Genomic DNA, 112,037 nt, shown 5'->3' on the forward strand with positions numbered 1-112,037 from the left:
TGGTCTTGCCGCTGCCGGAGGTGCCGGTAATGCCAAGGATGAAGGGATGCATGGGGTCAGGGTTCGCAGGGTTCGCGGAGTTCAGTTTGGGCGGGCAGCGGGCACACCAGCGGCAGGAAGCTGTCGGCACGCTGCGAATAGGCCAGCAGCGCGCCGGCCTGCAAGTCGAAGTACCAGCCGTGCAGCGTCAGCGTGCCGGCCTCCAGTGCGCGCCGCACGAACGGGAAAGTCTGCAGGTTGCGCAGCGACACCAGGATCGCCGCCTGTTCGCAGGTGCGCTGGCGCTCGGCGGCGCTGGCCGCGGCCAGGGTTTCCTCCAGCTGCCTGCGCGCTGGTGCCGCGATGCGCACCCAGGCGCCGATGTAGTCGGGGTCTTCGCTTTCGTCGGGCGGATGGTCGCCGGCGTCGGCCGGCTGCGCCAGCAAGGCACGGATGCCGCCGCAGCCGCCGTGGCCCATCACGATGATGCGCGCCACGCGCAGCTGCTGCACGGCAAACTGGATCGCCGCGGATACGCCGTGCAGGCTGCCTTCATGGCGGCCGGTGCAGGGCGGCACCAGGTTGCCGATATTGCGCACGGTAAAGAGCTCGCCCGGATCGCAGCCCAGCAGCAGGCCAGGATCGACGCGTGAATCGCTGCAGCCGATCAGCAGCGTGGGCGGCCGCTGGCCCGTGCGCAGCGTGTCGAACAGCCCGGGCTCGTCGTCGAAATAGCGTTGCTGGAAGCGTTCGAAACCTTTGAGCAGTTGTTCGATGTGATGCATGGCGGCGTCCGGGCGCTACTGCACCAGCGGGCTGTCGGCGCCCTCCAGCTCGATGCCTTCGATGCGCGCGCGCCCGATCAGCAGGCTGGCATACTGCTTCCAGGCACGGTCGCGCGCGGCGCTGGCCAGGGCGCGGGCAATGTCGCCGCGCACCGCATCGAAGGGCAGGCGCGTGCCGGGGCAGCGTTCCAGGATGCGCAGGATATGCAGGCCATAACGGGTCTCAAGCAAATGCGGCAGCACGCCGTCCTGCTGTCCGGCGAACAGCGCGCGCTCGAATTCCGGCGCGGTCTCGCCGCGGAACACGCGGCCAAGGCGGCCGCCGTTGGCGCCGCTCGGGCAGTTGGACAGCGCGCGGGCGTGCTCGGGAAAGGTGGAAGGATCGCCGCGCACCAGTGCCAGCGTCTGCGCGGCAATCTCGCGCAGCGCGTCCAGCGGCACGCGCGGCGTGACCTGGAACAGGATATGGTCGGCCTCGACCCATTCGCCGTCGCGAAAGCGCTCGGGGCGGCTGTCGTAGTGGCGGCGGCAGCTGGCTTCGTCGGGCTCGGGGATGCCGGCCTCGCGTTCCAGCAGGGCCAGCGCCAGGGCGTCGTCGTCCAGTCCTTCGGCGGCAAGGCCGATGCGGTCGGCTTCGGTGCGCACCAGTTGGCGCAGGATGGCCGAGATGGTGGCCAGCCGCGCCGGGTTGGCGGCATCGTGATGGTGGTCCAGCTCGCGTTCGATATCGGCGTCGCGGAGTTCCACGCCGTTGACGGTGACAGGCATGCTGTTTCTCCTTGTCGGGTGGCGGCGCTCAGCGGCTGCGCACCAGTTGCCAGGCGCGGCCGAGATAGCCGACCGAGGCGAAGCCGCTCCACACATGCACCAGCCGCGTGAACGGGAAGATCGCGAACAGCGTGATGCCCATGAACAGGTGCGCCTTGAACAGCAGCGGCGCATCGGCGATATAGCTGGCGGCATCGCCGCGCAGCGTGACGATGTGCTGTGCCCAGGTCATCAGCTGCACCATCATGTGGCCGTCCATGTGGCTGGCGGATTCGAAGATGGTGGACAGGCCCAGCAGCAGCGTCACCAGCAGCCACAGCAGCAGCACCTTGTCGCCGGTGCGGGTCACGGCCGACACGCGGGCGTTGGTTAGGCGGCGGTGCAGCAGGATCAGCAGGCCGGCCAGGCACATGGTGCCCATCACGCCGCCGGCGGCCATTGCCACGGCCTGCTTGAAGCCGTGCGAGACACCCAGCGCATCCCACACCGCCACCGGCGTCAGCAGGCCGACCAGGTGGCCGAAGAACAGGCCGAGGATGCCGACGTGGAACAGGATGTTACCGGTGCGCAGGTTGCCGCGGTACAGCACCTGCGAGCTGTCGGTCTTCCAGGTGTATTGCTCGCGCTCGAAGCGGGCCAGGCTGCCGAACAGGAAGATGGCGGCAGCGATGTACGGGTAGATGCCGTAGAGGAATTGGTGGAGGGTTGCCATGGTGTGTTAGCTCGCTAGGATCGATCGTGTGTTTGGCTTGCCTGTGTCTTCGCTGTTGCCGACTGTGTTCCCTCTTCCCCTCAGGGGGGAGGGGAGCAAACAGTCGGCTCGCGTAAGCATTTCAGCAAGGCAATGGCACCGGCGCCGTGCCACGCGGATAGAACTTCACCGCCTGCGGCCCGCCTTGCGGCGCCAGCAACGGCTCCACGCCATCAGCCCCCGGCCCGAAGGTCTCCAGCGCTTCATCCATATCCCGCACCGGCGGCTCCTGCTGCGGTTGCGGCTGCACGTCGGTCAGCGTGCGCAGCACCGCGAACACGCCGGCGTACGGGCTTTCGTTGCGCGCCAGGCGCTCGCCGATCGCGGCCAGCACGTGGATCGCGTCGCCCAGCAATTGCTCGGCGCGCGCTTCCTTGCCGTCGGCCACCAGCGCGCCGAGGAACTCCAGGAACAGCGGCACGTAGTCGGGCAGCTCGGACGCGGCGGGTTCAAAGCCTTCGCGCCGGTACTCGTCGATCAGGTCGACCATGGCCTGGCCGCGGTCGCGGCTTTCGCCGTGCACGTGCTCGAACAGGTGCAGCGAGTGCGCCGGGTTGCGGTCGAAGGTGGCGACGTAGTTCTCCTGCAGCGCGATCAGCGACTCGCTGCGCAGCAGGCCGGTCACGGGGGCCAGCAGCTCGCGCGCCTGCGGCCATTCGGCCAGCGCGGCGTCGATCTCGGGCAGGGCGTCGAGCAGTTCCTGCTCGGGATAGCCGAGCAGGGCGCTGAGGATGGGATAGAGGGGCATGTTGTTCTCCGTGCGGTTCGTGGCAGGCATCAGCTCATCACTGCCTTCTTGCGCGACTTGGGCATGTCGGCGAAGTGGACGCTGCCCTGTGGCTTCTTGCCGAACAGCGAGCCGTCCGAGGCGCCGCCCGAGCAGCCGTTGCCGAAGGTGAAGCCGCAGCTGGCCTTGTCGTTGAAGCTGTCCTCGACCATCTCCTTGTGCGAGGACGGGATCACGAAGCGGTCCTCGTAGTTGGCGATGGCCATGGTCTGGTACATGTCCTCGACCTGCGCGGGCGTCAGGCCCACCTGCTCCAGCACGCCCAGGTCCTGCACGCCGTCCACCACCTGCGAGCGCTTGTACGCGCGCATCGCCAGCATGCGGTCCAGTGCGGACAGTACCGGCATCACGTCGCCCGCGGTCAGCAGGTTGGCCAGGTACTTGACCGGGATGCGCAGGCTCTTGACGTCCGGGATCACGCCGTTCATGCCCATGTGGCCAGCCTCGGCCGCGGATTGGATCGGCGACAGCGGCGGGACATACCAGACCATCGGCAGGGTGCGGTACTCCGGGTGCAACGGGAAGGCGATCTTCCACTCGCACGCCATCTTGTAGACCGGCGACTTGCGCGCGGCATCGAGCCAGGTTTGCGGGATGCCCTGGCGCAGCGCCTCGGCCTGCACCGCCGGGTCGTGCGGATCGAGGAAGACGTCGAGCTGCGACTGGTACAGGTCGCGCTCATCGGCCACCGATGCCGCCTGCTCGATGCGGTCGGCGTCGTACAGCATCACGCCGAGGTAGCGGATGCGGCCGACGCAGGTCTCGGAGCAGACCGTGGGCTGGCCGGCCTCGATGCGCGGATAGCAGAACAGGCATTTCTCGGCCTTGCCGCTCTGCCAGTTGAAGTAGATCTTCTTGTACGGGCAGCCCGAGATGCACATGCGCCAGCCGCGGCACTTGTCCTGGTCGACCAGCACGATGCCGTCGTCCTCGCGCTTGTAGATCGAGCCCGACGGGCACGAGGCCACGCAGGCCGGGTTCAGGCAATGCTCGCACAGGCGCGGCAGGTACATCATGAAGGTGTTCTCGAAGGTCGAGTACATCTCCTTCTGCACGTCGTCGAAGAGCTTGTCACGGCCGCGCGAGCTGAATTCGCCGCCGAGGTCGTCTTCCCAGTTCGGGCCCCACTCGATCTTTTCCATCTTGCGGCCCGTCAGCACCGAGACCGGACGCGCGGTGGGCGGGGTCTGCACCAGCGGCGCCTTCTGCAGGTGCTCGTAGTCGTAGGTGAAGGGCTCGTAGTACTCGTCGATCTGCGGCAGGTTGGGGTTGGCGAACAGGTTCGCCAGGATCTTCAGCTTGCCGCCCTGGCGCGGCTCCAGCGTGCCGTCGGCGTTGCGCTTCCAGCCGCCCTGCCACTTGTCCTGGTTCTCCCATTCCTTGGGGTAGCCGATGCCGGGCTTGGTCTCGACGTTGTTGAACCAGGCGTACTCGACGCCGTCGCGGCTGGTCCAGACGTTCTTGCAGGTCACGGAGCAGGTATGGCAGCCGATGCACTTGTCGAGGTTCAGCACCATGGCCACCTGGGCACGGATCTTCATTGCGAGGCTCCTTCCTTCTCAGTCTTTTCCACGAGCGGCCCTTCCAGCCAGTCGACCTTCTTCATCTTGCGCAGGATCACGAACTCGTCGCGGTTGCTGCCCACGGTGCCGTAGTAGTTGAAGCCGTAGGCCAGCTGCGCGTAGCCGCCGATCATGTGGGTGGGCTTGGTCACGGCGCGCGTGACCGAGTTATGGATGCCGCCGCGCATGCCGCTGGTCTCGGCGCCGGGCACGTTCACGATCTTTTCCTGGGCGTGGTACATCAGGCACATGCCCTTGGGCACGCGCTGCGACACCACCACGCGCGCCGTCAGCGTGCCGTTGACGTTGAAGACCTCGACCCAGTCGTTGTCGCGGATGCCGTTGGCCTTGGCCTCGGTCTCCGAGATCCACACGTGCGGGCCGCCGCGCGACAGCGTCAGCATGCGCAGGTTGTCCGAGTAGGTGGAGTGGATGCCCCACTTCTGGTGCGGCGTGATCCAGTTCAGCACCAGCTCCGGGTTGCCGTTGGGCTTCTTGCCCAGCATCGGCGCCACGGTCTTGGTGTCGATGGCCGGCTTGTACACGCACGCGCCTTCGCCGAAGTCCAGCATCCAGCGGTGGTCCTGCCAGAACTGCTGGCGGCCGGTCAGCGTGCGCCAGGGGATCAGCTCATGCACGTTGGTGTAGCCGGCGTTGTAGCTGACCTCTTCCGATTCCAGGCCCGACCAGGTCGGCGCGGAAATGATCTTGCGCGGCTGCGCCTGCACGTCGCGGAAGCGGATCTTGTCGTGCTCGCGGCCTTCGGCCAGGTGGGTGTGGTCGCGGCCGGTGATCTTCGACAGCGCTTCCCACGCCTTGACGGCGACATGGCCGTTGGTCTCGGGCGCGAAGGTCAGGATCATCTCGGCGGCATCGATCGCGCTTTCCAGCCGCGGGCGGCCCTGGCTGACGCCGGGCTCCTTGACGGTGTGGCTGAGGTGGCCGATCTCCTTCACTTCATGCTGGGTGTTCCAGTTGATGCCCTTGCCGCCATTGCCGAGCTTGTCCAGCAGCGGCCCGATCGAGGTGAATTTCTTGTAGATGTCGGCGTAGTTGCGTTCGACCACGGTCATCGACGGCGCGGTCTTGCCGGGGATCAGGTCGCACTCGCCGGCCTTCCAGTCCTTCGGCTCGAACGGCTGGCCCAGTTCGCCCGGGGTGTCGTGCAGCAGCGGCGTGCACACCAGGTCCTTGCGCGTGCCGAGGTAGGGCCCGGCGATCTCGCTGAACTTCTTCGCGATGGCCTTGTAGATCTCCCAGTCGGTCTTGCTTTCCCACAGCGGCTGCACGGCTTCGGACAGCGGGTGGATGAACGGGTGCATGTCGGACGTGTTGAGGTCGTCCTTCTCGTACCAGGTGGCGGTGGGCAGCACGATGTCGCCGTACAGGCAGGTGGTGCTCATGCGGAAATCCAGCACGGTCAGCAGGTCCAGCTTGCCTTCGGCGGCCGGGCGCACGTTGACTTCGCTCGGCTTGATGGCGTCGTTCTCGTCGCCGAACACGGCGTTCTGCGTGCCCAGCAGGTACTTCAGGAAGTACTCATGCCCCTTGCCCGAGCTGCCCAGGATGTTGGAGCGCCACACGAACATATTGCGCGGGAAGTTGGCCGGGTTGTCGGGATCGTCGCAGGCGAACTGCAGCTCGCCGGACTTCAGTTGCTCGACCGTGTAGGCGACCGGGTCCTGCCCGGCGCGCTCGGCCGCATCGACCACGTCGAGCGGATTGGTGCCGAGCTGCGGTGCCGACGGCAGCCATCCCATGCGTTCGGAGCGCGCGTTCAGGTCCAGCAGCGACAGGCCGTCATAGCGCTTGCGGTCGGTGGTCGGCGACAGGATCTCGTCGACGCCCAGCTTCTCGTGGCGCCACTGGCTGGTGTGGTTGTAGAAGAACGAAGTGCCGTTCATCTGGCGCGGCGGGCGCGACCAGTCCAGGCCGAAGGCGAGCGGTGCCCAGCCGAACTGCGGGCGCAGCTTTTCCTGGCCGACGTAGTGGGCCCAGCCGCCGCCGCTCTTGCCGATGCAGCCGCACATCATCAGCAGGTTGATGATGCCGCGGTAGATCATGTCGTTGTGGTACCAGTGGTTGAGCGCGGCACCGACGATGACCATGCTCTTGCCCTGCGTGCGGTCGGCGTTGTCGGCGAATTCGCGCGCAACCTGCGTCACCAGGCGGGCCGGGACTGAGGTGTGCTTTTCCTGCCAGGCGGGGGTGTAGGGCACGTCATCGTCGTACGAGGCGGCGACGTTCGGGCCGCCGAGTCCCTGATCCACGCCGTAGTTGGCCATCTGCAGGTCATACACGGTCGCCACCAGCGCAGTGCTGCCATCGGCCAGCGTCAGCCGGCGTGCCGGCACGCGGCGGCGCAGCAGTTCATCGTGTTCGCCGCCGAAGTAGGGGAAGCCCACTTCCACCACCTCGTCTTCATTGCCGAGCAGCGACAGGCGCGGCTCGACCGGGCGGCCGCTGCCGCCGTCCTTCATCTCCAGGTTCCAGCGGCCGACCTTCTCGCCGCCGTTGTGGGCGCCTTCGCCCCAGCGGAAGCCGATCGAGCCGTTGGGCGCGACGATCTCGCCGGTGGCGTCGTCGACCAGCAGGGTCTTCCACTCGGGATGGTTGGCTTCGCCGAGGTTGTCGGCCAGGTGCGACGCGCGCAGGAAGTGGTCGGGCACCAGCGTGCCCTGGTTGTCACGCAGCAGCACCAGCATCGGCATGTCGGTGTACTGCTTCACGTAGTCGCGGAAGTAGGCGGACTTGCCGCTGGCGTGGAATTCCTTCAGCACCACGTGGCCCATGGCCATCGCCAGCGCGGCGTCGGTGCCTTGCTTCGGCGCCAGCCAGATGTCGCCGAACTTGACCATCTCGCCGAAGTCAGATGACACCGCGACGGTCTTGGTGCCCTTGTAGCGGACCTCGGTGTAGAAGTGCGCGTCGGGCGTGCGGGTCTGCGGCACGTTCGAGCCCCACACCATCAGGTAGGTGGAGTTGTACCAGTCGGCCGATTCCGGCACGTCGGTCTGTTCCCCCCACACTTGCGGGCTGGCCGGCGGCAGGTCGCAGTACCAGTCGTAGAACGACAGGCAGGCGCCGCCGAGCAGGCTCAGGTAGCGTGCGCCGGCGGCATACGACACCATCGACATGGCCGGGATCGGCGAGAAGCCGATCACGCGGTCCGGACCGAACTTCTTCACGGTAAAGGCATTGGCCGCGGCAATGATCTCGGTGGCGGTGTTCCAGTCGGCGCGCACGAAGCCGCCCTGCCCGCGCACGCTCTTGTAGCGCGCGGCCTTCTTCGGATCCTGGCTGATCGATTCCCACGCGGCGATCGGATCCATGGTCTTGCGGGCCTCGCGCCACATCTCCATCAGGCGGCCGCGGATCATCGGGTACTTGACGCGTTGCGCGGAGTAGACGTACCAGCTGTACGAGGCGCCGCGCGGGCAGCCGCGCGGCTCATGGTTGGGCAGGTCCGGGCGCGTGCGCGGATAGTCGGTCTGCTGGGTCTCCCACGTGATCAGGCCGTTCTTCACGTAGACCTTCCACGAGCAGGAGCCGGTGCAGTTCACGCCGTGGGTCGAGCGCACGATCTTGTCGTGCTGCCAGCGGCTGCGATAGCCGTCTTCCCACTTGCGGTCTTCGTTCACCACCGCGCCGTGGCCGTCCGCATAGGTGGACTTGACGCGCGACATGAACTTCAGTCGATCCAGGAAATGACTCATTGCTTTGTTCTCCGCGAGTGCTTTGCTGCGGGCGCTCCGGTGGTTTCAGGAGCTTTGCAGGGACACTCTCAGCTTATGGGGGAGGCGGGCGGCAGCCAATTCGCTGGTGGAACAGCCGCCGCATGGCGATCGGGCTAGGCGCCGGGCGCGGGACTAGTTCGGAAGAACTAGCCCGGCCGGCGGTACTGGTGACAGGGTCAGCAGGGCATGGGCGCGTTGCGGCGCGCGTAGTGCCACCACGTCACCAGCACGCAGCTGAGGTAGAAGGCGATAAAGCAATACAGCGCGGCGTCGGCGGCGCCGGTCAGCTCCAGCGAGGTGCCGAAGCTCTTGGGGATAAAGAAGCCGCCGTAGGCGCCGATCGCACCGGAGAAGCCCAGCACCGCGGCGGATTCCTTGCCGGCGTCCTGCAATGCCTGCTTCTGTGCCGCGTCGCCCTTGCCCGCGGCAGCGCGCTGGCGCTCGGTCAGGAAGATCACCGGAATCATGCGGAAGGTCGAGCCGTTGCCGATGCCGGTCAGCGCGAACAAGGCGATGAAGGCGGCCAGGAAGAATGTGAAGTTGCCGCCGGCGCCGTCATGCGGCAGCGCCGCCAGCACCGCGAACACCGCGGCGATCATGCCGACGAAGGTCCACAGCGTGACCCGCGCGCCGCCCAGCTTGTCGGAGATCCAGCCACCCACGGGACGCGTCAGCGCGCCTACCAGCGGCCCCAGGAAGGCATAAGCGGTGGGATTGACGCCGGGGAACTGCGACTTGGTCAGCAGCGCCAGCCCCGCAGAGAAGCCGATGAACGAACCGAAGGTGCCCACGTACAGCCAGCACATCAGCCAGTTGTGCTTGCGCTTGAAGATCACCGCCTGCTCGGCAAACGATGCCTTGGCATCCGCGATGTCATGCATGCCGAACCACGCCGCCAGTGCCGACACGATGATGAACGGCACCCAGACAAAGCCCGCGTTCTGCAGCCACAGGTCATGCGTGGCGCCGTTGGCCGTGTACTGCTGCGGCTCGCCGCCGAGCGCGCCGAACACGGCGATCGACACCACCAGCGGCGTGACGAACTGCACCACCGACACGCCGAGGTTGCCGATGCCCGCGTTCAGCCCGGTGGCCAGCCCCTTCTTCGCCTTCGGGAAGAAGAAGCTGATATTGGCCATCGACGAGCTGAAGTTGGCGCCGCCCAGCCCGCACAGCAGCGCCAGCACCAGCAGCGTCGGATAGCCGGTGGACGGGTCGCGCAGCGCGAAGCCCATGCCCAGCGCGGGGATCAGCAGCAGTGCGGTGGAGATCGCGGTGAAGCGCCGCCCGCCGAATACCGGCACCAGGAATGAATAAAAAATGCGCAGCGTGGCGCCGGACAGCGCCGGCAGCGCGGTCAGCCAGAACAGCTGGTTCTTGGTGAACTGGAAGCCGGCGCGGTCGAGGTTGACCGCGACCACGCTCCACAGCATCCAGACCACGAAGGCCAGCATCAGCGCCGGGATCGAGATCCACAGGTTGCGGTAGGCGATGCGCTCGCCCTGGCTTTGCCAGAAGACCTTATTCTCGGGCTCCCAGCGGGTCAGTACGGAAGAGGACATGACAGTGTGCCTTGGTTGTTGTGCGTAACAGGGGCCGTCGCTCAGGCGGCCTGCGTGAGGCCGACGGCCTGTGCCTTGCGTTGGCGTTCGGCGCGCTGGTTGTAGTGCATCCACACCAGGCTCACGCACACGGTGCCGTACATCAGCATGAAGCAGCTGCTGCGCACGCCGGTCAGGTCGGCCAGCATGCCGAACAGCACCGGCAGCACGAAGCCGCCCAGCCCGCCAGCCAGGCCGACCACACCGGAAACCGCACCGATGTTGTGCGTGAAGTCGTTGGAGATGAACTTGAACACCGAGGCCTTGCCGATGGCAAAGGCGATGCCGACCACGAACAGCAGGAAGGTGAAGACCGTGGGCGTCAGCGCGATGCGAAACCCCTGCGGGCCGCTGGTGGTCTGGACGATGAAGTCGGTCTGCGGGTAGCTCAGCAGGAAGAAGCCGACCCAGCTCACCCACATCACCCACCAGGTGGTGCGGTGGGCGCCGTAGCGGTCGGAGATCCAGCCGCCGATGGCGCGCAGCACGCCGCCGGGCAGCGAGAAGCACGCGGCCAGGAAGGCGGCGGTCTTGATGTCGAAGCCGTATTCGCCGATGTAGTACTTGGTCATCCACAGCGACAGGCCGACATAGCCGCCGAACACCACCGAGTAGTACTGCGAGTAGCGCCACACGCGCGGGTCGCGCATCACGGCGAGCTGCTCGCGCCAGCCGACGCTGGACTTGATCAGGTGCGCCGGGTTGCTGCGCGAGAACACCCAGAACAGCAGCGCGGTGACCAGCATCGCCACCGAATACACGCGCGGCACCACGGTCCAGGTGCCGGCGGCCAGGATCATCGCCGGCGCGACGAACTTGGTCAGCGCCGCGCCCGAGTTGCCGGCGCCGAAGATGCCCATCGCCAGGCCCTGGCGCGAGCGCGGGAACCAGCGCGCCACATACGGCGTGCCGACCGAGAACGAGCCGCCCGCGAGGCCGACGAACAAGCCCAGCACCAGCAGCTGCCACAGCGTGTGCGCATACGAGATCAGCCAGATCGGGATCACGGTGGCCAGCATCAGCACGAAGAAGACGATGCGCCCGCCGTAGCGGTCGGTCCAGATGCCCAGCGGCACGCGGATCAGCGAGCCGCTGAGGACGGGCGTGGCGGCCAGCAGGCCGAATTCGGTGTCGCTCAGGCCAAGCTCCTGCTTGAGCGGGATGCCGAGGACCGCGAACAGCATCCAGACGGCAAAGCAGATGGTGAAGGCGAAAGTGCTGGACGCCAGCGTGATTGCGGCGCCGGGCGCAATGGGCTCCGGCGCGCGTGGGTGGGTGGCCATGGCCATGCTCCTGTGTCAACTTTGGCGGGGGTGATGCCAGAGTAGGGGCCGCCACTGGTGCTGCCTATTCGCCGGCCGCACAGCGCACGCGGGCGCGCAGCCTGCCTTTGGAGGTAGTTCTACCGGCGGAGGTCGCCGGCGCGGCGGCGGTGCTATCGTGCAGTCAGCGTGAATGGCATCCGTTCGCGCACCTGCGGCAAACCGTGCGCCGGATCAAGAAACCGGCGCGCGCCGCACCACCTGATTCCCGTAGCCAGCCATGGACACCATTCCCATTCTTCCCGCGCGGCGCGCGCCACCCCCTGGCAAGGCGCCCGCCGGGCCGCCGCCGCGCGGCTTTGCCTTGTTTGCGCTGGGCTTCCGGTCGTTCTACCTGGGCGGGGCGGTGTTCGCCGCGCTGGCCATCGCGGCGTGGTCGGCGATGCTGGCGGGCGTCACCGCAGTCGGCCCGGCGCCGGTGATGGCGGCGATGTTCTGGCATGCGCACGAGATGGTGTTCGGCTTTGCCGCGGCCATCGTGGTGGGCTTCCTGTTCACCGCGGGGCGGGCCTGGACCGGCCAGCCGACGCCCACCGGCGCCGCGCTGGCCGCGCTGTTCCTGCTGTGGCTGGCCGGGCGCGTGGGCATGTGGGTGGCGCCGGGAACGGCGGCCTTGGTGATCGAGGGCGCGTTCCTGCCGCTGGCCGCGCTGGCCTTCACGCGCACGCTGGCCCGCGCCGGCAACCGCCGCAACTATCCGCTGGCCCTGGCGCTGTGGCTGCTGGGCGCGGCCGATATCGCCAGCCTGTGGCTGCAGGCGCGCGGCCATGACGCCGGTGCAATGCTGGCCTGCCGCGCGGGCGTGGCGCTGGTCACGCTGTTCGTGGTGGTGATCGGCGGGCGCGTCATCCCGATGTTCACGACCAACGCGATTCCGGGGTTCCGCCTGCGGCAATACCGGCAGGTGGAGCGCATGGTGGTGCCGGCCGCGCTGCTGGGACTGGCTGCGGGGGTGCTGCCCTTGCCGGTCTGGCTGGCGGCGGCGCTGTCATTGCTGGCCGCGGCGGTGCTGGCCGTGCGCGTGGCTGGCTGGCGCAGCCATGCGGTAGGCAACCGGCCGATCCTGTGGGTGCTGCACCTGGCCTATGCGTGGCTGCCGGTGGCGCTGCTGCTGCAGGCGCTGGGTGCGCTGGGGCTGGTGATGGCGGGGCTGGCGACACATGCCTTCACTGTCGGCGTGCTTGGCGTGGCGATCATCGCCATGATCACGCGCACCGCACTGGGTCACACCGGCCGCATGCTGGTGGCCGGCCGCGCGGAAACCGCGGCGTACTGGCTGGTGGCCGCGGCTGCGGTGTTGCGGGTGTTCGGGCCGATGGCCTGGCCGGGCGGCTACCTGCACTGGGTGTGGGGAGCCGGGGCGTGCTGGGTGGCCGGGTTCGGCCTCTATGCGCTGGCGTATGCGCCGCGGCTTGCGCGTCCGCGGGTGGACGGCAAGCCGGGCTGAAGTGCGGGATCAGGGGCAGGCTTGCGCCACGGGCACGGCGGCGTGGCTGCCGTTTTCCATCCTCACGCTCAGCCACGCCACCCCCAGCGCAGCCATCGGCGCCAGGGCCGCAATCCACGGCAATGCCGCCAGCCCCGGCCCGTGATCGACCACCACGCCGCCCATCCACGCGCCCAGGCCGTTGCCCAGGTTGAATGCCGCGATATTGAAGCTCGAGGCCAGGTTCTGCCCCGCGCCCTGGGCGTGGCGCAGCACGCGCAGCTGCAGCGGCGAGACCGTGGCAAAGGCTGCGATGCCCAGGATGCTGACGAAGGCCACCACCAGCACCTGGCTGTGGATGGCCAGCGTCATCGCCGCCAGCACCAGCGTCAGCGTGGTCAGCGTGGCCAGCACCGCGCGCGTCGGGGTGCGGTCGGCAAAGCGGCCGCCGAGCACGTTGCCAAGGATCATGCCGGCGCCGAACAGCAGCAGGATCGGTGACACCGCCGCCTCGCCAAAGCCGGACACGCGCGTCAGCAGCGGCTGCACGTAGGTGATCACGGCAAAGATGCCCATCGACTGCAGCACCGTCATCAACAGGCCCAGCAGCACCTGCGGGCGGCCGATGGTGGCCAGTTCGTCGCGCAGGGCCACGGGGGCGCCGTGGTCCTGGCTCTTCTGCACCAGCAGCGCGATCACCGCCAGCGACAGCAGCCCGATCACGGTCATCGCCCAGAAGGTCGAGCGCCAGCCCAGGTGCAGGCCCAGCCAGGCGCCGGCGGGCATGCCCAGCAACGTGGCCAGCGTCAGGCCGGAGAACATCACCGAGATCGCCGAGGCGCGGCGGTGCTCCGGCACAAGCCCGGTGGCCACCACCGCGCCGACGCCGAAGAAGGTGCCATGCGTGAGCGAGGTCAGCACGCGCGCGATCATCAGCGTGGTGTAGTCGGGCGCCAGCGCGCAGGCGGCATTGCCGACGGTGTAGATCACCATCAGCGCCAGCAGCACGGCCTTGCGCGGCATGCGCCGCGTCAGCAGGGTCAGCACCGGCGCGCCGGCGAAGACGCCCAGCGCGTAGCCGGACACCAGCATGCCGGCGGCGGCGATGGTCACCTGCAGGTCGGCGGCAACCTGCAGCAGCAGGCCCATGATCACGAATTCGGCGCAGCCGATGCCGAAGGAACCGGCAGTGAGCGCGTAGAGCGCAACCGGCAGCCGGCCGCGGGCGGATGCAGCGCCGGAGGTGGCGGTGGTGGGGACTGGAGAGGCCATGTTCGGGGGGCGTCGGCAAAAGGAAGAAAGCCCGCAGTCTGCGCCTTTCCGTCCTCAGTAAAAACCGGCATGATCCATAATCAGTTTCAATGAAATCTTGAAAATTATGGACCGGATCGGCGATATCGGCCTGTTCCTGCGCGTGCTCGACCTGGGCTCGATCAGCGCCGCGGCACGCAGCCTGGACCTGTCGGTGGCGGTGGCCAGCCAGCGGCTGCAGCGGCTGGAGCGTGAACTGGGCGTGCGCCTGCTGCATCGCACCACGCGGCGGCTGCACGCCACCCCGGAAGGCGCGGTGCTGGCCGAGCAGGGGCGTGCGCTGGTGGACGACCTGGAAGCGCTGGGCACCTCGTTGCGGCAGGCCGGCACCGGGGTGTCGGGCACGCTGCGGGTGACCACGTCGTCCTCGTTCGGGCGGCTCTATATCTCGCCGCTGTTGCCGGAATTCCTGGCGCAGCATCCCGGGCTGACGCTGAGCGTCAACCTGACCGACAACGTGCTGGACCTGGTCAGCGCGGGTTTCGACCTGGCCATCCGCATCGGTGCGCTGGATGATTCGACGCTGGTCGCGCGGCGGCTGGCCAATAACCGGCGGCTGCTGTGTGCCGCGCCGGACTACCTGCGCCGGCGCGGCACGCCGCGCACCCCGCAGGACCTGGCGCGGCACGATTGCCTGGTGCTGGTGGGCAGCCAGGGCCGGCAGGATGTCTGGCGCCTGGGCGACGGCGCCGGCGGGGAGATTGCCGTGCGCGTGCGCGGCCGGATCGAGGCCAATACCGGCGAGCTGTTGTCCGATGCGGCGCTGGCGGGCTTTGGCATCGCCCTGCATTCCACCTGGCATGTCTGCGCCGACCTGCGCGCCGGGCGGCTGGTGCAGGTGCTGCCCGATTACCCGCTCGCCGACACCGGCATCTACGCCGTGATGCCGCAGCGGCGGCTGGTGCCGCCGCGCGTGCGCGCCTTTGTCGATTTCCTGGCCGGGCGCTTCGGCGACAACCCGCCGTGGGAGCAACCCGACGGCGGGTGAGCCGGCCTGCCCTACGCGGGTGGAGGCGCCGCCGCGCGCCGGTAGTCGCCAGGGGTCATGCCGGTCCAGCGGCGGAAGGCGCGGAAGAACGAGTTGGCATCGTCAAAGCCGAGCCGGAACGCGATTTCTCCGAGCGACATCGCGCCTCCGGCCAGGTAGCCGCCAGCCAGCTCGCGGCGCGCCTCTTCGCACAGCGTGCGGAAACTCGTGCCCGCCGCCATCAGCCGGCGCTGCAGCGTGCGCTCGCTGATGTCCAGGTGGCGTGCCACCGCGGCCAGGCTGAGGGCGCGGTCGCCGGCCAGCGCCTGCAGGGCCGCGCGCACATCGTCCAGCGACGCGGACGCCGGCCGCGCTTCGCGCGCGGCATGGCCCGCGCCCGTGCCGGCCGGTCCGCTGCGCACGCGGGCAGCCAGGCGCAAGGCCAGGTCGCGGCGGCCGAACACGATGGCGTCTTCGGGCTCGCCAAAGCGCACCGGGCAGTCGAAGGCCTCGGTATAGCGCAGGTGCCAGTCCGGCTGGCCGATGCGCAGCGACACCCGCAGCGGATGCAGCGGCTTGCGCGTGAACTGGCGCCCGAAGGCCAGCAGCGAGCACAGCTCCATGTCGATGCGCGGTCGGGTGTCGGGCGCCTCGGGATCGCTCGGGCGGATACAGACCCAGGCTTCGTCGCCCTGGCGGCGCAGTTCGATGCGGTCGCCGGCGAGCAGCTTCTGGTAGCGCGCGATGCGCCGCAGCGCGGTGCCTAGCGACGGCCCGGCCATGGCCGTCAGGCCCGCCAGCCCGAGCAGGTCGGTCTGCATCCGGCTGCCCAGCCACAGGCCGATGGTTGGATCGCCAGTGGCACGGTAGACCGCGCAGAGCACGTGGCAGGCCTGTTGCGGGCCGGCCGCCGGCATGGCGGGCCTGAGGTCGCTGGGGTCGGAGTCGGTGTCGGATTCCGGGGCAGGCGCGAGTCCCGATACGTCGTAGCCGCCGTCACGCAGTGCGTGCAGCAGGTCACGAGGCAACGGCCCGGCCTGGATAGGCTCTTGTTGTGTCATTGTCATTATCTGGCTGGCAAGTTGGCGCAAGTGCGCCAGTGCAGCCCCCGGTAACACTGAGATTACGCGGTGCCGGTGCCCCCTTCAAGGGCGTGCGGGGGGATGAAGTGTGGCCTGGGCAGCGCAACGGCGTGCTGGCGGCGGGGGTGCCGCACCATTGCCGGGTTCCGGGGCGCCTGCAACCCGTTGCCTAAAATTTGGGCGCTCCGGTGGGTTGCCGCACAGACCGGGGCTTTCGGGGAGTGTAGGGCCAGGATATCCACAGATTCTGTGGATATCACACGCAGGTTTTCAACATGGGTTTATGCGGCTGCCGCCAAGCGCCGGATGCAGGTATGCTGGTTGGTTTGAGGGCGCGGCGTGTTGCCTGGCCGCGCCGTCATCGTGTGGCATCCATGTCGGATTTGCCGCCATCGTGCCGCCAACGTCCGCTGTTGGCCCAATCGTTCCACCTGCCCGCCGCCATGCGCCATGACCGGTCGTCCGCAGTCCTGCCTCGCCTTGCCCTGTTGCCGATGCTTGCCGCCGCCGTGGCGCTGTCCGGCTGCGTGGCGCAATACCGGGTGCCTGCCGGCGCCCCGGCCGCCAGTGTGCGGCTGCTGACCAGCACCGACGACAACACTTCGTTCACCGTGGTCGATCCGGCCAAATGCCCGGTGCCCGCGCGGCCGCTGGTGCTGGCGGGAACCGGCAGGCAGTTGTCTGCGATGGGACGGGACCGGAGCCTGGACATGGCCGGGCGCTCGCCCGAGCCGCCGGCGCGCACGCGCGAGCGGCTGGTGGAGGCGGGCCGGCGCATCTACGTGGCGGTGACCTCGGCCGCGGCGCCGCCGCTGCCCGAGCTGCGTTGCGCGGCGGGCGTGTCATTCGTGCCGGTTGCCGGCGGCCAGTATGAGATCCGCTACCAGCGGGACGAGACCGCGAGCCAGTGCTCGGCGCAGGTATTGCGCATGCAGCCGCTGGCCGGCGGCGGCGCGCGCCTGACGGCGGAGCCGACCCAGCAGGGCTTCAGGGCGCTGCGCAAGGAGTATGTCTGCCAGGCGCAGTGACGCGCCCGGCAGGCCGATGGCACCATCGATTGAAGCGGCCGTCTGAGGCAGGCGCCCGCTGGCCGCGCAGGCGGCTTACTGCTCGATCAGGAAACGCTCGGGGCGCTTGCCCAGCCATGCCGGCGCGCGGCCGCGGCCCGACCAGGTCTTGCCGGTCTTGGGGTCCATGTACTTCGGCGGCAAGGCGGATGCGGGCTTCTTGGCACTCGAGCCAGCCGGGCGGCCACGCTTGCGGCGCGGCAGGATGTCTTCGGCGGTCAGGCCGTATTCAGTCATCAGGTCCCGGATTTTGTCGATCACGCCGGCGACTTCCGTCGCACGCACTTCATTCAGCTTGGCTTCCAGCGCTTCCTTCTCAGCCAGGAGTTGCTTGTATGTCGCCATTTATATCCCCTTTCTGCAAATAGGCCGCTGCATGGTACTAGAAGTTGTGGTGTCGGTTCACCTAAAAAAATTTTACAAAAAATAACGGAGATTGCACGGACTGATTGTTTGCCGGCCTGAATTGACGGTCGCACAGCCCACGATGCAGCCGGTATTGGGCTGGGCATCGCCCGTTTTGCCCGCATTTAAGGACAATGAAAATACGCACGCCCCCGGCCTTTAGCGCCTAGACTGCTTGTCTGCGCCCGGCGCAGCCCCCTCTGACACGACTACCGGAGCCCCTGATGAGCCAGCAGATTTTTGTCAATTTGCCCGTCCGCGACCTGCAAAAGTCGATTGCCTTCTTTACGCAGTTGGGTTTTTCCTTCAATCCGCAATTTACCGACGACACTGCCACCTGCATGATCGTCGGCGAAAACATTTTCGTGATGCTGCTGACCGAAGCCAAGTTCCGCAGCTTCTCGCCCAATGAAATCTGCGATGCACGGAAATCGACTGAGGTGCTGGTTTGCCTGTCGATGGAAACCCGCGCGCGCGTGGATGAAATGGTCAATGCCGCGGTCGCGGCGGGTGGCAATACCTACAAGCCGCCGATGGATTTGGGATTCATGTACGGGCATGGATTCCAGGATCCCGATGGCCATGTCTGGGAACTGGTGTACATGGATGTGGCGGCAATGCAGGCCGGGCAATGAAGGCGATTTAGCGAAACGCCATTCGCCAAGCGCGGGACCTTTCAGGCAAGCCACCAAAAAAACAGCCCGGGAAAGCAGGAAGCCCGGGCTTGAAATCCACCTGGATCACGGTGGAGGAGACATCTGGTTGTCAGCGTCCCGGGCGTGGCGCCCGGGACGCGGCAGTAGCTTTCGGCAGGATCAGATGGCCCAGCCCCCGGCATAGAACGCAGCCAGCACAACCGCGATGGCCACCGTGCCGACATTGAGCTTGCGCCATTCGCCAGCCACCACGCGGCCCACCACCAGGGTGCAGAAGCCGAGCATGATGCCGGTCACGATATTGCAGGTCAGCACGATGAACACGGCGCAGACCAGGCCAGCCATCGCGTCGACCATGTCGTCCATGTGCAGGCGGCTCACGCTCGACAGCATCAGCAGGCCCACGTACATCAGCGCGGGCGCGGTGGCGTACGACGGCACCAGCCCGGCCAGCGGCGAGAAGAACATCACCGCAACGAACAGCAGGCCCACCACCACGGCGGTCAGGCCGGTCTTGGCGCCGGCCGCAACGCCGACGGTCGACTCGATGTAGGCTGCAGCCGGAGCGCCGCCGAACATCCCCGAGAAGATCGAGCTGACCGAATCCGCGGTCAGCGCGCGCCCGCCGTTGTGGATATGGCCGGCAGCGTTGAGCTGGCCGGCTTGTCCGGCGACCGCGCGGATCGTGCCGGTGGCATCGAACACCGCGGTCATCACCAGTGCCAGCACGCTCGGCAGCACCGCTGCCGTCAGCGCGCCGCGCACGTCCATGGCGCCGATCAGCGATTCATGGCCGGGTGCGCTCAGCGACGGCAGCGCGAACACGCCGGTGAACTTCACCGCCGGGTCGAAGGCCAGGCCCAGCGCGGAGATCGCGATGATCACCAGCAGGATGCCGCCCGGCACCTTGCGGCGCTCCAGGCCGAAGATCGCGGCCAGGCCCAGCACCGACATCACCACCGGGAACGAGGTGATCTTGCCCAGCGCCACCGGCAGGCCGGGGTGAGCGTTCTTGACCACCAGCCCGACTTCATTCGAGGCGATCAGCAGCAGGAACAGGCCGATGCCGATGCCGGTGCCGTGCGCCACGCCGGCGGGCAGGTTGCGCAGGATCCAGGAGCGCACGCCGGTGACGGAGATCGCGGTGAAGATCACGCCCATCAGGAACACGGCGCCGAGCGCGACCGCCGGCGACAGGCCCTGCCCCAGCACCAGCCCGAAGGCCATGAATGCGGTCAGCGAGATGGCGCAGCCGATGGCGATCGGCAGCTTGGCCCACAGGCCCATCAGCAGGGAGCCGAAGGCGGTGGTCAGGCACACCGCGACAAAGACCGCGCTGGTGTCGAAGCCGGCCTTGCCCAGCATGCCGGGAACGACAAAGACGGCGTAGACCATCGCCATGAAGGTGGTCACCCCGGCGACCACTTCCTTGCGCTGGGTGCTGCCGCGCGCGGTGATCTCGAAGAACGCGTCGATCCGGCTCCGGACTTCGGGGACTTGGGGGCGTGCAGCATCGGCTTCCGTCGCGGACGACGGATAGGGCTGTTCGATCATGATGAGCTGTCTCCTTGCGGGCGCTGCAACGTCCGTCGTACGGACTGTCGTCAGGCGTGTCTCACGTGGTTCTGGTCTGGGCTGGAGGCGCAAACCTGGCCAACCCGCTGTTATCGGTGTGCCGCTTGTCGGTGCCTCTGCGGGCGCGATCCGGGCAAGGCTGAAGGCTAGGTGACCACGCGCCATGCATCATCACCGGCAGGCAATGCGCGGCATGCGCATCGAGGAATATCGAATGTGATGATTGATCGTCTTGGGTTGATGGATTGGCATCAGGTGGCGCTTGCGGCAGGCGGCCATTATCACGCACCCCATATACGGCCTATAGGTACAGACCCGGATGATTCAGGCGCAACTTCTCTATACTAGGGATAACCCTGAGCCGCCTCCCGATCCGGGCCGAACCACGGCTCGATGTGCTTCGTGAGGCGCACCAACTTCGATCCCAACCGGAAAGGATATTCGCCATGCAAGTGCTCGCCGACACCCTCTATCGCCAGCCCGCTCAAGCCAAGGCATCGAAGCCCGCCGCCCAGCCGGCACGCGATGTTGCCTACTACGCCCGCGTGGGCGGCGGCCAATCGCTGGCCGCGCGGGTGCGCGCCTACTTTGCCCAGGGCTGGACCCTGTACGTAGCCAACGCCCGCGAGGCCGCGCCGATCCGCTGGCTGTAAGCGGGCGCGCTGCCTCAGTACATGCCGGTGCGGGCCATGAACGCGTCCAGCGTCCAGCCGCGCCCGAGCAGCAGCATGCGCGTATGCAGGCCCTCACGCACGGGCGCGTCGACGGCCTGGCCCAGCCAGGTCAGCGTCTTGTGGCGCAAGTCCACATAGCCCATCGGGTAATCGGCGGCCAGCGCCTGCCATAGGGCGTTGGCGCCGGCCGACTGGCGCGCCCCGCTCAGCAGGCACAGCCCGCCGTCCAGCGCCCAGCGGTACAGCGCCCGAGCCAGGCCGCGGCGTTGGTAAGCGGGCGCAAACTTTGTGTGCGGCGCCCGTACCCATGGGTCGGCCCGGCGGCCGACCTCGATCAGCCGGTTGAAAACGGTATAACCGGCCAGCCGGCGCTGCATCACATCTTCCACATACACGTAGTACTCGCCGTCGGCCTCGCGATAGCGCAGGCGCAGGCCTGGCGCGCCCGCTGGCAGCGCCGGCATCGCATTCAGGCGGTCGCCGGGTTGGCCGATGCGGTCGTGCAGGGCACCCAGCTCGCGTTCGATATCGCCCGGCGCCAGCTCAACATCGATGCGCAGTTCGAGCGCGCGCGCCAGGGCCGGCGCCGGCAGGCGCAGGGCATGGAAATTCGCCATGGCAAGACTCCACCGGGCTCAGGGATTGAGGATCAGGTAGAGGGCGGCAAGCGCCACCATGGCGCAGAGGGTATGGCGGTAGAGCGGGGACATGTCTGGCTTTCTCCTGGCTGCATGATCAAGCGGGTGCCGGATGGCATCCGTGACATGGGCCGTGCGGGAAAGCTCAGGACTGGAGGGTGGCGTCCCGAGCTGCCCGCACGGCCAGGAAAAGCACGGCGCGGCGGACCTGGGCGTACGCGTGGAAGCGGTCGGCCAGGTCGATGGCGGCGCCCGGGCGCTGCGCGGCGCGCACGCCTGCCGCCGGCAGGGCCGGGCGGTTCAGGGTGGCGAAGCGGACAGTGCGAAGCATGGGTATGGGGCGCGAAAGCATCGGGGAACATTGCTTATGCCACACTTTGCGCGCAATGTCCAGGTAAGTTGCAGGCTTCCGCTTTTAACTCCGTGCTACTTCGTACTCATGGTGGCTATGGCCGGCCTGCCGGCCATAGCTCCGCCATCTTTAATTGTGAACACTGTCTACATGTACTAGACTCGGAAGCATCGTTCACCGGCCTTCTTGCAGGAGCCAAGATGACGACTTCCCCCATTCCCGAAACCGACACCGGCCCCGTCAGGCTGCTGGTGGCCACCACCAAGGGCGCCTGGTTCCTGACCAGCGACGCCGCGCGCCGCGGCTGGCAGATCGAGGGCCCGACGTTCCTCGGCCATACCATCCACCATATCGTGCAGGACCCGCGTGAACCGTCGCGCATGCTGATGGCGGCGCGCACCGGCCACCTGGGCCCGACCGTGTTCCGCTCCGCCGACGGCGGCCGCAACTGGACCGAAGCCGCGCGCCCGCCCGCCTTCGACAAGGCCCCGGAGGGCGAGACCGGCCGCGTCGTCGACCACGTGTTCTGGCTCACGCCCGGCCACGCCAGCGAGCCCGGCACCTGGTATGCCGGCACCTCGCCGCAGGGCCTGTTCCGCAGCGCCGACCACGGCGCGACCTGGGAGCCGGTATCAGGCTTCAACGACCACCCGGACTGGCGCACCTGGACCGGCGGCGAGCAGGACGGCACGCCCGACGGCCCCAAGATGCATTCCGTGCTGGTCGATCCGCGCGACGCGCGCCACCTGTATATCGGCATGTCCAGCGGCGGCGTGTTCGAGAGCACCGACGGCGGCGCGGACTGGAAGCCGCTGAACCGCGGCAGCCTCGCCACCTTCCTGCCCGACCCCAATCCCGAATACGGCCAGGATCCGCACTGCATGCTCCAGCATCCCGCCGACCCGGACATCCTGTACCAGCAGAACCATTGCGGCATCTACCGCATGGACCGCCGCGAAGGCGTGTGGAAACGCATCGGCGAAGCCATGCCGGCGGAAGTGGGCGATATCGGCTTCCCCATCGTCGCCCACCGCCGCGATCCGCGCACGGTCTGGGTGTTCCCGATGGAAGGCAGCGACGTCTGGCCGCGCGTCAGCCCGGGCGGCCGCCCGGCAGCCTATGTCACGCGCGATGCCGGCGAAACCTGGCAACGGCAGGACCGCGGCCTGCCGGCCGAACAGGGCTGGTTCACGGTCAAGCGCCAGGCCATGGCCACCGACGGCCACGCGCCGGTGGGCGTGTACTTCGGCACCACCGGCGGCGAGATCTGGGCCAGTGCCGATGAAGGCGAGGGCTGGCAATGCATCGCCCGCAACCTGCCGCAGGTCTACGCGGTCACCGTGGCGCGCCCTGCCTGAATGCCATCAGCCGACCGGAGAACTTCCATGCAGGTCCGTATCGCGACGCCGCTCTTCTCCTATACCGGACAGCGCGAATACGTCGAGGCCCGTGGCGCCAGCATCGCCGAGCTGCTCGACGACCTCGACCGCCAGTTCCCCGGCATGCGCTTTCGCATCGTCGATGAGCAGGGCAAGCTGCGGCCGTATATCCGCGTCTTCGTCAACCGCGCGCAGCTGATGCGGCTGGACGCGCCATTGAAGGAAGCCGACGAGGTGCATATCCTGCAGGCGCTGGCGGGCGGGTAAGCGCCCGGCTACAGCGCCTGCAGGTACGGCCACGGGTAGATGCCGCGGTCGTGCCCGTCGCTGAACACGATCTGCACGCCATAGCCCATTTCGCCGAGGGCGACGATTTGCGTGTCGCCTGGCCCGGCCTCCGAGGGCTTGCCGCGGCAGGCGGCGCAACGGCAGGCTGCGCGCAAGCGGCCCGGGTCCAGCGACTGGCACTGGCCGTCTGGCCAGTAGACGCGCAGCGCGCCGTTGGCGCGGGAGAGCTCCAGGCGCGTGGGTACGACCATGCCGCCGCTCATGCATGACCCTCCTGCGCGCCGATCTGCGCCAGCGCAATGCGCACGGCCTTGCGTACCTCCGGATCGGCATCGTCGGCGGCTGCGGCAAGGGCCGGCACGGCTGCCGCATCCCGCAGGCTCCCCAGCGACAGCGCGGCCTCCTTGCGCAGGTTGCTGATGGCGTGGGCCAGCTGCACCGTCAGCGGCACCAGCGCCGCGCGGTCGCGCAGCTTGCCGAGAGCCCTGGCGGCCTGCAGGCGGACCTGCCAGTAGTGGTCTTCCAGCGCGTCGATCAACGGGTCCACGGCTTCAGGGAATTTCAGTTTTCCCAGCGTCTGCGCGGCTTCTTCCCGCACCTGCCAGGCGCCGTCGCGCAGGGCCGCCAGCAACGCATCGCGCGCCGACGGGTCGGCAGCCAGGCCGAGCGCGCCGGCGGCGGCGCGCCTGACGTCGGTATCGGCATCGCTGGTCGCAGCTTGTGCCAGCGCGGGCAGGGCTTCGCTGCGCCTGAGCCAGCCCAGCACGGCCACGGCTTCGCGGCGCACCGGGGCGGCCGCGTCGGACAGTGCCGCCATGGCCGCATCGAAGCCGGCCGCATAGCGCAGCTCGCGCAGGCCGCGCCACGCGGCCGCCCGGACAAAGGGATCGCGGTGCGTGACCCACGGCAGCAGGGCGGCACCGGAGGCGGGCGCCTTCAGTTCCGACAGTCCCTGTGCTGCGGCTTCGGCCACCTCGCGGCTGGGGTCGGCCAGTGCCGCGGCCAGCGCCGGGACGACCGCTTCCTGCTCCCAGCTGGCCAGCGTGCGCGCGGCTTCCGCGCGCACGGATTCGGCAGGGTCCGATTGCAGGCGCTGCAGCAGCAGCGGCACGCCGTCTTCATCCTCCAGGTCGGCAAGTTGCAGCACGGCCACGCGTCGCACCGCGGGGTCGGGGTCGGCCAGGCGCAGCGTCAGCGCGCCGATGGCGGGATCGAGATCCAACAGGGATTCGTCAGGCAGGGCGGAAGCTTGCGGCATGGATGGCAGTCAGGTCGATAGCGGTCAGGCGGCGGTCGCGAGCGAGCTGGCCTGGGTGTGGTCGTGCAGCAGGCCGCGGCAGCGGCGCTTGAGCCGGATGAAATCGTCGTCGGTCATCAGCTCGGCGCGGCGGGGCCGCTCGAAGGGGATGGCGATATCTTCAAGGATGCGTCCGGGCCGTGGCGACATCACCAGCACGCGGTCGGCCAGGAACAGCGCCTCGTCGATGTCATGGGTGACGAAGGCCACGGTGGTGCGCATCCGCGCCCAGACCTCGAGCAGCAGGGCTTGCATATGGGCGCGGGTCTGCGCGTCGAGCGCACCGAAGGGCTCGTCCATCAGCAGCACGCGCGGCCGGTTGATCAGCACGCGCGCAATCTCCGCGCGCTGCTGCATGCCGCCGGAAAGCTGGGCGGGGTAGCGCTGCGCGAAGCCGCCCAGGCCGACCAGGTCCAGCAGGGCCTGCGCCTCGCGCTTGCGCTCGGCGGTGGGCACGCCCTGCATCTTCAGGCCGAAGGCGACGTTGTCGAGCATGCGCTTCCACGGGAACAGCGAGTGCTGCTGGAACACCAGCCCGCGCTCCGGCGCGGGGCCGCGCACTGGCGCCCCGTCGAGCAGGATCTCGCCCGCCGCCGCCGGCAGGTGTCCGGCGATGGCGCCCAGCAGCGTGGACTTGCCGCAGCCCGACGGCCCCAGGATGCAGACGAACTGCCCTGCGGGAATGTCGATGGATAGCTGGTGCACGGCGGTGAAGGCGGCATCGCCCTGGCCCAGCGCCACATCCAGGCCGCGCACCTGCAGGCGGCCCGCGCGGATCGGTTGGCTCGTCATGCGCGCACCTGCTGCAGGCGGGTCCACGGCATCAGCCACGCACCGAAGCGCTTGATCAGCGCGCTGCTGCCCATGCCGAAGGCACCGATCAGCAGCATGCCGACGACGATGTCCGCATAGTTCTGCAGGTTGTAGGCCTCCCACGTGTAATAGCCGATGCCGTACTGGCCGGCGATCATCTCGGCGGTGACCAGGCAGAACCAGGACGTGCCCATGCCGATCGCCAGCCCGGTGACGATACTCGGCAGCGCCGCGGGCAGCAGCACCTCGGGGAAGACGGTCCAGCGGCGCGCGCCCAGGCTGCGCGCCGTGGCGACCAGGCGCGGGTCGGTGCGCTCCACGCCGTGGATGGTGTTGAGCAGGATCGGGAACAGCGCCCCGATGAAGGTGATGAAGATCATGCTCAGCTCCGAAGACGGGAACATCAGGATTGCCAGCGGAATCCACGCCACGCCGAGGATCGGGCGCAGCACCTCCAGCGGCGGCAGCAGCAGGTCTTCCAGCCAGCGCGAGCGGCCGATCGCCATGCCGAGCACGATGCCCGCCACGGCCGCCGCGCCAAAGCCGGCAAACACGCGGTACAGGCTGTTGCCCAGGTGCAGCACCAGCTTGGGTGACTGCAGCAGTTGCCAGGCCGCCGGAACCACATCGCTGGGCGCGGGCACGTTGGCGAAGGTGACGCGGGTCCCAGCCCTGGCGCTTGTGGAGGGCTTTCATGGGGTCATCTCTGTGGTGCTGTTGTCATGAAGCGGGGCAATCAACGCAGCAGGTACGGGATCTCGACCCTGACCGCGCCCGTCGGGCAATCCTTCTCGCAGGGCATGCAGTACCAGCACTCGTCGAACTGCATGAATGCCTTGCCTTTGGTCAGGTCGATGGCCAGCAGGTCCATCGGGCAGACATCGACGCAGACCGTGCAGCCCTTGTCGGCAATGCACTTGTCTTCATCGATGGTGACCGGCGCGCTGCTGCGCTGGGCGATCTCATGCGGGGTGTAGGCCATGGCGTGGGTTCCTTCAGGCGGCAGCCAGGGTGGCGGGTTCGGCAGTGGCGGCCGTGGCGGCAGCCTGGCCGCGGCTGACACGCAGCCGCTGGTAGGCGGTGGCGTCGCCGCCTGCCACCGGGACGATGTACGGCTCGATCGCGCGCTTGTGGCTGACCATGCGCCCGGCTTCATCCTTGCTCAGGTGCGTATGGCAGAACCAGTCCGCATCATTGCGCTGCGGATAGTCGACGCGATGGTGGTAGAGACCCCAGCGGCTCTCGGTGCGGAACAGGGAAGCACGTGCCGCCATCTCCGCGCAGTCGCGGATCGCCATCACCTCGACCGCGCGCATCAGCTCGTGCGGATTGGCGGCGCGGATCTGGCCGATGTCCTCGGCGATGGCGTCAAAGCGCTGCAGGCCGATTTCCATCTTGCGCGTGACCTTGGGCGGCTGCAGGTAGTCGTTGACCATGCGGCGCAGCTTGTATTCCACCTGGGCGGGCGGCAGGCCACTCTCTCGCGCCAGCGGTGCGAACACGCGCGCGCGCTCCGCCTCGACCTGGGCCGCATCGGCTTCAGGCAGGCCGCGGCCGGCGACGTAGCCGGCCGCGTTGTGCCCGGCAAACCAGCCATAGGTGAAGGCGCCCAGCATGTAGTTGTGCGGCACGGCAGCCATGTCTCCGGCTGCGTACAGGCCCGGCACGGTAGTCTCGGCGCGCTCGTTCACATGCACGCCGGAAGCGCTGTGGCCGCTGCAGAAGCCGATCTCCGAGATATGCATCTCCACCATCTGCCTGCGGTAGTCGGTGCCGCGCCCGGCGTGGAACTGGCCGCGGCTGGGCCGTTCGTTGGTGTGCAGGATCGTCTCGATGGTCTGGATGGTTTCTTCCGCCAGGTGGTCAAGCTTCAGGAACACCGGGCCGTTGCCGCCCTGGAGCTCCTGGTAGAACTCCCACATCATCTGGCCGCTCCAGTAGTCGCATTCGATAAAGCGCTCGCCCTTGCCGTTGGCGGTATAGCCGCCCAGCGGGCCGGTCACGTAGGCGCAGGCCGGGCCGTTGTAGTCCTTGATCAGCGGATTGATCTGGAAGCACTCCAGGTTGGCCAGCGCGGCGCCGGCATGATAGGCCATGGCATAGCCGTCGCCGGCATTGGTCGGATTCTCGTAGGTGCCCATCAGGTAGCCGGAAGCGGGCAGGCCCAGGCGGCCGGCCGCGCCGCAGCACAGGATCACGGCGCGCGCGCGGATCACGTGGAAGTCCGCGGTGCGGCAGTCGAAGCCCATCACGCCGCCGGCGGCGCCGCTGGCGTCGGTCAGCACGCGCGTGGCGACGATGCGGTTGGTGATCACTACGCGCGCGCGCTTGAGCTGGCGGTACAGCACCTTCTTGACGTTGTGTCCTTCCGGCATCGGCAGCACATAGGAGCCCATGTGATGGACCTTCTTCACTGCGTAGTCGCCGGTCTCGTCCTTCTCGAACCTGACGCCCCAGCGATCCAGCTGCTCGATGGTGGCAAAGCTGTGGCGCGCGTAGGCATAAACGGTGGACTGGTCGACGATGCCGTCGTTGGCCACGGTGATCTCGCGGGTGTACTGCTCGGGCGTGGCGTGGCCGGGGATCACGGCATTGTTCAGCCCGTCCATGCCCATCGAGATGGCGCCGCTGCGCTTGACGTGCGCCTTGTCGAGCAGCAGCACGCGCAGCGCGGGGTTGCGTTCCTTGGCCTTGATCGCGGCCATCGGGCCGGCGGTGCCGCCGCCGACGACAACGATGTCGTATTCGTGAGTCAGGGTATTCATGCGGAGGGCTTCCCCTTGCTGGCTGGTTTGCGGGGCCGTGCACGGCCGGCCGGGCTGGTGACGCTGGCGGCTGGCGCGGTCTTGTGCCGGTCTGCGCGCAGCCGGTACTGGAACGCGTCGCCGCGGAAGTAGAGGAACTCGTAATCGATCGGCGTGCCTTGCGCGTCATGGGTCAGGCGTTCGATGCGCAGCACCGGCGCGCCTTCCTGGATACGCAGGGCCTGGGTCAGGTCGTCGTCGGCGAGGATGGCGTCGACACTCAGGTCGGCATGGCCGAGCTTCACGCCACAGTCGTTTTCCAGGATCAGGAAGATGTCGCGCGTGGCCAGGTCGGCAGTGAGCAGGCGGCGGCCGACGGCCTCGGGCACCCAGGTCAGCTCCAGCGACACCGGCTCGCGGTTGAGCAGGCGCACGCGCCGGATCTCCACCACCGGATCGCCTTCGCGCAGCCGCAGCTGCGTGGCAACGTGACGGCTGGCAGGTACGCATTTGCAGCTGCGTATCTGGTTCAGGATCTCGTAGCCCATGCTCGACATGGCCTCGGCAAAGCCTTGCAGCGAGGTCACGTTCTGGAAGGCGCGGGGCTTGGAGACGAAGGTGCCCTTGCCATGGATCTTGAAGATCAGCCCCTCCTTCTGCAGGTCGCCCAGCGCCTGGCGCACGGTGATGCGGCTGGCGCGAAAGCGCTCGCCCAGCTCGCTTTCCGACGGCATCTGGTGGTGCGGCGGATAGGTGCCGTCCAGTATGCGGGCGCGCAAGGCGTCCTTGATTTGCGTATAGAGCGGCAGCGGGATCGGTGCCGGCATGGCTGCGGCGGCGGGGACGGGTACCACGTTGGTCCGGGTCGTCATGGGGATCGACATAGCGTGTTATGACAAGTTGGGAACCACTATATGGACGACGCTGTGCCGGAGGAACGAAGCAATCCGGATATGCAAGGATGAAATCCGAACATGCGCTGCGTGTGCCTCTCAACTCCCGTTGCCCCGCGCCGATATCCAGTCATGAACCCTGCCGTCCGCCATCCGCCGCGGCCGCAGGCAGATGACAACGACGGCGGCAAAAAACCACACGCACGGCACGGGAGCGCAGCATGAGCAGTTCCATGAGGGACATCGACGAACGGACCAACCTGACCAACAACAACCAGTTCGAGCTGCTGCTGTTCCGGCTTGGCGAAGCAGAGCATTCCGGCCAGACGGAGCTGTTCGGGATCAATGTCTTCAAGGTGCGCGAGATCCTCGTGATGCCGCACGTGACGACCGTGGTGGGGGCCGACCCGTCGATCCTGGGCATGGCGGATATCCGCGGCCAGGTGATCCCGGTGATCGACCTGCCCCGGCTGGTGGGCTGCAAGCCGCGCAGCGGCCTGGGCATCCTGCTGGTGACGGAATATGCTCGTTCGACGCAGGGCTTCGCGGTGGAGGCAGTGGAGGAAATCGTGCGCCTGGAGTGGAACCAGGTGCATTCGGCCGAGGCCAGCGTGCGGACCGGCCACGTCACCAGCATCGCCAAGCTGGACGGGGACACCGCCGGGGGCACGGACCCGTCGCGGCTGGTGCAGGTGCTGGACGTCGAGCAGATCCTGCGCGATGTGCTGCCGACGCGGCAGCCGGACGTGGATCCGGGCACGGTCGGCCCGCAGTTGAGCCTGCGCCCCGGCGCCAAGGTCATTGCCGCCGACGATTCGGCACTGGCGCGCGGCCTGATCGAGCAGGGGCTGAAGGCGCTGGGCGCGCCGGTGGTGATGACCAAGTCCGGCAAGGAGGCGTGGGAGCTGCTCGACCGCATCGCCGCCGAGGCGGCCAGCCATGGCAGGTCAGTGCAGGACGAGGTGGCGCTGGTGCTGACCGACCTGGAGATGCCGGAGATGGACGGTTTCACCCTGACCCGCAAGATCAAGGCGGACAGCCGGCTGAAGTCGCTGCCGGTGGTGATTCACTCGTCACTGTCCGGAGAGGCCAGCGAGGAGCATGTGCGCAAGGTGGGCGCGGACGCTTATGTGGCGAAATTCGTGGCCAAGGAACTGGCCGACACCATCCGCGAAGTGCTGACGCGCTGAGCGCCCCGTGGCGGAAGAATCGCAACAGGCACAAAATTCGAACGCCCGCAACCATTCCCGTAGCCCGGCGGGTTGCCTATAAAACGGGCACTCCAGTGAATTCCAGCACCGGCGCGCCCTTTGCGGTTGTCAAGAGGGGGGATATCCACTGAAGCTGTGGATAGTTCCTGTGGACAAGTCGGGCCTCCCGGCCGTGACTGCCCGGGAGGCCCGGCGGCGGCCGGCGTGACCCCCACGCCCGGCCGCACTCCCTGGCGCTGGCGCTCCTCGCTCCCCCTTACTTGGGCTGCTCCACCGTGCGCAGGTAGGGCTTCAGGGTCTTGAAGCCCTGCGGGTACTTCTTCTTGGCATCCTCGTCCGAGACCGAAGTCGGGATGATGACGTCCTCGCCCGGCTTCCAGTTCACCGGCGTGGCCACGGTGTGCTTGGCATTGAGCTGCAGCGAATCCAGCAGGCGCAGCACCTCGTCGAAATTGCGCCCGGCGCTCATCGGGTACACCAGCATGGCCTTGACCTTCTTGTCCGGGCCGATGATGAACACCGAGCGGATGGTGGCATTGTCTACCGCCGTGCGCGGGCCGCTGCCGCTGGCCTCGGGGTGGATCATGTCGTAGAGCTTGGCCACCTTCAGGTCGGCGTCGCCGATCATCGGATAGTTGATGGTGCAGTTCTGCGTTTCCTCGATGTCCTTGACCCAGCGCTGGTGGTCGCCGACCGGGTCGATGCTCAGGCCGATGATCTTGGTATTGCGCTTGTCGAATTCGGGCTTGAGCCGGGCCATATAGCCCAGTTCGGTGGTGCACACCGGCGTGAAGTCCTTGGGATGCGAGAACAGGATGGCCCAGTTGTCGCCGATCCACTCATGGAAGCTGATCTTGCCTTCCGTGGTGTCGGCGGTGAAATCAGGGGCTTGCTCGCCCAGTCGAATCGCCATGGTTGCGCTCCTTGCAGTTGGCGTGGTTTGGATACGCGCGTCGCCGCGCACTGTTGCCCGCTATCGCGCTGTCTCGTTGTTCGCCCGGCCGCCTAGCGGAAGACCAGCACCGGGATCGTGCTGTGGGTCAGGACCTTGTGGGTCTCGCTGCCGATCAGCAGCGCCTGCAGCCCGCGCTTGCCATGCGACGACATCACGATCAGGTCGCAGTCGCGCTGCTGCGCGCACTGGATGATGGCCTGCCAGGGATGGTCGTCGGTGGCGGTGACGGTCTCGCAGGCCACGCCGGCCTGCGCCGCGGTGTGGCTGAGCGTGGCCAGGAAGGTATCCGCGTGGCGCGCTGCTTCTGCGGCAAAGGTGTCCTTGGTGTCCTGCAGGCTGGTCAGCCGGTAGGTCAGTACGTGGTACTCGGGAATCACATGCAGCCCGGTCACGCGGGCGCCGATGCGGCTGGCAAAGGCCATGGCGCGGGCCGCCATCGCGTCGGCGCGTGCGGAGCCGTCGGTAGGCACAAGGAGGTGCTTGAACATGATGGGCCTCCGATTGCAGAAGTTTGCCGCGTCCGCCCTGGCCCATACCCCGTACGCCCGGGCGAGCCAATCCAGTATAGGAATTGAGTGGCATAAGCGACAGTGCAGGCGTGGCGAATATCACGGCGCGAGCTGCAAGCCGGCGGGCATTAACATGCTGTTATCATCCAATGCACCATCATCATCCTGCACGAACCCGAGGGATTGACGCATGATCGCGCTGCGCGAAGCTTGGCTGGCCGGACTGTTCCGACGCGGCAACTGGCTGCCGAACATCGTGTCGGGCGTGATCGTCGGGGTGGTGGCGCTGCCGCTGGCCATGGCGTTTGCGATCGCGTCGGGCGCCAAGCCGGAGCAGGGCCTGTACACGGCCATCGTCGCCGGGCTGGCGGTGTCGCTGTTCGGCGGCAGCCGGCTGCAGATCGCGGGGCCCACCGGCGCGTTTATCGTGGTGCTGTCCGCCGTGACCGCGCGCCACGGCATCGACGGCCTGCAGATCGCCACCCTGATGGCGGGGCTGATCCTGCTGGCGATGGGGCTGACGCGGCTGGGCAGCGTGATCCGGTTCATTCCCGCACCGGTGATCGTCGGCTTCACGGCTGGCATCGGCGTGATCATCTTTGTCGGCCAGTGGCGCGATTTCTTCGGCCTGCCGCCGGTCGCCGGCGAGCATTTCCACGAAAAACTCTGGCACCTGCTGCAGGCGCTGCCGCAATGGCACCCGGCCACCACCGCGCTGGCGCTGGGCAGCCTGGCGCTGGTAGTGGGCGCGCCGCGCGTGCGCTGGCTGCGGCGCATCCCCGGGCCGCTGGTGGCGCTGCTGGTTGCCACCGCGGTGCAGGCGCTGTTCCGCTTTGACGGCGTCGCCACCATCGGCACCGCCTTTGGCGGCCTGCCGCGCGGGCTGCCCGTGCCCGCGCTGCCGGACATCACGCTGGCGCGCGTGCTGGAGCTGGCCGGGCCGGCCTTCACCATCGCCATGCTGGGCGCGATCGAGTCATTGCTGTCCGCGGTGGTGGCCGACGGCATGGCTGGCACGCGGCACGATTCCAACCAGGAGCTGGTCGGCCAGGGCATCGCCAATATCCTGGCGCCGCTGTTCGGCGGGTTTGCCGCCACCGGCGCCATTGCCCGCACCGCCACCAATATCCGCAATGGCGGCAACAGCCCGCTGGCCGGCGTGGTGCATGCGCTCACGCTGGTGATGGTGCTGCTGTTCCTGGCGCCGCTCGCGGCCAGCGTGCCGCTGGCGACGCTGGCCGCGATCCTGTTCGTGGTGGCTTACAACATGAGCGAGGGGCGCCAGTTCGCGCGCATGGTCCGCCGCGCGCCGCGCGCCGACGTCGCCATCCTGCTGATCACCTTCACCCTGACCGTGCTGACCGACCTGGTGGTGGCGGTCAATATCGGCGTGATCCTGGCCATGCTGCAGTTCCTGCGGCGCATGTCGGCGTCAGTCGAGGTGGCGCGCCAGGATGCCGTGGACGTAGAGCGGGAACTCGGCGATACCGGCGCCGGCCTGCCCGCGCGGATGCCGCCGGGCGTGCTGGTCTATGCCATCGACGGACCGTTCTTCTTCGGTGCCGTGGAAGCCTGCGAGCGCGCACTGGTGCAGACCCATACCGAGCCGCGCGTGCTGCTGATCCGCCTGGGCCGCGTGCCCTTCATGGACATGACCGGGCTGCAGACGCTGGAGGCCGTGATCGTGACGCTGCAGAAACGCGGCGTGGCGGTGGTGCTGGCCGAAGCCAACGAGCGGGTCAGGGAAAAGCTGGCGCGCGCGGGCGTGCTGGCGGCGCTGGGGGAGGGCAACTACGTGGATTCGCTGGCGCAGGCGGTGCAGCGCTGCGGCGAGCTGGCAAGCGCAGCTGCAGGCGAGGGCGACGCCCCGCGCTGAGTCACTTCTTCTGCCGGGTGCTGCCCGCAGGCTTGGGCTTGGTGGCATATTCCACGCCATGCTGGGCCAGGTACTCGCGGATCAGCTGGCGCACGACCTGCGACGGTGTCAGGTCCTGCGAGGCGCACAGGGTTTCAAAGGCCTTCTTCTTGACCGGATCGATCAGGATGGTAAGGCGGGCGGTCTTGGATTCCATGAGGGGTGTCCGGCTGTCCGGATAGGTCCGGCTTGACGGCAGCGGCGATCGGAAACGCATTATATACAGGGCCACCGCAGCGCCCGATTCCCGATCGGTGCCAGCACACCGGCGGTTTGCTCCCCTCTTCCGCTTGCGGGAGAGGGGAGCGTACACGAGGGGCGGCAGTATTCTCCGAGGCTATTGGCTCGTCGGCTCCCTGTTGCCTTCCACCGCTACGCCGCCATCTCCAGATCCGCAATCACCGCCGCCAGAAACCGTGCCGCCTCCCCACCCGTCACCACGCGATGGTCAAAGGTCAGGCTCAGCGGCATCACCCGGTGCACCGCCGGCACGCCGCCGGCTGCCACCACTTCCTCGCGCACGCGTCCCGCACCCAGGATTGCCACGGTCGGCGGCACCACGATGGGCGCGGCATAGCGCCCCGCGATCATGCCGAAGTTGGACAGCGTGATGGTGTTGCCGCGCATCTCTTCCGGAGCAATGGTGCGCGCGCGGATGTCGGCGCGCATGCGGTCCAGGCCGTGGCGCAGGTCCGCGGCATCGCGGTTGCCGACGTCGCGCAGCACGGGCACGAACAGGCCCTCGGGCAGGTCCGCCGCGATGCCGACGTCGATCTTCTTGAGCACGTGGCGGCGGGCGGTCTGGCCTTCGTACCAGGCATTGAGGCCGGGCTCGGCGCGGCAGCCGGCCACCAGGGCGCGCACCAGCCGGATGGTCACATCGGCGCCGGGCTGCCAGGCGTGGATGTCGGCGTCGTCCATCACCGTGGCGGCGGCCACTTCGGCCTGTGCCCGCGCCATGTTCTGCGCCATCGCCCGGCGCACGCCGCGCAGCTGTTCCGGCGCGCCCAGCTCGGCCAGCGTGCTGGCTACCCGCTCCACGTCGGCGGCGGTGACGACGCCCTCGGGACCCGATGCCGTGGCCATTGCCAGGTCCACCCCGAGCCGGCGCGCCAGCGCGCGCACCGCCGGCGTGGCCTTGACGCGCGCGGCCATCGCCGCGGCGGGTGCCGCGGAGCCCGCGGGCGCGGCTTCATTGACCACGTGCGTGCCGACCTGGACCGAGCCCACCACGGTGCCGGCGTCGGCATCGTCGCCCGCACCCTCGACGCCGACCAGCGGCGCGCCAAGGTGGACGATATCGCCGGGCTGCGCAAACAGCTTGGCGATGGTGCCGGCATAGGGCGACGGGATTTCCACGATGGCCTTGGCCGTCTCCACCGACAGCAGCGGCTGGTCAGCGGCCACGGTGTCGCCGGTCTTGACGTGCCAGGTCACGATCTCGGCCTCCTGCAGGCCTTCGCCCAGGTCGGGCAGCTTGAAGACTCTCATCGGCACTCCTTGCCTATCGTCGGCAACTCTCGCGTTACGCTGCCATCGCCTTGCGCGCCGCGTCGACGATGCGGGCGACGCCAGGCAGGTAGGTGTATTCCAGCCGCGCCAGCGGCACCACGGTGTCGAAGCCGGTCACGCGCTGCACCGGCGCGGCCAGTGAGTAGAGGCCCGCGTCGGCCAGCTGCGCCGCGATCTCGGCGCCGAAGCCGGCGGTGCGCGGGGCCTCGTGCACGATCACGCAGCGGCCCGTGCGCGTCACCGATTCCAGGATGGTCTGCATGTCCAGCGGCTTGAGCGTGGCCACGTCGATGACCGTGGCCGTCACGCCTTCGCCGGCCAGTGCGTCCGCGGCGGCGAGCGTCTCCTGCACCATCGCGCCCCAGCTCACCAGCGTGATGTCGCTGCCTTCGCGCAGCGTGAAGCAGGTGTCCAGCGGCAGCGCGGCGCCGTCGTCGGCCACTTCCTGGCGGAACAGGCGGTACAGCCGCGTGGGTTCGAGGAAGATGACCGGGTCCGGATCGGCGATGGCCGCCAGCAGCAGCCCGTACGCGCGCGCGGGCGATGAAGGCACCACCACGCGGATGCCGGGCATATGCGCGAACATCGCCTCCGGGCTTTCGGAATGATGCTCGGGTGCATGGATGCCGGCACCGCACGGCGAGCGCACCACCATCGGACATGACAAGCGCCCGCGCGTGCGATGCCGCATGCGTCCGGCGTGGTTGATGATGTGATCGACCGCCGGGTAGATAAAGCCGGTGAACTGGATCTCGGCCACCGGCTTGAGCCCCATTGCCGCCATGCCGATCGCCGCGCCGACGATGCCGCCTTCGGCCAGCGGCGTATCCATGACGCGCGCCGCGCCAAAGCGCGCCTGCAGGCCCGCGGTGGCGCGGAACACGCCGCCATTGACGCCGATATCCTCGCCCAGCAGCAGCACATCGGGATCGTGCTCCAGCGCATGGGCCAACGCCAGGTTGACTGCTTCGACCAGATTGATTTCCGCCATGGTTCGCTCGCTGTGGTCGCCAGGTGAAGGCGCAGGGTTTGCTGGTTACCCGTGCGGCGCCGGGAAGCGCCGGGCAATCTCCAGTTGCGCCTGCAATTCGGCCGGCATGGTTGCGTACAGGCAGTCGAACATCGCGGCCGGGTCCGGCTGCGGCACGGCCAGGTAAGTCTCCACGGCCTGCGCCACCTGCTGCGAGCAGGCCTTGACCAGCGCTTCCTCGCGCGCCGCGTCCCACGCGTGCAGCGCCAGCAGGTGCGTGCGCAGCCGCAGCAGCGGCTCTTCCTGCCAGTGCGCCTTGACGCTGGCCTCGTCGCGGTAGCGCGAGGCGTCGTCGGCGGTGGTGTGGTCGCCCAGGCGGTAGGTGATGGCCTCGATCAGCGCCGGGCCGCCGCCGTCGCGCGCGCGCGCGATGGCCTCGCCGACGCGGTGCCGCACCGCGACCACGTCGTTGCCGTCGACCTGCTCGCCGGGGATGCCGGCGGCAATGGCCTTCTGCGCCAGCGTCTGCGCCGCGGTCTGGCCGCTGCGCGGCATCGAGATTGCCCACTGGTTGTTGTTGATCACGATCACCAGCGGCGCGTGCCACGCGCCGGCCATGTTCATGCCCTCATAGAAATCGCCCTTGGAGGTGCCGCCGTCGCCCAGCAGGCAGACCGCCACGCGCGGCTCGCCGCGCAGCTGGAACGCATAGGCGGCGCCGGCCGCGTGGCAGACCTGGGTGCCGATCGGCACGCAGTTGGCAAAGTCATGCGGCGCCGCCGCAAAGCCGCTGCCGCGTTCGTCGCCGCCCCAGTAGAGCAGGCTCTCGGTCATCGTGACGCCCCGCACAAACTGTGCCGCGTGGTCGCGGTACGAGGGCACCAGCACGTCTTCGGGCCGCATCGCAAAGGCCACGCCCACGCCGATGGCTTCCTGGCCGAGTGCCGAGGCAAAGGTGCCGATCTTGCCGGTGCGCTGCAGCGCAATCGCTTTCAGGTCGAACTGGCGCGTCAGCACCATCGCCTGGTACAGCGGCAGCAGCGCGTCGGGGTTGCTGGCAAGGGGTGGGGGAGGAGAAGTGGGGGAGGAGGTGTCGCCCGGCGGGGCAAGGTAGCGGGTGTAGCCGATCTCAAAGCGCGCAACCGTGGACATGGCAGGTCTCTCGATGCGGTTGTCTCGACAGGATCCGCTGGGACGGCCGCGAGGATCTTCGCAGCTATCCGCAGCAATGATCGCGTTGTGATCCCTGCCGTGCTTTTTGGGCGCGGGGGACTTGAGCTTGAGTGTAGGGCATTTGCGCGGCGCGCGCGGCGCAAAATTGTCTTGCTGCGCACAATGCGCGCGACAGCTGCCCCCCCAAAAGCGAGAAAGCGCCTGGCGGCGCTTCCTTGCTTTCGGGGCGAGAGCGCGGTGGCTCAGCGCTGGTACGGCGGCTGCACGAAGCCCGCAAAGCGCTGCTGCGTCACGGCCTTGAACTCCGCCGACTCGTAGGCCTCCCGGATGTCCTTGACGAAGGGCTTGTTCAGGTCCGCCGTCTTCACCGCGACCAGGTTCATGTAGTAGTCGGGAATCTTCTCCAGCGCCAGCGCCGAGGTCAGCTTCAGGCCGGAGGCCAGCGCATAGTTGCCGTTGACGAAGGCATAGTCCACGTCGTCGAGCGAGCGCGGCAGCTGGGCGGCTTCCAGCTGGATCAGCTTGAGCTTGTGCGGGTTGGCGTCGATGTCGCGCTCGCTGGCGCGGATCGGGTCGGTGCCCGGCTTGAGCGTGACCCAGCCGATCTGCTGCAGGATGGCGATGGCGCGCGCCAGGTTGGTGGGATCGTTCGGCAGCGACACGGTATTGCCGGGCTTCACCTCGGCCAGGCCCTTGTGCTTGCGGCTGTAGATGCCGATCGGCGCGGTCGGCACCTGGATCACGTCGGTCAGCGCCAGCTTGCGGTCGGCTGAGAACTTCTTCAGGTAGGCCACATGCTGGAACGCATTGGCGTCGATGGCGCCGTCGGCCAGCGCCAGGTTGGGCTGCACGTAGTCGCTGAACTCAATGATGGTGACCTTGTAGCCGCGCTTTTCCAGCACCGGCTTCACGCCATAGCGGATCTGGTCGGCGTAGGGGCCGGCGGTGGCGCCGAAGCGGATTTCCTTCTTGTCCGGATCGGCCGCGCCCGCACCCTGCATCACGCCCAGTGCCAGCACCGCTGCCGCCAGCCGTGCGACGAAGCCGAATTTCCCGTATTGCATCTGATGCTCCCCGTTATGTTGTTGGAGGCCGGCAGCGTCCCGCCGCGGCGTCGGCTCATTGTATGGAAAGGCAGGCAATAGGCGAACGAGTTATTACGCATGGTCATATGCCGCTGGCGAATAAGGGCGCCGGCGCCTGGCTGCACTACGCTGAAGGGCAGCGTCACCCGTATGGAGGCCGCCATGCCCGAACAACTTACCCGGCATCCCGAAGTCACGATCCAGGTCTTGCGCAGCGCCGGGGCCAGCTGCGGCGAGGGCGCCCCGCAGGCCATCCTCAAGGCCTGCCCGCGCGAGCGCTTCTGCAAGCTGCCCGGCGGGGAGATCTGCGTGTATGGCCTGGACGGGGCGCAGGCGATGACGCAGTTCACGGCTGCCGACTGGCAGTCGCTCGCGCCCCTTGCGCGGGACCGTGCAGATGTTGCGGCCGCGGCGGGCTGGGAGGGGACCGCTGCCGCGGTGTTCATTGCCGGGCTTGCCGCCGGCGCGCTGGCGGCCGCGGCCCTGGCGCGCTGGCGGCGCAGCCGTGGCCGTGGTTGACGTGCCGGCGCTGGCACGGTGTTTGCGGCTTTCTCAGGTCATGACACCGATGCAGTCCGCCTCCAATCGTTTCCGCCGGCCAGGGCACGGCGCAGAGCGGCGCCTGTCGTGCGGACCCGGCGCGATCCCGTGCGCGCGCGAAAGCGCGCTGCCGGAAACTTTTATCCTGTTTGAAGCCGAGGCAGGCCAGAAATTGCATGCCGGGCTGGCGCACGCAGGCCTGCATTCCTGCACATTCCTGACGCCGGTCTTGCGGTGCGCGGCGACGAGGGGAGGCGCGCAATGATGGGCGCGACGACCTTCTCGGCGATCCGCCAGCACGCGCACTGGCCCGCGTGGCGCCGTGCCATCGGCATCCTGTTCATTGCCGCGGTGCTGGCGCTGATCGCGCGCAAGCTGGGCACCATCGACTGGGACGCGGTGCTGGCCGCGCTGCGCGGCTTCAACGCCCGCACGCTGGCGCCGGCGGCGGCCTTCGTTGCGCTGAGCGGCTTGCTGTACAGCCAGTTCGACCGCCTCGGCTGCCACTATGCCGGACACCCGTTGCCGGCGCGGCGGGTGATGGCGATCTCTTATGTCAGCTACACGCTCAGCCTCAACCTCGGGGCCACGCTGGGCGGCGCGGGCGTGCGCTACCGCCTGTACACGCGCGCCGGGCTGACCCTGCCGCAGATCTGGAGCCTGTTCGTGGTGGTGGTGAGCAGCAACTGGCTTGGCTATGCCTTGCTGGCGGGGGGCATCCTGGTGGCGCAGCTGGTGGTGCTGCCGCCGGAGTGGGGCGTTCCCGCGGCGCTGACACGGGTGCTGGGCGCGCTGATGCTGGCGGTGCCGGCTGCCTACCTGGCTGCCTGTGCCACCTGGCACGGCCGGCACCGGACCGTGCGCGACCACGATATCTACGTTCCGTCGGTCGGCTTCGCGGCGCTGCAAATCCTCTTGTCTGCAGCCCACTGGATGGCGATGGCGGCGATCCTGTTTTCGCTGCTGCATACGCATGCGGGGTACTTCACGGTGCTTGGGGTATTGCTGGCGTCGGGGCTGGCGGGCGTGGTGGTGCGGATCCCCGGGGGTCTCGGCGTGATCGAGACCGTGTTCCTGACGATGCTGGGCGGCCAGGTGCCGCACGGGCTGCTGCTGGCGGCGCTGATTGCGTATCGCGCGATGTATTACCTGATTCCGCTGATGATCGGGGCGATCGGCTACTTTGTGCTGGAGGCGCACGGCAAGCGTGGTGGGAGGTAGGTCGTGCTGGCGACCGATAGCTTTCGGGAGTGCTACCACCCTTCGCGTACGCTCCCCTCTCCCGCAAGCGGGAGAGGGAGAAACCCTGCGGATCCCTGTGACGCCTGCGGTCAGACTGCCGCCAGCGCCCGATCCAGGTCCTCGATCAGATCATCGATATGCTCGATGCCGACCGACAGCCGCACCATGTCCTCACTGACGCCCGCCGCCTTCAGTTCATCCGCATTGAGTTGCCGATGCGTGGTCGACGCCGGATGCGTGGCCAGCGACTTGGCATCGCCGATATTGACCAGCCGCGTGAACAGCTGCAGCGCGTCCAGGAAGCGCGCGCCGCCTTCACGGCCGCCTTGCTTCAGGCCGAACGACAGGATGCCGGGGCCGCGCCCGCCCAGGTACTTCTGCACCAGCGCGTGGTCGGCATGGTCGGGCAGGCCGGCAAAGTTGACCCAGTCCACCTTGGCATGCTGCTGCAGGTGGCGGGCAATCGCCAGCGCGTTCTCGGTGATGCGGTCCAGCCGCAGCGCCAGGGTTTCGATGCCTTGCAGGATCAGGAAGGCATTGAAAGGCGACAGCGCCGCGCCGGTATTGCGCAGCGGCACCACGCGCGCGCGGCCGATGTAGGCGGCCGGGCCCAGCGCCTCGGTGTAGACCACGCCGTGATAGGAGACGTCGGGCTCGTTCAGGCGCTTGAAGCGTTCCTTGTGCTGGGCCCAGGGGAACTTGCCGCTGTCGATGATGGCGCCGCCGACGCTGTTGCCGTGGCCGCCCAGGTACTTGGTCAGCGAATGCACGACGATATCCGCGCCATGCTCGAACGGACGGCACAGGTAGGGCGATGGCACCGTGTTGTCGACGATCAGCGGCACGCCGTGGTTGTGCGCCACGCGCGCGATGGCTTCGATATCGACCACGTTGCCGAGCGGGTTGCCCACCGACTCCACGAAGATCGCCTTGGTGCGCGCGTCGATCAGGTCGCCGAAGCTGGCCGGGTTGCGGCCATCGGCAAAGCGCGTCTCGATGCCGGACTGCGGCAGCGTGTGCGCCAGCAGGTTGTAGGTGCCGCCATAGAGCTGGCTCGACGAGACGATGTTGTCGCCGGCCTCGGCAATGGTCTGGATCGCATACGTGATAGCCGCCATGCCGGACGCCAGCGCCAGCGCGCCCACGCCGCCCTCGAGCGCGGCCAGGCGCTGCTCGAGCACGTCGTTGGTCGGGTTCATGATGCGGCTGTAGATGTTGCCGGCCACCTTCAGGTCGAACAGGTCGGCGCCGTGCTGGGCGCTGTCGAAGGCGTAGGCCACCGTCTGGTAGATGGGCACGGCCACCGCGCGCGTGGTGGGATCGGGCGAATAGCCGCCATGGACGGCCAGGGTTTCGAGTCTCATCTTCTTCTCTCTTCGTCTCGCTGTTGGGTGCCGGACCGGCGCGACGGGGCAGTGCCTGCCATGGCGCCGGGCATGCCGAGCGGTGCGCCGCGCGGGCGCACCAGGCCGTGCGATGGTACCAGCCGGCCCGCGCACGCCCCTGCGGCGTGGCCGCTATGGTTGCCGACGGCGCTCGCGCGAGGCAAGGAAACTTATTGCATTTGGATATGCGCGGTGCCGCAGCGCAGCGGTCATGCCCCGACCGCGAGCGGCGCTTCGACCTGCCGCCAGCGCAGGTTCTCGGGCCGGCGCAGCCCCAGGTGCTCGCGCAGCGTGGTGCCCGTATAGTGCTCGCGAAAGAGCCCGCGCCGGCGCAGTTCCGGCAGCACCAGTTCGATGAAATCATCGAGCCCGCCCGGCAGCCAGGGCGGCATCACGTTGAAGCCATCGGCGGCCTCGCCCTCGAACCACGCCTGCAGCTGGTCGGCGATGGACTGCGGCGTGCCGTGGATCGACCAGTGGCCGCGCGCGGTGGCCACGCGCAGGCACAGCTGGCGGATGGTGAGACCCTCGCGCCGGGCCAGGCCGGTAACCAGCTGGAAGCGGCTCTTGGCGCCGTTCGGTTCGGCCAGGTTGTCGGGCAGCGGGCCGTCCAGCGGATAGCCGCTCAGGTCGATCCCGCCCAGGTGCTGCGACAGCAGGGCCAGCCCCACCGACGGATGGATCAGGCTCTGCAGCGCTTCGAATTTCTCCTGCGCCTCGGCCTCGCTGCGGCCCACCACCGGGAACACGCCAGGCAGGATCTTGAGTTGATCGGACGTGCGGCCATAGCGCGCGAGCCGCGCTTTCAGGCCACGATAGAAGGCCTGCGCATCGGCCTGCGACTGCTGCGCGGTGAAGATGACCTCGGCGGTGCGGGCCGCCAGTTCCTGCCCGGCCTCCGACGAGCCAGCCTGCACGATCACCGGATGGCCCTGCGGCGGGCGCGCGACGTTGAGCGGTCCGCGCACCTGGAAGTGCGCGCCGCGATAGTCGAGCGTGTGCAGCTTGTCCGCATCGAAATGCCGGCCGCTGTCCTTGTCGTACAGGAAGGCATTGTCCTCCCAGGTGTCCCACAGCCCGGTGACCACGTCGACAAACTCTTCGGCGCGGGCGTAGCGATCCGCGTGCGCGGGATGACGTTCGAGGCTGAAGTTGCGCGCTTCGGCATCCGACCACGACGTCACCACGTTCCAGCCCGCGCGGCCGCCGCTGAGGTGGTCGAGCGAGGCGAACTTGCGCGCCACATGAAAGGGCTCGTTGTAGGTGGTGGAGACGGTCGCCACCAGGCCGATGCGCTGCGTCACTGCCGCCAGTGCCGACAGCAGCGTCAGCGGCTCGAAGGTGGCGGCGCGCGCGGTGCGCGGCAGGGTGGCATCGTCCATGCCGCGGATGGCAACGCCGTCCGCCAGGAACAGCGCATCGAACCCCGCGGCCTCGGCGCGCTGCGCCAGCGCGATGTAGTGCGCCAGGTTGCGCCCGGCATCGGCCTGCGCTCCCGGATGGCGCCACCCGGCGACATGGTGCCCGGTGGCCTGGAGAAAGGCGCCCAGATGCAGGTGGCGCGGCGGCTTTTGCTGTGACATCGATCGTGCTCCCCGGAAGCAACTGGCCGGATCAGGCCGCTTGCCGTTGCGCGGCAGCGGCGGACTGGTTGGCCGGCGCCGCGCCTTCGCTGCGCACGCCCGCCTTCACCGCCTTGCTGCGGCGGCCATCCACGCCGACCGGAATGTCGCCGGCCACGGTGGCCCGGCGCACCACCCGGTGCGCGTCGCCATAGTCGTTGATGGCGTAGTGCTGGGTAGCGCGGTTGTCCCAGATGGCGACGTCGCCCGCGCGCCAGCGCCAGCGCACGGTGTTCTCCAGCCGGTGCACATGGCCCTGCAGCACGGCAATCAGGTGCGCCGAATCGGCCGACGAGTAGTCCAGCAGCTTCTTGACGAAGTGGCCCAGCACCAGCGTGCGTTCACCGGTTTCCGGGTGCACGCGCACCACCGGGTGCTCGGTCTCGTAGAGCGCCGAGGTAAATAGCTCGCGGTAGCGCTTCAGCCCTTCGTCGCTCGGATTGACGCGCGTGGCCGCGTAGTCGTAGTCGTTGGTGTGCAGCGCCCACAGCTTGTCGGCCAGTTCACGCAGCGGCTCGGGCAGGTCCTGGTACGCGGCGGCGGTGTTGGCCCACACCGTGTCGCCGCCGGCGGCGGGAACGGTCACGGCGCGCAGCACCGAGACCGCGGGGTAGGCCAGGTCGAAGGTCACGTCGGTATGCCAGGAATTGGCGCGGCCGCCGTGCTGTGAGTCGAGCTCCAGCAATTGCGTGCCGTCGCGAGAGGGCACGGTCGGGTGCGGCACGGTGTCGCCGAACAGGCGCGCAAAGCCCTGCTGCGCGGCATCGTCAAGATGGACCTGGTCGCGGAAGAACAGCACCTTGTGCCTGAGCAAGGCTGCGCGGATGGCGGCGAAGGTGGCGGGCGGCAGGTCGCCGTGCAGCGCGACGCCGCGGATCTCGGCGCCGATGCGGCCGGCAACCGGGTGGATGTCGAGCTGGACGGTCTGGTCTTGCGTGGCGTTGGCTTGGGTCATCGAGAAGCTCCGGGGATGTAAGAGGGTTGGGTCAGGCGAGTTCAGGTTCGGGGGTCCGCTGCACGACAGGCTCCTGCCCGGCGAATTCGCGCAGCACGGCATCGCGCGCCCGCGCGAAGGGAGGTCCGGCGCGTTCGCGCGGATGCGGCAGGTCCACCGGCAGGATGCGGCGGATGCGGCCGGGCCGGGGTTCCATCACCACCACGCGGTCGCCCAGGAAGACGGCTTCCTCGACGTCGTGGGTGACCAGGATCATGGTGATGCCCTCGGCCTGCCAGATGCGCTGCAGTTCCTGCTGCAGGTAGGCCCGCGTCATCGCGTCGAGCGCGCCGAAGGGCTCGTCGAGCAGCAGGATCTCGGGGCGCGTCACCAGTGCCCGCGCAATTGCCACGCGCTGCGACATGCCGCCGGAGAGCTGGTGCGGATAGGCCTGCTCGAAGCCGCGCAGGCCAACCAGCGCGATATGCTCGGCCACGTTGCGGCCTTTCTCCGCGTCGCTGCCCGGCGTGTTGAGCAGCGCCAGCCGGATGTTCTGTTCCACCGTCAGCCACGGGAACAGGCGATGCTCCTGGAACACGATGCCGCGCTGCAGGCTGGTGCCCGATACGCGCTTGCCGTCCAGCAGGATCTCGCCGCGGTAGTCCTCTTCCAGGCCCACCACCAGCCGCAGCAGGGTGGACTTGCCGCAGCCGCTGGCGCCGACGATGCTGACGAACTCGCCCGGGGCGATGGTCAGGGTGATGTCCTCGAGCACGGGCAGCGCCCGGCCCTCGACTTCGTACTGCTTGTGCAGGTGCGCGATGCTTAGCGTGCCGGCATGTGGCATTTGCGGTCTCCGTTCAATAAGGTGCAGCGTGGCTCAGCCCGCTGCCACCGAGCGCCCGCGCCAGGCGAGCAGGCGGGACTCGATGCGGCTGGCAATCCAGTTCAGCGTGAAGCCGACCAGGCCGACCACGATCACGCCGAAGATCACCAGGTCCATCCAGAAGTTCTCGCGGCCGTCGGTCATGGTGTTGCCGATGCCCTTGCCGGATACCAGCAGGTACTCGGCGCCGAGCGTGGCCAGCCACGCATAGATCAGTCCCAGGTGGATGCCGGCGAAGATCGACGGCGCCGCCGACGGCAGCACCACGCGCCACAGCACCTGGGTGCGGTTGAATCGCAGGACGCGCGCAACCTCGAGCAGGTCCGCCGGCACGGCGCGGATGCCTTCGAAGGTGTTCAGCACCACCGGGAAGAATGCGGCCAGCGACAGGAACACCACCTTGGCGGCATCGCCCAGCCCGAACCAGACCGAGATCAGCGGGATCCATGCAAACAGCGAGATCTGCTTGACCGTGTGAAAGCTCGGACCGACCATGCGTTCGAACAGGCGCGACAGGCCCAGCGCCGTGCCGAACACCAGCCCGGCGCTGGCGCCGATGGCAAAGCCGGCCAGGTCGCGCCACAGGCTGGCGGCCAATGCCGTGGCCAGCGCGCCGCTCTGCACCTGGCGCACCGCGGTGTCCCAGACGCCGGATACCGGCACCAGCAGCGGCGAAGTGGTCCAGCCAAAGCGCACGGCGGCCCACCACAGCGCGAGCAGCGCGAGCGGCAGCACCCAGCCGCGCAAGGCGCGGGGCAGGCGAATACGGGGGCGGATAGCGGAAGTGGTCATCGCGGCCTCGCCTCAGAAGCCCGGCTTGCGCCAGCGCAGCACCGCGCCTTCGGCCAGCGCCAGCGTCTTGTCCAGCGCAAAGCCCACCACGCCCACCACCACCACGGCGGCGAGCACCATGTCGAGCTGGAACAGCTGGCGCCCGTAGACGATCATGTAGCCCAGCCCCTCGGACGAGGCCAGCAGCTCCACCACCACCAGCGCCAGCCACGCGTGCGTCAGGCCGTAGCGCACGCCGTTCCACACCGGCGCGGCCGCGGCGGGCAGCACCACGCGCGACAGCGTCTGCCAGCGCGTGAGCTGCAGCACCCGCGCCACTTCCAGGTAGCGGGTCGGCACGCTGCCGATGCCCTTGTACGTGTTCAGCGCCACCGGCACGAAGGCGGCCTTGGCGATCAGGATCACCTTGAGCGCTTCGTCGATGCCGACCAGCAGCATCAGCAGCGGCAGCCAGCCCAGCACCGGCACCTGGCTGAACGCCTTGAAGGTCGGGTAGACGTAGTCGCGCAACGTCGGCGACAGGCCCATGGCCGCGCCCAGCGCCAGGCCGCCGGCCAGCCCCAAGGCAAAGCCACCGGCCACGCGCAGCGCGCTGATAGCCAGGTTGGCCTGCAGTTCACCGCTTTGCCAGAGGTCGGCCAGCGTGCGTGCGACATCTTCGGGTGCGGGCAGCACCTGCGGCGGAATCCAGGCATTGCGGGCGGCCACGTACCACACCAGCAGCAGCGCCAGCGGCACCGGCCAGGCCAGCAGCCAGCGTGTGGCATCCCGCCAGCGCAGTGGCCTGCGCGGGGAAGGCGCGCGCGGTGCTGCTGCTGCGGCGGGCAGTGAAAGCGATTCGGCGACGGACATGGTGTCAGGCTCCCAGGATCTTGCCGTTGGGTTGGTAGACGGGCCAGTAGCTCTGCAGGTTCAGGTCGTTGAGAGCCACTCTCAGGAAGCGCTGGTCGATCCACTGGTCCACGTCAAAGCGCGCACGGCTCAGCTTGAAGCGATAGGCCTGCTCGACCGCATCCTTGTAGCGGCTGACCAGGAAGGGATCGAAATTCGGGTTCAGCCGCACCCGCAGCGGCTCGCCGTCGAAGTCCTCCTTCCAGTGGTCATAAGGCGTGCCAGCACGCGCCCAGGTGCGCAGCACCTCCTCGCGATGGCTCTCGTCCGAGGCCCACCGCGCCGCCTCGACCGCGGCCTTCACCAGGTGCTGCGTGGCTTCCGGATAGCGCCCGGCGAAATCGTCGCTCACCAGTACATGGCTTTGCCGTGTGTAGGTCGGCGACTGGTTCTTGCTGGAGTACAGGATGCGCACCGCGCCCTTGTCGCGCAGGCGCAGGATGTCCATGGCGCCGATGGCGGCGTCGATGTCGCGCGTGGACAGCGCCGCCAGGTAGCCGGCCGTGTCCAGGTTGAGCAGGCGCAGGTCCTTGTCCGACAGCCCGTTCGCTTCCAGCAGGCGCAGCGCCGGCAGATGCATGTTGGTGCCCTTGAACAGCGACACGCGCTTGCCGCGCAGGTCGCTGACCGTCTTCAGCGGCGAATCGGGTGGCACCCCCACATAGATGTTGGCGCGCACGCCGGTGGCCAGCACCAGCCGCGTCTTCAGGCCCGCGGAGCGCGCCACGATGGACGGCAGGTCGCCCTGCAGTGCGAAGTCGAGCTGGCGGTTGGCCAGCGCCTCGTTGACGGCGGGGCCGGCGCCCTTGAAGAAGAACCACTCCACGCGCGTGCCGGTCGGCTTGAACGATTCCTCGAGCCAGCCGCGCGCATGGGCAATCGCCAGCGAACTGCCGGCAAAGCTGGGCGGGGTGCCGGTGGCGGGCTGGGCCACGCCGACGCGGATCACGTCGGGCCGCGCTGCCGGGCTGGCGCTGAACGCGGACAGCGGCGACAGCGACGCGGCCATGCCCAGCCCGGACCAGGCCGCGCAGCGCAGCAGCTCGCGGCGGGTCAGCGTGGGTGCTGCGGTGGCATCGGGGCGCGGGGTCGTCATCGTGCAGACCTTCTTGAAGTGGAGGACGGCTCCACGATAAGCGGCGCTGCGCGCGAACCTGAACGAATGATTCCGGCTTTGGTTATCGGCCCCGCGCATATGGCGCGCGGCGCGGCGTTGGCATATCGGCATGCAATCTTCTTCGTTGGCCGAGTGCCGGTGCTGTCCTACAGTCTGCGCATTTTGATCGCTACCAGACTGACCACGCCCTCACGATGAGCAATGACCTGACTTCCGGCCGCCGGCGCTTCCTGCAGCGCGGGGCGGTGCTGGGCGCCGCCGCGGCTGGCGCCGCCACCGCGGCGCGCGCTGAGCCGCTGACGGTTGCGCCGTGGACACGCACGCCGGGCGAGCCCGTGCTGTGGCATGCCTACGGCCAGCCGTCCCCGTTCGAGAAAGACGTGGTGCGGCGCAGCCGCAGCGCGGCGCCGCTGCCCGGCGCCAACTCGTCGATGACGCCGCTGCAGGACCTGCGCGGCATCATCACGCCGACCGGGCTGGTGTTCGAGCGCCATCACGCCGGCATCCCGCTGATCGACCCGGCGCAGCACCGGCTGGCGGTGCACGGGCTGGTGGCGCGCCCGCGCATCTTCACCATGGACGACCTGGTGCGCCTGCCGTCGGTATCGCGCATCCATTTCCTGGAGTGCTCGGGCAACACCGGGCGCGAGTGGAAGGCGCCCGGTGCGAAATCGGTTCAGATCAGCCACGGCCTGCTGTCTTGCTGTGAGTGGACCGGCGTGCCGTTGTCCGTGGTGCTGGACGAAATCGGCGTGGCGCCGGAAGCTGCGTGGGTGCTGGCCGAGGGCGCCGATGGTGCAGCCATGACGCGCAGCGTGCCGCTGGCCAAGGCGCTGGAAGACGCATTGCTGGTCTATGCGCAGAACGGCGAGATGCTGCGGCCCGAGCATGGCTATCCGCTGCGGCTGTTCCTGCCGGGCTATGAGGGCAACATGTCCATCAAGTGGCTGCGGCGCCTGAAGCTGGGGCGCGCGCCGTTCATGTCGCGCGAAGAGACGTCGAAGTACACGGACTCCTTGCCCGACGGCAGCGCGCGGCAGTTCACCTTCCTGATGGACGTGAAGTCCGTGATCACCTTCCCCGCGCCGGACCACAAACTGCGTGAGCGCGGGTTCTATGAGATCTCGGGCCTGGCGTGGTCGGGCCATGGGCGCATCCGCCGCGTCGAGGTGTCGGTCGACGGCGGCCGCAGCTGGCGCGAGGCGCAGCTGCAGGAGCCGGTGCTGGACCGCGCGCTGGTGCGTTTTCGCCTGCCGTGGCGCTGGGATGGCGGGCCAGCTTCGCTGGAGAGCCGCGCCATCGACGAAGCCGGCAACGTCCAGCCTACGCCGGACCAGCTCGTGGCCGCGCGCGGCGTGGCTTCCACCTATCACTACAACGCGATCCAGCGCTGGCGCGTGGCCGCGGACGGGAGTATTGCCAATGCGCGCGCTTGAACGATTCAGCGGTACCGTCGCGGTGCTCGCGCTGGCCTGCACCGCGCAAACGGCGGTTGCGCAGACCTATGGCATAGGCCGCCCTGCCAGCGAGCGCGACCTTGCCGCGTGGAATATCGACGTGACCCCGGACGGCACGGGCCTGCCGCCGGGCAGCGGCACGGTCGCGCGTGGCCAGCAGGTCTATGCGCAGTACTGTGCCGCATGTCACGGCGTCAATGGCGAAGGCAAGCCGGCCGATGCGCTGGTAGGCGGGCAGGGCACGCTGAAGGACGCCGCCAGGGGCAAGGACCCGGTCAAGACCATCGGCAGCTTCTGGCCCTACGCGACCACGGTATTCGACTTCATCAACCGTGCCATGCCCTACAACGCGCCGCAGAGCCTGGCACCGGACGAGGTCTATGCCGTCACCGCGTGGCTGCTGCACAAGAACGGCATCCTGCCCGCAGATGCGGTGCTGGACGCGCGCACGCTGCCGCAGGTGAAGATGCCGAACCGCGATGGCTTTGTCGCCGACGCGCGCCCGGATACCGCCAACGTGCCGTGCCGCAGCGGTTGCCCCGGCAAGCCCTGATGGCCCGCCAATGTCGAGACATGGATATGCGATAAGCGGATAAGGGCCAGCGATTTGATTCGTTGACCGTGCAGTGGCCGGCTCTCTACAGTGCAAGCTTGTACGCGGCATCCCGGATGCCGCATCGGCTTCCCCCGTGCCAGAGCTTGCCATGACGACCGCAACCGCCCACGCCAGTGTTTCGCGCCAGCAGAGCGCACCGCTTTCCACCGCATTGTCCGCAGACGCGGGCAACTTCGAGATCCGTCTGCTGGACGCGCCGCTGGGCGCGGAAGTGATCGGGCTCGACTTGTCGCAGCCACTGTCCGACGCGGATTTTGCCCGCATCCATCGCGCCCACCTCGACTACCACGTGGTGGTGTTCCGCGACCAGCAGATCACGCCGGCGCAGCAGATCGATTTCAGCCGCCGCTTCGGCCCGTTGCAGATCCACGTGCTGCACCAGTTCCAGCTGCCGGGCCATGCGGAAGTGCTGGTGGTGTCCAACGTGGTCGAGAACGGCAAGCCGATCGGGCTGGGCGATGCCGGCCACTTCTGGCATTCGGACCTGTCGTACAAGGAAAAGCCCAGCCTCGGTTCGCTGCTGCATGCGCGCGAGCTGCCCGCCGAAGGCGGCGACACGCTGTTCGCCAACATGCACCTGGCCTGGGACACGCTGCCGGCGGCGCTGCAACGCGCCGTCGATGGCCTGCAGGCCGAGCACACTTACCTGGCGCGCTATGCCGAGCTGCAGCAGCGCAGCCCGTGGCGGCCCAACCTGACGCCGGAGCAGGTCGCGCAGGTCAGGCCGGTGCTGCAGCCGGTGGTGCGCACCCATCCGGAAACGGGGCGCAAGGCGCTCTTTGTCAGCGAGCACTTCACCACCCGCATCGTCGGCCTGCCCGAGCAGGAAAGCCGCGACCTGCTGGACCAGTTGTTCGCGCACAGCGTCAAGCCCGCCCACATCTACCGCCACCAGTGGCAGCCACATGACCTGGTGTTCTGGGACAACCGCTCGCTGCTGCATCTTGCCGCGGGCTGTCCGCCGGAACTGCGGCGCGTGATGTACCGCACCACCATCGAAGGCGACGTGCCGCGCTGAAGGCGGCAGCGGTATCGCAAGTCATCCCAGGGCGCTCGCAGCGGCGAGCGCCAATCCACCGTATTCCCCGGAGTCCTGATCATGTTCACTCGTTTTTCCCGCAAGCTCGGCCTGCTGGCGCTGAGCGCCGGCCTCGCCATCACCGGCACCGCGCACGCCGAAGGCAAGCTGCGCATCGCCGAGCAGTTCGGCGTGGTCTACCTGCTGCTCAACGTGGCGCGCGACCAGCAGCTGATCGAAAAGCACGGCAAGCAGCAGGGTGTCGACATCAAGGTCGAATGGACGCAACTGTCGGGCGGCGCCGCGGTCAATGATGCGCTGCTGTCCGGTGCCATCGATATCGCCGGCGCCGGCGTGGGCCCGCTGCTGACGCTGTGGGACCGCACCCACGGCAAGCAGAACGTGCGCGGCGTGGCATCGCTGGGCAACTTCCCGTACTACCTGGTCAGCAACAACCCCAAGGTGAAGTCGATTGCCGACTTCACCGAGAAGGACCGCATCGCGCTGCCGGCGGTGGGCGTGTCGGTGCAGTCGCGCGTGCTGCAACTGGCTGCGGCCAGGCAATGGGGCGACAAGGAATACAACCGCCTCGACAAGTGGACTGTGGCGGTGCCGCACCCGGATGCGGCCGCGGCGATCATTTCCGGCGGCACCGAGATCACCGGCCACTTCGGCAATCCGCCGTTCCAGGAGCAGGAACTGGCGGGCAACCCCAACGCGCGCATCGTGCTGAATTCCTATGACGTGCTGGGCGGTCCGAGTTCTTCCACGGTGCTGTACGCGACCGAGAAGTTCCGCAGCGACAACCCCAAGACCTATCGCGCCTTCGTCGATGCGCTGGCCGAGGCCGCGGCCTTTGCCACCGCCAATCCGGAAGCGGCCGCCGATATCTACCTGCGCCAGAGCAAGGCCAAGACCGACCGCGCGCTGCTGCTGCGCGTGCTGAAGAATCCGCAGGTGCAGTTCCGCGTGGCGCCGCAGAACACCTTTGCGCTGGCCGCTTTCATGCACCGCGTGGGCGCGATCCGCAACCAGCCCAAGTCCTGGCAGGACTACTTCTTCCAGGACCCGGTCACCGCGCAGGGGAGCTGAGCATGGCCACCCATAACCTGCGCGTGGTGTCGGAGCGCGCCACGCCGTTGCTGCAGGTCGACGGCGTGTCGCTGGAGTACCGCATGCCCGAGCGCATCGTGCGCGCCACCCATCGCGTCAGCTTCGACGTGCATGCCGGCGACCGCTTCGTGCTGCTGGGCCCGTCCGGCTGCGGCAAGTCCACGTTGCTGAAGGCGGTTGCCGGGTTCGTTCCGCCCAGCGAGGGCGAGATCCGGCTCGAAGGCCGGCGTGTGCTGCAGCCCGGGCCGGACCGCATCGTGGTGTTCCAGGAGTTCGACCAGCTGCCGCCGTGGAAAACGGTGGTGCAGAACGTGATGTTCCCGCTGCGGCAAGCGCGCAAGCTGTCGCGCGCAGAGGCGCGCGAGCTGGCGCTGGACAGCCTGCACAAGGTGGGGCTGGCCGATTTTGCCGATGCCTACCCGCATACGCTGTCGGGCGGCATGAAGCAGCGCGTGGCAATCGCGCGCGCACTGGCGATGCGCCCCAAGGTGCTGCTGATGGACGAGCCCTTTGCCGCGCTGGATGCGCTCACGCGCCGGCGCATGCAGGAAGAGCTGCTGGCGCTCTGGGACGACGCGGCCTTCACGCTGCTGTTCGTCACCCATTCGATCGAAGAGGCGCTGGTGGTGGGCAGCCGCATCCTGCTGCTGTCGCCGCACCCGGGCCGAGTGCGCGCGGAGCTCAACAGCCACCAGTTCAGCCTGGCCAGCCAGGGCGGCGCCGAATTCCAGGCCGCCGCGCAACGCATCCATACCTTGCTGTTCGACGAGCCCGCCGCCGAGGCCGCGCCGCGTGCGCGCAGCGCGGCGGGCCGCTGAACCGGGACATCGCATCATGACGCAACCGACACTGACACTGGCCGACACGCATCGGCCCGAATACGAACGCGAGCCTGAACCCTTCACCGAAGCCCCGCTTGCGCGCGCGCTGCCGTGGCACCAGCGCCTGTGGCAACACGGCTGGCTGCGCAAGGCGGTGATCCTGCTGGCGCTGGGGCTGATCTGGGAGCTGGTGGCGCGCGTGCAGGACAACGACCTGCTGCTGCCGTCATGCCTGGCCACGATGCGCGCCTTCGGCGACGCGGTGGCCAGCGGCGAGCTGCCGGGCAAGGCGGCGATTTCGCTGTCGGTGCTGCTGCGCGGCTATGCCGCCGGGATCGTGCTGGCGTTCGTGCTGACCTCGCTGGCGGTGTCCACGCGCTTCGGGCGCGATGTGCTGGACACGCTCACCGCCATGTTCAATCCGCTGCCGGCGATCGCGCTATTGCCGCTGGCGCTGCTGTGGTTCGGGCTGGGCACCAAAAGCCTGGTCTTCGTGCTGGTCCATTCGGTGCTGTGGCCGCTGGCGCTGAACATGTACGCGGGCTTCCGGGCGGTGCCGCCGACGCTGCGCATGGCGGGCCGCAACTACGGCCTGCGCGGGCTGCGCTATGTCGCGCTGGTGCTGGTGCCGGCGGCGCTGCCGGCGATCCTGTCGGGCCTGAAGATCGGCTGGGCCTTTGCCTGGCGCACGCTGATCGCGGCCGAGCTGGTGTTCGGCGCGTCGTCGGGGCAGGGCGGGCTGGGCTGGTTTATCTTCCAGAACCGCAACGAGCTCTACACCGACCGCGTTTTTGCAGGGCTGGCCGCGGTGATCCTGATCGGGCTGCTGGTGGAGGGACTGGTGTTCACCACGCTGGAACGGCTGACGGTGCGCCGCTGGGGCATGCAGCAGTAGCCGCCCGCTTGCCCTGTGCCGGCATGGGGCGTAGGCTACGCCTCCGGTACGCAACCGGAGCCCGCCCATGATCGCCATCCATCAGGCCGCCGCACAGGGATTCGCCAGCCAGGCCGATACTTACGCGCGCGGACGCCCCGAATATCCCGCTGAAATCGACGCCTGGCTGCGCGGCACGCTGGGCCTGCGCGCAGGCCGCGCCGTGCTGGACCTGGGCGCTGGCACCGGCAAGTTCACGCGCCGGCTGGGGGAGACCGGGGCGACGGTGATCGCGGTCGAACCGGTGGCGCAGATGCGCGCTCAGCTGGCCGTGGCGCTGCCGTCGGTGCAGGCGCTGGAAGGCAGTGCCGAGGCCATTCCGCTGGCCGATGCCAGCGTCGATGCCGTGGTCTGCGCGCAGGCCTTCCACTGGTTTGCCAATGCGGGCGCGATGGCGGAAATCGGCCGCGTGCTGCGCCCTGGCGGCCGGCTCGGGCTGGTATGGAACGTGCGCGATGAAAGCGTGGACTGGGTGGCGCAGCTGACGGCCATCATGACGCCGTACGAAGGCGACGCGCCGCGCTTCTACAAGGGCGAATGGAAGCGGGTCTTTCCCGCCGGGGGCTTCGGGCCGCTGGCGCTGCAGCGCCTGCCCTACACGCATGTGGGGGCGCCGCAGCAGGTGATCGTGGACCGGGTGATGTCGGTGAGCTTCATTGCCGCGCTGCCGGCGGCGGAGCAGGCCCGCGTGCGCGCACGGCTGGAGGCGGTCATCGACGGACATCCCGCGCTGGCGGGCCGTGCCGAGGTTGCCTTCCCTTATCGCACCGAGGCCTATTGCTGCGAACGGCTGGCCTGACGCTATATCGTCGCCTGCCGCACCCAGAATGCGGCGCCGTGGCGTGCAATGGCGCCGGGCTCGGGTTCCCGGGCCGCCGCGGCACGCCGGCTGGCACGGATGCCGGCCTCGATCTGATCCCAGATGGCCAGCATGGCGACGACCTTGGGCAGTGCGGTCACGCCCGTGGATGTCGGCAGCCAGTCCGGGCTGCAAGTCCTGAACAGCGGCTTGCCGAGCGCGGCCTCGAGGCCGCGGATGTGGTAGTGCAGCCTTTGCGGATGGATGCGCAGCGCTTGCGCGGCGCGGACGGCATCACGGTGCTGCATCACTGCGACATAGGCGCGCAACGACAGGAAGCTGACGCGCCGGTTGCTGGATGGGTAAGCCATGGCTGGGCCGTGGCCGGGGCATGCTTGGCAGTTGACTGAAAGCACGGTGCCCGGCGAATCGAAAGGAAATCGATCGTAGCGGGACGCAGGCAGGCTGGAGGGTGCGGTTTTTCGAAATGATCCGGGGAAATTTCTGCAATGTGGGGTGGCGCGCGCCGGGCTCAGTGCATCGGCAAATGGCCGATCGCGGTCAGTGCCTGCACCACCTCGGGCGACAGGCGGCGTTCCCTGCATGGCACGCCCGCGGTCTCGAGCGTGGTCCAGAGGTCTGCGTCGCCGGTGACGATACGCTGCCGCAGCTGGGCCAGGTATGTGTACTCCGCGGAAGTCAGCGGGCGCGGGGCACTACGCAGGTCATCCAGGATGGCGCCAAGCGAGAGAGCGGGAACGGTCATACCAGGGTCGGGAAAAGCACGGCGGTGAGACATTGCAGCGAGGGTACGGAAAGCAGCGCAGGGATTGCGCGAAGGTCAGCAACACATGATTTTATCCACCCCGTGCAGCGGCTGCTGAATCAAAAGCAGGTAACTTTCCCTCTAATTCCGCTTGCAAACCGGGGAGTGGCGAGTACGCGCAAGCAATGTGGCGCATGCGGTAGCCGAGGGGGCGGCGAAGGCGCTTTGGCGGCGCCCCGGGCGGCGGCAGGTGCCGGCCACGGTGTTGCAGAAAAACGCCAGCGCGCCGGCCGGATACGCGAATGCATGCGGCATCTGTTGCGCGACCTCGCCGGACGTGTGCCGGGCCATTGACACGCGGCAGGGCGGATTGACAAGCGGGGGTGCGTTCTATACGTTGGCGCATCGTTCCGTCATCCGGTCCAACCAGGATCGCCGCCGTCAGCCATGCCACGCAAAGCCGCACAGGTTTCAGAAGCCGACAAGCACGCCGCCGCGGGCGGCGCCATCGCCGTGGACCGGGCGCTGTTCGTGCTGTCGGTGTTCCGTCTCGGCGATACCGCGCTGGGGCTGGCCGAGCTGGCGCAGCGCAGCGGCCTGTACAAGAGCACGCTGCTGCGCTTGCTGGCGTCGCTTGAGCACGCCGGGCTAGTGCGGCGCCAGTCCGACGGGCGCTATGGCCTGGGCCCCGAGGTGGCGCGGCTCAATGCCGTCTACGCCGCGTCGTTCTCATTGGAGGCGGTGGTGATGCCGGCGCTGCGCGAGCTGGTGCGCATCACGCGTGAAAGCGCGGCCTTCCATGTCGAGCAGGGCGAGCACCGGCTGTGCCTGTACCGCGTCGATTCGCCGCAGCCGGTGCGCGACCATGTCCGCGCCGGCGAACTGCTGCCGCGCGACCGGGGCGCCGGCGCGCGCGTGCTGCGCGCCTTTGCCGGCGAGTCCGGCACGCTCTACGAGCGCATCCGGCACGAGGGCGTGGCGGCACTGGTGGGCGACCGCAGCCCCGATCTTGCCGGGGTGTCGGCGCCGGTGTTCGGTCCCGGCGATGTGCTGTGCGGCGCGCTGACGCTGACCTGCCCGGCCTCGCGCTACCGTGAAGGCTTCCGCGTCGATGTGCTGCATGCGGCGCGCGCGCTGACCCAAGCGCTGGGCGGCTCCTTTCCGGACAGCATTGCGGACAACGCCCCCGCGGGCTGAGCCGCCGGGCTTGTGTGTGCCGCCGGCCCGACCCGGCTTGTCGGGGGTGCCACGGGCCTGCATGCGCGGGCTATCATGCGGCTGGCATTGAAAACAACGCACGTCACATTTTGTGAAAACAAGTGCGAGAGATGCCTGCATCGCGCCCCTGTGGCCCGATGCCCGCCGCTCGATATGACGGCGCGGCAGACGGCATCCTTGAGGAAATCCCCGTGCACCTGGACCAGCAGACCATTGCGGTGGTGATGATGGTGTTTTTTTGCAGCACGCTGATTATTGCGGCGGGGCTGGTGTTCGCGCTGCGCGCGAGCGAGGCGGGGCGGCTGTGGGCGTTCGGGCACGTGCTGGTGTCGGCCGCGGGCCTGGCGCTGGCCATCAGCGCGGCCAGCGGCACCGGCCAGCTGGGCACGCTGGGAGCGTTGGCGTTCGTGGCTGGCTGGCTGCTGATCTACCGCGGCGTGCGGGTCTATTACGGCGTGCCGGCCCATCCCGCGGCGCTGGCCGCCGCGGGTGTGATCGGGCTTGGCCTGATCGCGGCCACCAGCGGCATGCCCGACGGGCAGCAGGTGGTGCTGCGCATCGTCTACGGCCTGCTGGCGCTGGTCTCGCTGGCCACCTTTGCCACGCTGGCGCGTGCCGGGCGCGGGCGCCGCAGCATCGGCGCGCCGCTGGTGCTGGTGGCCAGCCTGGTGCATCTGGCCACGCAGCTGGCCGGCTTCAGCCATGCCATGAACCTGCCCGTGGCGGGCGGTGCGGGCGCCGCGCCGCTGACGCTGTTCTTTGCCGGCCCGGCCGGCTCGGCCTGGCTGCTGGCGCCGCTGATGGCCACGCTGCTGGGCCTGTTCGGCTTTACCGTGATGGCGATGGAGCAGATCGTCGCGCACAACGAAAGCGGCGCGCGCGTGGATGCCCTGACCGGGCTGCTCAACCGCGGGGCGCTGGAGATGTCGGCACTGTCGCTGGTGGCGCGCTGGCAGCGCGACGGGCAGGCGCTGTCCTGCCTGGTGATCGACATCGATTATTTCAAGCAGGTCAACGATACCTTCGGCCATCACGCCGGCGACGCCGTGCTGCGCGAAGTCGCGCATGCGCTGGACAACTCGCGCCGCGCCTCGGACGTGGCCGGGCGCTACGGTGGCGAAGAGTTCTGCATCCTGTGCCCGCATACCGACGAGCAGCAGGCCTCGGCGCTGGCCAACCGCATCCTGCGCAAGGTGCGCGCGATTGAACTGCCCGCCGGGCGCGGCCATGCCAGCGTCAGCATTGGCGTGGCGCAGCTGCGCGGCGGCCCGGGCAGCAAGGAAGCGCTGTGGCGCCTGCTGTTTGCCGATGCCGACCGCGCCCTCTACCACGCCAAGGAACATGGGCGCGACCGCTACGTGCTGGCCTCGTCCATGGCGGCGCCGGCGGCCGCGAGTGCATCGCCGGCGCCGCTGCTGGAGCCAGAGCCCGACCTGGCCGGCTGAACCGGTTATGCCTGCCGGCCAGGCTCCGGCACGTCGCGCTGCGGCGCACCGTCATAGGTCCACAGGAACTGGCGCGGCATCGGGCCCTTGTTGCGCCCGCCCTCGCAGGTCTGCTCCCAGGCATGCGCCAGGATGCCGACCGAGCGCGACAGGCAGAACAGCCCCCGCGCCAGCGGTGCGGCAAAGCCCAGCTCGGCATAGATCACCGCGGTGGCGCCATCGATATTCATCGGGATGGGCTTGCCGCGGCCGGCACCCAGCGCCGCCTCGACCGCGCGCGCGATCCCCGCGTAGCACCCGCTGACCACGCCGTCGGCCGCGGCCTGGTCGACCAGCGCCAGCAGCCGCGGCGCACGCGGGTCGACCGGGTGGAAACGGTGGCCAAAGCCGGCAATGAACTTGCCGTGCAGGTCGCGGTAGTGCCGCAGCGCGGCGGTGACGGCGTCGTCCATGGCGCCGCCCGCATCCAGCCGCTGCGCCACGTCCTGGTACAGCGCCACCGCCTGTTCGCCGGCGCCGCCATGCACGTCGCCCAGCACGTTGACGGCGGAAGCCATGGCGTTGTTCAGCCCCACGCCGCAGGTGGCCGCCATGCGCGCGATGGCAATGCTGGGCGCCTGCGGGCCGTGGTCGACCGCGGCCATCAGCGCCACGTCCAGCAGCTCGCCCTGGCCGGGGCCGGGCAGCTCGCCGCGCAGCATCAGCCAGATCATCTGCGCAAACGAGACCCGGCCGATCAGTTGTTCGATCGGGTAGCCGCGGTAGCGGATCTCGCCCGGGCGCATGTCGATGATGCCGGTGCGCCACCAGTCCTGCGACAGGCGCTGGCCCGGGTCCATGGCGTCATCCCGGGGCTGGCCGCTGGTTTCGATGCCGCTCATATCGCGCGCTCCTCGCTCAGTTGGTCGATGTCCGTATCGCTGTAGCCAAGGCTGGCCAGCACCTGCCGCGTATGCTGGCCCAGCTCCGGCGGCGGCGTGTCCACGGCCGGGGCCTCGCGGTTGAGCTTGAAGCCAGTGCGCACCACGCGGATATCGCGGCCCACGCCGGGCGCATCGGCAAACTCGCCGATCATGCCGCGCTCGCGCACCTGCGGATGCGCCAGCGACTGCGGCACGTCCAGCACCGGGCCGGCGGGCACGCCGGCGTCGGTCAGCAGCGGCCACCATTCGGTGGCCGGCTTCTTCGCCAGTTCCGCTTCCAGCGCCTGTGTCAGTTCGCCCCGGTTGGCCAGGCGCGCCTGGCGCTGCGCGAAGCGCGGGTCGGCGGCCAGCTCGGGGCGGCCCAGCACGCGGCACACGGCTTCAAACTGTTCCTGCTTGTTGGCGGCGATATTGAGCAGCCCGTCCGCGGTGCGGAAAGTGCCCGAAGGGCTGGCGGTCATGTTCTCGTTGCCCATCGGCGCCGGCACCTTGCCGGCGATCAGGTGGTTGGACACCACCCAGCCCATGGTGGCCAGCGTGGCTTCCAGCATCGATACGTCGATGAAATAGCCTTCGGTGCGCTGGTGGTCCGCCAGCGCCGCCGCCACCGCCAGCGCCGCGGTCAGCCCGCCGATGGTGTCCGAGACCGGATAGCCGACCCGCAACGGTGCGCTCTGCGCATCGCCGGTAATGCTCATCACGCCGGCCATGCCCTGGATGATCTGGTCATAGGCCGGCAGCCCGGCCAGCGGCCCGTCCTGGCCAAAGCCCGAGATCGCGCAGTAGATCAGGCGCGGGTTGTCCTGCTTCAGGGTCTCGTAGCCCAGCCCGAGCCGGTCCATCACGCCGGGGCGGAAGTTCTCCACCAGCACGTCGGCGCTTTGCACCAGCTTGCGGAACACCTCCTTGCCGCGCGCGTGCTTCAGGTTGAGGGTGACCGACTGCTTGCCTGGGTTCTGGGCCAGGAACGACACGCCCATCAGGCGCTGGTTCAGCTCGGCATCGGCGCCCAGCTGCCGGGCCAGGTCGCCGGTGCCGGGGGTTTCCACCTTGATGACTTCGGCGCCCAGGTGGGCAAGCTGGTGGCAGCAGAACGGCCCGGCCAGCACATTGGTCAGGTCGAGCACGCGGATATGGCGCAGGGGCTTTTTCATGTTCTGTACAACAGAATGATGATCTTTAACAGAGAACATGCGGAGGATAGGAGCCGCGTTTGGGCGTGTCAAGCCGGGCGCCTGGCCGGCACCTGCCATACAATGGCGCCCCGTCCGCGCGGCCTGCTGGCGCGCGGGCCTTTTTAGTGGTGTCTTGCAGGAAACGGAATCAATGATGTCAAACGCATGCGGCCTGGACTTCGGCACGTCCAACTCAACGGTCGGCTGGAGCCATCCGGCGCGGCCGGCGGCGCTGCTGCCGCTGGAGGACGGCAAGGTGACGCTGCCCTCGGTGATCTTCTTCCACGCGGAGGATCCGCTGGTCAGCTATGGCCGCGCCGCGCTGGGCGATTACCTGGCCGGCTATGAAGGCCGGCTGATGCGTTCGCTCAAGAGCCTGCTGGGCACCTCGATGATGGACGACAGCACCGAGGTGATGGGCCAGGCGATGCCGTTCCGCAAGCTGCTGGCGCACTTCATCCGCGAGCTGAAGACGCGTGCCGAGCAGGCCGCCGGCACGGAGTTTTCGCGCGCCGTGCTGGGCCGCCCGGTATTCTTCATCGACGAGAACCCGGCCGCCGACCAGCTCGCCGAAGACACCCTGGCCGAGATCGCGCGCGACGCGGGTTTCGGCGAGATCGCGTTCCAGTACGAGCCGATCGCCGCGGCCTTCGACTACGAGGCCCGGATCACGGGTGAGGAACTGGTGCTGGTGGCCGACATCGGCGGCGGCACCTCGGACTTCTCGCTGGTGCGCCTGTCGCCCGAGCGCGCCGCGCGCAGCGACCGGCGCGACGACATCCTGGCCAATGGCGGCGTGCATATCGGCGGCACCGACTTCGACCGCGCGCTCAGCCTGGCGCGCGCAATGCCGCTGCTGGGCCTGGGCAGCGCGCTGCGCAACGGCAAGGCGATGCCGTCCAGCCAGTATTTCGACCTGGCCAGCTGGCACACCATCAACCTGGTCTATACGCGCAAGGCGTGGTCGCTGGTGATGGACAACTACCGCGACGCGGCCGATACGGTGAAGCTCGACCGCCTGGTGCGGCTGATCCGCGAGCGCGCCGGGCACTGGCTGGCGATCCAGGTGGAAGCCGCCAAGATCGCCTTGTCCGACGCCGGCAGCACCGACGTGGACCTGCACCGGCTGGAGCAGGGGCTGACGCTGACCATCACGCGCGACGAGTTCGATGCGTCGATCGACAAGCTGGTGGTGAAGACCGAGCAGACCGTGCAGAAGCTGCTGGTGGATGCCGGCGTGGATGGCGCCGCGGTCGATACCATCTTTTTCACCGGCGGCTCCAGCAGCGTGCCGCTGCTGCGGCAGCGGCTGGCGGCGCTGTTGCCGCAAGCGCGTTGCGTGGAAGGGGACCGGTTCGGCAGCATCGGCAGCGGGCTGGCGCTGGATGCGGTGAGGAAGTTTGGGTGAGGGGCAGGCTACCGGTTGCCGTTGGAGTTTAGCGGCCTGCTTGTTTGCTCCCTTCTCCCGCCTGCGGGAGAGGGAGCATTTCATCGGCCAGTTCAGGTGTCAGCTTGCTGCGTCCGCACATCGCGCAAGCCGTATTCGTCCCCCAGCGCCAGCCGGGCCGCCCGCAGCGCGCCGCGCGCGGCCGCGGCATCGCCCGCCAGCCGCATCAGCGCCGGCAGTTCCCACGGCGCCCGCAAGAGCCCGCCCAGCACCGCGCCCACATCGGTCTTGCCATCTTCACCCATGCCCGCCGCCGCGGCAGCTGGGACCGCGCGGCTGGCCGGGTCGATCACCACGCGGCAGGCCGCGAACGGCAGCCGGCAAGCCGCCGCCATGCGCGCGGCGAGGTGCGATTCCATGTCGACGCAGAGCGCCCCCGTGGCCCGGTGCAGCATCTGCTTGGCGGCGACCGAAAGCACCGGCTGGTCCGCGCCGGCAAGTATCCCGACCCTGGCATGCGGCAGCGCCGCGTGCATCGCCCGGGTCCAGGTCATGTCGGTGTCGTAGCGTTCGACGGCCGCGCACACCGAGTCCGCCAGCACGAGGGCGCCCGGCGCCAGCGCGGGATCCAGCCCGCCCGCCACGCCAAAGCTGAGGATACCCATGCAGTGCCGGCTTGCCATCGCGGAAACGCCTTGTTCCAGTGCAAGTCCGCGCAGGCCGTGCACCACGCGGCAATGCGGGCCGGCGGCGATGCGCGCCTCGAACGCCATGCCGGTGACGACCAGCACGAAAGGTGCCGTCACAGCCCCCACGACACCTGGTGCGCGCCGCCGCGCTGCAGGTTGCGGTAGCGCGCCAGCGCCCACAGCGGGAAGTAGCGCGCATAGCCGTGATAGCGCAGGTAGAACACGCGCGGAAAGCCCACCGCGGTGAAGCGTGGCTCATGCCACAGGCCGCCGGATTGCTGCGTGCGCAGCAGGTAGTCGATGCCGCGCGCCACCGCGGCGTGCTGCGCGGCGCCGGCTGCCATCAGCGCCAGCAGCGCCCACGCGGTCTGCGAGGCCACGCTGGGCGCGGGCTCGTAGCCGCGGTAGTCGAGCCGGTAGCTGCTGCCGTCCTCGCCCCAGCCGCCGTCGGCGTTCTGGATCTGCTCGAGCCACGCCACGGCGCGGCGCATCTCGGGGGCTTCCGGTGCCAGGCCCGCCGCGTTCAGCGCGCACAGCGCGCTCCAGCTGCCATAGATATAGTTGGTGCCCCAGCGGCCGAACCAGCTGCCGTCGGGCATCTGCTCGGCCAGCAGGTAGCGCAGCGCGCGCGCGGCGGGTTCGCTCTTGCCCGGCGTGGCGCCGATCTGGCACAGCATCGACAGGCAGCGCGCGGACACGTCCGCGGTGGGCGGGTCCAGCAGCGCGCCATGGTCGGCAAAGGGGATGTTGTTCAGGTAGAGATGCGTGTTCTCGGGCTCGAACGCGCCCCAGCCGCCATCGCCGCCCTGCATGCCGACGATCCACTCGGCGGCGCGCGCCACGGCTTCGTCATAGCGGCCCGGCATATCGTGGGCGCGCATGTAGCGGTTCATCGCGGCGGCCACCACGGCGGTGTCGTCCACGTCCGGGTAATAGGCATTGGCGTACTGGAAGGCCCAGCCGCCGGGGCGCACCAGCGGGCGGCGCACGGCCCAGTCGCCGCGCACGTCCAGCACCTGCAGCGGCCTGAGCCAGTCCAGGCCGCGCCCGGCCGCGGCCGTCGCGCGCGCCTCGCCGGTTTCCAGCAGCGCGTGCGCGGCCAGCGCTGTATCCCACACCGGCGACAGGCACGGCTGGCAATAGGCTTCGTCGCCGTGCTCGACCAGCAGCCGCTCGACGGATTGCCGCGCCAGCGCGCGCGCCGGGTCGTCGGGCGGCACGCCCAGCACGTCGAACATCATCACGCTGTTGGCCATTGCCGGGAAGATGGCGCCCAGGCCGTCCTCGCCGTTGAGCCGCTCATGCACGAAGGCCTGCGCCGCGGCAATGGCGCACCGGCGCAGCGTGCGCGGGAAGAGCGGCTCGGTCACGCGCAGCAGCGCGTCCAGGCCGCGGAACACCGTGTACCAGCCGGCGTGCTGGTGCGCCGCGCGCGGCGGCAGCCCCACCGTATGGCAGTTGCCGACGAACAGCTCATTGATGCCGACCCCGCGCGGGTTGCGCGCCTGCGGGCGCAGGCTGTTCAGCACCAGCAGCGGCACGATCACCGTGCGCGCCCAGTACGAGACCTTGGACAGGTGGAACGGAAACCACTGCGGCAGCAGCATGATCTCGACCGGCATCATCGGCACCGCCGACCATGGCATCACGCCATACAGGGCCAGCAGCGTGCGCGTGAATACATTGCTGGCCTCGGCGCCGCCCAGCGCGTGGACGGCCCGGCGCGCGCGCTGCATGTGCGCGGCCTGGGGGTCGTCGCCGGCCATCTTCAGCGCGAAATAGGCCTTTACGCTGGCGCTGACGTCGGAGCGGCCTTCATGGAACAGCGGCCAGCCGCCATCGGGATTCTGGATGCGGCGCAGGTAGCGGGCCAGGCGGGCTTCAAGCTCCAGGTCCGGGGCTTCGCCGAGGTAGTGCACCATCAGCACGTATTCGGCGGGAATGGTGGCGTCGGCTTCCAGTTCGCAGACCCAGTGGCCGTCGGGGCGCTGCTGATGCAGCAGCGCGTCGATTGCGCGGCCGATGCCGTGCTCCAATGCCTGCGCGGTGTCGCGCGGCGCGGGGCTGTCGCCCGCGCTGGCCGCCGCGATCCGTGGCACTGCCGTGGCAAAGGCGGTCTCGTTCATCGACATGCAGACTCCTTGTGCCGGCGCACGGCGCGGCCGCGCCCGGCATGCATCGGGTGCAGCGCTCAGCCAATGGCGTGGCGCAGCAAGATCCAGAGCAATTGGGCGCGCGGCAGGCGCACGCGCCGGCGCGGCGCGCGCCAGCCCTGCGTGCGCAGCCGCGCCAGGATGCGGTGGTAGACCTCGGCCATGATGCGCGGCGAGCGCACCTGCCGCGACGGGCAGCGCGCCATGATGGCGTAGGCCTGGTCGTAGTGCGCCTGGGCCTCGCGCGCCACGGCCGCGCAGGCCTGGCCGACGGCGGGGTGGGCCACCACGGCCTGGGGCGTGTCCGCGCCGATGCCGGCCGCGGCCAGCGCTTCTGCCGGCAGGTAGAGCCGGCCGATGGCGGCGTCTTCGTCGATATCGCGCAGGATATTGGTCAGCTGCAGCGCGCGGCCCAGGTGGTGCGCGAGCGCGATGCCGCACGCTTCTTCCAGGCCGAACACGCGCACCGCCAGCCGGCCGACAGCGCTGGCGACGCGATCGCAATACAGGTCGAGGGTGGCCGCGTCGGGGGCGCGGATGTCCTGCACCACGTCCATGGTCATGCCGTCGATCACGGCAAGGAAATCCTGCTGCTGCAGGTGGAAGGCGCGGATCTGCGCGCTCAGCGGCTGCAGGGCGCGAGGCGGATTGCCGGTGTAGCAGGCGGCGATGTCGTGGCGCCAGGCATCGAGTGCGGCAAGGCGCTCGGCGTGCGGTGCGTTGCCGTCGGCGATGTCGTCGACCGCGCGGCAGAACGCATAGATCTCGAACATGGCCTGGCGCTGCGCTGGCGGCAGGATGCGCAGCGCGGCATGGAAGGAACTGCCGGCCGAGGCCGCCGGGCCCGCCTGGCTGCCGTGGTCGGCGGCGACAGGGGTGTCTTGCGTTGCGATTTGAGTACCGGCCACGTAACTCCTCGACACGCTGCATACCGTCCCGCACTGATCGCGCAGCATCCGTGCGCGCCCACTGGCGGGAGGGCGGTTGTGGGTCGGCCGATTATAGCAATTTCACCCGTCGCAAGATTGCCGCAGCGGCGGCCCCGGTGCCGGCGCGCCAATAAAAAAGCCCCGCGCCGAAGCTGCGGGGCTTTCCTTCCGGCCGGTCCGCTGGACCGGCCCGGCATCCACCGGTATCAGAGGGCCTGAATCTTGGTGGCTTGCTCGCCCTTCTGGCCCATGGCCTTGACGTAGCGTACCTTCTGGCCTTCCTTCAACGACTTGAAGCCATTGCCTTCGATTGCGGAGAAGTGCGCGAACAGATCGTTGCCGCCTTCATCCGGCGTGATGAAGCCGAAGCCCTTGGCGTCGTTGAACCACTTAACGGTACCGGTTTCCATATCTATCTCAACCTTGAATTTCAAAATGAGCGAAAACGCTCGTTATACACCGTGTGCAACGCACCCAGCGGATCCTTTTTATGTTCCCCGCCAGCGCATTCCAGATGACTTCGATATGTCGCTGTCGTGACAACCGAAAACGTCACGGAACGACAACACCAAAAGACACACCGCATGGGCGCTGCACAAGTGGGAATCATTCTGCCGAATTTTCCCGGCGTGTCAATCAGGCTAAGCGCCTAATCATGATGAGAGGTTCCGATAGGAGATATTAGCGTTTTCTACTTCGGCTTCAGTTCAGTGAATTCCCTGATTTTTTTATCGTGGGTTTGGTTGTGCGTGCACCGCCAGCGAGCGCGATGCCACGCCGCCGTGCATAATGGCTCTCGTCCGGTGCATGGGCGTGCCATCTTTTTTACAAATTCTTACGGCGCCCAATCCCTACCGCGTTCGGGGGAAGCCGGCGCGGCCCGGATATATCATTATGCTGACAATAAAGGCCAGGCCGGTGGCCGCGCTCGCGTCGTGCACAGACATACATGAGCGCGCCCACTGTATGCGGGCCCATACATAAAAGTTCTGAACGGGGAATCCATCATGGTGTTTCAAACCTAGCTGTCCGGAATTTCGGTTGCGGACAGCGTCACCACCCGTCGCGCACGGGGCCTGGACTGTTTCCGTTGTTTGCATTTGAGCCGAGCCGCGCCCGCCGTACGCCCGTACCGCAAGCGCGGCTGACGCGCGCCCGCAGCACGGTGGCGCGTTAACGCGCGAGCCGGCTCAATGTCTCAGTGTTGGGACAATTGTTGACAATGTGATCCATGCGTCTGTCCTAGCATTCGTTTCCGGATACCATCAGATTTTTCCGATTCTGAGATCCACAGTCGGACACAAGGCGGCAGCGACCGCCTCAGAGAATGTCGTGCGTGAGGCACTTGCCGGCGTGCGCAGACAAGAGGAAGCAAGCCTGTGAAGCAGCTGGAGGAAGCACAAGGGAACCGGGGCGGCCGCATGCCGTTCCGATCGGGGTGGGTAGGGATGCGCATGGCGCAGCGGGTGCAAGGCATCGCGCTGGCGCTGGCCCTCGGGGCGGCGACGGCTGCGGCCGCGCCGGCGCCCGCGGCGCAGGCGCCATCCATGCCGTCGATCGCCTTGCACTACGGCGCCAAGCCGCCGGTTGACGCTCTGCAAGCCTTCGACATCGCCGTGGTCGAGCCCGACAGCGGCTTCGACCCGCGCCAGGCGGCGACGCCGGCCACGGCCTGGTTTGCCTATGTCAGCGTCGGCGAGGTGCTGGAGAGCCGCGCCTACTTCAAGGACATCCCCAAGGCCTGGTTCGTCGGGCGCAATGACGCCTGGAACGCGCCGGTCATCGACCAGGCAGCCGACGGCTGGCCCGCCTTCTATGTGGACAAGGTGATCGCGCCGCTGTGGCAGCGCGGCTTCCGCGGCTTTTTCCTCGATACCCTCGATTCCTACCAGCTTGCCGCCAGGACCGACGCCGAGCGCGCACGGCAGGAAGCGGGGCTGGTGCGCGTGATCCGCGCCATCAAGGCGCGCTACCCCGAGGCGCGCCTGGTCTTCAACCGCGGCTTCGAGATCCTGCCGCAGGTGCATGACCTGGCCTATGCCGTTGCCTTCGAGTCGCTGTTCCGCGGCTGGAACCAGGCCCAGGGCCGCTATGTCGACGTTGCGCAGGCTGACCGCGACTGGCTGCTGGCGCAGGCGCGCACCATCCGCGAGCAATACCGCCTGCCGGTGATCTCGATCGACTATTGTCCGCCGGCTGACCGCCGCTGCGCACGCGAAACCGCGCAGCGCATCCGCGCGCTGGGGATCACGCCCTATGTGGCCGATCCCGGGCTGCAGACGGTCGGCATCGGCAAGGTCGAGGTGCTGCCCCGGCGCGTGCTGGTGGTGCAGGAGCGCCGCCCCGGGGTGTCGATCGACGATTCTGAGGGTGTGCGCTTTGTCTCGATGCCGCTCAACTACCTTGGCTATCGCGTGGATTTCGCCGAGACCAGCGAGGACCTGCCCGAGATCGGGCCGGACCGCTACGCCGGCGTGGTGGTGTACCTGTCAGGCAATGTCACGGCGCAGCCGGGACGCTTCCATGCCTGGGTGCAGGCGCGCATGGCGCAGGGCATGCCGGTGGTGTTCCTCAACGACTTCGGCACCAGCGTTAGCGGCGCGGTGGCGCGCAGCTTCGGGCTGAAGGCAGTCAAGGGCCGCGTGTCGGGCCCGGTCGAGGTGCTGGCCAAGGACCGGATGATGGGCTTCGAGATGCCGGTGGCGCCCGACCGCACCCAGGCCGAAGCGATCCAGGTGCCGGACGGCGCCGGCTACCGTTCGCTGCTGCGCCTGCGTTCGGGCACGCTGACCTATGACGCCGCCGCGATCACGCCGTGGGGCGGCTATGTGCTGGGGCCGTACGCGGTGCGCCAGAGCGGCAACGGCAACGGCCAGAGCCGCTGGGTGGTGCAGCCGCTGGACTTCCTGCGCGAGGCGCTGCGCCTGCCCGCCATGCCCGTGCCCGATGTCACCACCGAGAACGGCCGGCGCCTGCTGACCATCCATATCGACGGCGACGGCTTTGCCTCGCGCGCCGAGATTCCCGGCGGCGGCTTCTCCGGCGAGGTGCTGTTCCGCGAGATCTTCGACCGCTACCGGCTGCCGATGACGATGTCGGTGATCCAGGGCGAAGTCAGCAAGGACGGCATGTACCCCAGGCTGAGCGCCGAGCTTGAGCCGATCGCGCGCAAGATCTTCGCGCAGCCCTATGTCGAGGTGGCCAGCCATACCTTCTCGCATCCGTTCGAGTGGTCGCGCACGGTGCCGGCACAGCCAGGGCAGCCAACGCAATCCAGCGGCGCCGCCGTGGTCGAGGGCGACGAGGCCTTCCACCTGAGCATCCCCGGCTACAGCATGGACCTGAACCGCGAGATCGGCGGCTCCATCGACTACATCAACCGCACGCTGGCGCCGGCCGGCAAGCCGGTCAGCATGCTGCTGTGGTCGGGAGACTGCCAGCCGCCGGCCGAGGCGCTGCGGCTCACCGAGAAGGCGCGCGTGCTCAACATGAACGGCGGCGATACGCTGATCACGCGCAGCAACCCGAGCTGGACCGCGATCGCGCCGCTGGGCATCAACAAGCCCGGCGGCACCTTCCAGGTGTTTGCGCCCAACCAGAACGAGAACGTCTACACCAACCTCTGGCACGGCCCGTTCTATGGCTTCGAGCGCGTGATCGAGACCTACGAGCTGACCGACAAGCCTTATCGCTTCAAGCCGGTCAACATCTACTACCACAGCTATTCGGGCACCAAGGCCGCGTCGCTGAAGGCGCTGCGCAAGGTCTATGACTATGTGCTGGCGCAGCCGCTGCTGCCGCTGCACTCGACCGACTACGTGCGCAAGGTGCTCGACTGGCAGGACATGGCCGTGGCGCGGGACGTGGGCGATGGCCAGCCGGGCGGCACCGGTGCCGAATGGATCGTGCGCGGCGACGGCAACCTGCGCAACCTGCGCTGGAGCGGCGCCGGCATGCCTGACGTGGGCGCGGCGCATGGCGTGACCGGCACCTCGCCGGCACCGGGCGGCGGCGTCTACCTGCACCTGGATGGCGGCGATGCGCGCTTCGCCGTGCGCGACACAGTCACCGCCCCGGCCGCGCCGCAGCTGGCCGAAGCCAACGGCATCGTGCGCGACTGGTCGCAGCGCGATGGCGTCACGCGCTTCGCCTTCAGCGGCTATTTCAAGCCATTCTTCCGTCTTGCCAACGCCGGCAACTGCCGTGTGAGCGTCGATGGCAAGCCCGTACAGGCCGTCCGCGAGCGCAACACGCTGCGCGTGGATACCGCACCCGTCACCGATCCGAACCATGCCAGGCAACAAGTCGAAGTCCGCTGCGCCGGTTGAGCGCGAGCGGCTGCTGCCGCCGGCGCTGGTGCTGACTTTCACCGCGATGGTGGGGATCGGCCTGGCGCTGATGTTCCCGCGCGAGACCCTGCGCGAGCGCCTGCTGGGCCAGGGCCGCACCATCGACGGGCTGACCATGGCCTACCTGGAAGCCTGGTGGAAGGTCACGCCCGACGACCCCGGTTTCATGGGCGTGCTGGCCGAACAATACGCGCGCACCGGCCGGCTGGAAGAGGCGCAGGCCATGCTGGCGCGCATGCAGGCGGTGCAGGGCACCGACCTGTCGGGCCAGATCCTGCGCACGCGCATCGAGATCGCGCAGCAGCGCGCCTGGGCCGCGCTGCCGGATACGCCCGAGCGCGAACAGAACCTGGTGCAGCTGCGCAGCCTGCTGGACCAGGCTGCCGCGCGCAGCTGGGGGCTGGCCGACCTGCAAACGCTGGCCACACAGTCGCGCCAGGCCGGCGCCCAGGACGCGATGCGCAAGTTCTATGCGGCGCTGGCCAGCCAGGACCGCAACAACGCGGCCTTCTGGAACCGCCAGCTGGCCGACATGGCGATCGCGGGCGGCGACTATCGCAACGCTGCCAACGCCTTGTTCGCGCAGCAGGCGGCCGCCACCACGCTGGCCGAGCGGCGCGCGCTGTTCCTGAAGGCGGTGCAGACGCTGCAGTCAGGCAACCTGCTGGACGAAGCGCTGGCGCAGGCCGAGCGCCACGGCGGCAAGCTGCTGGACGATCCGGAGGTGCTGCGCTACCTGACGAAGCTGGCGCTGGCGGCCAACAAGCCGGAGCAGGCCAGCCGCTATGTCGAGCGGCTGCTGAAGGTCTCGGCGCGCACGCGCGATGCCGGCCCGGCGGCGCTGGCCGCACGCCAGGCCGAGGCGCGGCGCATCGCCGCCAGCCAGCCGTGGGCCGAGCGCGGCCTGGTCTTCCTCGACGGGCCGCGCGGCCTGGCCTTGCGTGAAGCGCTGGCCGCTTCCGGCCAGCTGGGTACGCGCAAGATTGCGGCGCAAGCTGCTGCGCCCGCGCAGGCGCCGGCGGAGCCAGCCGACAAGCCGTTCAACGCCGACGACTACGAACTCGCCTATCGCGTGTTCCTGTCGGCCGGCAAGCTCGACCAGGCGCAGCGCGTGGCCGAGACCGCGGTGCGCCGGCTGCCGGGCGAGGCGATCTGGCGCGAACGGCTGGCGCAGGTGGCCGAATGGAACCGCCAGCCGGCCGTGGCCCTGAGGAGCTGGCTCGACTATGCCCGCGCCACCAACGACGAGCGCGCGTGGGATGCAGTGATGCGGCTCGCCCCGGGCCTGTCCGACGATCGCGCCTACCTGGCCGCGCTGCGCCACCGCGCGGGCGGCTCGGACCTGAAGACCGTGGACGAGGTGGTGGCCGCCTACGAACGCCTGGGCGAGCCGGAAGAGGCCATGCGCTTCCTCGAAGGCCTGAGCCACGGCCCCAGGGCGCGCGAAATCTTGGAACGTCACGCCGCCCTGGCCGAGCGCGCCGGCAAGGACGAGCGCGCGTTCCAGATCTATACGCAGCTGCAGCAGCGCTTCGGCCCGCGCCCCGCCTATGCGCTGAAGCTCGCCAACCTGCTCTATGTGCGCGGCAAGCTGGCGCAGGCGCTGGACGCCATGCTGCCGGCGCGTGCCACGGCCGGGAAGGATGACATCCTCTACTGGCGCACCTTTACCGAGCTGGCGCGGCTGAACCAGCGCGACGACCTGCTCAAGGACGGCTATCGCCAGCTGATGCTGGCGGCGGCGCAGACACAGGACGAGCACTGCATGGAGATGCCGGCGGGCCCGGCGCGCAACGACTGCCTGGACGAAGTCCGCGACACGCAGGAGGCGGATTTCTCCAACCTGATCGCCTACTACGACAAGACCCCGATCGACGCCGGGCGCATCGCCGAGGCCGACTGGCGCCGCGGCGGCAAGCCGGAATCGCTGGAACTGGCGCTGTACTACTACACGCGTGCCCACGCCTACCGGCGTATCGGGCGCCTGTTGCAGGACATGACGCCCGAGCAGCGCCAGGCGGCAGCGCAGTCGAGCCGCTTCCTGATGCGGCGCGCGGAGTACTACCGCGTGACCGGCCAGCGCGACCAGGCCCTGGCCGACCTGCGCCGCGCCGCGGGCCTGCGCGATGCCGACAGCGAAACGCTGGCGGCGCTGCTGTGGATGCTGGTCGACCAGGGCAGCGATACCGAGGTGCGCGCGGTGATGCGCCGCGTCAAGGACGACGCGGAAGACAACCCCGACCTGTGGGGCGCCTTTGCCGCGGGCCATATGCGTTTCCAGGACGGGCGCGCGGCCATGCACTACCTGCGCAAGCTCAACGACGGCAAGAGCGCCGACCCGCTCTGGCTCAGCCTGATGGCCGATGCCTATGAAGCCATCGGCCAGACCGACATGGCCTGGCGCGTGCGCCGCCAGGCCTGGATCGACCTGCATCACGGCTGGTCCCAGCGCGGGGTGCGCTATGCCCGGCTGGGGCCCGACAACACCGACGGCGACGAAGAGTACGAGAACGAGTCCGGCGCGCCTTCGCGCGCGGACCTGCGCCGCCAGACCGTGGCGCTGGGGCAGATCTTTGCCTCGGGCGAGGTCTCGCGCGCGCTGGTGATCCAGATGCTGCGCGCGGACCGCGCTTCCACGGCGGCGCGCGAACTGGTGCCGCCGCAGGCGGGCGCGCCGTCGCAGCTGGGCGAGGTGGCCGGGCTGCCGCCGCTGCGCGAGCCCGCGTCGGCGGAGGTCGCACGCAATGCGGCCCGCCGCGATGCCGCGCTGTCCGCTGCCGGGCGCGATGCCGCGCTGGCATGGGCGATGTCGGCGGAATCCAACGAGCTGGCGCGAAGCTGGCTGGCCCGCCAGTACGTCAACCGGCTGCAGCGACCGGCCTATGCCGAGGTGGCGATCGCGCTGGACCGGCAGGACATGAACAGCGTTGACCGCATCCTGGAGCGCCAGGCCGGCCGCGTGCCGGTGGCCAACCAGATCGAGGCCAACCAGCGCCTGGACCGCATCAGCAGCGCGCAGACGCTGGCCTTCGAGACCCAGGAACGGGCCCGTTCCAACGACACGCTGCAGGACACCCTGCAGGAGACGCTGCTCTACAACGCCCAGGCGATCGAGCCGCGCGTGAGCTTCATGCACCAGAAGCCGCTGGAGTACACCGAAGGCAGCCTCGCGGGCGGCGTGCGCCTGTGGGACGGGTATGACCTGAACCTGCGCGGCACCTGGCGCGACCAGCGCAGCACCGATCCGCAGCAGCTGGTGAACGTGCCGTCGTCCGACCGGCGCGCCGACCTGTCGCTGGGCTATCGCGACAACAGCAAGCGCTGGCGTGCCACGGCAGGCTACCGCGAGGGACTGGACACAATGGCGACCGCGCGCTTCTTCGGCGAGTGGAACCAGCAGGGCCGGCTGCAGTTCAGCACGCTGGCCGGGCTGAACCAGCCGGCCGATGAATCGGCGCCGCTGCGCGTGGGCGGGGCCAAGGACGTCGTGGGGCTGGGCGCAACCTGGCGCTTCGGCCTGCGCGAGTTCGTCGGCGCGCGCATCGAGTACAGCAGCTTCCGCGGGCAGGACCGCAGCGCGCTCGGGCATGGCATGGTCTATGACGTCGAGGCCGGCTACAAGATCCGCACCTCGTATCCGGACTACACCGTGCGCGTGGTCGGCACGCATGCCAACTACAGCGCCAACGGCGGCAGCCTGACGCCGCGCATGGCGTCGCTGGTGCCGGTCGGCGACGAAGCCACGCCGGCGTTCTACATGCCGCAGGGCTTTACGCAGGCCGGCGTGCTGTTCGGCTTCGGCACTGAGCTGCTGGACGAGTACACACGCAAGTGGCGGCCGTTCGGTGAAGTGGGGCTGCTGCGCGACACGCGCGCACGGCAGAACTTCCGCGTGCAGGGCGGGGTGGCCGGATCGGTATTCGGCAATGACCACCTGGCGCTGTATATCTCGCACGAGACCGCGGCGCGCAACGGTGGCAGGCCGCTGACGGAACTGGGAATGCGCTATCGCTGGCTGTACTGAGCCGGCGGCAGCGGATGGCAGGGATCGGGTAACAACAGGACATGGAAAAGGGGATGAAGATGAACAAGCAAACCACGGCAATGACGGGCAAGACAGCGGCCAGGCGGCTGGCGGCATGGTGCGGCGCGCTGGGCGCGGCACTGTGGCTGGCGGCTTGCGCGGTGACGGATGTCGGCCGCGCGCCGGCGCTGGCCCGCGGCGAGACCATCGCGGTGCTGCCGATCGTGAACTACACCGAGACGCCGCAGGCCGGCCTGCGCGCCGAGGCGATTGCCGAGAGCCTGCTGAAGACCGGCGGCGTGGCCAGCCTGAAGCGTTATCCGGCCAGCCTCAACCCGGAAACGCTGTTCGAGCCGGCCGAGCGCGAAGCCGTGGGCAAGGCGCTGGAATGGGCGCGTGCCGAGAAGGCCCGCTACGCGCTGACCGGCGCGGTGCAGGAATGGCGCTACAAGGTGGGCGTGGACGGCGAGCCCGCGGTCGGCATCTCGCTGCAGCTGCTGGACGTGAACAGCGGTGAAGTGGTGTGGTCGGCCACCGGCAGCGACAGCGGCTGGAGCCGCGCCTCGCTGTCTGGCACCGCGCAGAAGCTGCTGCGCCGCCTGCTGGCGCCGCTGATGCAGGGCTGAGGCGGCAAGCCATCAGGAAGAGGCTGCACACCGATGCGGCGATGCAATGGTTGAAGCAAGGGGATGAGCGTGGCCAATACGGCTGACAAGACATATCGCGCGCGGCAAGGACAGGGCATCGGCCTGGGTGGGCGCTATGCGCGCCTGCTGGCGCCGGCGGTCAGCGGGCGCGCGGCCGTGGTGGAACTGGTGGTGGCCATGCTGGTGGCAATGGGGCTGGCGTGGCTGGTGTTGCCGCAGAACCCGCTGCTGCTCGGCATGGGCTTTCCGTGGGCCTGGCTGCTGCCGGTGATCCTGGCGCTGCGCTACGGCACGCTGATCGGCGTGGGCAGCGTGCTGATGCTGCTGGGCGGCTGGTACTTCTACCAGCAGACCGGCGTGATGGCAGGGCCGTTCCCGCGCCTGTTCTTCCTCGGCGGGCTGCTGCTGGTGCTGGTGGCCGGGCAGTTCGGCGATATCTGGGGCACGCGCCTGGCGCGCGCCCGCGCCGTGAACCGCTACCTGGACGAACGCCTGGCGGCGCTGACCAAGAACCACTACCTGCTGCGGATCTCGCATGAGCGGCTGGAAAACGACCTGCTGGCGCGGCCCACCACGCTGCGCGACACGCTGTCGCAGCTGCGCAGCGTGGCGCTGGATGAGGCCGCGCGCACCGGCCAGGTGCTGGCCGGCGCGCAGCCGATGCTGCAGGTGGTGGCGCAGGCCTGCCAGCTTGAGGCAGCCGCGCTCCATGCCTGCGATGGCGAGCACGTGGATGGCGCCCCGGTCGCCAGCATCGGCCCGGAATTCACGCTCGACACCACCGACCCGCTGGTGCGCCACTGCCTGGACACGCGCCAGCTGGCGCACCTGCGCGCCGACGGCCTGCAGCATGGCGCGCAGACGCGCTACGTGGCGGTGGCGCCGGTGCTGGCCGGCTCCGACCACCTGATCGGCCTGCTGGTGGTCGAGCGCATGCCGTTCCTGTCGCTGACCTACGAGAACCTGCAGATGCTGATGGTGCTGCTGGGCTACTACGCCGACGGCGTGGAGCACGCCGGCGCCACCCGCACCATCCAGGCGGCGCTGCCGGCCTGCCCATACCCGTTTGCGCTGGACTATGCGCGTCTGTCGCGGCTGCGGCGCGAGACCGGCATCGAAAGCTCGGTGGTGGCGCTGGTGTTCGACGCGGATCCGGAGCGCGATGCGCTGTTCGAGCAGGTGGTGCGCAGCCGGCGCGCGCTGGATGTGGCGTGGCCGGTGGTCAACGCCCATCACCGCGCCATGCTGACGCTGATGCCGCTGTCCGATGCGCAGGCGGTGGCGGCCTACCTGGTGCGCATCGAAGACATGCTGCGCGCGCAGTTCGGCACCGATTTCACCAGTGCGGGCATCGGCGTCTATACGCTGGCGGTGCCCGGCGCCGGCTCGGAAGACGCGCTGGTCAAACTGCTGCGCCGGGCCCAGGTGGATGGCGCGATCGCGCCGGCCACGCTGCCGGCCGGGGAAGCGCCCCATGTTTAAGCTCGGCGCCAGCGGGCTCGCCGCCCAGATCGCCGCGCTGGCGCTGCTGGCGCGCGCCGGCAACAGCACCGCGCTGCTGCTGGCCTTCTTCGGCATGCAGGCGGTGGCCGCCGCGCTGACCGCGCTGCTGCTGTGGCGCCTGCTGCCGCGGCGCTTTCGCGTGCCGTTCGGGTGGAGCTATGGCTTTCTCGCGCTGTTCTGCTTCTTCGTGCCGCTGGGCGGCGCGCTGGTGTGCCTGGGCAGCTACCTGTTCTCGAAGCTGTTCCCGCGGCGCGTGGACACCAGCGGCATCGGCACCGTGGGCTTGCCCGAGTTCGTCACGCACCTGATGTCGCGCGTCACGCACGGCGGCGGCGCGCGCCTGCGTGCGCAGCTGGGCAATGCGCGCGCGCCCCTGCCCGAGCGCGTGACCGCGCTGGTGGCGATGCAGTCGATGCCGGCGCGCACCGCCAGCCCGGTGCTGCGCGAACTGCTGGCCGACAGCGTCGACGACGTGCGGCTGCTGGCCTACGGCATGCTGGACGGCGCCGAGAAGCAGCTGACCCAGCAGATCCTGGCCGAGCTGCCGCGCCTGGAGAGCGCCAACAGCGCCAGCGAGCGCGCCGAGATCAGCAAGCGGCTGGCCGACCTGTACTGGGAACTGATCTACCAGAACCTGGTGCAGGGCGACGTCTACCGCTACACCGCCAGCCAGGTCGAGCGCTACGCCAGCGCGGCGCTGGCGCATGACGACAGCAATGCCTCGCTGTGGTACATGCGCGGGCGCCTGGCACTGGCGCGCAATGCCCCGCGCGAGGCGCGTGAATGGCTGCAGCGCGCCGAATCCCTCGGCTTCGCGCGCGAACGCGTGCTGCCGCACCTGGCCGAAGCCGCCTACCTGGAACGCGACTATGCCGCGGTGCGCCAGCTGATGGCATCGTTTGACAGCCCCTCGCCGCTCCCGCTGGTGCGGCCCCTGCTGCGGTACTGGCAATCATGAGCGAGATCCTGGTAAAAGGGACGTCGGCCGACGTCATGTTGCTGCTCGAAGGCACCTTCCCGTATGTGAGCGGAGGGGTGTCGAGCTGGGTCAACCAGATGATCCGCGCGTTCCCGGACCTGCGCTTCGGCATCGTCTTTATCGGCAGCCGGCGCGAGGACTATGGCGACATGGCCTACCAGCTGCCGCCCAACGTGGTGCACCTGGAAACGCACTACCTGTACGACTTCCCGCCGCCGCCGCTGGTCCAGGGCAGCACCGGCGATGCCAAGGCGTTCGACGCCTCGGACCGCCTGCACGAGCTGCTGCGCGACCCGGGCCGCGAGGCCGAGGCCGGCGCCATGATGCGCGAGCTGATGCCGGCGCTGCGCGAGGGCGGAGCGCTGGGCGAGGACGCCTTCCTGTACAGCCGCCGCGCCTGGCAGACCATCACCGAGCAATACCGGCGCTTCTGCACGGACCCGTCGTTCACGGACTATTTCTGGACCGTGCGCATCATGCACAAGCCGCTGTGGCAGCTGGTGCGCATTGCCGACAACCTGATCCCGGCGCGGGTCTACCACACGGTTTCCACCGGCTATGCGGGCTTTCTCGGGGCGCTGCTGCGCCACCGCAACCAGCGCCCGCTGCTGGTGTCGGAGCACGGCATCTACACCAAGGAACGCAAGATCGACCTGTTCCAGAGCCAGTGGATCCGCGACAACCGCAATGTGTTCGAGCGCGACATCTCCCAGATCAGCTACTTCCGCGAACTGTGGGTGCGCTTCTTCGAGACCATCGGCCGGGTCTGCTACGACGCTGGCGACGACATCGTCGCGCTGTACGAGGGCAACCGCCGCCGCCAGGTGCAGGACGGCGCGCCTGAGGTGCGTACGCGCAGCATCCCCAACGGCATCGACCTGCCGCGCCTGGCGCCGCTGCGCGCGCGCCGCAAGCCGGGCGTGCCGCCGGTGCTGTGCCTGATCGGCCGGGTGGTGCCGATCAAGGACGTCAAGACCTTCATCCGCGCCATGCTGACGGTGGTGCGCGAGTACCCCGAGGCCGAAGGCTGGATCGCCGGCCCCGAGGACGAGGATCCCGACTACGCGCGTGAATGCCGCAGCCTGGCCGAGAGCCTGGGCCTGGGCCAGAAGGTCAAGTTCCTGGGCTTCCAGCGCATCGACGCGCTGCTGCCGCAGGTGGGCGTGCTGGTGCTGAGCTCGATCAGCGAGGCGCTGCCGCTGGTGGTGCTGGAAGGCTTTGCCGCCGGCGTGCCATGCGTGACCACCGACGTGGGCTCATGCCGCGAGCTGCTGTTCGGCCTGCCCGGCGAGGACGCCGCGCTGGGCTCGGCCGGCGAGGTGGTGCGCATTGCCGATCCCGCGGCCCTGGCCGCGGCGGCGCTCGGGCTGCTGCAGGACCCGGCGCGCTGGCAGGCGGCCCAGGCCGCCGGCGTGGCGCGCGTGGAGCGCTACTACGCCCAGGACCGCATGGTGGGCAGCTACCGCGAACTGTATCAACGGCTGATGGCGCAGGCAGACGGCGCCGGGCCTGGCGGACCTGAGCGGCAGGGCGGCGGCAACCCCGCGCGCTGCCCGGTCCACGGAGGAGCCTGAGCATGGCTGGCATTGGATTCGAGCTGCGCAAGATGCTGCGGCGGGACAACCTGTCGGGCATGCTGAGCGCCTACGCGTATGCCGGCATCATCAGCTCCGGGCCGTGGATCCTGTCGATCGTCGGCATCCTGTTGATCGGCATGCTGAGCCTGCCCTTCGTGGTGCCGGGCTCGCTGATCACGCAGTTCCAGGTGTCCGTGACCTACCTGATTGCCGGCAGCCTGATCCTGACCGGGCCGATGCAGCTGGCGTTCACGCGCTTCACCTCGGACCGGTTGTTCGAGAAGCGCGACCACCTGGTCCTGAGCAACTACCACGCGGTGGCACTGCTGTCGACGGTGCTGTCGGGCGGCATCGGCGTGGCGTGCGCGGTATTCAGCTTCGGCGAGCAGTCGGTGCTGTACCGGCTGCTGATGGTGGCGGGCTTCGTGGTGCTGAGCAATATCTGGATTGCCGCGATCTTCCTGTCGAGCATGAAGCAGTACAAGGCCATCGTATGGACCTTCCTGCTGGGCTACGCGATCTCGGTCGGCGCCGCGCTGGTGCTGCGCGGCCACGGGCTGGAAGGGCTGCTGGGCGGTTTCGCCGCCGGCCAGCTGTGCCTGCTGACCGGCATGGTGACGCTGATCTACCGCAACTACACCAGCCGCCAGTTCATGTCGTTCGAGGTGTTCCAGCGCCGCCATGCGTACCCCAGCCTGGTGGCGATCGGCCTGCTCTACAACCTGGGCATCTGGATCGACAAGTTCATGTTCTGGTACGCGCCCTCCACCGGGCAGCAGGTGATCGGGCCGCTGCATGCGTCGATCATCTACGACATCCCGGTGTTCCTGGCCTACCTGGCGATCATCCCGGGCATGGCGGTGTTCCTGGTGCGCATCGAGACCGATTTCGTCGAGTACTACGACGCGTTCTACAACGCGGTGCGCGGCGGCAGCTCGCTCGAGCATATCGAGGACATGCGCAACACCATGGTCCAGACCATCCGGCTGGGTTTGTACGAGATCGTCAAGGTGCAGGCCATCGCCGCGCTGCTGCTGTTCGCGGTGGGCGTGTGGGTGCTGCGGCTGCTGGGCATTTCCGAGCTGTACCTGCCGCTGCTGTACGTGGACGTGATCGGTGCTAGCCTGCAGGTGGTGCTGCTGGGGGTGCTCAACATCTACTTCTACCTGGACCGCCGCCGCGAGGTGCTGCTGCTGACCGCGACCTTCGTGGTGCTGAACTTCGCGCTGACGCTGCTGACGCTGCACCTCGGGCCGGCCTGGTACGGCTACGGCTTTGCGGTGTCGCTGCTGGTGGTGGTGGCGCTGGCGCTGTACCTGCTGGACCGCAAGCTGGACCGGCTGGAGTACGAGACCTACATGCTGCAATAGGCCCTGCCGCCATCGTGCGCCCGGCTCCCGGGGCGGCACGATGGCGGCAAGGATGATGCAGATCGAAAGACGATCGCGGAGGGATCGGCGCAGTTGCCGCCGCCACCCCTCGTCGGGGCATCTCGACGGAAGGGCCTGCGATTGGGTAACATGGCGGCAGCCGGCGGGCTTCGGCCTGGCCCGTCGGATCAGATCGACGGCCGCGCCCCCCTGGGGGTGAATATGAGGAATGACTTGCCGGCCGAGCCGTCGACATGCCGTGGCAGAGACCGCAGTTGCAGTCGGAAGCTGGCAGAAGGATGTAGAGGTATGCGAATTGCCTCCGTGGAGGATGATCCGGATCAGGCCGAACTGATCCGGCAGATATTGAGCGAAGCCGGCTTCGAGTGCGAGTCCTTCGCCAACGGCGCGGACTTTCTGCGCGCGCTGCGCGAGCGCGCCTATGACCTGTTGCTGGTCGACTGGCAGTTGCCGGGCACCAGCGGCTATGAGCTGGTCAGCTGGGTGCGGCAGAAGTCCGGCAATATGCCGCCGATCCTGTTCGTCACCAGCCGCACCGCAGAATCCGATATCGTCGACGGCCTGACGGTGGGCGCCGACGACTACATGCTCAAGCCCATCCGCGCCGGCGAGCTGATCGCCCGCGTGCGCTCGCTGCTGCGCCGCGCCTACCCCGAGGCCGCGCAGGAAGTGGAGCTGATCCGGCGCGGCAACTACACCGTCGATACCCACGCGCGCACCATCACCATCGGCGGCGAGCCGGCGCTGTTGTCCCCGCGCGAATATGAGCTGGCCCTGTTCCTGTTCCGCAATACCGGGCGCCTGCTGGCGCGCGAGGTGATGGAGCAGGCCGTCTGGGGCCGCGCCATGGGCGCGGGCTCGCGCACGCTGGATACGCATATCTCGCGGCTGCGCCTCAAGCTGGCGCTGCGCCCCGAGAACGGCGTGCGGCTGACCTCCGTGTACTCGCACGGCTATCGCTTTGAAGAGGCTTCCGCGGCAGATGTGGAGGCGGATGAGGCCGGGGCGGATGCTTAGAACCCGTTTCACCATGAAAAAGGGGCGCGAAGGCTGCTGCCGGGCCGCAGGACTAGGCGTGGCCGACGCGGCGTGGTCATTCCACGCAAGGAGGCTGCAACAACGCCATGCGGCCCGGCAGCAGCCTTCCCTTCGGGTTCAAGCCAGGCGCGGCGCATGCGTCGTTACGGGCCTTGACCTTGGAATGACCAAGGCCGGCGGCCCGCGCCTAGCCTGCGCCGCGCCTGGCTTGAACGCGTCCCCTCTTTCATGATGAAACGGGTTCTTATGCGGATTGGATGTGCCGCGCTGGCCCTGCTGGCCGGCATGGCGGTTCCGGCGCACGCCGGGCCCGCGGGCGCGGAAGGCGCCGATTTTATCTACCTGGTGGAGCCGGGCGATACACTGATCGGCCTGGCCTCGCGCTACATGGCGTCCGAGGAAGGCTGGCGCACGCTGCAGCGCCTGAACCGCGTGGCCGATCCGTACCGGCTGGTGCCCGGCTCGCGCCTGCGCATCCCGCTCAGCCAGATTCCCGAACAGGCCGCCTCGGCGCGCGTGGTCCATGTGGCCGGCGCGGTCCGCGCCAATGGCCGGCCGGTGCAGGCCGGCATGACGCTGGACGAAACCACGCGCATCGAGACCCCCGCGGGCGGCTCGGTCACGCTGGAGCTGCCGGACCGCAGCCGCGTCACGGTGCCGCCGGCCACCACGCTCTCGGTCAGCCGGCTGCGCACGTTCGCGCGCAGCGGCCTGACCGACACCGTGATCCGCATCGACAAGGGTGCCGCCGATACGCGCGTGGCACCGCAGGGCGGCGGCGTCGGGCGCTTCGAGCTGCATACGCCGATGATGGTGACCGGCGTGCGCGGCACCCGCTACCGGGTCTCGGCAGACATGGCAGGAAGCCGCAGCGAGGTGCTGGAAGGGCGCGTCGGCGTCAGTGCGGCGCGGGGCGCCCGCGCCAGGCCGGCAGCGGAGCGCGCCATGACCGCGGCGGCTTCGGTCGGTGCCGGCTATGGCATCGGCGTGTCGGCCGGCGGCAAGCTGTCGCAGCCGGTGGCGCTGCTGCCGGCGCCGGCCCTGCTGCCCCCGGCCGAAACCGTGCTGGGCCCGTCCTTCGAGGCCGCCTGGCAGCCGGTGCCGGGCGCCACCGCCTACCGCGTGCTGGTGGCGCGCGATGCGGCGCTGAGCGAACTGGTCTGGACCGGCACCGCCAGTGGCGCCACTGCCACGACCGCGCGCGTCGACGGCCTGCCCGAGGGCACGCTGTACCTGAGCGTCAGCGCCATCGACAAGCACCAGCTGACTGGCCACGACGCCCAGGCACCGGTGTCGGTGCGGCTGAACCCGCCGGCGCCATTCACGCAGCAGCCTGCCGCCGATGCGGTGCGCTATGCCGACGCCGTCGCCTTCGAATGGGCCACCGTGCCGAGCGCGGCGCGCTACGAACTGGCGCTGGCCGCCGATCCGGCCTTTACGCGCGATGCCGCGGTGCAGGCGGCCTCCGAGCCCGCCGCCATGCAAGCGCTGGTGCCGGGCCGCTGGTGGTGGCGCGTGCGCAGCATCGATGCGGCGGGCCGGCCGGGCCCGTGGTCGGACGCGGTCCCGTTCAGCGTCGAACCCAAGCCGCCCGTGCCGACCCTGCACGACGACGGCGGCGCGCTGCATATCGGCTGGCCCGAGGGCAGCGGCGCCGGCGCGGGCTACCGGGTCCAGGTTTCGGCCGATGCCGGCTTTGCCACGCTGCTGGCCGACGAGCACACCACCACCAACACCATTGACCTGCCGCGCCCCGCGCCCGGCGTCTATTTCATCCGCGTGGCACGTGCGGCGCCGGGGGTGACACCTGACCCGGCGGCGTTCTCCGCGCCGCAGCGCATTGAAGTCAATGCCCTCCTGCGCGACTCGCAGGGCGGCGCAATCGGGTCGGGCGACCGGCCGGACGGTGGTGGCCGCATCCGGCTCAACTGACGCGCCAGGCCCGGCACCGGCCGCGCCCGGGCACGCTTTCGGGCAGCGCACGCTGATCGAATGGTGCCTGCTGCTTGCGGCCGTGCTGGCCCTGGTGGTGCTGGCCGCGCGCCAGGGCTGGGCCGAGCGCGCCGACCTGGCCGCCTACGACATCGCCATCAGCGCCCAGCATCATCCGGCCCGCGACGACATCGTCATCGTCGGCATCGATGACGCCAGCATCACCGCCATCGGCCGCTGGCCGTGGCGCCGCGCGGTGCTGGCGCAGCTGGTCGAGCGCATCGCCGCCGGCCGGCCGCGCGTGATCGGCGTGGACGTGATCCTGTCCGAGCGCGACACCCGCTATCCGCAAGACGACGCCGTGCTGGCCCGCAGCCTGGCCCAGGCCGGCAACGTGGTGCTGCCGGTGGTGGCCGAATCCGGCCCCGCCGGCATGCTGGTGCGCTACCCGCTGGCCGGGCTGGGCGCCGCGGTGGGGCATATCAACATGGTGGTCGATACCGATGGCGTGGCGCGCCAGGTCTATCTGAGCGAGGGGCCCCATCCGGTGGCCGCCGCCGGCGTGCCGCACCTGGCCGCGGTGATGGCGGGGTTCGGGCGCGCCGGAGAGCCGCCCGGCATCGCGCGCCAGGAGCCGGCCCGGATCACCGAAGCCAACGGCTGGGAGCGCAGCGGCCGCCTGCGCATCCCGTATGCCGGCCCGCCCGGCACCTTTGCCCGCGTGTCGGCGCGCGACGTGCTGGACGGCCGCACCAATCCCGCCATCTTTGCCGGCAAGGCCGTGCTGATCGGCGCGCTCGCCACCGGCATGGGCGACGTGCTGCCGACGCCCGTGTCGCGCGATGGCCGCGGCATGAGCGGGGTGGAGATCCTGGCCAATACCGTGCAGGCGCTGACCGACGGCGATGCCATCGTGGCGGTGCCGCGCGCGTGGCAGGTCGGCGGCACGCTGCTGGCGGTGCTGCTGGCCGCACTGGCCGCGCTGCGCCTGCCCCCGCGCGGCGCGCTGGTGGCCACCGGGCTGCTGCTGGCCGCCCTGCTGGGCGGCTCGCTGTTGCTGCTGGCGCTGGCGCGGCTATGGTTTGCACCCGCCGCCGCGGCGCTGGGCTGCGTGCTGTTCTACCCGCTGTGGAGCTGGCTGCGCCAGGAGGCGGCCCTGCGCTTCCTTACCGACGAACTGGCGCGGCTGGAACGCGAACCCGGCCTGATTGCCGCGCCGCGCCATGCCGGCGCCACGCTCGACAGCCGCATGCGCGCCGTCTACAGCATGAGCGCGCAACTGCGCGGCACGCGCCGCTTCCTGTCCGATGGCCTGGAAAGCCTGCCCGATGCCACCGCGATCTGCGACCTGGACGGCGCCGTGATGCTGGCCAACCGGCGCTGCGTGGCGCTGGCGCCCGCGGTGCTGGACGGCGAGCCCGCTCATGCGCCGGGCGCGGCCGGGCCGCCGCGGGCCGCCATCCGCGCGCTGATCGAGGCAATCTTTCCCGCGCCGGCACCGGCCCTGGCGTACTGGCAGTCGCTGCACGACCGCCACGCCGGCGCCCGCATCGCTCCGGTCCCGGTTCCCGACGGCGGCATCGAGGTGGCCGGGCGCGGCGACCGCCGCTACCTGCTGCATGGCGCGCCGCTGCACGCCGAGGCCGGCGCCGTGGCCGGCCTGATCGTCAGCGTGATCGACATCACCGCGATCCGCATTGCCGAGCGCCAGCGCGAGCAGATGCTGCGCTTCCTGTCGCACGACATGCGCTCGCCGCAGGCATCGATCCTGGCCTTGATCGAGCTGCATGAGCGCCGCGCGCGGCGCGATGGGGCAGCCGCCGGCGACGTCGCCACGGACAGCGGCGTGCTGGCACGCATCGCCGCCCATGCACGCCGCACGATGACGCTGGCCGACGATTTCATCAGCGTCGCGCGCGCGGAGTCGAAGACCCTGGCGTTCATGGAAGTGGAATTGGGCGGCCTGGTGCTGGATGCGACGGACCAGCTCTGGGCACTGGCCAAGGCCCGCGAAGTGACGCTGCAGATCGACCTGCCTGACGAGCCCGCGGTGCTGCAGGGTGAACCGACGCTGCTGGCGCGCGCCATCGCCAACCTGGTCAGCAATGCGATCAAGTTCAGCCCGCAAGGGGGGACCGTGACGGTCTCGCTCACGTGTGAGCCGGGCAGCTTTGTCGTTGCCGTGCAGGACCATGGGCCGGGAATTGCCGAGGCCGACCAGGCACGATTGTTCGAACCGTTCGCGCGCTTGCATGAGGGGCAGCAGGGCGCGCCGGAAGGCGCGGGTCTGGGGCTGGTGCTGGTGCGGGCCGTGGCCGAGCGGCATGGTGGCAAGGCCAGCGTGCGCAGCGCGGCTGGGGCGGGGGCGGTGTTCCGTATCGAATTGCCTGTGGCCTGAGCGGCACGCCAACGGCCGCAAGCCACGTTACGGCTGCCGACACAATTGTTGGCAGTCGTCACAGGGGGATTTGCGTAGCATCGGATTGCCGCTGGAGCCGCATCCGGTGGTCTTCGCGCCCACGCCAGCTCCCCCAGTTGCCGTAACTGGCGTGGGCGGCTTTTTTGGGGGCCCCTGAACTCAGTACCCGCCTTGCCCAGCACGCCTCTTTGCCTCTGGCAATCGCGGGCGTGGCTGGACCAGGTCGACCTTGTGCCGATTCCACCATCCCGGCTGGGCCAGCGCGATTTCTACTTGCTTTACCGAACGGCGGAGTGGCCCGGCCTCGCCGCAGACATTGCCCGGATCACGCGGACGGTGCCCACGTGGGAGCTCGTCCCAGCGATTCGCGCCATGCTGCCTGGGTTGCCGGCGGATGCGATCACCGCTGACACGGCTGAATCTGCCTCAGTCCCTACGCCTTGAACGTCAAGACAAAGCGTGTCCTTCCTCCCTCCGATTCCACTCCAATCCCCCCACCATGCGCAGCCACAATCGCCTGCGTAATCGCCAGCCCCAGCCCGGCGCCATCGGACTCGGGCCGCGCCCGCGACTTGTCGGCACGGAAGAACCGATCGAACAGCGATGGCAGCAACTCCGGCCGGATCGTGTCGCCCTCGTTCTCGACCACCACCGTCACCGCCTCGGCGGAGGGCAGAATCTCCACCACAATGCCCTTGCCCGCCGGCGTATGCCGCAGCGCATTCGACAGCAGGTTGCTCAATGCCCGCCGCAGCATCAGCCGGTCGCCGGTGATGCGGCCACGGCCGCGCAGGGCCATGCGCACACCCTTGTCCTCGGCCAACGCATCGTAGAAATCGAACAGCGCAGTGACTTCATCAGCCACCTCGATCGGCTCGGCGTTCGGCAGGGTGATGCCGTGCTCCATCTTCGCCAGGTAGAGCATGTCCGATACCATGCGCGACAGGCGCTGCAGCTCTTCCACGTTGGACGCCAGCACGTCGCGGTACTTGTCCGCATCGCGCGGTTGCGACAGCACCACCTGGGTCTGCGTCATCAGGTTGGTGATCGGCGTGCGCAACTCATGCGCCAGGTCCGATGAGAACTCCGACAGGCGCGTGAAATCGCGCTGCAGGCGTTCCAGCATGGCGTTGAGCGTCGCGGCCAGGTCGGCCATTTCCACCGGCACGGCATCGACCGGCATGCGCTCGTCCAGCTTGTGCGCGGTGACGGCGCGCGCGCGCGAGGCCATGGTGCGCAGTGGCCAGAGTCCGCGACGCGCGGCCCACCAGCCCAGCAGCCCGCTCGCCAGCGCGGCCAGCGCGGTGTAGAAGGCCAGCGACTGGCGGAAGGCGTGCATGAAGTGGGCGTGCAGCGCCGTGTCCATGCCGACCACGACCTGCAGCGGCCCCGGCTGTCCGGTTGGCACCTGCGCCAGCGCACGCATGCCGCGGTAGGTCTGGCCGCCCTGTTCCCAGGTGAAGGCATGCCGCTGCGCCGGCAGCTGCGCGGCGGCGGCCAGGGCCATGCCGAAGTCGAAGCCCTGCGTGGCATACAGGCGCTTGCCGTCGGCGGCGCGCACTTCGGCGACGAATCCGGCATGGTGTTCCAGCACCGGGCCCAGGCGTTGCGCCAGCGACGCCGCCGGGCCTTCGCCCGCGATCTTCTGGATCAGCCGCACGTTGTCGCCGAGCACGGCGTAGTCCTCGTCGGCGAAATGATTGTCGATCGCCAGCCAGATCAGCACGCCCAGCCCCAGCAGCACCGCGGCCGACGACAGCGAGAACAGGATGGTGAGCCGTGCCGTCAGCGACATCCGGACCTTCATTCAGCGTTCTCCGCTGCCTCGGGGGCTTCCAGCACATAGCCCATGCCGCGCACGGTCTGGATCAGCTTGGGCTCGAACTCATCGTCGATCTTCGCGCGCAGGCGCCGGATGGCGACGTCGATGACATTGCTGTCGCTGTCGAAGTTCATGTCCCACACCTGCGAGGCGATCAAGGAGCGCGGCAGCACTTCGCCGCGGCGGCGCGCCAGCAGTTCCAGCAAGGCGAACTCCTTGCTGGTCAGCGTGATGCGGCGCCCGGCGCGCGTGGCCCGGCGGCGGCCCAGGTCCAGCACCAGGTCGGCCACCTGGATGCGGTCCAGCGCCATCTGCGCCGTGCCCCGGCGCAGCAGCGTGCGCACCCGCGCGAGCAGCTCGGAAAAGGCGAAGGGCTTGACCAGGTAGTCGTCCGCACCCAGCTCCAGCCCCTTGACGCGGTCGGCCACGCTGTCGCGCGCGGTCAGGAACAGCACCGGCACGGCGATTTCCGCCGCGCGCAGCGCCTGCACGATGCGCCAGCCGTCGAGATCCGGCAGCATCACGTCCAGGATGACCAGGTCATAGGGCTCGGTCATCGCCATATGCTGGCCGTCCAGTCCGTTGGCCACAAGGTCGACGACAAAGCCCGCCTCGGTCAGCCCCTGGCGCAGGTATTCGCCGGTCTTGGACTCGTCCTCCACCACTAGCAGTTTCATCAGCACATTCCTTGATCGATCAGCCCTTTCGGCAGGGTCCGGCAACTCTACGCCGGCAACGCGGGCGCCAACATGACCGGAAGATTACCGGAATGTCATGTTCCAGTCAGACGTGCGTAGGGTGGCCTTCGCTACGCTTGGCATGCTTTCTACCAGGACTGATGACATGCGACGCCACCCCAGTACCGGCCTTGTGCTGCCCGATTTACCCCGCCGCCGCTTCGTGCAAGGGCTGGTTGCCGGCGGCGTGGTGGCCGGCCTTGCCGGCGTCGGCGGCAGCGCGTGGGCGCAGCATGCGGGCCAGCGCGCCGGGCAGGCTGCCCCGGCCGGCTCCGGCTCGGCGCCGGTGCTGCGCGGCACCGAGTTCGACCTGGTGATCGGCGAGTCGCTGGTCAACTTTACCGGCAAGCCGGCCATTGCCACCACCATCAACGGCATGCTGCCCGGCCCGACGCTACGCTGGCGCGAGGGCGACACGGTCACCATCCGCGTGACCAACCGCCTGCGCGAGGCCACCTCGATCCACTGGCACGGCATCATCCTGCCGTTTGAGATGGACGGCGTGCCCGGCATCAGCTTTGCCGGCATCCCGCCCGGCCAGACCTTCACCTACCGCTTCAAGGTCGCGCAGACCGGCAGCTACTGGTACCACTCGCATTCGGGCTTCCAGGAAATGACCGGCGTGTACGGCGGCATCGTCATCGATCCTGCCTCCGGGCAGGAAACCGTGCGGGCCGACCGCGACCACACCGTGCTGCTGTCGGACTGGACCGACGAAGACCCGATGCGGGTGCTGACCAAGCTCAAGGTCCAGGGCGACTACTACAACTACAACCAGCCGACCGTGGTCGACTTCTTCCGCGACGTCTCGCGCGACGGGCTGAAGCAGGCGCTGGACAAGCGCAGCATGTGGAACCAGATGCGGATGAGCCCGACCGACCTGGCGGACCTGTCCAGCGCCACGCTCACGCACCTGGCCAACGGCGTCACGCCGGCCGGCAACTGGACCGGGCTGTTCCGGCGCGGCGAGACCGTGCGCCTGCGCTTTATCAACGGCTCGGGCAACACCTTCTATGACGTGCGCATCCCCGGGCTGAAGCTGCGGGTGGTGCAGGTCGACGGCCAGGATATCGAACCGGTCACGGTCGACGAATTCCGCTTCGGCCCCGGCGAGACCTGCGATGCGATTGTCGAACCGCGCGACGACGCTTACACGCTGTTCGCGCAATCGATGGACCGTACCGGCTATGCGCGCGGCACGCTGGCGGTCAGGGAAGGGCTGGCGGCGCCGGTGCCCGCACTCGACCAGGCCGAATGGCTGACCATGACCGACATGATGGGCGCGATGACGGGCCACGGCGGGCATGGCGGCCATGGCGGGCATGCCGGACACGGCGGCATGCAGCACGGCGCCATGCCGATGCAGGGCATGGACCACGCCGGCATGGACCACAGCCAGCACGCCATGGCCGCCGCCGACCCGCTCAAGGTCCCCAGCAAGACCGCCCGCCACGCCCGCACCGAATACGGTCCGGGCACCGACATGCGCGTCGACATGGCGCGCACCAACCTGGACGATCCCGGCATCGGCCTGCGCAACAACGGCAGGCGCGTGCTGACCCTGGCCGACCAGCACACCATCGGCGGCGCCATGGATGCGCGCGGCCCCGGGCGCGAGGTCGAGTTGCACCTGACCGGCAATATGGAGCGCTACACCTGGTCCTTCGACGGCGTCGAGTTCGGCAAGTCGACGCCGATCTACTTCAAGCATGGCGAACGGCTGCGCGTGATCCTGCACAACGACACCATGATGACCCACCCCATGCACCTGCACGGCATGTGGAGCGAGCTGGAAACGCCGGACGGCAGCTTCCAGGCGCGGCGCCACACCATCCCCGTGCAGCCGGCGCAGCGCATCAGCTTCCTGGTCAGCGCCGATGCGCTGGGACGCTGGGCCTGGCATTGCCACCTGATGCTGCATATGGATGCGGGCATGTTCCGCGAAGTGGTGGTGGCGTGATGGCTCAACCTGAATTCGCAATCTCCATGCACAGGCACAAGAAGACGATACTGGCCGCGGCGCTGGCCTTGACCGCAATCGGCGCAGCCCAGGCGCAGGACCCGCATGCCGGCCATGCGCACCAGCACGATGCCCCGGCCGCCATGCAGGGCATGGACCATGGCCAGATGCAGGGCATGGAGCAGGACGGGATCCAGACCATGGACGGTGGCGGCGCGCCGATGCCGGACATGCAGGGCATGGCCGCCCCTGCCATGGACCACGGCGACATGAAGATGCAGGGCGGCAGCGCGCCGCCCGACGCGCGCGATCCGCATGCCTATTCCGGCGGCTACCAGCTGGGCGTCGGCAAGTACGCGCTGGGCGACAAACGCCAGCTGGTGATGGCCGACGAGCACCTGTTCGCCTCGGTGCTGGTCGACCGCCTGGAGTGGGCCCACGCCAGCGGCAGCAATGCCGCCGCCTACGAGATGCAGGCGTGGTTCGGCAACAGCTACGACAAGCTGGTGCTCAAGGCCGAGGGCGAAGCGTCGAAGGGCAAGCTGCACGAGGCCCGCACCGAGCTGCTGTGGGGCCACGCCGTGGCCAGCTACTGGGATACCCAGCTGGGCCTGCGCAACGACGCCGGCAGTGGGCGCCCGGCGCGCAACTGGCTGGCCTTCGGCGTGCAGGGGCTGGCGCCGTACTGGTTCGAGGTCGATGCCACGGCCTATGTCGGCACCAGCGGCCGCACCGCGTTGCGGCTGTCCGCCGAATACGAATTGCTGCTGACGCAGCGCCTGATCCTGCAACCACGCATCGAAGCCAACCTCTATGGCAAGAACGACCCGGAGGCGGGCATCGGCAGCGGCTTGTCCAACGGCACCGTGGGGCTGCGGCTGCGCTATGAGTTCAGCCGGCAGTTCGCGCCGTATATCGGCGTGGAGCGCTACCAGGCCTTCGGCAATACCGCCGACATGATCCGGACCTCTGGCGGCAAGGCGGGCGAAACGCGTTTCGTCGCCGGTGTCCGGGTCTGGTTCTGACACCACAACTTCATCATCCCCAAGCGGAGACAACCATGCATGCCAATCGCCCCCTGATCCAGATCCTGCTTGCCGCAACCGCGGCGCTGGCCAGCAGCATCGCTTTCGCGCACCCGAAGCTGGTGTCGTCCACGCCGGCGGACAAGGCCGAGGTGGCCGCGCCGCAGAAGATCGAACTGCAGTTCTCCGAGAACCTGGTCACCCAGTTTTCCGGCGCCAGCCTGGTGATGACCGGCATGCCGGGCATGGCCGACCATGCGCCGATGAAGATGGCCGTGAAAGTCTCCGGCAGCGACGACCCCAAGGCCATGGTGATCACGCCGGCGCAGCCGCTGCCGCCTGGCAGCTATCGGGTGGACTGGCGGGCGGTGTCGTCCGATACCCATCCCGTCAACGGCAAGATTGCCTTCACGGTGAAGTGATTGCAGCAGCCGGACTGGATGGCCGCCGGGCTGCGCCTGGCGCTCTATGTCGACCTGGCCTTGCTGTTCGGGCTGCCGCTGTTCTGCACCTATGCGCTGCATCGGGGGGAACGGGCCTCACGCTTCGCAAAGCGTTGCCAGGCGCTTGCGCTGGGCTGCGCCATCGCCGGCATCGGGCTTTCGCTGGCTGCCCTTGTGGTGATGGCGCTGGCCATGACAGGGGAGTCCGACTACGCCGCGTTGCAGGCCCACGTCTTCGCCATGATCGTCACAGGGACGGATTTCGGGCTGGCGTGGTCGGTGCGCCTGGCGGCCCTGCTGCTGTTCGTGCTGGCCTGCGTGTCCTGGCGCAGGCGGCCGGGCGCGCGCTTCACCGCGCTGACCGGGTTCGGCGGGATTGCGCTGGCGACGCTGGCCTGGGGGGGGCACGGCGCGATGCATGAGGGCGCCTTGCGCTATCTCCACCTGAGCGCCGACGTGGCCCACCTGCTGGCCGCCGGCGCCTGGGTCGGCGCGTTGGCCGCGTTCGTGCTGCTGTCGCTGGCGCGGCCGGTATCGGACCGGGCGGCGGTGGTGCTGCTGAGCCGCACCTCGAACGGGTTTGCCCGTATCGGCACCATCATTGTTGCCACGCTGCTGCTGACCGGCGCGCTCAACTACTGGTTCATCGTGGGCCCGGCGCTGCCGGATCTTGCGCCGATGTCCTATGGCGGGCTGCTTGTCGCAAAACTCGCGCTGTTCGTGGCGATGCTTGGCCTGGCTGCCGCGAACCGCTTCCGCCTGAGCCCGCGGCTGGCGTTGGCGGTGCAGGCCGGGGAGCATCGGGCGGCGACGCTGGCGTTGCGGCGCAGCCTGCTGCTGGAGGCCTGCGCCGCCGCGCTGGTGATGGCCCTGGTGGCCATGCTGGGGATGCTGTCTCCGGCACCGCCGTGAGGCCGGGGCCATCAGACATAGGCAATCAGGCGCCCGGCACAGATCACCAGCGACCACGTCACCATCGAGACAATGGCGCTGACGCGCGCGCCGGCCGGCGGCGCGACGCCGCTGTCCCAGCCCCGTTGCCCGGCATGCAGGCTGCGATAGGGCCCGAAGTGGAACCACAGCACATTGGCCAGCGCCAGTGCAATCAGGCACAGCTTGGCCAGGAACGCGGGATTGGCGGCCAGCTCATCGGCATGGGCCAGGAACAGCAGCACGCCGCTGGCCGCGACCGCAATGAAGGCGCCGACGGTGAAGGGCAGCGCATGGCGCAACAGCAGGCTCACCGGCAGCCGCCGGCCGAGCCCGGCCAGGCGCATGTCGACCACGAAGATGGAGCCGAACAGCAGCGCCATGCCGGCCAGGTGGACGATCTCCACTGCGGGATAGGCCCAGGCCGAACTGCGCAGGGCCATCGGGAACGGCAGCCGCGCCAGCGCGCCGGCCCATTCCGTCCATTGCGCGAACAGCACCGACATGCGGCGCGCGCCGGCTCAGCGCAACTCGACGGTCTTGCCGTCCACGGTGATGCGCTCGGCGCGCAGCTCGCCGGCCTTTTCCTTGCTGGCGTAGCCGACCAGCGTGACCTCGCGCCCCACGGCCACCTTGTCGGCGGTGGCGCCGCGCGCCTCCATCCGCGACACCGGTGCCAGCACGGCCAGCCAGCGCTTGCCGCCGGCATCGATGCGGATATGCGCGTGGGGGTTCTCGTAGTGGCTCTCGACGATCTTGCCGGTCAGCGTCAGCGGCTTGGTCTCGTCGTAGGTGGACCAGCCGTGATGGGCAATGGCCGGCACGGCGGCCAGCGCCAGCGCGGCGCTGGCGGCAAAGAGGGCGGGGCGGAACAGGGCGCGGAAGCTGGGCATGGGTGGTCTCCGGTCAGGACAGGTGCAGTATAGGCGCCGATCCCGGCCGCGGCAGGGAGACTTATGCGCGGCACGAGTCGGCGCGCTGCACCAGCCGGTGCAGGCTAGGACTCATGGGCTTGAGCGCGGCGCGTTCGGCCGTGAGCGCGATCGCCAGGTTGCTGCGGCGGCCGCGCAGCGCCGCCTCGAGCAGGGTCAGGCTGACGATGTCGCGCTGCGCATGGCTGCCGCCGAAGCGGTGGGCGATCAGGCGCACCGGCATCAACAGGTCGATGGCGGTGCTGTAATCGCCCTGGTCGAACGTGATCAGGGCATCGGCCACCGGCAGCCCCACATCGCGCGACATCATGGCATTGGTGCCGTTGCCCAGGGCGGCGCGCTCCAGCGCGGCGCGGACCTGGTCGGCGGCAGCGGGCCGGTGCGCGCCCAGGCTGGCCATCACGGCATGGACATCGTTGAAGGCGTAGTAGCCGGCCGCGCCGCGGCCGAGCCAGTCGTCCGCCACCGGCTGCCAGCGCCGGCCCACGTCCACGCCGCGCAGGTGCAGCCGCCACAGCAGCGCGGAGGCATCCACCAGGTCCAGCGCGATCGCCGGCGCAGGGCGCTTGATATAGCGGTCGTACAGCGCCAGCACCTCGTCGGTCCTGCCCGCTTCCAGATGGAACAAGGCCAGGTGCCACCAGTTGTGCACGGCCAGCATATTGTCGTCGGACCAGTCGTCGCGGCGCCCGTCCAGCCAGGCGATGCCGTCGTCCAGCCGGCCCTGCATCTCCATCACGTGCGCCACCGCGTGCACGGCCCACGGGTCGCGCGGATTGAGCTCCAGCGCGCGCCGGCCGCTTTCCTCGGCGCGCTCGTAGAGCTGGGTTTCTTCCAGGCCGAAGGCATGCATGCCGAGCAGGTAGCCGTAGCCCGGCATGCCGGCATCCCAGTGCGGCAGCGCCTGCGCCACGCGGTCGCGCAGCATCGATGACTGCCCCAGCAGGAAGTCGCCGAGATGCGCGGTCTGGATTGCCAGCAGGTCGCGTGGATAGTCGATCACGTTATCGCCGTAGAGACGGACCGAGCGCTCGAACTCGCCGTCCAGCCAGGCCCGTGCCGCGGCGATGTGGCGGCGCTCGCGGTCGTTGGCGCGGGCGTGCAGGGCTTCGCCGGCTTCAACGCTCTGGCGCAGCATGGGCTCGGCCGTGCCATCGCCAGAGGTGACCGCCAGCGCCGCGCGCAGCGCGTGGCCCATGGCGAAGTCGGGGTCGGCGGCCAGTGCCGTGTCGATGGCGGCGAGCGGGTCGCCGTAGTAGCCGTTCAGCAGTTGCAGGGCGGTCTCATACTGCTCGACCGAGCGGGCGTTCTGGGTCGAGACCGGAAGGTCCCGTGAATCCGTGAGTGCCATGGCAATCTCCGTGCGCCCGCGGCAGCGGGGCTGTCACGAACCATCGTAGACGGCAAAACGCCCCGTGTAACGGATGCGGCGGGGTGCGCCGCACCATGCCTGCCGCAAGGCGCACGGCGGGGTGCGTTGTGCGCTATATGCCGCTGCCGCCATATCGTTGCCGTGTGTCGGTTAAACTGCCGCATCCCCAATCACGACCTCACGACCAGGTTTCCCATGAAAACACTTGCGCTTTTCCTCGGCACCCTGACCTTGGCCTCCGCTGCCTCCGCTGCCGCCCCGGCCGCCTCGGCCCCGGCCGCACCCGCGGCGGCGCCGCAGACGCTGGCGTCGGGCATGACCATCCAGCACCTGATCAAGGGCAACGGTGCCTCGCCCAAGGCCACCGACTCGGTGCAGGTTCACTACCGCGGCACGCTGGCCGACGGCACCGAGTTTGACAGCTCGTACAAGCGCGGCCAGCCGATCTCGTTCCCGCTCAACCGCGTGATCCCGTGCTGGACCGAAGGGGTGCAGGCGATGCAGGTGGGCGGCAAGGCCAAGCTGACCTGCCCGCCGGCCACGGCCTACGGCGCGCGCGGCGTGCCGGGAACGATCCCGCCGAACGCCACGCTTACCTTCGAGGTGGTGCTGCTGGGGATCGGCGGCTAAGACCCCGCGTCAGCGCGGCGCCTGCGGCTGCGCGGGCGCAGGCGTGCCCGCCGGCGCCTCCGCGGCGGGCGCTGCGGCCGTGCCGCCGTCGTCGTCTTCGTCGTAGTCTGGCAGCGACGTGTTCTCTCCCAGCAGGTAGCGGCGCCGCTGCAGGTAGGCATCGCGCACAAAGGCGTACTTGTCCAGCGCCGCCAGCTTCAGCAGGTCGGTGGCGCCCAGCAGGTTGGTGCGCACGTCAACCACGTTCATCCCGAACAGCGAATTGCGCACCGCCGGCTCGGCATAGGTGGTCGGGTCGAACTGGAAATTCACATACAGGCCCACGCCGTCGCGGAATGAGCTGGGGCCGAACAGCGGCAGCACCAGGTAGGGTCCCGACGGCACGCCCCACGTGCCCAGCGTCAGGCCGAAATCCTGCGAATGCTTCTGCAGCCCGGCGGGCGTGGCGATGTCGATCAGTCCGCCGATCCCCAGCACGGAATTGATCGCGACCCGCATGAAGCTCTCCGCTGCCTCAACGCCCTTGCCCTGCAGCAGGTTGTTGGCAAAGTTGCCGATGTCCGCGATATTCGAATAGAAATTGGTGACCGCGGTGCGCACCGGCTCCGGCGTGACCGCCTTGTAGCCCTTGGCCACCGGCACGGCCACGTACTGGTCGAGCTTGTCGTTGACGGTGAAGACCGCGCGGTTCATCGGCTCGAGCGGATCGTCGGGGCTGGCTTGCGGTCCGGTGGCGCAGCCGGCGAGCAGGGCGGCGGCAATGGCGGTGGTGGCAACGGATGTAGCGCGCTGGCGTAAAGGCATCGTACGAAGGGGATTGGGGTCGGCCGCATCGGGTTTGTGATTATGACCGGGCGGCCTTGTCATGTTTGTGATGGGCGCCTTCGCGCGGGCGGCCCATCAGGATCGGCTGGAAGAACACCGCGCCGACCAGCGTGCACGCCAGCGCCAGCGCCAGCAGCTTGCCCATGCTGGCGGTGCCGGGATGCTGCGACAGCCACAGGCTGCCGAAAGCGGTGGCGGTGGTGGCCGCGCTGTACAGCACGGCGTGCGTCAGGCTGGACTGCAGCAGCTGGGTCTTGCCGTGCCGCCAGGCAATCACGTAGTAGATCTTGAACGCGACGCCCACGCCCAGCAGCAGCGGCAGCGCGATCACATTGGCAAAGTTCAGCGCAATGCCGAACAGCACGCACAACTCCAGCGTGACGATGGCCGAAACCAGCAGCGGTATCAGCGTGCGCAACACATCGCCGAATCGACGCAGCGTGATCCATAGCAGGATGGTGATCGACACCACCGCCCAGATGCCGGCCTGCGCAAAGGCGGCCATGATGGTGTCGGCCGAGCCGCGGATCGCAATCGGCCCACCGGTGGCGGTCGGCTCCACGCGCTGCACCGCGGTGATGAAGCGGTCCAGCGCGGCCTCGCGCTGTGCGCTGGCGGGCGGCGGCAGCTTCGGGCTGACGTTGACCAGCGCGCGCCCGTCCGGCGTGATCCAGTCGCGCACCAGTTCGGGCGGCAGCGTCTGCTCGCTGACGGGCTGCGGGCCCAGTGCCAGCTGCAGCCGTGCCAGCGCCAGCTGCAGCGGCACGGCGATGGCGCGCTCGGCGCGGTCGCGCGTGGCGGCGTCGGCGGCTGCCAGCTGCTTCAGCGTGGCGGACAGGTGCGCGGCGTCGGCCGCGCCCGGACCGGGATGTTCGTCGGCGGCGATGGCCAGCTGCCGCGCGGCATTGCGCAGCGCATTGACGCGCGCGCTGTCGGTGGCGGGCGTGGCGGCGGGCTGCGTCAGCGCCGGCATCAGCGCGGCCGAGGCCTGGCCGATGGCCTGCAGCTTGGTCGGCTGGTCTGCGGGGATGAAAGTCTGCAGCGTGACCGCGCGCGCCACCTCGGGCAGCGCCGCCAGCTTGCCGGCCAGATCGCGCGCGGCCGGCAGCGAAGGCGCCAGCACGCTGACATCGTCGGTGCCGGCCTGCGGCGCGTCCTTGAGCGCCAGCAGCGTGGCCATCGATTCGGACCTGGGGTCCTTCAGGTGCAGCGGGTCGAAGTCAAAGCGCAGGTGCGGCAGCAGCGGCGCACCTGCCAGGATCGCGAGCAGGGTGACCAGCAGCACCGGCTTGCGATAGCGGTCGAAGAACCGGTCCGCGGGCGCCAGCCACGCGAAGCCCGGCGCCTCGGGTTCGCCGCCGGGCTTGAGCACGCAGATCAGCGCCGGCAGCAGCGTGAAGGTGGTGGCAAATGCCACCATCATGCCCACGCCCGCGATCAGCCCCAGCTCGGCCACGCCGCGGTAGTCGGTGGGCAGGAAGCAGAAGAACGCCGCCGCCGTGGCCGCGGCGGCCAGCGCCAGCGGCGCGCCCACCGCGCGCGCGGCCAGCCCCAGCGCTTCGACGATATGGTCGCGGTCGTGGCGCTCGGCGCGGTAGCGCACGCCGAACTGGATGCCGAAGTCCACCCCCAGCCCGACGAACAGCACCGCGAACGCCACCGAGATCATGTTCAGCGCGCCAACCATGGCCAGCCCCAGCGCGGCGGTGATCAGCAGCCCGGCAAACAGGCTGGCCAGCACCGCAACGATCAGCCGCGCCGAGCGCAAGGCCAGCCACAGGATCAGCACCACCACCAGCACCGTCAGCACGCCGTTGAGCACGGCGCCGTCGCTGACCGAGGCGAATTCATCGTCGGCCAGCGCCTGCGGGCCGGTCAGCCGCACCGTGGCCTGGTAGCGCTGCGCCAGCTGCAGCTCGGCCGCCGCCTGCCGGACCGCGCGCGAGGCGGCGGCCCCGGCCTGCAGGTCGCTGTAGTCCAGCACCGGGCTGAGCGCGATATAGCTGTAGACCTGGCCGTCGGGCCCGGGCTTGAGGCTGTCGTCGAGCAGCCCTGCCCAGGACAGCGCGGCGGGCTTGCCGGCCAGCACCTGGTCCAGTGTCCGTGCACTGCTACCCAGCAGCCTGGCCATGTCGCCCAGCTTTACCTGCCCCATCTGCAGCGGCAGCGTCAGCGTGGTGGTGAGGAGATCGGACAGGCCGCGCAGGGTCGGGTCATGTGCGAGCGCGTTGACCAGCGGGCGTGCCTGCACCAGCTGCTGCGTGAGCTGGCGCACTTCATCGGTGCTGGCGAACAGCAATCCGTTGCGCGCGAAGAACGGGCCGCCGCCGGGCTGGCTGACCGCGGTGAAGCGTGCCGGCTGGCGGCGCAGCGCCTCGGCCAGCGCCTCGGCGGCGGCGTCGGCCAGCTCGGTCGCGGGCGCCTGCACCACCGCCAGGATCAACTGGTTGCGCTGGGGAAAGGCGTCGCCGATGGCGGCATCGCGCACCGCCCAGGGGGCGTCGGATTCCAGCAGGCGGCCGATGTCGGTGTTGATCGCAAAGTTGCGGGCCACGTAGACGCCGCTGACGGCGGTCAGCAATGCCGCCAGGATGATGACGCGCCACGGCCAGGCGGTGGCAAGCCGGACAATGCGTGTCAGCAGCGAAGTCAGCATGGGCGGATCCGGAAGGAGCACGAACCGCGAGTATATCGGCTGGCAGCGTGGCGCATGCGGCATGCGCGGCCCGGGCATCCGCGATTCAGGCCGATCCGCTATAAACTGTCAGCCTGGCACCGGCGCTGCAGCGCCGGCGCCGCTTCACCGTCCTTCCTGGCTCTCATATCCATGACGATTCACGGTTTGCTTCACCTGGCGCCGCTTGCGGCGGTGGCCATGGTTTCCGTAGCGCACGCCCAGGCAGTCCAGCCCGGCGACCTGCGCGCCAGCCCCGAGCGGCTGGTGCAGGCCGCGGTGGAGGGCGTGATCGGCACCATCCAGTCCCATCCCGACACCCGCGCCGGCGACCTCGCCAAGATTACCGCGGTGGTCCAGAAGCAGTTCCTGCCCTACACGGATTTCCAGCGCACCACGCGGCTGGCGGTTGGCGGTGCCTGGCGCACCGCCACGCCGGAACAGCAGCAACAGCTCCATGAGCAGTTCCAGATGCTGCTGGTGCGCAGCTATGCGGTGTCGCTGGCGCAGCTGCGCGAGCAGAACGTCAAGTTCCGCTACCAGCCGGTCAAGTCCGGCAGCGGCGCCACCGATGTGGTGGTGCAGACGCGCGTGATCAACAATGCCGACGAGATGCAGATCGATTACCGGCTGCAGCGCACAGCCAACGGCTGGAAGATCTACGACATCAACATGATGGGGGCGTGGCTGATCGAGGTGTACCGCAAGCAGTTTGCGGACATCGTCGCGCGCAGCGGGGTCGACGGGCTGGTGAAGTACCTGACCACCCACAACGCGCGCCAGGCATCCGACACCTGAGCGCCGCACGCCATCAGGGCGCGGCGTGGCCGGTGTCGCGGTTGCGCCGCCAGTGGCGCAACTCCACCCATTGCCATGACAGCAGCGCGGGCACGCCGAACAGGATCTCGCGCGCGCGCTTGACCAGCGCCAGCGCCAGCGAGACCTGCGCATCCATCCCCAGCACCTGCCCCAGCAGCATCACCACCGCTTCCTGCACGCCCAGCCCGGCGGGCACGAAGAAGGCCACGTGGCGCGCGGCCTGGGTCAGTGATTCGATTGCCAGCGCCTGCCAGACCGGCACCGGATGGCCCAGCAGCATCAGCGCCAGCCAGATCTCCAGCGTGCCGCTGACCAGCCCTGCCAGTTGCCAGCCCAGTGCCGCCAGCAGCTCGCGCCGGCGCCGGTTGAGCGTGCGGATATGGGCATCGAGCCGCGCACCGTCGATCAAGGCGACGACGCGGTGATCTTCGCCAAACAGCTTGCGCGCCGCGCCTTCCAGTTTCTCGAAGATCGCGGTGTGCCGCAGCGACAGCGCGAACAGCACCGGCACCGGCAATGACAGCAGCAGCCCGGCCAGGATGACCCAGGCCCCGCCGCTGTCCTGCAGCGCGGCCACCAGCAGCAGCACCCCCATGGCCGAGAACAGGTACTGCGAGAACAGCGTCACCATCACTTCGACCACGATGCTGGCAGTCACCGCGGTGGTGTCGCGGATGCGCAGCCGCGTCAGGCGGATGCCGACCAGTTCGCCGCCGACCCCCACCGTCGGCAGCAGGCGGTTGACCGCTTCGCGCACCGTGGCGACCCACCACAGGAAACCGAGCCCCGCCTTCTCCTCGGGGTCGGCCGAGGTCAGCAGGACGCGCCAGGCTTGCGCGTCGAGCAGCAGCGGCAGTGCGTGCAGGGGCACCAGCAACAGCAGCAGCCAGCCGCCCTGCGCCACGATTGCGGCGATATCGCCGGCGCCCTGATGGATCACCAGTGCGGTGAGCGCCAGCAGGCCGATCAGCCCGGTCAGGTAAGCAATGCGTTTCATCTTGAAAAATCAGGGCACCAGCACGTCGGCAAAGCCGCCGCGCCGGTTGGCCGCGCGCTCCAGCGCGGCGCGCACGCGCGGCGACAGCAGCGCGGCCAGTTCGTCGGCGTGGCGGTAGCCGCGCATCGATGCGGTAATGGCCTCGCCAGAGACCACGGCCGGATGCAGGTAGATCTCGCCCACGCCCGCGGGCAACTGCGCCAGCGCCTGCAGCAGGGCTGCCTCGTCCATCTGCCCGCTGCGCGCGATGCCGACCACGTAGTCATTGTGCGCGATGCCGGCGCGGTCCAGGCGCCGGCGCAGCAGCGCCAGCCAGGGGCGCAGCGGCAACGGCGCGCCCTGCTCGCGCGGCAGGCGCATCGCGCGCAGGCCGTAGTCGCGCCCGATCGACAGGATCAGTGACAGCACCGTGGGGTGCAGGTGGAAATGCTTGTGCGTGTTGACGTGGTCAAGCGGCAGGCCGGTGGCGGCAAAGGCTTCGAACTGCGCGCGGATCTCCGCCGCCAGCTGGCGGCGCACGCGCGGCAGGAAGAAGAAGCGGCAGCCGTCCAGGGCCATGGCCGAGCCGAAGCGGGCTTCGGCGTCGACCAGGTCGGGGATCTGCGCGCGCGGCAGCGTGGCCGGGCCGTCGGCCAGCACCACGTGCAGCCCCACGCGCAACGACGGCAGCCGGCGCGCGCGCTCGACCGCATCCGCCACGGCGGGCGCGCCCACCATCAGGCTGGCGGCGTTGAGCACGCCGTCGCGGTGGGCCAGCTCCACCGCCTCATTGACGGCGGGATGCAGGCCGAAGTCGTCGGCGGTGACGATCAGCGCGCGTAGCGAGGCACAGGAAAGCGCGTGGGCCAGGATCAGGCCTCGTGCGAGCGCAGGAAGCGGAAGAACTCCACGCCTTCGCGCAGGCGCCGCTTCATCATGTCCCAGCTGCCCAGCATCTCGCGCACGATTTCCCAGATCTTGCCGGGGCGGAAGTAGAAGCGCTTATAGAAGGTCTCGACGCCGTGGTAGATGTCTTCCCTGGACAGGTGCGGATAGCTGATCGCGGCCAGCTGCACGCCCTGGTCGTTGACCAGGTTGATGACCTTGTTCTCCTCGAGCCAGCCGTTCTCCACCGCCTGCCGGTACAGCGTGGTGCCGGGATAGGGCGCGGCCAGCGACACCTGGATGGTGTGCGGGTTGATTTCCTTGGCGTACTCGATGGTTTTCTCGATGGTCTCGCGCGTCTCGCCCGGCAGGCCCAGGATAAAGGTGCCGTGGATCTGGATGCCCAGCTTGCGGCAGTCCTCGGTGAAGCGGCGCGCGATGTCCGTGCGCAGGCCCTTCTTGATGTTCAGCAGGATCTGGTCGTCGCCGGACTCATAGCCCACCAGCAGCAGGCGCAGGCCGTTCTCCTTCATGATCTTGAGCGTGCTGTACGGCACGTTGGCCTTGGCATTGCAGGACCACGTCACCCCCAGCTGGCCCAGCCCGCGCGCGATCTCTTCCACGCGCGGCTTGAAGTCGGTGAAGGTGTCGTCGTCGAACATGATCTCCTTGACCTCGGGCATGTTCTCCTTGATCCATTTGACCTCGGCAATCACGCTTTCGGCCGAGCGCGTGCGGTAGCGGTGCCCGCCCACGGTCTGCGGCCACAGGCAGAAGGTGCAGCGCGAACGGCAGCCGCGACCGGTGTAGATCGACACATAGGGGTGCTTCAGGTAGCCGATGAAGTAGTTGTCGATCTTCAGGTCGCGCTGGTAGACCGGCGCCACGAAGGGCAGCTCGTCCATGTTCTCGATCATCGGGCGCTGCCCGTTGTGTTCGAGCGAGCCGTCCGGCAAGCGATAGGAGAGGCCCAGGATGTCCTGGAGCGGCTTGCCCGCGGCCACATCCTGGCAGGTGTAGTCGAACTCCTCGCGGCAGACGAAGTCGATGGCCTCGCTGGCACCCAGCGTGCCGCCCGGATCGACCGCGGGCTTGGCGCCGACCATGCCGATCATCACGTCCGGCTCGCGCTGCTTCAGTTCCTCGGCGAACTTGGCGTCGGTGGGGAACGAGGGCGTGCTGGTGTGGATGATGACCAGTTCATAGTCAGCGGCGATATCCAGCGTCTGCTGCACGGTCAGGCCGTCGGCCGGCGCGTCGAGCACGCGGCTGCCCGGCACCAGCGCGGCGGGCTGCGCCAGCCAGGTCGGGTACCAGAACGACTTGATCTCGCGCTTGGCCTGGTAGCGCGAGCCCGCGCCGCCGTCGAAGCCGTCGAAGGAAGGGGCCTGGAGGAACAGGGTTTTTTTCATTGCGGCCTCTGGGGATGGATGCCGGTGGATGAAGGTTGGTTCGGGGTCAGCGCAGGACTGGTGTGCAGGGCATCGCGCACCGACAGCACCTGCTCGCGCCACTGCACGCGCTTGCCTGCCAGCGCAAATGCCCAGCCGGCCAGCAGCAGCGCATCGCGCAACGGTGCGCGCAGTGCGGCGGCGACGCTGCCTGCCAGCAAACTGCGCGCCAGCGCGCCGGCGGCCGCCACCGCAATCACCAGCGGCTGCGGCGCCAGCAGCACACCCAGCGCCAGCATCGGCCAGGTGAAGGTGATGAAGGTAAAGGCAAAGCCCGGCGGATTCAGCGATCGGATCGTGCGCAGCCAGCGCAGCTCATGCCGCCACAGGTCGGTGAAACGGTCCTCGGTGACATCGGTCGTGACCACCACCTCCGACAGCACCGTGCGCAAGCCTTGCTGCCGCGTCAGCTCGCCCAGCCAGTAGTCGTCGGCCAGCCGCTCGGACACGGCTGCGAAGCCACCGATGGCTTCCAGCGCATCCCGCCGCAGCGCAATCGTCGCGCCAAAGGCAAAGCGTTGCGAGCCGCCCGCGTGGGCGATGCGCACCGACGGCGCGAACCAGTCGTTGATGAACTGCGCGCCGATGCGCGACCACGGCCCGCCAGTCGGATTGCCGCGGTAGAGGCAGGTGACCACGCCCACGCCGGTGTCGGCCAGCGGCGCGGTCACGCGCGCCAGGTAGTCGGGCGGCACGGCGATATCGCTGTCGGCGATCACCAGCACATCGTGCTTCGCTTGTGCGAACAGGTTGACCAGGTTGCTGACTTTCAGGTTGGTGCCGTGCACTTGCGGGTCGACCACCAGCGCGATGTCGCACGTCGGGAAGTCGCGGCGCAGCCGTTCGACCACGGCGATGGCGGGATCGTCCGCGGCACGCACGCCGAATAGCAGCTGGAACGACGGATGCCGCTGCCGGCACAGCGTGGCCAGGTTCTCATACAGCCGGGGCTCGGCGCCGCACAGCGGCTTGAGCACGCTGACCGGCGTCGTTGCGGTGCCGCCGCTTGCCGCCGGCGCGCGGTGCGACAGCCAGGCCGCGGCCAGCGCATAGCCAGCCGACACGCAGGTCAGCGCAGCGCCTGGGAGGGTGGCGGCAAGTTCCGCGGCCATCGGCAGTGCGGTCAGTGCGTGGCCGCGGCGTTGGCCTCGGCCGGCCGCGGCCGGTTGGCGCGCGGCTTCGCGCGCTGGATTTCCTCGAGCTTGATCTCGACGTGGCGCGAGAACACGTATTCCGCCGGCCGCTGCCGGTCCAGCGCAATATCGGGCGCCATCGGCCCGCTGGTGCGCACGCCGCGCAGGCTCACGTCCAGCGCCTTGAGCGGATGGGCAAAGGTGTCGGCCACGGCGGTGGCCTCATAGCCGCTGTGCACCATGCAGTCGGCGCACTTCTCGTAGTTGCCGGTGCCGTAGGCGTCCCAGTCGGTCTCTTCCATCAGCTCGCGGAAGGTGGCGGCATAACCCTCGCCCACCAGGTAGCACGGACGCTGCCAGCCGAAGACGGTGCGTGCCGGGTTGCCCCACGGGGTGCAGTGGTAGGTCTGGTTGCCGGCCAGGAAGTCCAGGAACAGCGTCGACTGGCTGAAGGCCCAGTTCTTGCCGGCGCGGCCGCGGCTGAGGATGTCGCGGAACAGCTGTCGGGTCTTGCCGCGGTTCAGGAAGTGCTGCTGGTCCGGCGCGCGCTCATAGGCATAGCCCGGCGACACGGTGATGCCGTCCACGCCCAGCGCCTTGACCGAGTCGAAGAACTTCGCCACGCGCTCGGGCTGGGCATCGTTGAACAGCGTGCAGTTGATATTGACGCGGAAGCCCCGTTGCTTGGCCAGCCGGATCGCCTCGACGCAGCGGTCGTACACGCCTTCCTGGCACACCGAGCGGTCATGCATCTCACGGTCGCCGTCCAGGTGCACCGACCAGATGAAATACGGGCTGGGCTGGTACTGGTCCAGCTTCTTTTCCATCAGCAGCGCATTGGTGCACAGGTAGACGAACTTGCGCCGCGCGATGATGCCTTGCACGATCTGCGGCATGTCCTTGTGCAGCAGCGGCTCGCCGCCGGCGATGGAAACCACCGGGGCACCGCATTCATCCACCGCCTCCAGGCATTCCTGCACCGACAGGCGCTGGTTCAGGATGGGATCCGGATAATCGATCTTGCCGCAGCCTGAGCACGCCAGGTTGCAGCGGAACAGCGGTTCCAGCATCAGGGCAAGCGGATAGCGTTTCTGTCGCGACAGATGCTTGCCGACGATGTAGGCGCCCACGCGGGCGACCTGCAGTAGCGGAATAGCCAAGGCAGCTTCCTCTGGTTGGGTTCAGCCGGCGATATTCTCGTTGGCGGTGGCCGGTGCGGCCGCGACTGCGGCGGGTTCCTTGCCGGCCTTGCGCGGGGCCGATTGCGGCTTAACGTCGGCCAGTTCGGGCGGCAGCCGGAACTCGGCATGTTCCTCGCGCCCGGCCATGGTGGTGACATCCACCGGGCCCAGCCGGCGCAGCGCGTTGATCACGTCCTCGACCATTTCCTCGGGGGCGGAGGCGCCGGCGGTGATGCCCACCACGTTGGCGTCGCGCACCCAGGCAGGGTCCAGCTCGGCGCCTTCGGCGATCAGGTAGCTGGGCACGCCGCTTTCAGTGCCGATCTCGCGCAGGCGGTTGGAGTTGGAGCTGTTGGTCGCGCCGATCACCAGGATCACGTCGGCCAGCTTGCACAGGTCGCGCACCGCGCTCTGGCGGTTCTGCGTGGCGTAGCAGATGTCGCGCGTATCGGGACCGACCAGGTTGCTGAAGCGGCGCCCGAGCGCGGCGATGATATTGCGGGTGTCGTCCACGCTCAGCGTGGTCTGCGTGACGTAGGCGACCGGGGTGTCGGCGGGCAGGTCCAGCTGCGCGACCTCGGCCTCGTTCTGCACCAGGATCACCTTGCCCGGGATCTGGCCCATGGTGCCTTCCACCTCCGGGTGGCCGGCATGGCCGATCAGGATCACGGTGCGGCCGCTGGCCGCGTACTGGCGGCCCTGGGTATGGACCTTGATCACCAGCGGGCAGGTGGCGTCGATGGCATGCAGCTGGCGCTGGCTGGCATCGGCGATGACCTCGCGCGAGACCCCGTGCGCGCTGAAGATCGTCACGGCGCCGGTCGGGACTTCGTCCAGTTCTTCGACGAAGCGCGCCCCCTTGTCCTTCAGTCCCTCTACGACGTGCTTGTTGTGCACGATCTCATGCCGCACGAACACCGGGGCGCCATGCTTGACGAGGGCGCGGTCGACGATCTCGATCGCGCGCACCACGCCAGCGCAGAAGCCCCGGGGCTGAGCAAGAATCACCTGCATAGAGTAAGCCCCCCGACCCTTTGCAACGGGTTTCAGTGTTTGGGATGGCGGGACAGGAAATGCACCGGCATCCACCGGAGATCCACCGCAGATCACATTTCCGTCGCACGGTGGTTACTATATACCCGACACGCCGGCTTTGTCTGGCGGCGCTTTGGCCAGCGCGAGGCTGGCCAAAGCGCCTCCGCCTCACGGGAAAACGGGTTTATGACGATAAACGATGACGTGCTGGTGACAGGCGCCTCGGGCTTTCTCGGCTCGGCGGTGGCGCGCAGGGCGCTGGCACGCGGCTTCCGGGTGCGCGTGCTGGTGCGCCCGCAAAGCCCGCGCACCAACCTGGCCGGGCTGCCGGTGACCGTGGCGGAAGGCGACATGCGCGACCCCGGGGCCGTGGCCGCCGCGCTGCAGGGCGTGCGCTACCTGTTCCATGTGGCCGCCGACTACCGGCTGTGGGCGCCGGACCCCGAGGACATCGTGCGCACCAACGTCGACGGCACCCTGGCCGTGATGGAGGCCGCGCAGCAGGCCGGCGTCGAGCGGGTGGTCTATACCAGCAGCGTGGCGACGCTGCGCGTGGCCGGCGCGCGGGCGCCGGTGGACGAGACCGCGGCGCTGCGCCCGCACGAGGCCATCGGCGCCTATAAGCGCAGCAAGGTGCTGGCCGAGCGCGTGGTGGAAAAGCTGGTGGCCGAGCGCGGCCTGCCGGCGGTCATCGTCAACCCGTCCACCCCGATCGGCCCGCGCGACGTGCGGCCCACGCCGACCGGGCGCATCATCGTCGAGGCGGCCACGGGCAAGATCCCCGCCTTTGTCGATACCGGCCTGAACCTGGCGCATGTGGACGACGTGGCCGAAGGGCATTTCCTGGCGCTGGAACGCGGCCAGTCCGGCGAGCGCTACATCCTGGGCGGCCAGGACGTGATGCTGCAGCAGATGCTGCGCGACATCGCGCAGCTGTGCGGCCGGCGCCCGCCGACGGTGCAGCTGCCGCGCTGGCCGCTGTACCCGCTGGCGTACGGGGCGGAAGCGGCGGCGCGCTTTACCGGCAAGGAGCCGTTCATCACTGTGGATGGACTCAATATGTCCCGGTACCGGATGTTCTTTACATCAGACAAGGCGCGCCAGGTGCTGGGCTATCAGCCGCGGCCATACCAGGAGGGTTTGCGGGACGCGCTGGAGTGGTTCCGGGCGCAGGGGTATCTCGGCTGAGGGCGGCAGCGCGCGCTCAGGACCGCACCGGCGCCTGTGCCCGGCCCTTCCACTGCCCGCCGCGCCGCAGCCAGTAGCGCCGTGCCGAGTCGATGGTTGCCCCCAGGTAGAACAGCGCCGTGACCGGCAACAGCGGCGCCAGCCACGCCGGCTGCCGGTATTCGCGCAGCATCGGCAGGTAGGCCAGCACCATCGCGCCCCACGCCAGCCATGCCGGCCACAGCCGCCAGCCTCCGGCCAGCGCCAGCACCGGCGGCAGCAGATAGGTAATCACCATCCCCGACACCGCGCCCGCCAGCAGCAGCGGCGAGTAGCGCAATTGCGTATAAGCGCTGCGCGCGATCATGTCCCACAGGCTGCGCCAGTCGTTGTAGGGCCGCAACGACACGCTGTCGTCGGCCAGGTCCAGGCGGATCGCGCCGCCGGGCTTGATGTGCGCGGCCAGGCTGCAGTCGTCGATCAGCTCGCCGCGGATGGCGGCAAAGCCGCCAATGCGCGCCAGCGCCGCGCGGCTGGCCAGCATGCAGCCGCCGGCCGCGGCGGCCACGCGGCTGCGGCCATCGCGCACGCGGGCGAAGGGGTAGAGCTTGGCGAAGAAGAAGACAAAGGCCGGCACGATCAGCCGTTCCCAGGCGGATTCGCAGCGCAGCCGCACCATCAGCGAGACCAGGTCGCGCCGTTCGTGCTCGGCGCGCGCCACCAGCGCGGCCAGCACGCCGGGGCCATGCCAGATATCGGCATCGGTCAGCCAGACGTAACGGGCCTGCGCGGCGATGCGGTCGGCAGCGGCCAGCCCTTCGGACTGCGCCCAGACCTTGCCGCTCCAGCCGGCCGGCAGCTCGCGTGCGCCGATCACGGTCAGCCCACGCGCGCGCGCGGTGGCCGCGCCGGCGGCGCGGGCGATATCGGCGGTGCCGTCCTGGCTGTGGTCGTCCACCACCACCAGCGCCAGCCGGCCCCGGTAGCGCTGGCCCAGCACGCCGGCCACGGCGCGGCCGATCACCTCGGCCTCGTTGCGGGCGGGGATGACCGCGACCACCTCCGGCCAGGCCGCGGGATCCGGTGCGGCAGCCGGCTTGCGCACGCGCCAGAAGCTGGCGCGGGCAAAGATCAGCACCAGCCAGACCGCCAGCGACAGCAGCGACAACGCCAACGCAAGGTGCATGGGCCGGCCCTACTTGACGAAGCGCCGCGCCAGCCGGGCCAGCCGCGGCACGGTTTCCGGGCGCAGCAGGCGCGCGTCGTAGCCGGCCATGCGCCGGTCGTTCTCGGCCAGGCACAGGTCGATCATCGCGCCCGGCGTCAGCGCCTCACCCAGCGCCGCCGAGCCGTTCATGGTGAAGTTGGCGTCCTGGGCCACGCCGTCGGTGTCGATGCCGCGCGCGATGCCGATGCGCTCCCAGACCAGGAAGGCCCACACCCGCGCCACCTTCAGCGCAAACAGCGGGCGGCGCCACCACGGCAGGTTGCGCCGGTACCACGCGGCCCAGTTGACGAAGAACAGGATATGGCGGCCTTCCTCCTGGATCACCGGCTCGAAGGTCTCGACCAGCTCGGCGGGGAAAAAGCCGGAGCGCCTGGCCGCGGCGAACAGGCCGAAGGCGAAGAAGCTGTCGATGCACTCGCTGTAGCCGGTAACCAGCCAGCCCCATTCCGGATCGTCCGGGGGCGGGTAGTCAGGCTCGGGCGCGAGCGCGATGCCGTAGGCCTCGACCAGCTTTGACAGCACTACCTTGTGGCGCGCCTCTTCGCCGCCGTCCATTTCCAGCGCGCTGCGCAGCAGCGGGTCGCTGACGGTCTGGGCAAAGGTCTTGACTCGGATCGAGGCGCGGCCCTCGGTCTGCACGGCGATATCCCAGATCGGCAGCGAGGTGACGCGGTGCAGGGCCTCCGGCGACAGCTTCGGCCAGTCGATCACGGCGGGTTTGTAGGGGTTGTGGGTCTGCAGCAGCATATTGCAGAACATCTGCAGGTGCTGCGCGGAGCCGATGCGCACCGGCCCCGCGGTGGGGTCGGTCCAGTGGCGCATGGCATGGTCGGCCTGCTCGACGGCAGTGCGCGCGACCGTATCGGCAACCGCGATGGCGCGGGCCTCGGCATCGGCGGCGCTGTTGCGCGGCGGCGCGGCCGCCGCGTTGCCAGCAACCTCAGTGGTTTCGGACATTCGGCCCCCTGGCGTTGGATTGCCCGGGAGCCATTGTAGCGAGGCGCGCCGGCCGGCGCACCCCGCTGGCTACGGCAAGGTCAGGCGCGGTAGCTGACCGGGCCGCGCGAACGCATGTCCAGCGCGTAGTAGCACACCGTCAGCAGCACCAGCCAGCCCGGGCCCACGTACAGCGCCACGCGGGTCTCCGGGAAGTAGGCCATCAGCGCCACCACCAGCGCCAGGAAGGCCAGCGCGATGTAGGAGCCATAGGGCCAGAACGGCATGCGGAAGGCCAGCGCCTTGCGCTCGGCCGCCGACAGGCTGCGGCGGAACTGGATCTGCGTGACCAGGATGATGGCCCAGGTCCAGACCGCGCCGAAGGTCGAAATCGCCGTCACCCAGACGAAGACCTGCTCCGGCACCAGGTAGTTGAGCAGCACGCCGCACAGCAGCGCGGCGATCGACACCAGCAGCGCGCGGCGCGGCACGCCATTGCGGTCGACCTTGGCAAAGGCCTGCGGCGCCTGGCCCTGCTGCGCCAGGTTGTACAGCATGCGCCCGGTGCTGAAGATGCCGCCGTTGCACGACGACAGCGCCGCGGTCAGCACCACGAAGTTGATGATGCCGGCGGCGGTCTTGATGCCCAGCCGCTCGAAGGTCAGCACGAAGGGGCTGCCCTGGGCGCCGATCTCGTTCCACGGGTACAGCGACAGGATCACGAACAGCGCGCCCACATAGAAGATCAGGATGCGCCAGAACACCGAGTTGATCGCGTCAGGAATCGACTTCTTCGGATTGCGCGCCTCGCCGGCAGTCAGGCCGATCATCTCCACGCCGAGGTAGGCGAACATCACCATCTGCAGCGACATCAGCACGCCGGAGGCGCCGTTGGGCATGAAACCGCCGTGCGCCCACAGGTTGGAGATGCCGGTGGCGATACCGCCGTTGCCAAAGCCGAACACGATCATGGCGCCGCCGCCGATCAGCATCAGCACGATGGTGACGATCTTGATCATGGCGAACCAGAACTCGAACTCGCCATAGGCCTTGACCGCCATCAGGTTGACCGAGCCCATTGCCGCCAGCGCGGCCAGCGCCCAGATCCAGCGCGGCACGTCGGGGAACCACATGCCCATGTAGATGGCAACGGCGGTGATCTCCGCCACGCAGGTCACCAGCCACAGGAACCAGTAGTTCCAGCCGGTCAGGTAGCCGGCCAGCGGGCCCATGTGGTCCTGCGCGTAGCGGCAGAACGAGCCGGCCACAGGGTTGTGCACGGCCATCTCGCCCAGCGCGCGCATGATCAGGAAGATCACCGCGCCACCGATCAGGTAGCCCAGCATGATGGCGGGGCCGGCCATCTTGATGGCATTGCCGGCGCCAAGGAACAGGCCCACGCCGATGGCCGAACCCAGCGCCATCAGCCGGATATGGCGTTCGCCCAGGCCGCGTTGCAGATGTTCTGCGCTTGCACTCATGTGTCGTTGTCTCCGTGTCATCTGAAAGGCCGCGCCGGCCTTCGTGGGGCCGGCGGGAGCAGCTATTTTCTCGTCCGCGCGGGCCGCAAACGGAAAATAGCGGGCAGGTTAATCAGATAGCCGGGATATTTGTTGCTGAATTCGTGGTGAAAATCAGGAAAAATTGCTGGCGACGGGAGCGGCGATACCCGTGCGCGCAATCGTGTGGCTCGATGGCCTGAGCGCCGCGTGAAGCTGCGCGATGTGGTCTGGCGCAGTTCAGGCTGCGGCGGCGCCGCCGTAGGCGGGATAGTCCGTGTAGCCCTCGGCGCCGCCACCGTAGTGGTGCGCGCGGTCCGACGAGGCCAGCGGCCAGTTGTTCTCAAGCCGGGTAACCAGGTCGGGGTTGGCGATGAACGGCTCGCCGAAGGCGGCAATGTCGATCAGGTCATCGGCAATCAGCTGCTCGGCGCGTGCGCGTGTCATGCCACCCGCAAGGATCAGCGCACCCGTGAAGCGACGACGGAACCTTGCCAGGAAGTCCGCCGGCGTGGCCGAGCTGCCGCGCGTGCTCTGGTCCATGAGGTGGACGTAGGCGATGTTCCGCTTCGAGAGTTCGTCGGCCAGGTGGAGATAGGTTTGCTCCAGCTCGGGGTACTCGGCCATGTCGCCCAGTCCGCCATAGGGAGACAGGCGGATGGCCGTGCGATGCGCGCCGATCCGGGCTGCCACGGCGTCGATGGCAGCCAGTACAAAGCGGGTACGGCCTTCCAGCGTGTCGCCACGGAATTCGTCGGTGCGGTCGTTCACCGTCGGGTTCAGGAACTGTTCGATCAGGTAGCCATTGGCACCGTGCAGTTCCACGCCGTCGAAGCCGGCGGCGATCGCATTGGCCGCGGCTTCCGCGAAATCGGCGATCACGCCGTAGACCTCACCGCTGGCCAGCGCGCGCGGCGCGGACACGTCGACCGCACCGGGCGTGCCGTCGGCGGTATAGCCCCAGGCCTTGGTGTTCTTCGCAACCTGGCCGGTTGCGCTGACCGGCTGGATGCCGCCGGGCTGGATCGAGACGTGGCTCACCCGGCCGACGTGCCAGAGCTGCGTGAAGATCGTTCCGCGCTTGGCATGCACCGCGTCGGTCACCTTGCGCCAGCCTTCAACCTGTTGCGGCGTGTAGAGGCCCGGATTGAACAGGAATCCCTGCGCGCTGGGCGAGATCACCGTGCCTTCGGTCACGATCAGGCCGGCGTCGGCACGCTGGCCGTAGTAGAGCGCGTTGAGATCGTTGGGCACCCCGTCCGGGTTGCGCGAACGGGTCAGCGGCGCCATGGCGATCCGGTTGGATAGCGTTTGCTCGGCCATGGCAAAGGGCTTGAAGAGGGGGCTCATGTGTGCTCCAGGGAATGGGTTTCGATGGAGCGCAGTTTGCCTGGTTCATCTTTGCAGATTAAGCCGTGTATCAGTCAAATACTTTTGATTTTGCATCAAATATGAAAACTAGCTCTCGAATGCCTTC

Annotated in this window: 99 protein-coding genes and 1 pseudogene (2 of these 100 only partly in view); 38 read left to right on the forward strand and 62 right to left on the reverse strand. The window is 68.9% G+C overall.

The window, feature by feature from the left end:
* The 9 genes from mobB to AC3WLE_RS08760 form a co-directional block, all read right to left on the reverse strand.
* Nucleotides 1-52: the 5' end (the start) of a molybdopterin-guanine dinucleotide biosynthesis protein B gene (gene mobB / locus AC3WLE_RS08720; protein WP_492356716.1), read on the reverse strand. Its footprint begins 506 nt before the window's first position; only the first 52 of its 558 coding nucleotides appear in the window; the start codon lies at nucleotides 50-52; its stop codon lies off the left edge, out of view.
* A gap of 4 nt (nucleotides 53-56) precedes the next feature.
* The gene (locus AC3WLE_RS08725) at nucleotides 57-764 is read right to left on the reverse strand and encodes a carbonic anhydrase (RefSeq protein ID WP_492356715.1); all 708 of its coding nucleotides are present in this window, start codon (nucleotides 762-764) and stop codon (nucleotides 57-59) included.
* Between the two features lie 15 nt (nucleotides 765-779).
* The gene (locus tag AC3WLE_RS08730; protein WP_492318395.1) at nucleotides 780-1,532 is read right to left on the reverse strand and encodes a peptidylprolyl isomerase; all 753 of its coding nucleotides are present in this window, start codon (nucleotides 1,530-1,532) and stop codon (nucleotides 780-782) included.
* A gap of 28 nt (nucleotides 1,533-1,560) precedes the next feature.
* Nucleotides 1,561-2,244: a respiratory nitrate reductase subunit gamma gene (gene narI, locus AC3WLE_RS08735; RefSeq protein WP_492318396.1), complete on the reverse strand. Its 684-nt coding sequence runs from the start codon at nucleotides 2,242-2,244 to the stop codon at nucleotides 1,561-1,563.
* Nucleotides 2,245-2,365: 121 nt separating this feature from the next.
* Entirely contained in the window at nucleotides 2,366-3,031 is a 666-nt protein-coding gene (gene narJ / locus AC3WLE_RS08740; RefSeq protein WP_492318397.1) for a nitrate reductase molybdenum cofactor assembly chaperone, read from the reverse strand.
* A 29-nt stretch (nucleotides 3,032-3,060) separates the two neighbouring features.
* A complete protein-coding gene (gene narH, locus AC3WLE_RS08745; RefSeq protein WP_010810870.1) occupies nucleotides 3,061-4,611 on the reverse strand; it encodes a nitrate reductase subunit beta in 1,551 nt (516 codons plus the stop codon).
* On the reverse strand, nucleotides 4,608-8,348 hold the full coding sequence (locus AC3WLE_RS08750) for a nitrate reductase subunit alpha (protein ID WP_492356714.1): 3,741 nt from the start codon (nucleotides 8,346-8,348) through the stop codon (nucleotides 4,608-4,610). The genes narH and AC3WLE_RS08750 overlap by 4 nt, the downstream gene beginning before the upstream one ends.
* 197 nt (nucleotides 8,349-8,545) lie before the next feature.
* Entirely contained in the window at nucleotides 8,546-9,931 is a 1,386-nt protein-coding gene (locus tag AC3WLE_RS08755; RefSeq protein WP_492318399.1) for a NarK family nitrate/nitrite MFS transporter, read from the reverse strand.
* Between the two features lie 41 nt (nucleotides 9,932-9,972).
* Nucleotides 9,973-11,253, reverse strand: a complete 1,281-nt coding sequence (locus AC3WLE_RS08760; protein WP_492356713.1) for an MFS transporter — start codon at nucleotides 11,251-11,253, stop codon at nucleotides 9,973-9,975.
* A 259-nt stretch (nucleotides 11,254-11,512) separates the two neighbouring features.
* Between AC3WLE_RS08760 and AC3WLE_RS08765 the strand changes: the two genes are divergently transcribed.
* Entirely contained in the window at nucleotides 11,513-12,739 is a 1,227-nt protein-coding gene (locus AC3WLE_RS08765; protein ID WP_492356712.1) for an NnrS family protein, read from the forward strand.
* Nucleotides 12,740-12,748: 9 nt separating this feature from the next.
* On the opposite strand, the gene AC3WLE_RS08770 is transcribed toward AC3WLE_RS08765, so the two are convergent.
* Nucleotides 12,749-13,990: an MFS transporter gene (locus AC3WLE_RS08770; RefSeq protein WP_492356711.1), complete on the reverse strand. Its 1,242-nt coding sequence runs from the start codon at nucleotides 13,988-13,990 to the stop codon at nucleotides 12,749-12,751.
* 106 nt (nucleotides 13,991-14,096) lie between these two features.
* On the opposite strand from AC3WLE_RS08770, the gene AC3WLE_RS08775 reads away from it, so the two are divergent.
* Nucleotides 14,097-15,017, forward strand: coding sequence for a LysR family transcriptional regulator (locus AC3WLE_RS08775; RefSeq protein WP_492318403.1), 921 nt, complete (start codon nucleotides 14,097-14,099; stop codon nucleotides 15,015-15,017).
* A gap of 11 nt (nucleotides 15,018-15,028) precedes the next feature.
* Here AC3WLE_RS08775 and AC3WLE_RS08780 read toward each other — a convergent pair whose 3' ends face one another.
* Complete coding sequence (locus tag AC3WLE_RS08780) at nucleotides 15,029-16,057, reverse strand: AraC family transcriptional regulator (RefSeq protein WP_492356710.1); 1,029 nt, start codon at nucleotides 16,055-16,057, stop codon at nucleotides 15,029-15,031.
* 515 nt (nucleotides 16,058-16,572) lie between these two features.
* On the opposite strand from AC3WLE_RS08780, the gene AC3WLE_RS08785 reads away from it, so the two are divergent.
* Nucleotides 16,573-17,106 carry a hypothetical protein gene (locus AC3WLE_RS08785; protein ID WP_010810879.1) on the forward strand — a complete coding sequence of 178 codons (534 nt, stop codon included), beginning with the start codon at nucleotides 16,573-16,575 and terminating at the stop codon, nucleotides 17,104-17,106.
* 75 nt (nucleotides 17,107-17,181) lie between these two features.
* Here AC3WLE_RS08785 and AC3WLE_RS08790 read toward each other — a convergent pair whose 3' ends face one another.
* A complete protein-coding gene (locus AC3WLE_RS08790) occupies nucleotides 17,182-17,490 on the reverse strand; it encodes an H-NS histone family protein (protein ID WP_010810880.1) in 309 nt (102 codons plus the stop codon).
* A gap of 284 nt (nucleotides 17,491-17,774) precedes the next feature.
* Between AC3WLE_RS08790 and AC3WLE_RS08795 the strand changes: the two genes are divergently transcribed.
* Entirely contained in the window at nucleotides 17,775-18,185 is a 411-nt protein-coding gene (locus tag AC3WLE_RS08795) for a VOC family protein (protein ID WP_010810881.1), read from the forward strand.
* A 180-nt stretch (nucleotides 18,186-18,365) separates the two neighbouring features.
* Here the strand turns inward: AC3WLE_RS08795 and AC3WLE_RS08800 are convergent, their stop codons facing one another.
* Nucleotides 18,366-19,760, reverse strand: a complete 1,395-nt coding sequence (locus AC3WLE_RS08800; protein WP_492318405.1) for an NCS2 family permease — start codon at nucleotides 19,758-19,760, stop codon at nucleotides 18,366-18,368.
* A 467-nt stretch (nucleotides 19,761-20,227) separates the two neighbouring features.
* Between AC3WLE_RS08800 and AC3WLE_RS08805 the strand changes: the two genes are divergently transcribed.
* A complete protein-coding gene (locus AC3WLE_RS08805) occupies nucleotides 20,228-20,434 on the forward strand; it encodes a hypothetical protein (protein ID WP_010810883.1) in 207 nt (68 codons plus the stop codon).
* Between the two features lie 14 nt (nucleotides 20,435-20,448).
* Here AC3WLE_RS08805 and AC3WLE_RS08810 read toward each other — a convergent pair whose 3' ends face one another.
* Both AC3WLE_RS08810 and AC3WLE_RS08815 read right to left on the reverse strand, forming a co-directional pair.
* Nucleotides 20,449-21,072 (reverse strand): N-acetyltransferase, encoded by a 624-nt coding sequence (locus AC3WLE_RS08810; protein ID WP_492356709.1) that lies wholly within the window; start codon nucleotides 21,070-21,072, stop codon nucleotides 20,449-20,451.
* Nucleotides 21,073-21,238: 166 nt separating this feature from the next.
* Nucleotides 21,239-21,424 carry a glycosyl hydrolase gene (locus AC3WLE_RS08815; protein WP_492356708.1) on the reverse strand — a complete coding sequence of 62 codons (186 nt, stop codon included), beginning with the start codon at nucleotides 21,422-21,424 and terminating at the stop codon, nucleotides 21,239-21,241.
* A gap of 221 nt (nucleotides 21,425-21,645) precedes the next feature.
* Here AC3WLE_RS08815 and AC3WLE_RS08820 point away from each other — a divergent pair, with 221 nt between their 5' ends.
* Both AC3WLE_RS08820 and AC3WLE_RS08825 read left to right on the forward strand, forming a co-directional pair.
* A complete protein-coding gene (locus AC3WLE_RS08820; protein ID WP_492356707.1) occupies nucleotides 21,646-22,803 on the forward strand; it encodes a glycosyl hydrolase in 1,158 nt (385 codons plus the stop codon).
* A gap of 27 nt (nucleotides 22,804-22,830) precedes the next feature.
* A complete protein-coding gene (locus AC3WLE_RS08825; RefSeq protein WP_492356706.1) occupies nucleotides 22,831-23,091 on the forward strand; it encodes a MoaD/ThiS family protein in 261 nt (86 codons plus the stop codon).
* A gap of 8 nt (nucleotides 23,092-23,099) precedes the next feature.
* On the opposite strand, the gene AC3WLE_RS08830 is transcribed toward AC3WLE_RS08825, so the two are convergent.
* The 7 genes and pseudogenes from AC3WLE_RS08830 to AC3WLE_RS08860 all read right to left on the reverse strand — a co-directional run bounded on the left by AC3WLE_RS08830 (nucleotide 23,100) and on the right by AC3WLE_RS08860 (nucleotide 28,838).
* Nucleotides 23,100-23,375: a gamma-butyrobetaine hydroxylase-like domain-containing protein gene (locus tag AC3WLE_RS08830; RefSeq protein WP_010810888.1), complete on the reverse strand. Its 276-nt coding sequence runs from the start codon at nucleotides 23,373-23,375 to the stop codon at nucleotides 23,100-23,102.
* A complete protein-coding gene (locus tag AC3WLE_RS08835) occupies nucleotides 23,372-24,370 on the reverse strand; it encodes a HEAT repeat domain-containing protein (protein WP_492356705.1) in 999 nt (332 codons plus the stop codon). Before AC3WLE_RS08835 ends, AC3WLE_RS08830 begins: the two co-directional genes overlap by 4 nt.
* 24 nt (nucleotides 24,371-24,394) lie before the next feature.
* The gene (locus AC3WLE_RS08840; RefSeq protein WP_492356704.1) at nucleotides 24,395-25,201 is read right to left on the reverse strand and encodes an ABC transporter ATP-binding protein; all 807 of its coding nucleotides are present in this window, start codon (nucleotides 25,199-25,201) and stop codon (nucleotides 24,395-24,397) included.
* Nucleotides 25,198-25,881: pseudogene (locus AC3WLE_RS08845) on the reverse strand (ABC transporter permease); the annotation flags it as partial. The gene AC3WLE_RS08840 and the pseudogene AC3WLE_RS08845, both read right to left, overlap by 4 nt.
* A 77-nt stretch (nucleotides 25,882-25,958) precedes the next feature.
* A complete protein-coding gene (locus AC3WLE_RS08850) occupies nucleotides 25,959-26,204 on the reverse strand; it encodes a 4Fe-4S dicluster domain-containing protein (RefSeq protein ID WP_010810893.1) in 246 nt (81 codons plus the stop codon).
* Nucleotides 26,205-26,217: 13 nt separating this feature from the next.
* On the reverse strand, nucleotides 26,218-27,987 hold the full coding sequence (locus AC3WLE_RS08855) for a fumarate reductase/succinate dehydrogenase flavoprotein subunit (protein ID WP_492352201.1): 1,770 nt from the start codon (nucleotides 27,985-27,987) through the stop codon (nucleotides 26,218-26,220).
* Complete coding sequence (locus AC3WLE_RS08860) at nucleotides 27,984-28,838, reverse strand: GntR family transcriptional regulator (RefSeq protein WP_492356703.1); 855 nt, start codon at nucleotides 28,836-28,838, stop codon at nucleotides 27,984-27,986. Before AC3WLE_RS08860 ends, AC3WLE_RS08855 begins: the two co-directional genes overlap by 4 nt.
* 242 nt (nucleotides 28,839-29,080) lie before the next feature.
* On the opposite strand from AC3WLE_RS08860, the gene AC3WLE_RS08865 reads away from it, so the two are divergent.
* Nucleotides 29,081-30,049: a chemotaxis protein gene (locus tag AC3WLE_RS08865; protein WP_492318413.1), complete on the forward strand. Its 969-nt coding sequence runs from the start codon at nucleotides 29,081-29,083 to the stop codon at nucleotides 30,047-30,049.
* 277 nt (nucleotides 30,050-30,326) lie between these two features.
* Here the strand turns inward: AC3WLE_RS08865 and AC3WLE_RS08870 are convergent, their stop codons facing one another.
* Nucleotides 30,327-30,983, reverse strand: coding sequence for a peroxiredoxin (locus tag AC3WLE_RS08870; protein ID WP_492318414.1), 657 nt, complete (start codon nucleotides 30,981-30,983; stop codon nucleotides 30,327-30,329).
* Nucleotides 30,984-31,075: 92 nt separating this feature from the next.
* On the reverse strand, nucleotides 31,076-31,513 hold the full coding sequence (locus AC3WLE_RS08875) for a universal stress protein (protein WP_035823164.1): 438 nt from the start codon (nucleotides 31,511-31,513) through the stop codon (nucleotides 31,076-31,078).
* Nucleotides 31,514-31,724: 211 nt separating this feature from the next.
* Between AC3WLE_RS08875 and AC3WLE_RS08880 the strand changes: the two genes are divergently transcribed.
* Nucleotides 31,725-33,410 carry a SulP family inorganic anion transporter gene (locus AC3WLE_RS08880; protein WP_492356702.1) on the forward strand — a complete coding sequence of 562 codons (1,686 nt, stop codon included), beginning with the start codon at nucleotides 31,725-31,727 and terminating at the stop codon, nucleotides 33,408-33,410.
* A gap of 1 nt (nucleotide 33,411) precedes the next feature.
* On the opposite strand, the gene AC3WLE_RS08885 is transcribed toward AC3WLE_RS08880, so the two are convergent.
* The 5 genes from AC3WLE_RS08885 to AC3WLE_RS08905 form a co-directional block, all read right to left on the reverse strand.
* The gene (locus AC3WLE_RS08885; protein WP_010810900.1) at nucleotides 33,412-33,606 is read right to left on the reverse strand and encodes a ribbon-helix-helix domain-containing protein; all 195 of its coding nucleotides are present in this window, start codon (nucleotides 33,604-33,606) and stop codon (nucleotides 33,412-33,414) included.
* A gap of 215 nt (nucleotides 33,607-33,821) precedes the next feature.
* On the reverse strand, nucleotides 33,822-34,940 hold the full coding sequence (locus AC3WLE_RS08890; RefSeq protein ID WP_492318416.1) for a dihydrolipoamide acetyltransferase family protein: 1,119 nt from the start codon (nucleotides 34,938-34,940) through the stop codon (nucleotides 33,822-33,824).
* A 34-nt stretch (nucleotides 34,941-34,974) separates the two neighbouring features.
* Nucleotides 34,975-35,952, reverse strand: a complete 978-nt coding sequence (locus AC3WLE_RS08895) for an alpha-ketoacid dehydrogenase subunit beta (protein ID WP_492318417.1) — start codon at nucleotides 35,950-35,952, stop codon at nucleotides 34,975-34,977.
* A gap of 45 nt (nucleotides 35,953-35,997) precedes the next feature.
* Entirely contained in the window at nucleotides 35,998-37,083 is a 1,086-nt protein-coding gene (pdhA, locus tag AC3WLE_RS08900; RefSeq protein ID WP_492318418.1) for a pyruvate dehydrogenase (acetyl-transferring) E1 component subunit alpha, read from the reverse strand.
* 263 nt (nucleotides 37,084-37,346) lie between these two features.
* Nucleotides 37,347-38,168 carry a MetQ/NlpA family ABC transporter substrate-binding protein gene (locus AC3WLE_RS08905; protein ID WP_010810904.1) on the reverse strand — a complete coding sequence of 274 codons (822 nt, stop codon included), beginning with the start codon at nucleotides 38,166-38,168 and terminating at the stop codon, nucleotides 37,347-37,349.
* 183 nt (nucleotides 38,169-38,351) lie between these two features.
* On the opposite strand from AC3WLE_RS08905, the gene AC3WLE_RS08910 reads away from it, so the two are divergent.
* Complete coding sequence (locus AC3WLE_RS08910; protein WP_492357551.1) at nucleotides 38,352-38,708, forward strand: hypothetical protein; 357 nt, start codon at nucleotides 38,352-38,354, stop codon at nucleotides 38,706-38,708.
* A 282-nt stretch (nucleotides 38,709-38,990) separates the two neighbouring features.
* Nucleotides 38,991-39,950, forward strand: a complete 960-nt coding sequence (locus tag AC3WLE_RS08915; protein ID WP_492353309.1) for a lysylphosphatidylglycerol synthase domain-containing protein — start codon at nucleotides 38,991-38,993, stop codon at nucleotides 39,948-39,950.
* A gap of 110 nt (nucleotides 39,951-40,060) precedes the next feature.
* Here AC3WLE_RS08915 and AC3WLE_RS08920 read toward each other — a convergent pair whose 3' ends face one another.
* The 7 genes from AC3WLE_RS08920 to AC3WLE_RS08950 form a co-directional block, all read right to left on the reverse strand.
* Nucleotides 40,061-41,335 carry an O-acetylhomoserine aminocarboxypropyltransferase/cysteine synthase family protein gene (locus tag AC3WLE_RS08920; protein ID WP_492318421.1) on the reverse strand — a complete coding sequence of 425 codons (1,275 nt, stop codon included), beginning with the start codon at nucleotides 41,333-41,335 and terminating at the stop codon, nucleotides 40,061-40,063.
* A gap of 230 nt (nucleotides 41,336-41,565) precedes the next feature.
* A complete protein-coding gene (locus AC3WLE_RS08925; protein ID WP_492318422.1) occupies nucleotides 41,566-42,939 on the reverse strand; it encodes an LLM class flavin-dependent oxidoreductase in 1,374 nt (457 codons plus the stop codon).
* A 31-nt stretch (nucleotides 42,940-42,970) separates the two neighbouring features.
* Nucleotides 42,971-43,933 (reverse strand): TauD/TfdA dioxygenase family protein, encoded by a 963-nt coding sequence (locus tag AC3WLE_RS08930; RefSeq protein WP_492353311.1) that lies wholly within the window; start codon nucleotides 43,931-43,933, stop codon nucleotides 42,971-42,973.
* A gap of 31 nt (nucleotides 43,934-43,964) precedes the next feature.
* Complete coding sequence (locus tag AC3WLE_RS08935) at nucleotides 43,965-44,759, reverse strand: ABC transporter ATP-binding protein (protein ID WP_492318424.1); 795 nt, start codon at nucleotides 44,757-44,759, stop codon at nucleotides 43,965-43,967.
* Between the two features lie 33 nt (nucleotides 44,760-44,792).
* Complete coding sequence (locus AC3WLE_RS08940; protein WP_492353312.1) at nucleotides 44,793-45,590, reverse strand: ABC transporter permease; 798 nt, start codon at nucleotides 45,588-45,590, stop codon at nucleotides 44,793-44,795.
* Between the two features lie 12 nt (nucleotides 45,591-45,602).
* Nucleotides 45,603-46,442, reverse strand: coding sequence for an ABC transporter permease (locus AC3WLE_RS08945; protein WP_492353313.1), 840 nt, complete (start codon nucleotides 46,440-46,442; stop codon nucleotides 45,603-45,605).
* A gap of 4 nt (nucleotides 46,443-46,446) precedes the next feature.
* Nucleotides 46,447-47,577 carry an ABC transporter substrate-binding protein gene (locus tag AC3WLE_RS08950; protein ID WP_492353314.1) on the reverse strand — a complete coding sequence of 377 codons (1,131 nt, stop codon included), beginning with the start codon at nucleotides 47,575-47,577 and terminating at the stop codon, nucleotides 46,447-46,449.
* Nucleotides 47,578-47,792: 215 nt separating this feature from the next.
* Between AC3WLE_RS08950 and soxC the strand changes: the two genes are divergently transcribed.
* From soxC to AC3WLE_RS08985, 7 genes are all read left to right on the forward strand, one after another.
* Entirely contained in the window at nucleotides 47,793-49,034 is a 1,242-nt protein-coding gene (gene soxC / locus AC3WLE_RS08955; RefSeq protein ID WP_492318428.1) for a sulfite dehydrogenase, read from the forward strand.
* Nucleotides 49,021-49,608: a c-type cytochrome gene (locus AC3WLE_RS08960; RefSeq protein WP_492357550.1), complete on the forward strand. Its 588-nt coding sequence runs from the start codon at nucleotides 49,021-49,023 to the stop codon at nucleotides 49,606-49,608. Before soxC ends, AC3WLE_RS08960 begins: the two co-directional genes overlap by 14 nt.
* A gap of 151 nt (nucleotides 49,609-49,759) precedes the next feature.
* The gene (locus tag AC3WLE_RS08965) at nucleotides 49,760-50,689 is read left to right on the forward strand and encodes a TauD/TfdA dioxygenase family protein (RefSeq protein ID WP_492357549.1); all 930 of its coding nucleotides are present in this window, start codon (nucleotides 49,760-49,762) and stop codon (nucleotides 50,687-50,689) included.
* An 81-nt stretch (nucleotides 50,690-50,770) separates the two neighbouring features.
* On the forward strand, nucleotides 50,771-51,781 hold the full coding sequence (locus AC3WLE_RS08970) for an ABC transporter substrate-binding protein (RefSeq protein WP_492353316.1): 1,011 nt from the start codon (nucleotides 50,771-50,773) through the stop codon (nucleotides 51,779-51,781).
* A 2-nt stretch (nucleotides 51,782-51,783) separates the two neighbouring features.
* A complete protein-coding gene (locus AC3WLE_RS08975; protein WP_492318432.1) occupies nucleotides 51,784-52,620 on the forward strand; it encodes an ABC transporter ATP-binding protein in 837 nt (278 codons plus the stop codon).
* A 16-nt stretch (nucleotides 52,621-52,636) separates the two neighbouring features.
* On the forward strand, nucleotides 52,637-53,518 hold the full coding sequence (locus tag AC3WLE_RS08980) for an ABC transporter permease (protein WP_492318433.1): 882 nt from the start codon (nucleotides 52,637-52,639) through the stop codon (nucleotides 53,516-53,518).
* Between the two features lie 67 nt (nucleotides 53,519-53,585).
* Nucleotides 53,586-54,356, forward strand: coding sequence for a class I SAM-dependent methyltransferase (locus AC3WLE_RS08985; protein WP_492357432.1), 771 nt, complete (start codon nucleotides 53,586-53,588; stop codon nucleotides 54,354-54,356).
* Nucleotides 54,357-54,358: 2 nt separating this feature from the next.
* Here AC3WLE_RS08985 and AC3WLE_RS08990 read toward each other — a convergent pair whose 3' ends face one another.
* A complete protein-coding gene (locus AC3WLE_RS08990; protein WP_492318435.1) occupies nucleotides 54,359-54,727 on the reverse strand; it encodes a helix-turn-helix domain-containing protein in 369 nt (122 codons plus the stop codon).
* Nucleotides 54,728-54,888: 161 nt separating this feature from the next.
* Nucleotides 54,889-55,122 (reverse strand): IclR family transcriptional regulator, encoded by a 234-nt coding sequence (locus AC3WLE_RS08995; protein ID WP_492318436.1) that lies wholly within the window; start codon nucleotides 55,120-55,122, stop codon nucleotides 54,889-54,891.
* Nucleotides 55,123-55,569: 447 nt separating this feature from the next.
* On the opposite strand from AC3WLE_RS08995, the gene AC3WLE_RS09000 reads away from it, so the two are divergent.
* Together AC3WLE_RS09000 and AC3WLE_RS09005 are read left to right on the forward strand one after the other, a co-directional pair.
* The gene (locus AC3WLE_RS09000; RefSeq protein WP_492357433.1) at nucleotides 55,570-56,319 is read left to right on the forward strand and encodes an IclR family transcriptional regulator; all 750 of its coding nucleotides are present in this window, start codon (nucleotides 55,570-55,572) and stop codon (nucleotides 56,317-56,319) included.
* A 212-nt stretch (nucleotides 56,320-56,531) separates the two neighbouring features.
* The gene (locus AC3WLE_RS09005) at nucleotides 56,532-57,785 is read left to right on the forward strand and encodes a GGDEF domain-containing protein (protein ID WP_454751066.1); all 1,254 of its coding nucleotides are present in this window, start codon (nucleotides 56,532-56,534) and stop codon (nucleotides 57,783-57,785) included.
* Nucleotides 57,786-57,790: 5 nt separating this feature from the next.
* On the opposite strand, the gene AC3WLE_RS09010 is transcribed toward AC3WLE_RS09005, so the two are convergent.
* Entirely contained in the window at nucleotides 57,791-58,666 is an 876-nt protein-coding gene (locus AC3WLE_RS09010) for a citryl-CoA lyase (RefSeq protein WP_492357434.1), read from the reverse strand.
* The gene (locus tag AC3WLE_RS09015; RefSeq protein ID WP_492318439.1) at nucleotides 58,663-59,862 is read right to left on the reverse strand and encodes a CaiB/BaiF CoA transferase family protein; all 1,200 of its coding nucleotides are present in this window, start codon (nucleotides 59,860-59,862) and stop codon (nucleotides 58,663-58,665) included. Before AC3WLE_RS09015 ends, AC3WLE_RS09010 begins: the two co-directional genes overlap by 4 nt.
* A 172-nt stretch (nucleotides 59,863-60,034) precedes the next feature.
* Here AC3WLE_RS09015 and AC3WLE_RS09020 point away from each other — a divergent pair, with 172 nt between their 5' ends.
* Nucleotides 60,035-61,291, forward strand: coding sequence for an Hsp70 family protein (locus AC3WLE_RS09020; protein ID WP_492318440.1), 1,257 nt, complete (start codon nucleotides 60,035-60,037; stop codon nucleotides 61,289-61,291).
* 92 nt (nucleotides 61,292-61,383) lie between these two features.
* Here AC3WLE_RS09020 and AC3WLE_RS09025 read toward each other — a convergent pair whose 3' ends face one another.
* The 4 genes from AC3WLE_RS09025 to AC3WLE_RS09040 all read right to left on the reverse strand — a co-directional run bounded on the left by AC3WLE_RS09025 (nucleotide 61,384) and on the right by AC3WLE_RS09040 (nucleotide 65,451).
* Nucleotides 61,384-62,076 carry a phosphorylase gene (locus tag AC3WLE_RS09025; protein WP_492318441.1) on the reverse strand — a complete coding sequence of 231 codons (693 nt, stop codon included), beginning with the start codon at nucleotides 62,074-62,076 and terminating at the stop codon, nucleotides 61,384-61,386.
* Nucleotides 62,073-64,091, reverse strand: coding sequence for a squalene--hopene cyclase (gene shc, locus AC3WLE_RS09030; protein WP_492357435.1), 2,019 nt, complete (start codon nucleotides 64,089-64,091; stop codon nucleotides 62,073-62,075). The genes AC3WLE_RS09025 and shc overlap by 4 nt, the downstream gene beginning before the upstream one ends.
* Nucleotides 64,092-64,150: 59 nt before the next feature.
* A complete protein-coding gene (hpnD, locus tag AC3WLE_RS09035; protein WP_492357436.1) occupies nucleotides 64,151-65,020 on the reverse strand; it encodes a presqualene diphosphate synthase HpnD in 870 nt (289 codons plus the stop codon).
* Between the two features lie 227 nt (nucleotides 65,021-65,247).
* Nucleotides 65,248-65,451, reverse strand: coding sequence for a cold-shock protein (locus tag AC3WLE_RS09040; RefSeq protein WP_010810931.1), 204 nt, complete (start codon nucleotides 65,449-65,451; stop codon nucleotides 65,248-65,250).
* 1,011 nt (nucleotides 65,452-66,462) lie between these two features.
* On the opposite strand from AC3WLE_RS09040, the gene AC3WLE_RS09045 reads away from it, so the two are divergent.
* The 10 genes from AC3WLE_RS09045 to AC3WLE_RS09090 all read left to right on the forward strand — a co-directional run bounded on the left by AC3WLE_RS09045 (nucleotide 66,463) and on the right by AC3WLE_RS09090 (nucleotide 84,879).
* On the forward strand, nucleotides 66,463-69,369 hold the full coding sequence (locus tag AC3WLE_RS09045) for a bifunctional glycoside hydrolase/polysaccharide deacetylase family protein (protein ID WP_492318444.1): 2,907 nt from the start codon (nucleotides 66,463-66,465) through the stop codon (nucleotides 69,367-69,369).
* Nucleotides 69,332-73,414 carry a tetratricopeptide repeat protein gene (locus AC3WLE_RS09050; protein WP_492357437.1) on the forward strand — a complete coding sequence of 1,361 codons (4,083 nt, stop codon included), beginning with the start codon at nucleotides 69,332-69,334 and terminating at the stop codon, nucleotides 73,412-73,414. Before AC3WLE_RS09045 ends, AC3WLE_RS09050 begins: the two co-directional genes overlap by 38 nt.
* Before the next feature lie 59 nt (nucleotides 73,415-73,473).
* Nucleotides 73,474-74,040 (forward strand): penicillin-binding protein activator LpoB, encoded by a 567-nt coding sequence (locus AC3WLE_RS09055; RefSeq protein WP_492318446.1) that lies wholly within the window; start codon nucleotides 73,474-73,476, stop codon nucleotides 74,038-74,040.
* Nucleotides 74,041-74,103: 63 nt separating this feature from the next.
* On the forward strand, nucleotides 74,104-75,543 hold the full coding sequence (locus AC3WLE_RS09060) for a PelD GGDEF domain-containing protein (RefSeq protein ID WP_492352161.1): 1,440 nt from the start codon (nucleotides 74,104-74,106) through the stop codon (nucleotides 75,541-75,543).
* A complete protein-coding gene (locus AC3WLE_RS09065; protein ID WP_492357438.1) occupies nucleotides 75,536-76,522 on the forward strand; it encodes a tetratricopeptide repeat protein in 987 nt (328 codons plus the stop codon). Before AC3WLE_RS09060 ends, AC3WLE_RS09065 begins: the two co-directional genes overlap by 8 nt.
* Complete coding sequence (gene pelF, locus AC3WLE_RS09070; protein ID WP_492357439.1) at nucleotides 76,519-78,117, forward strand: GT4 family glycosyltransferase PelF; 1,599 nt, start codon at nucleotides 76,519-76,521, stop codon at nucleotides 78,115-78,117. The genes AC3WLE_RS09065 and pelF overlap by 4 nt, the downstream gene beginning before the upstream one ends.
* Before the next feature lie 2 nt (nucleotides 78,118-78,119).
* A complete protein-coding gene (gene pelG / locus AC3WLE_RS09075; protein WP_492318450.1) occupies nucleotides 78,120-79,490 on the forward strand; it encodes an exopolysaccharide Pel transporter PelG in 1,371 nt (456 codons plus the stop codon).
* 309 nt (nucleotides 79,491-79,799) lie between these two features.
* Entirely contained in the window at nucleotides 79,800-80,528 is a 729-nt protein-coding gene (locus tag AC3WLE_RS09080; protein ID WP_492318451.1) for a response regulator transcription factor, read from the forward strand.
* A 267-nt stretch (nucleotides 80,529-80,795) separates the two neighbouring features.
* Entirely contained in the window at nucleotides 80,796-82,481 is a 1,686-nt protein-coding gene (locus AC3WLE_RS09085) for a FecR family protein (protein WP_492357105.1), read from the forward strand.
* Entirely contained in the window at nucleotides 82,456-84,879 is a 2,424-nt protein-coding gene (locus AC3WLE_RS09090) for a CHASE2 domain-containing protein (RefSeq protein WP_492357104.1), read from the forward strand. Before AC3WLE_RS09085 ends, AC3WLE_RS09090 begins: the two co-directional genes overlap by 26 nt.
* A gap of 454 nt (nucleotides 84,880-85,333) precedes the next feature.
* Here AC3WLE_RS09090 and AC3WLE_RS09095 read toward each other — a convergent pair whose 3' ends face one another.
* A complete protein-coding gene (locus AC3WLE_RS09095; RefSeq protein ID WP_492357103.1) occupies nucleotides 85,334-86,707 on the reverse strand; it encodes a heavy metal sensor histidine kinase in 1,374 nt (457 codons plus the stop codon).
* A complete protein-coding gene (locus AC3WLE_RS09100) occupies nucleotides 86,704-87,399 on the reverse strand; it encodes a heavy metal response regulator transcription factor (RefSeq protein ID WP_492317187.1) in 696 nt (231 codons plus the stop codon). The genes AC3WLE_RS09095 and AC3WLE_RS09100 overlap by 4 nt, the downstream gene beginning before the upstream one ends.
* Before the next feature lie 166 nt (nucleotides 87,400-87,565).
* Between AC3WLE_RS09100 and AC3WLE_RS09105 the strand changes: the two genes are divergently transcribed.
* The 4 genes from AC3WLE_RS09105 to copD are packed head-to-tail and all read left to right on the forward strand — an operon-like array spanning nucleotide 87,566 to nucleotide 91,799.
* On the forward strand, nucleotides 87,566-89,419 hold the full coding sequence (locus tag AC3WLE_RS09105; protein WP_492317188.1) for a copper resistance system multicopper oxidase: 1,854 nt from the start codon (nucleotides 87,566-87,568) through the stop codon (nucleotides 89,417-89,419).
* Between the two features lie 26 nt (nucleotides 89,420-89,445).
* On the forward strand, nucleotides 89,446-90,444 hold the full coding sequence (locus AC3WLE_RS09110; RefSeq protein WP_492357102.1) for a copper resistance protein B: 999 nt from the start codon (nucleotides 89,446-89,448) through the stop codon (nucleotides 90,442-90,444).
* Nucleotides 90,445-90,479: 35 nt separating this feature from the next.
* The gene (gene copC, locus AC3WLE_RS09115; RefSeq protein ID WP_492357101.1) at nucleotides 90,480-90,866 is read left to right on the forward strand and encodes a copper homeostasis periplasmic binding protein CopC; all 387 of its coding nucleotides are present in this window, start codon (nucleotides 90,480-90,482) and stop codon (nucleotides 90,864-90,866) included.
* On the forward strand, nucleotides 90,867-91,799 hold the full coding sequence (gene copD / locus AC3WLE_RS09120; RefSeq protein ID WP_492357100.1) for a copper homeostasis membrane protein CopD: 933 nt from the start codon (nucleotides 90,867-90,869) through the stop codon (nucleotides 91,797-91,799).
* Nucleotides 91,800-91,810: 11 nt separating this feature from the next.
* Here copD and AC3WLE_RS09125 read toward each other — a convergent pair whose 3' ends face one another.
* From AC3WLE_RS09125 to AC3WLE_RS09135, 3 genes are all read right to left on the reverse strand, one after another.
* On the reverse strand, nucleotides 91,811-92,323 hold the full coding sequence (locus AC3WLE_RS09125) for a DUF6644 family protein (RefSeq protein ID WP_439669362.1): 513 nt from the start codon (nucleotides 92,321-92,323) through the stop codon (nucleotides 91,811-91,813).
* A gap of 15 nt (nucleotides 92,324-92,338) precedes the next feature.
* Nucleotides 92,339-92,710, reverse strand: coding sequence for a DUF6152 family protein (locus tag AC3WLE_RS09130; RefSeq protein ID WP_063832578.1), 372 nt, complete (start codon nucleotides 92,708-92,710; stop codon nucleotides 92,339-92,341).
* Nucleotides 92,711-92,771: 61 nt separating this feature from the next.
* Entirely contained in the window at nucleotides 92,772-94,100 is a 1,329-nt protein-coding gene (locus AC3WLE_RS09135; protein ID WP_492357099.1) for a tetratricopeptide repeat protein, read from the reverse strand.
* Between the two features lie 216 nt (nucleotides 94,101-94,316).
* Here AC3WLE_RS09135 and AC3WLE_RS09140 point away from each other — a divergent pair, with 216 nt between their 5' ends.
* The gene (locus AC3WLE_RS09140) at nucleotides 94,317-94,751 is read left to right on the forward strand and encodes an FKBP-type peptidyl-prolyl cis-trans isomerase (protein ID WP_492357098.1); all 435 of its coding nucleotides are present in this window, start codon (nucleotides 94,317-94,319) and stop codon (nucleotides 94,749-94,751) included.
* A 9-nt stretch (nucleotides 94,752-94,760) separates the two neighbouring features.
* On the opposite strand, the gene AC3WLE_RS09145 is transcribed toward AC3WLE_RS09140, so the two are convergent.
* Nucleotides 94,761-95,555, reverse strand: a complete 795-nt coding sequence (locus AC3WLE_RS09145) for an MlaA family lipoprotein (protein ID WP_010810959.1) — start codon at nucleotides 95,553-95,555, stop codon at nucleotides 94,761-94,763.
* A 40-nt stretch (nucleotides 95,556-95,595) separates the two neighbouring features.
* A complete protein-coding gene (gene hpnN, locus AC3WLE_RS09150; RefSeq protein WP_492357097.1) occupies nucleotides 95,596-98,232 on the reverse strand; it encodes a hopanoid transporter HpnN in 2,637 nt (878 codons plus the stop codon).
* Nucleotides 98,233-98,403: 171 nt separating this feature from the next.
* Here hpnN and AC3WLE_RS09155 point away from each other — a divergent pair, with 171 nt between their 5' ends.
* Nucleotides 98,404-99,048: an MlaC/ttg2D family ABC transporter substrate-binding protein gene (locus AC3WLE_RS09155; RefSeq protein ID WP_492317197.1), complete on the forward strand. Its 645-nt coding sequence runs from the start codon at nucleotides 98,404-98,406 to the stop codon at nucleotides 99,046-99,048.
* A 13-nt stretch (nucleotides 99,049-99,061) separates the two neighbouring features.
* Here the strand turns inward: AC3WLE_RS09155 and AC3WLE_RS09160 are convergent, their stop codons facing one another.
* From AC3WLE_RS09160 to ispH, 6 genes are read right to left on the reverse strand one after another with little or no spacing between them, the layout of a single operon-like run.
* Entirely contained in the window at nucleotides 99,062-100,066 is a 1,005-nt protein-coding gene (locus AC3WLE_RS09160) for a lysylphosphatidylglycerol synthase domain-containing protein (protein WP_492357096.1), read from the reverse strand.
* Between the two features lie 9 nt (nucleotides 100,067-100,075).
* A complete protein-coding gene (hpnK, locus tag AC3WLE_RS09165; RefSeq protein ID WP_492317431.1) occupies nucleotides 100,076-100,879 on the reverse strand; it encodes a hopanoid biosynthesis-associated protein HpnK in 804 nt (267 codons plus the stop codon).
* Nucleotides 100,880-100,917: 38 nt separating this feature from the next.
* A complete protein-coding gene (hpnJ, locus tag AC3WLE_RS09170) occupies nucleotides 100,918-102,342 on the reverse strand; it encodes a hopanoid biosynthesis associated radical SAM protein HpnJ (protein WP_492317199.1) in 1,425 nt (474 codons plus the stop codon).
* On the reverse strand, nucleotides 102,339-103,493 hold the full coding sequence (hpnI, locus tag AC3WLE_RS09175) for a bacteriohopanetetrol glucosamine biosynthesis glycosyltransferase HpnI (RefSeq protein ID WP_492317200.1): 1,155 nt from the start codon (nucleotides 103,491-103,493) through the stop codon (nucleotides 102,339-102,341). The genes hpnJ and hpnI overlap by 4 nt, the downstream gene beginning before the upstream one ends.
* An 11-nt stretch (nucleotides 103,494-103,504) precedes the next feature.
* On the reverse strand, nucleotides 103,505-104,674 hold the full coding sequence (hpnH, locus tag AC3WLE_RS09180; RefSeq protein ID WP_492317201.1) for an adenosyl-hopene transferase HpnH: 1,170 nt from the start codon (nucleotides 104,672-104,674) through the stop codon (nucleotides 103,505-103,507).
* Nucleotides 104,675-104,695: 21 nt separating this feature from the next.
* Complete coding sequence (ispH, locus tag AC3WLE_RS09185) at nucleotides 104,696-105,709, reverse strand: 4-hydroxy-3-methylbut-2-enyl diphosphate reductase (protein ID WP_010810967.1); 1,014 nt, start codon at nucleotides 105,707-105,709, stop codon at nucleotides 104,696-104,698.
* A 207-nt stretch (nucleotides 105,710-105,916) separates the two neighbouring features.
* On the opposite strand from ispH, the gene hpnA reads away from it, so the two are divergent.
* Entirely contained in the window at nucleotides 105,917-106,918 is a 1,002-nt protein-coding gene (hpnA, locus tag AC3WLE_RS09190; RefSeq protein WP_492317202.1) for a hopanoid-associated sugar epimerase, read from the forward strand.
* 16 nt (nucleotides 106,919-106,934) lie between these two features.
* On the opposite strand, the gene AC3WLE_RS09195 is transcribed toward hpnA, so the two are convergent.
* The 5 genes from AC3WLE_RS09195 to AC3WLE_RS09215 all read right to left on the reverse strand — a co-directional run.
* On the reverse strand, nucleotides 106,935-108,083 hold the full coding sequence (locus AC3WLE_RS09195) for a glycosyltransferase (protein WP_492357095.1): 1,149 nt from the start codon (nucleotides 108,081-108,083) through the stop codon (nucleotides 106,935-106,937).
* A 9-nt stretch (nucleotides 108,084-108,092) separates the two neighbouring features.
* Nucleotides 108,093-109,082 carry a ferritin-like domain-containing protein gene (locus AC3WLE_RS09200; RefSeq protein WP_492317204.1) on the reverse strand — a complete coding sequence of 330 codons (990 nt, stop codon included), beginning with the start codon at nucleotides 109,080-109,082 and terminating at the stop codon, nucleotides 108,093-108,095.
* A gap of 80 nt (nucleotides 109,083-109,162) precedes the next feature.
* Complete coding sequence (locus AC3WLE_RS09205) at nucleotides 109,163-110,542, reverse strand: amino acid permease (RefSeq protein WP_010810971.1); 1,380 nt, start codon at nucleotides 110,540-110,542, stop codon at nucleotides 109,163-109,165.
* 258 nt (nucleotides 110,543-110,800) lie between these two features.
* Entirely contained in the window at nucleotides 110,801-111,910 is a 1,110-nt protein-coding gene (locus AC3WLE_RS09210; RefSeq protein ID WP_492352143.1) for an alkene reductase, read from the reverse strand.
* A gap of 108 nt (nucleotides 111,911-112,018) precedes the next feature.
* Nucleotides 112,019-112,037: the end of a LysR substrate-binding domain-containing protein gene (locus AC3WLE_RS09215; protein WP_492317206.1), read on the reverse strand. 884 nt of this gene lie beyond the right edge of the window; 19 of the gene's 903 nt are visible here — the last part of the coding sequence; the start codon falls outside the window, past its right edge — the gene reads right to left on this strand; the stop codon is at nucleotides 112,019-112,021.

The sequence above is a fragment of the Cupriavidus sp. FW306-1B-F12B genome, from assembly GCF_058781795.1.

Coding starts and splice junctions, on each gene's coding strand:
- AC3WLE_RS09210 (WP_492352143.1), bottom strand. CDS start 111,910: ATGAGCCCCCTCTTCAAGCCCTTTGCCATGGCCGAGCAAACGCTATCC.
- AC3WLE_RS08730 (WP_492318395.1), bottom strand. CDS start 1,532: ATGCCTGTCACCGTCAACGGCGTGGAACTCCGCGACGCCGATATCGAA.
- AC3WLE_RS09040 (WP_010810931.1), bottom strand. CDS start 65,451: ATGGAAACCGGTACCGTTAAGTGGTTCAACGACGCCAAGGGCTTCGGC.
- AC3WLE_RS08965 (WP_492357549.1), top strand. CDS start 49,760: ATGACGACCGCAACCGCCCACGCCAGTGTTTCGCGCCAGCAGAGCGCA.
- AC3WLE_RS09050 (WP_492357437.1), top strand. CDS start 69,332: ATGCCAGGCAACAAGTCGAAGTCCGCTGCGCCGGTTGAGCGCGAGCGG.
- AC3WLE_RS08895 (WP_492318417.1), bottom strand. CDS start 35,952: ATGGCGGAAATCAATCTGGTCGAAGCAGTCAACCTGGCGTTGGCCCAT.
- AC3WLE_RS08880 (WP_492356702.1), top strand. CDS start 31,725: ATGATCGCGCTGCGCGAAGCTTGGCTGGCCGGACTGTTCCGACGCGGC.
- AC3WLE_RS09065 (WP_492357438.1), top strand. CDS start 75,536: ATGTTTAAGCTCGGCGCCAGCGGGCTCGCCGCCCAGATCGCCGCGCTG.
- AC3WLE_RS08995 (WP_492318436.1), bottom strand. CDS start 55,122: ATGACCGTTCCCGCTCTCTCGCTTGGCGCCATCCTGGATGACCTGCGT.
- AC3WLE_RS08920 (WP_492318421.1), bottom strand. CDS start 41,335: ATGAGACTCGAAACCCTGGCCGTCCATGGCGGCTATTCGCCCGATCCC.
- AC3WLE_RS08905 (WP_010810904.1), bottom strand. CDS start 38,168: ATGCAATACGGGAAATTCGGCTTCGTCGCACGGCTGGCGGCAGCGGTG.
- narI (WP_492318396.1), bottom strand. CDS start 2,244: ATGGCAACCCTCCACCAATTCCTCTACGGCATCTACCCGTACATCGCT.
- narH (WP_010810870.1), bottom strand. CDS start 4,611: ATGAAGATCCGTGCCCAGGTGGCCATGGTGCTGAACCTCGACAAGTGC.
- pelG (WP_492318450.1), top strand. CDS start 78,120: ATGGCTGGCATTGGATTCGAGCTGCGCAAGATGCTGCGGCGGGACAAC.
- AC3WLE_RS09080 (WP_492318451.1), top strand. CDS start 79,800: ATGCGAATTGCCTCCGTGGAGGATGATCCGGATCAGGCCGAACTGATC.
- AC3WLE_RS08805 (WP_010810883.1), top strand. CDS start 20,228: ATGCAAGTGCTCGCCGACACCCTCTATCGCCAGCCCGCTCAAGCCAAG.
- hpnN (WP_492357097.1), bottom strand. CDS start 98,232: ATGCTGACTTCGCTGCTGACACGCATTGTCCGGCTTGCCACCGCCTGG.
- AC3WLE_RS09015 (WP_492318439.1), bottom strand. CDS start 59,862: ATGAAAAAGCCCCTGCGCCATATCCGCGTGCTCGACCTGACCAATGTG.
- AC3WLE_RS09045 (WP_492318444.1), top strand. CDS start 66,463: ATGCCGTTCCGATCGGGGTGGGTAGGGATGCGCATGGCGCAGCGGGTG.
- AC3WLE_RS08775 (WP_492318403.1), top strand. CDS start 14,097: ATGGACCGGATCGGCGATATCGGCCTGTTCCTGCGCGTGCTCGACCTG.
- AC3WLE_RS08815 (WP_492356708.1), bottom strand. CDS start 21,424: ATGCTTCGCACTGTCCGCTTCGCCACCCTGAACCGCCCGGCCCTGCCG.
- AC3WLE_RS08825 (WP_492356706.1), top strand. CDS start 22,831: ATGCAGGTCCGTATCGCGACGCCGCTCTTCTCCTATACCGGACAGCGC.
- AC3WLE_RS09205 (WP_010810971.1), bottom strand. CDS start 110,542: ATGAGTGCAAGCGCAGAACATCTGCAACGCGGCCTGGGCGAACGCCAT.
- AC3WLE_RS08865 (WP_492318413.1), top strand. CDS start 29,081: ATGAGCAGTTCCATGAGGGACATCGACGAACGGACCAACCTGACCAAC.
- AC3WLE_RS08910 (WP_492357551.1), top strand. CDS start 38,352: ATGCCCGAACAACTTACCCGGCATCCCGAAGTCACGATCCAGGTCTTG.
- AC3WLE_RS09125 (WP_439669362.1), bottom strand. CDS start 92,323: ATGTCGGTGCTGTTCGCGCAATGGACGGAATGGGCCGGCGCGCTGGCG.
- AC3WLE_RS08885 (WP_010810900.1), bottom strand. CDS start 33,606: ATGGAATCCAAGACCGCCCGCCTTACCATCCTGATCGATCCGGTCAAG.
- AC3WLE_RS08915 (WP_492353309.1), top strand. CDS start 38,991: ATGATGGGCGCGACGACCTTCTCGGCGATCCGCCAGCACGCGCACTGG.
- AC3WLE_RS08950 (WP_492353314.1), bottom strand. CDS start 47,577: ATGACGACCCCGCGCCCCGATGCCACCGCAGCACCCACGCTGACCCGC.
- AC3WLE_RS09140 (WP_492357098.1), top strand. CDS start 94,317: ATGAAAACACTTGCGCTTTTCCTCGGCACCCTGACCTTGGCCTCCGCT.
- AC3WLE_RS08870 (WP_492318414.1), bottom strand. CDS start 30,983: ATGGCGATTCGACTGGGCGAGCAAGCCCCTGATTTCACCGCCGACACC.
- AC3WLE_RS09160 (WP_492357096.1), bottom strand. CDS start 100,066: ATGAAACGCATTGCTTACCTGACCGGGCTGATCGGCCTGCTGGCGCTC.
- copC (WP_492357101.1), top strand. CDS start 90,480: ATGCATGCCAATCGCCCCCTGATCCAGATCCTGCTTGCCGCAACCGCG.
- AC3WLE_RS08925 (WP_492318422.1), bottom strand. CDS start 42,939: ATGTCACAGCAAAAGCCGCCGCGCCACCTGCATCTGGGCGCCTTTCTC.
- AC3WLE_RS09145 (WP_010810959.1), bottom strand. CDS start 95,555: ATGCCTTTACGCCAGCGCGCTACATCCGTTGCCACCACCGCCATTGCC.
- AC3WLE_RS09085 (WP_492357105.1), top strand. CDS start 80,796: ATGCGGATTGGATGTGCCGCGCTGGCCCTGCTGGCCGGCATGGCGGTT.
- AC3WLE_RS08760 (WP_492356713.1), bottom strand. CDS start 11,253: ATGGCCACCCACCCACGCGCGCCGGAGCCCATTGCGCCCGGCGCCGCA.
- AC3WLE_RS08935 (WP_492318424.1), bottom strand. CDS start 44,759: ATGCCACATGCCGGCACGCTAAGCATCGCGCACCTGCACAAGCAGTAC.
- AC3WLE_RS08930 (WP_492353311.1), bottom strand. CDS start 43,933: ATGACCCAAGCCAACGCCACGCAAGACCAGACCGTCCAGCTCGACATC.
- hpnJ (WP_492317199.1), bottom strand. CDS start 102,342: ATGAAAAAAACCCTGTTCCTCCAGGCCCCTTCCTTCGACGGCTTCGAC.
- hpnI (WP_492317200.1), bottom strand. CDS start 103,493: ATGGCCGCGGAACTTGCCGCCACCCTCCCAGGCGCTGCGCTGACCTGC.
- AC3WLE_RS08830 (WP_010810888.1), bottom strand. CDS start 23,375: ATGAGCGGCGGCATGGTCGTACCCACGCGCCTGGAGCTCTCCCGCGCC.
- AC3WLE_RS09095 (WP_492357103.1), bottom strand. CDS start 86,707: ATGAAGGTCCGGATGTCGCTGACGGCACGGCTCACCATCCTGTTCTCG.
- AC3WLE_RS09130 (WP_063832578.1), bottom strand. CDS start 92,710: ATGCCCAGCTTCCGCGCCCTGTTCCGCCCCGCCCTCTTTGCCGCCAGC.
- AC3WLE_RS08945 (WP_492353313.1), bottom strand. CDS start 46,442: ATGTCCGTCGCCGAATCGCTTTCACTGCCCGCCGCAGCAGCAGCACCG.
- pdhA (WP_492318418.1), bottom strand. CDS start 37,083: ATGTCCACGGTTGCGCGCTTTGAGATCGGCTACACCCGCTACCTTGCC.
- AC3WLE_RS08770 (WP_492356711.1), bottom strand. CDS start 13,990: ATGGCCTCTCCAGTCCCCACCACCGCCACCTCCGGCGCTGCATCCGCC.
- AC3WLE_RS09135 (WP_492357099.1), bottom strand. CDS start 94,100: ATGGCACTCACGGATTCACGGGACCTTCCGGTCTCGACCCAGAACGCC.
- AC3WLE_RS08725 (WP_492356715.1), bottom strand. CDS start 764: ATGCATCACATCGAACAACTGCTCAAAGGTTTCGAACGCTTCCAGCAA.
- AC3WLE_RS08855 (WP_492352201.1), bottom strand. CDS start 27,987: ATGAATACCCTGACTCACGAATACGACATCGTTGTCGTCGGCGGCGGC.
- AC3WLE_RS09020 (WP_492318440.1), top strand. CDS start 60,035: ATGATGTCAAACGCATGCGGCCTGGACTTCGGCACGTCCAACTCAACG.
- AC3WLE_RS08940 (WP_492353312.1), bottom strand. CDS start 45,590: ATGACCACTTCCGCTATCCGCCCCCGTATTCGCCTGCCCCGCGCCTTG.
- pelF (WP_492357439.1), top strand. CDS start 76,519: ATGAGCGAGATCCTGGTAAAAGGGACGTCGGCCGACGTCATGTTGCTG.
- AC3WLE_RS09010 (WP_492357434.1), bottom strand. CDS start 58,666: ATGAGCGGCATCGAAACCAGCGGCCAGCCCCGGGATGACGCCATGGAC.
- AC3WLE_RS08860 (WP_492356703.1), bottom strand. CDS start 28,838: ATGACGACCCGGACCAACGTGGTACCCGTCCCCGCCGCCGCAGCCATG.
- AC3WLE_RS08840 (WP_492356704.1), bottom strand. CDS start 25,201: ATGACGAGCCAACCGATCCGCGCGGGCCGCCTGCAGGTGCGCGGCCTG.
- AC3WLE_RS08835 (WP_492356705.1), bottom strand. CDS start 24,370: ATGCCGCAAGCTTCCGCCCTGCCTGACGAATCCCTGTTGGATCTCGAT.
- AC3WLE_RS08780 (WP_492356710.1), bottom strand. CDS start 16,057: ATGACACAACAAGAGCCTATCCAGGCCGGGCCGTTGCCTCGTGACCTG.
- AC3WLE_RS08970 (WP_492353316.1), top strand. CDS start 50,771: ATGTTCACTCGTTTTTCCCGCAAGCTCGGCCTGCTGGCGCTGAGCGCC.
- soxC (WP_492318428.1), top strand. CDS start 47,793: ATGAGCAATGACCTGACTTCCGGCCGCCGGCGCTTCCTGCAGCGCGGG.
- AC3WLE_RS08850 (WP_010810893.1), bottom strand. CDS start 26,204: ATGGCCTACACCCCGCATGAGATCGCCCAGCGCAGCAGCGCGCCGGTC.
- AC3WLE_RS08785 (WP_010810879.1), top strand. CDS start 16,573: ATGCTTGCCGCCGCCGTGGCGCTGTCCGGCTGCGTGGCGCAATACCGG.
- AC3WLE_RS09200 (WP_492317204.1), bottom strand. CDS start 109,082: ATGTCCGAAACCACTGAGGTTGCTGGCAACGCGGCGGCCGCGCCGCCG.
- AC3WLE_RS08800 (WP_492318405.1), bottom strand. CDS start 19,760: ATGATCGAACAGCCCTATCCGTCGTCCGCGACGGAAGCCGATGCTGCA.
- narJ (WP_492318397.1), bottom strand. CDS start 3,031: ATGCCCCTCTATCCCATCCTCAGCGCCCTGCTCGGCTATCCCGAGCAG.
- AC3WLE_RS08985 (WP_492357432.1), top strand. CDS start 53,586: ATGATCGCCATCCATCAGGCCGCCGCACAGGGATTCGCCAGCCAGGCC.
- AC3WLE_RS08960 (WP_492357550.1), top strand. CDS start 49,021: ATGCGCGCGCTTGAACGATTCAGCGGTACCGTCGCGGTGCTCGCGCTG.
- shc (WP_492357435.1), bottom strand. CDS start 64,091: ATGTCGATGAACGAGACCGCCTTTGCCACGGCAGTGCCACGGATCGCG.
- AC3WLE_RS09100 (WP_492317187.1), bottom strand. CDS start 87,399: ATGAAACTGCTAGTGGTGGAGGACGAGTCCAAGACCGGCGAATACCTG.
- AC3WLE_RS08975 (WP_492318432.1), top strand. CDS start 51,784: ATGGCCACCCATAACCTGCGCGTGGTGTCGGAGCGCGCCACGCCGTTG.
- AC3WLE_RS08765 (WP_492356712.1), top strand. CDS start 11,513: ATGGACACCATTCCCATTCTTCCCGCGCGGCGCGCGCCACCCCCTGGC.
- AC3WLE_RS08820 (WP_492356707.1), top strand. CDS start 21,646: ATGACGACTTCCCCCATTCCCGAAACCGACACCGGCCCCGTCAGGCTG.
- AC3WLE_RS09155 (WP_492317197.1), top strand. CDS start 98,404: ATGACGATTCACGGTTTGCTTCACCTGGCGCCGCTTGCGGCGGTGGCC.
- AC3WLE_RS09060 (WP_492352161.1), top strand. CDS start 74,104: ATGAGCGTGGCCAATACGGCTGACAAGACATATCGCGCGCGGCAAGGA.
- AC3WLE_RS08790 (WP_010810880.1), bottom strand. CDS start 17,490: ATGGCGACATACAAGCAACTCCTGGCTGAGAAGGAAGCGCTGGAAGCC.
- AC3WLE_RS08795 (WP_010810881.1), top strand. CDS start 17,775: ATGAGCCAGCAGATTTTTGTCAATTTGCCCGTCCGCGACCTGCAAAAG.
- AC3WLE_RS08890 (WP_492318416.1), bottom strand. CDS start 34,940: ATGAGAGTCTTCAAGCTGCCCGACCTGGGCGAAGGCCTGCAGGAGGCC.
- AC3WLE_RS09195 (WP_492357095.1), bottom strand. CDS start 108,083: ATGCACCTTGCGTTGGCGTTGTCGCTGCTGTCGCTGGCGGTCTGGCTG.
- AC3WLE_RS08810 (WP_492356709.1), bottom strand. CDS start 21,072: ATGGCGAATTTCCATGCCCTGCGCCTGCCGGCGCCGGCCCTGGCGCGC.
- hpnA (WP_492317202.1), top strand. CDS start 105,917: ATGACGATAAACGATGACGTGCTGGTGACAGGCGCCTCGGGCTTTCTC.
- AC3WLE_RS08980 (WP_492318433.1), top strand. CDS start 52,637: ATGACGCAACCGACACTGACACTGGCCGACACGCATCGGCCCGAATAC.
- ispH (WP_010810967.1), bottom strand. CDS start 105,709: ATGCAGGTGATTCTTGCTCAGCCCCGGGGCTTCTGCGCTGGCGTGGTG.
- AC3WLE_RS09055 (WP_492318446.1), top strand. CDS start 73,474: ATGAACAAGCAAACCACGGCAATGACGGGCAAGACAGCGGCCAGGCGG.
- AC3WLE_RS08990 (WP_492318435.1), bottom strand. CDS start 54,727: ATGGCTTACCCATCCAGCAACCGGCGCGTCAGCTTCCTGTCGTTGCGC.
- AC3WLE_RS09110 (WP_492357102.1), top strand. CDS start 89,446: ATGCACAGGCACAAGAAGACGATACTGGCCGCGGCGCTGGCCTTGACC.
- AC3WLE_RS08755 (WP_492318399.1), bottom strand. CDS start 9,931: ATGTCCTCTTCCGTACTGACCCGCTGGGAGCCCGAGAATAAGGTCTTC.
- AC3WLE_RS08750 (WP_492356714.1), bottom strand. CDS start 8,348: ATGAGTCATTTCCTGGATCGACTGAAGTTCATGTCGCGCGTCAAGTCC.
- AC3WLE_RS08875 (WP_035823164.1), bottom strand. CDS start 31,513: ATGTTCAAGCACCTCCTTGTGCCTACCGACGGCTCCGCACGCGCCGAC.
- AC3WLE_RS09105 (WP_492317188.1), top strand. CDS start 87,566: ATGCGACGCCACCCCAGTACCGGCCTTGTGCTGCCCGATTTACCCCGC.
- AC3WLE_RS09000 (WP_492357433.1), top strand. CDS start 55,570: ATGCCACGCAAAGCCGCACAGGTTTCAGAAGCCGACAAGCACGCCGCC.